Origin of the sequence: Pseudomonas sp. Z1-29 (genome assembly GCF_051131995.1) — a bacterium.
In the GTDB taxonomy this organism is placed as follows: Bacteria; Pseudomonadota; Gammaproteobacteria; order Pseudomonadales; family Pseudomonadaceae; genus Aquipseudomonas.
Map to the genome: position 1 here is coordinate 4,145,001 of NZ_CP071645.1, position 110,465 is coordinate 4,255,465.

114 protein-coding genes, 1 tRNA gene and 4 pseudogenes are annotated in these 110,465 nt (G+C 60.5%); 40 read left to right on the forward strand and 79 right to left on the reverse strand.

Annotated elements, in window-relative coordinates; translation table 11 throughout:
- Positions 1–56 precede the first annotated feature (56 nt).
- Positions 57–338: a hypothetical protein gene (locus J3P84_RS18645; RefSeq protein WP_434569278.1), complete on the forward strand. Its 282-nt coding sequence runs from the start codon at positions 57–59 to the stop codon at positions 336–338.
- An 8-nt stretch (positions 339–346) separates the two neighbouring features.
- Here the strand turns inward: J3P84_RS18645 and J3P84_RS18650 are convergent, their stop codons facing one another.
- Complete coding sequence (locus J3P84_RS18650) at positions 347–916, reverse strand: TetR/AcrR family transcriptional regulator (protein WP_434625039.1); 570 nt, start codon at positions 914–916, stop codon at positions 347–349.
- 89 nt (positions 917–1,005) lie between these two features.
- On the opposite strand from J3P84_RS18650, the gene J3P84_RS18655 reads away from it, so the two are divergent.
- Both J3P84_RS18655 and J3P84_RS18660 read left to right on the forward strand, forming a co-directional pair.
- On the forward strand, positions 1,006–1,734 hold the full coding sequence (locus tag J3P84_RS18655) for an SDR family oxidoreductase (RefSeq protein ID WP_434625041.1): 729 nt from the start codon (positions 1,006–1,008) through the stop codon (positions 1,732–1,734).
- Between the two features lie 32 nt (positions 1,735–1,766).
- A complete protein-coding gene (locus J3P84_RS18660; RefSeq protein ID WP_434625043.1) occupies positions 1,767–2,357 on the forward strand; it encodes a 2-hydroxychromene-2-carboxylate isomerase in 591 nt (196 codons plus the stop codon).
- A gap of 9 nt (positions 2,358–2,366) precedes the next feature.
- Here J3P84_RS18660 and J3P84_RS18665 read toward each other — a convergent pair whose 3' ends face one another.
- From J3P84_RS18665 to J3P84_RS18685, 5 genes are all read right to left on the reverse strand, one after another.
- Positions 2,367–4,175, reverse strand: coding sequence for an aminopeptidase P family protein (locus J3P84_RS18665; RefSeq protein WP_434625045.1), 1,809 nt, complete (start codon positions 4,173–4,175; stop codon positions 2,367–2,369).
- Between the two features lie 21 nt (positions 4,176–4,196).
- Entirely contained in the window at positions 4,197–5,390 is a 1,194-nt protein-coding gene (locus tag J3P84_RS18670) for an aminotransferase class V-fold PLP-dependent enzyme (protein WP_434625047.1), read from the reverse strand.
- A 162-nt stretch (positions 5,391–5,552) separates the two neighbouring features.
- The gene (locus J3P84_RS18675) at positions 5,553–6,167 is read right to left on the reverse strand and encodes a LysE family translocator (protein ID WP_434569284.1); all 615 of its coding nucleotides are present in this window, start codon (positions 6,165–6,167) and stop codon (positions 5,553–5,555) included.
- A gap of 96 nt (positions 6,168–6,263) precedes the next feature.
- Positions 6,264–6,530, reverse strand: a complete 267-nt coding sequence (locus J3P84_RS18680; RefSeq protein WP_434603355.1) for a hypothetical protein — start codon at positions 6,528–6,530, stop codon at positions 6,264–6,266.
- Positions 6,531–6,595: 65 nt separating this feature from the next.
- Positions 6,596–7,009, reverse strand: coding sequence for an antibiotic biosynthesis monooxygenase (locus tag J3P84_RS18685; RefSeq protein ID WP_434625051.1), 414 nt, complete (start codon positions 7,007–7,009; stop codon positions 6,596–6,598).
- A 92-nt stretch (positions 7,010–7,101) separates the two neighbouring features.
- On the opposite strand from J3P84_RS18685, the gene soxR reads away from it, so the two are divergent.
- The 9 genes from soxR (at position 7,102) to J3P84_RS18730 (ending at position 13,991) form a co-directional block, all read left to right on the forward strand.
- Positions 7,102–7,554, forward strand: coding sequence for a redox-sensitive transcriptional activator SoxR (soxR, locus tag J3P84_RS18690; protein ID WP_434631425.1), 453 nt, complete (start codon positions 7,102–7,104; stop codon positions 7,552–7,554).
- Positions 7,555–7,835: 281 nt separating this feature from the next.
- Positions 7,836–9,050: a PepSY-associated TM helix domain-containing protein gene (locus J3P84_RS18695; RefSeq protein WP_434625053.1), complete on the forward strand. Its 1,215-nt coding sequence runs from the start codon at positions 7,836–7,838 to the stop codon at positions 9,048–9,050.
- A complete protein-coding gene (locus J3P84_RS18700) occupies positions 9,047–9,589 on the forward strand; it encodes a thiamine pyrophosphate-binding protein (RefSeq protein ID WP_305495975.1) in 543 nt (180 codons plus the stop codon). Before J3P84_RS18695 ends, J3P84_RS18700 begins: the two co-directional genes overlap by 4 nt.
- Positions 9,586–9,912, forward strand: a complete 327-nt coding sequence (locus tag J3P84_RS18705) for a hypothetical protein (protein WP_434603346.1) — start codon at positions 9,586–9,588, stop codon at positions 9,910–9,912. The genes J3P84_RS18700 and J3P84_RS18705 overlap by 4 nt, the downstream gene beginning before the upstream one ends.
- Positions 9,909–10,484 (forward strand): DUF6162 family protein, encoded by a 576-nt coding sequence (locus J3P84_RS18710; protein ID WP_434625055.1) that lies wholly within the window; start codon positions 9,909–9,911, stop codon positions 10,482–10,484. Before J3P84_RS18705 ends, J3P84_RS18710 begins: the two co-directional genes overlap by 4 nt.
- 35 nt (positions 10,485–10,519) lie before the next feature.
- A complete protein-coding gene (locus tag J3P84_RS18715; protein ID WP_434569292.1) occupies positions 10,520–11,449 on the forward strand; it encodes a metal ABC transporter substrate-binding protein in 930 nt (309 codons plus the stop codon).
- Positions 11,446–12,198, forward strand: coding sequence for a metal ABC transporter ATP-binding protein (locus J3P84_RS18720; RefSeq protein WP_434625058.1), 753 nt, complete (start codon positions 11,446–11,448; stop codon positions 12,196–12,198). Before J3P84_RS18715 ends, J3P84_RS18720 begins: the two co-directional genes overlap by 4 nt.
- Complete coding sequence (locus J3P84_RS18725; RefSeq protein WP_434569294.1) at positions 12,198–13,097, forward strand: metal ABC transporter permease; 900 nt, start codon at positions 12,198–12,200, stop codon at positions 13,095–13,097. Before J3P84_RS18720 ends, J3P84_RS18725 begins: the two co-directional genes overlap by 1 nt.
- Positions 13,098–13,991: a metal ABC transporter solute-binding protein, Zn/Mn family gene (locus J3P84_RS18730; RefSeq protein WP_434625060.1), complete on the forward strand. Its 894-nt coding sequence runs from the start codon at positions 13,098–13,100 to the stop codon at positions 13,989–13,991. It begins immediately after the preceding gene.
- 266 nt (positions 13,992–14,257) lie between these two features.
- On the opposite strand, the gene prpF is transcribed toward J3P84_RS18730, so the two are convergent.
- The 5 genes from prpF to J3P84_RS18755 all read right to left on the reverse strand — a co-directional run bounded on the left by prpF (position 14,258) and on the right by J3P84_RS18755 (position 21,055).
- Positions 14,258–15,448, reverse strand: a complete 1,191-nt coding sequence (gene prpF / locus J3P84_RS18735; protein ID WP_434625062.1) for a 2-methylaconitate cis-trans isomerase PrpF — start codon at positions 15,446–15,448, stop codon at positions 14,258–14,260.
- A 53-nt stretch (positions 15,449–15,501) separates the two neighbouring features.
- Positions 15,502–18,093, reverse strand: coding sequence for a Fe/S-dependent 2-methylisocitrate dehydratase AcnD (gene acnD, locus J3P84_RS18740; protein ID WP_434625064.1), 2,592 nt, complete (start codon positions 18,091–18,093; stop codon positions 15,502–15,504).
- Between the two features lie 192 nt (positions 18,094–18,285).
- Positions 18,286–19,413: a bifunctional 2-methylcitrate synthase/citrate synthase gene (prpC, locus tag J3P84_RS18745; protein WP_434625066.1), complete on the reverse strand. Its 1,128-nt coding sequence runs from the start codon at positions 19,411–19,413 to the stop codon at positions 18,286–18,288.
- A gap of 41 nt (positions 19,414–19,454) precedes the next feature.
- Positions 19,455–20,345 carry a methylisocitrate lyase gene (prpB, locus tag J3P84_RS18750; RefSeq protein ID WP_305495985.1) on the reverse strand — a complete coding sequence of 297 codons (891 nt, stop codon included), beginning with the start codon at positions 20,343–20,345 and terminating at the stop codon, positions 19,455–19,457.
- Positions 20,342–21,055: a GntR family transcriptional regulator gene (locus tag J3P84_RS18755; RefSeq protein WP_434569299.1), complete on the reverse strand. Its 714-nt coding sequence runs from the start codon at positions 21,053–21,055 to the stop codon at positions 20,342–20,344. The genes prpB and J3P84_RS18755 overlap by 4 nt, the downstream gene beginning before the upstream one ends.
- Before the next feature lie 280 nt (positions 21,056–21,335).
- Here J3P84_RS18755 and J3P84_RS18760 point away from each other — a divergent pair, with 280 nt between their 5' ends.
- From J3P84_RS18760 to pabB, 4 genes are all read left to right on the forward strand, one after another.
- Entirely contained in the window at positions 21,336–21,872 is a 537-nt protein-coding gene (locus J3P84_RS18760) for an ATP-dependent zinc protease family protein (protein WP_305495987.1), read from the forward strand.
- Positions 21,873–21,877: 5 nt separating this feature from the next.
- Positions 21,878–23,410, forward strand: a complete 1,533-nt coding sequence (locus J3P84_RS18765) for an inactive transglutaminase family protein (protein ID WP_039593717.1) — start codon at positions 21,878–21,880, stop codon at positions 23,408–23,410.
- Complete coding sequence (locus tag J3P84_RS18770) at positions 23,410–24,396, forward strand: alpha-L-glutamate ligase-like protein (RefSeq protein ID WP_305495988.1); 987 nt, start codon at positions 23,410–23,412, stop codon at positions 24,394–24,396. Before J3P84_RS18765 ends, J3P84_RS18770 begins: the two co-directional genes overlap by 1 nt.
- A 286-nt stretch (positions 24,397–24,682) precedes the next feature.
- The gene (gene pabB / locus J3P84_RS18775; protein WP_434625070.1) at positions 24,683–26,026 is read left to right on the forward strand and encodes an aminodeoxychorismate synthase component I; all 1,344 of its coding nucleotides are present in this window, start codon (positions 24,683–24,685) and stop codon (positions 26,024–26,026) included.
- A 131-nt stretch (positions 26,027–26,157) separates the two neighbouring features.
- On the opposite strand, the gene thrH is transcribed toward pabB, so the two are convergent.
- A complete protein-coding gene (thrH, locus tag J3P84_RS18780) occupies positions 26,158–26,775 on the reverse strand; it encodes a bifunctional phosphoserine phosphatase/homoserine phosphotransferase ThrH (RefSeq protein ID WP_434625072.1) in 618 nt (205 codons plus the stop codon).
- Between the two features lie 172 nt (positions 26,776–26,947).
- Between thrH and J3P84_RS18785 the strand changes: the two genes are divergently transcribed.
- From J3P84_RS18785 to J3P84_RS18800, 4 genes are all read left to right on the forward strand, one after another.
- Positions 26,948–27,691 (forward strand): phosphoadenylyl-sulfate reductase, encoded by a 744-nt coding sequence (locus tag J3P84_RS18785; protein WP_434569302.1) that lies wholly within the window; start codon positions 26,948–26,950, stop codon positions 27,689–27,691.
- Positions 27,692–28,141: 450 nt separating this feature from the next.
- Positions 28,142–29,671, forward strand: a complete 1,530-nt coding sequence (locus J3P84_RS18790; RefSeq protein WP_434569303.1) for an NCS1 family nucleobase:cation symporter-1 — start codon at positions 28,142–28,144, stop codon at positions 29,669–29,671.
- A 59-nt stretch (positions 29,672–29,730) separates the two neighbouring features.
- A complete protein-coding gene (locus tag J3P84_RS18795) occupies positions 29,731–30,459 on the forward strand; it encodes an aspartate/glutamate racemase family protein (RefSeq protein WP_434625076.1) in 729 nt (242 codons plus the stop codon).
- Positions 30,460–30,709: 250 nt separating this feature from the next.
- Positions 30,710–31,657 (forward strand): IS110 family transposase, encoded by a 948-nt coding sequence (locus J3P84_RS18800; protein WP_434623735.1) that lies wholly within the window; start codon positions 30,710–30,712, stop codon positions 31,655–31,657.
- A 127-nt stretch (positions 31,658–31,784) separates the two neighbouring features.
- Here J3P84_RS18800 and J3P84_RS18805 read toward each other — a convergent pair whose 3' ends face one another.
- Positions 31,785–32,708, reverse strand: a complete 924-nt coding sequence (locus J3P84_RS18805) for a LysR family transcriptional regulator (protein WP_434625078.1) — start codon at positions 32,706–32,708, stop codon at positions 31,785–31,787.
- A 128-nt stretch (positions 32,709–32,836) separates the two neighbouring features.
- Between J3P84_RS18805 and J3P84_RS18810 the strand changes: the two genes are divergently transcribed.
- Positions 32,837–33,583 (forward strand): 3-oxoacyl-ACP reductase family protein, encoded by a 747-nt coding sequence (locus J3P84_RS18810; protein WP_434625080.1) that lies wholly within the window; start codon positions 32,837–32,839, stop codon positions 33,581–33,583.
- A 66-nt stretch (positions 33,584–33,649) separates the two neighbouring features.
- On the opposite strand, the gene J3P84_RS18815 is transcribed toward J3P84_RS18810, so the two are convergent.
- The 10 genes from J3P84_RS18815 to J3P84_RS18860 form a co-directional block, all read right to left on the reverse strand.
- Positions 33,650–34,345 carry an HAD-IA family hydrolase gene (locus J3P84_RS18815; protein ID WP_434625083.1) on the reverse strand — a complete coding sequence of 232 codons (696 nt, stop codon included), beginning with the start codon at positions 34,343–34,345 and terminating at the stop codon, positions 33,650–33,652.
- Positions 34,346–34,600: 255 nt separating this feature from the next.
- Positions 34,601–34,972, reverse strand: a complete 372-nt coding sequence (locus tag J3P84_RS18820) for a hypothetical protein (protein WP_434569308.1) — start codon at positions 34,970–34,972, stop codon at positions 34,601–34,603.
- A gap of 87 nt (positions 34,973–35,059) precedes the next feature.
- Positions 35,060–35,263, reverse strand: coding sequence for a hypothetical protein (locus tag J3P84_RS18825; RefSeq protein ID WP_434625085.1), 204 nt, complete (start codon positions 35,261–35,263; stop codon positions 35,060–35,062).
- A gap of 36 nt (positions 35,264–35,299) precedes the next feature.
- Positions 35,300–35,473, reverse strand: coding sequence for a hypothetical protein (locus tag J3P84_RS18830; RefSeq protein WP_305495999.1), 174 nt, complete (start codon positions 35,471–35,473; stop codon positions 35,300–35,302).
- Positions 35,474–35,593: 120 nt separating this feature from the next.
- Positions 35,594–36,004, reverse strand: coding sequence for a glycine zipper domain-containing protein (locus tag J3P84_RS18835; RefSeq protein ID WP_434603324.1), 411 nt, complete (start codon positions 36,002–36,004; stop codon positions 35,594–35,596).
- 643 nt (positions 36,005–36,647) lie between these two features.
- Positions 36,648–38,837, reverse strand: a complete 2,190-nt coding sequence (locus J3P84_RS18840; RefSeq protein WP_434625088.1) for a response regulator — start codon at positions 38,835–38,837, stop codon at positions 36,648–36,650.
- A 156-nt stretch (positions 38,838–38,993) separates the two neighbouring features.
- Positions 38,994–39,335 (reverse strand): antibiotic biosynthesis monooxygenase family protein, encoded by a 342-nt coding sequence (locus J3P84_RS18845; protein WP_434625090.1) that lies wholly within the window; start codon positions 39,333–39,335, stop codon positions 38,994–38,996.
- A 39-nt stretch (positions 39,336–39,374) separates the two neighbouring features.
- Positions 39,375–40,349 carry a zinc-dependent alcohol dehydrogenase family protein gene (locus J3P84_RS18850; RefSeq protein WP_434625092.1) on the reverse strand — a complete coding sequence of 325 codons (975 nt, stop codon included), beginning with the start codon at positions 40,347–40,349 and terminating at the stop codon, positions 39,375–39,377.
- A 63-nt stretch (positions 40,350–40,412) separates the two neighbouring features.
- Positions 40,413–40,715: an ArsR/SmtB family transcription factor gene (locus J3P84_RS18855; RefSeq protein WP_305501316.1), complete on the reverse strand. Its 303-nt coding sequence runs from the start codon at positions 40,713–40,715 to the stop codon at positions 40,413–40,415.
- Positions 40,716–40,787: 72 nt separating this feature from the next.
- Entirely contained in the window at positions 40,788–41,603 is an 816-nt protein-coding gene (locus J3P84_RS18860; RefSeq protein WP_434625094.1) for a suppressor of fused domain protein, read from the reverse strand.
- Between the two features lie 75 nt (positions 41,604–41,678).
- Between J3P84_RS18860 and J3P84_RS18865 the strand changes: the two are divergent.
- Positions 41,679–41,825: pseudogene (locus J3P84_RS18865) on the forward strand (nucleotidyltransferase family protein); the annotation flags it as partial.
- 326 nt (positions 41,826–42,151) lie between these two features.
- On the opposite strand, the gene dapF reads toward J3P84_RS18865, so the two are convergent.
- Positions 42,152–42,967: a diaminopimelate epimerase gene (dapF, locus tag J3P84_RS18870; RefSeq protein ID WP_434625096.1), complete on the reverse strand. Its 816-nt coding sequence runs from the start codon at positions 42,965–42,967 to the stop codon at positions 42,152–42,154.
- A 19-nt stretch (positions 42,968–42,986) separates the two neighbouring features.
- Positions 42,987–43,792, reverse strand: a pseudogene (locus tag J3P84_RS18875) (helix-turn-helix domain-containing protein).
- 116 nt (positions 43,793–43,908) lie between these two features.
- On the opposite strand from J3P84_RS18875, the gene J3P84_RS18880 reads away from it, so the two are divergent.
- Together J3P84_RS18880 and J3P84_RS18885 are read left to right on the forward strand one after the other, a co-directional pair.
- Positions 43,909–44,250, forward strand: a complete 342-nt coding sequence (locus J3P84_RS18880; protein WP_434625098.1) for a DUF2834 domain-containing protein — start codon at positions 43,909–43,911, stop codon at positions 44,248–44,250.
- Between the two features lie 205 nt (positions 44,251–44,455).
- Entirely contained in the window at positions 44,456–45,421 is a 966-nt protein-coding gene (locus J3P84_RS18885; RefSeq protein ID WP_434625100.1) for a DMT family transporter, read from the forward strand.
- Between the two features lie 149 nt (positions 45,422–45,570).
- On the opposite strand, the pseudogene J3P84_RS18890 reads toward J3P84_RS18885, so the two are convergent.
- Positions 45,571–45,906, reverse strand: a pseudogene (locus tag J3P84_RS18890) (NAD(P)-dependent oxidoreductase); the annotation flags it as partial.
- Here J3P84_RS18890 and J3P84_RS18895 point away from each other — a divergent pair.
- The 4 genes and pseudogenes from J3P84_RS18895 to J3P84_RS18910 form a co-directional block, all read left to right on the forward strand.
- Positions 45,907–46,101: pseudogene (locus tag J3P84_RS18895) on the forward strand (helix-turn-helix transcriptional regulator); the annotation flags it as partial.
- Between the two features lie 234 nt (positions 46,102–46,335).
- Positions 46,336–46,773 carry a hypothetical protein gene (locus J3P84_RS18900; protein ID WP_434625102.1) on the forward strand — a complete coding sequence of 146 codons (438 nt, stop codon included), beginning with the start codon at positions 46,336–46,338 and terminating at the stop codon, positions 46,771–46,773.
- Positions 46,774–46,799: 26 nt separating this feature from the next.
- Positions 46,800–47,642, forward strand: coding sequence for a hypothetical protein (locus tag J3P84_RS18905; protein ID WP_434625104.1), 843 nt, complete (start codon positions 46,800–46,802; stop codon positions 47,640–47,642).
- Positions 47,643–47,829: 187 nt separating this feature from the next.
- Positions 47,830–48,645 (forward strand): DUF1206 domain-containing protein, encoded by an 816-nt coding sequence (locus J3P84_RS18910; RefSeq protein ID WP_434625106.1) that lies wholly within the window; start codon positions 47,830–47,832, stop codon positions 48,643–48,645.
- Positions 48,646–48,678: 33 nt separating this feature from the next.
- Here the strand turns inward: J3P84_RS18910 and J3P84_RS18915 are convergent, their stop codons facing one another.
- The gene (locus J3P84_RS18915; protein WP_434625108.1) at positions 48,679–49,176 is read right to left on the reverse strand and encodes a nuclear transport factor 2 family protein; all 498 of its coding nucleotides are present in this window, start codon (positions 49,174–49,176) and stop codon (positions 48,679–48,681) included.
- A 124-nt stretch (positions 49,177–49,300) separates the two neighbouring features.
- On the reverse strand, positions 49,301–50,341 hold the full coding sequence (gene uvsE / locus J3P84_RS18920; protein ID WP_434625110.1) for a UV DNA damage repair endonuclease UvsE: 1,041 nt from the start codon (positions 50,339–50,341) through the stop codon (positions 49,301–49,303).
- A 321-nt stretch (positions 50,342–50,662) separates the two neighbouring features.
- Between uvsE and J3P84_RS18925 the strand changes: the two genes are divergently transcribed.
- On the forward strand, positions 50,663–50,845 hold the full coding sequence (locus J3P84_RS18925) for a hypothetical protein (protein WP_407684018.1): 183 nt from the start codon (positions 50,663–50,665) through the stop codon (positions 50,843–50,845).
- 44 nt (positions 50,846–50,889) lie between these two features.
- Positions 50,890–51,039, forward strand: a complete 150-nt coding sequence (locus tag J3P84_RS18930; protein WP_434625112.1) for a hypothetical protein — start codon at positions 50,890–50,892, stop codon at positions 51,037–51,039.
- Between the two features lie 124 nt (positions 51,040–51,163).
- On the opposite strand, the gene J3P84_RS18935 is transcribed toward J3P84_RS18930, so the two are convergent.
- A tRNA-Ser gene (locus tag J3P84_RS18935) sits at positions 51,164–51,253 on the reverse strand.
- A gap of 308 nt (positions 51,254–51,561) precedes the next feature.
- Between J3P84_RS18935 and J3P84_RS18940 the strand changes: the two genes are divergently transcribed.
- The 3 genes from J3P84_RS18940 to J3P84_RS18950 all read left to right on the forward strand — a co-directional run bounded on the left by J3P84_RS18940 (position 51,562) and on the right by J3P84_RS18950 (position 54,396).
- Complete coding sequence (locus J3P84_RS18940; protein ID WP_434603302.1) at positions 51,562–52,251, forward strand: crotonase/enoyl-CoA hydratase family protein; 690 nt, start codon at positions 51,562–51,564, stop codon at positions 52,249–52,251.
- Positions 52,252–52,566: 315 nt separating this feature from the next.
- Positions 52,567–53,289 (forward strand): lysophospholipid acyltransferase family protein, encoded by a 723-nt coding sequence (locus tag J3P84_RS18945; RefSeq protein ID WP_434625114.1) that lies wholly within the window; start codon positions 52,567–52,569, stop codon positions 53,287–53,289.
- A gap of 135 nt (positions 53,290–53,424) precedes the next feature.
- Positions 53,425–54,396, forward strand: a complete 972-nt coding sequence (locus tag J3P84_RS18950; protein ID WP_434569323.1) for a magnesium and cobalt transport protein CorA — start codon at positions 53,425–53,427, stop codon at positions 54,394–54,396.
- 89 nt (positions 54,397–54,485) lie between these two features.
- On the opposite strand, the gene J3P84_RS18955 is transcribed toward J3P84_RS18950, so the two are convergent.
- From J3P84_RS18955 to J3P84_RS18965, 3 genes are all read right to left on the reverse strand, one after another.
- Positions 54,486–55,220, reverse strand: a complete 735-nt coding sequence (locus J3P84_RS18955) for an amidotransferase (protein WP_305496019.1) — start codon at positions 55,218–55,220, stop codon at positions 54,486–54,488.
- Between the two features lie 84 nt (positions 55,221–55,304).
- Positions 55,305–57,449 carry a 3-hydroxyacyl-CoA dehydrogenase NAD-binding domain-containing protein gene (locus tag J3P84_RS18960; RefSeq protein ID WP_434625117.1) on the reverse strand — a complete coding sequence of 715 codons (2,145 nt, stop codon included), beginning with the start codon at positions 57,447–57,449 and terminating at the stop codon, positions 55,305–55,307.
- Between the two features lie 26 nt (positions 57,450–57,475).
- Positions 57,476–58,681 carry an acetyl-CoA C-acetyltransferase gene (locus J3P84_RS18965; RefSeq protein ID WP_434625119.1) on the reverse strand — a complete coding sequence of 402 codons (1,206 nt, stop codon included), beginning with the start codon at positions 58,679–58,681 and terminating at the stop codon, positions 57,476–57,478.
- A 587-nt stretch (positions 58,682–59,268) separates the two neighbouring features.
- Here J3P84_RS18965 and J3P84_RS18970 point away from each other — a divergent pair.
- Positions 59,269–60,087, forward strand: a complete 819-nt coding sequence (locus J3P84_RS18970; protein ID WP_434631429.1) for a c-type cytochrome — start codon at positions 59,269–59,271, stop codon at positions 60,085–60,087.
- 80 nt (positions 60,088–60,167) lie between these two features.
- On the opposite strand, the gene J3P84_RS18975 is transcribed toward J3P84_RS18970, so the two are convergent.
- The 11 genes from J3P84_RS18975 to J3P84_RS19025 all read right to left on the reverse strand — a co-directional run bounded on the left by J3P84_RS18975 (position 60,168) and on the right by J3P84_RS19025 (position 68,096).
- Positions 60,168–60,509 (reverse strand): ribonuclease E inhibitor RraB, encoded by a 342-nt coding sequence (locus J3P84_RS18975; protein ID WP_434569327.1) that lies wholly within the window; start codon positions 60,507–60,509, stop codon positions 60,168–60,170.
- Positions 60,510–60,712: 203 nt separating this feature from the next.
- Positions 60,713–60,949, reverse strand: a complete 237-nt coding sequence (locus J3P84_RS18980; RefSeq protein ID WP_434625121.1) for a hypothetical protein — start codon at positions 60,947–60,949, stop codon at positions 60,713–60,715.
- Between the two features lie 138 nt (positions 60,950–61,087).
- Positions 61,088–61,696, reverse strand: a complete 609-nt coding sequence (locus tag J3P84_RS18985; protein WP_434625123.1) for an START domain-containing protein — start codon at positions 61,694–61,696, stop codon at positions 61,088–61,090.
- A 39-nt stretch (positions 61,697–61,735) separates the two neighbouring features.
- Positions 61,736–61,990 carry a YkgJ family cysteine cluster protein gene (locus J3P84_RS18990; RefSeq protein WP_434603288.1) on the reverse strand — a complete coding sequence of 85 codons (255 nt, stop codon included), beginning with the start codon at positions 61,988–61,990 and terminating at the stop codon, positions 61,736–61,738.
- Positions 61,991–62,138: 148 nt separating this feature from the next.
- The gene (locus J3P84_RS18995; RefSeq protein WP_434625126.1) at positions 62,139–62,612 is read right to left on the reverse strand and encodes a translation initiation factor 2; all 474 of its coding nucleotides are present in this window, start codon (positions 62,610–62,612) and stop codon (positions 62,139–62,141) included.
- An 84-nt stretch (positions 62,613–62,696) separates the two neighbouring features.
- On the reverse strand, positions 62,697–64,139 hold the full coding sequence (locus J3P84_RS19000) for a PLP-dependent aminotransferase family protein (protein ID WP_305496026.1): 1,443 nt from the start codon (positions 64,137–64,139) through the stop codon (positions 62,697–62,699).
- Between the two features lie 201 nt (positions 64,140–64,340).
- Entirely contained in the window at positions 64,341–65,150 is an 810-nt protein-coding gene (locus tag J3P84_RS19005) for an OmpA family protein (protein ID WP_434569332.1), read from the reverse strand.
- Positions 65,147–65,506 (reverse strand): DUF4398 domain-containing protein, encoded by a 360-nt coding sequence (locus J3P84_RS19010; RefSeq protein WP_434625128.1) that lies wholly within the window; start codon positions 65,504–65,506, stop codon positions 65,147–65,149. Before J3P84_RS19010 ends, J3P84_RS19005 begins: the two co-directional genes overlap by 4 nt.
- Before the next feature lie 9 nt (positions 65,507–65,515).
- A complete protein-coding gene (locus J3P84_RS19015) occupies positions 65,516–66,340 on the reverse strand; it encodes a substrate-binding periplasmic protein (RefSeq protein WP_434625130.1) in 825 nt (274 codons plus the stop codon).
- Positions 66,341–66,414: 74 nt separating this feature from the next.
- Positions 66,415–67,344, reverse strand: coding sequence for an electron transfer flavoprotein subunit alpha/FixB family protein (locus J3P84_RS19020; RefSeq protein WP_053123770.1), 930 nt, complete (start codon positions 67,342–67,344; stop codon positions 66,415–66,417).
- A 2-nt stretch (positions 67,345–67,346) separates the two neighbouring features.
- Entirely contained in the window at positions 67,347–68,096 is a 750-nt protein-coding gene (locus tag J3P84_RS19025) for an electron transfer flavoprotein subunit beta/FixA family protein (RefSeq protein ID WP_024776877.1), read from the reverse strand.
- 547 nt (positions 68,097–68,643) lie between these two features.
- Between J3P84_RS19025 and J3P84_RS19030 the strand changes: the two genes are divergently transcribed.
- On the forward strand, positions 68,644–70,308 hold the full coding sequence (locus J3P84_RS19030) for an electron transfer flavoprotein-ubiquinone oxidoreductase (protein WP_434625132.1): 1,665 nt from the start codon (positions 68,644–68,646) through the stop codon (positions 70,306–70,308).
- A gap of 88 nt (positions 70,309–70,396) precedes the next feature.
- Here J3P84_RS19030 and J3P84_RS19035 read toward each other — a convergent pair whose 3' ends face one another.
- The 5 genes from J3P84_RS19035 to J3P84_RS19055 form a co-directional block, all read right to left on the reverse strand.
- Complete coding sequence (locus J3P84_RS19035) at positions 70,397–71,200, reverse strand: IclR family transcriptional regulator (RefSeq protein ID WP_013693986.1); 804 nt, start codon at positions 71,198–71,200, stop codon at positions 70,397–70,399.
- A gap of 60 nt (positions 71,201–71,260) precedes the next feature.
- Positions 71,261–72,571, reverse strand: a complete 1,311-nt coding sequence (locus J3P84_RS19040) for an MFS transporter (RefSeq protein ID WP_305496032.1) — start codon at positions 72,569–72,571, stop codon at positions 71,261–71,263.
- A gap of 191 nt (positions 72,572–72,762) precedes the next feature.
- Positions 72,763–73,911 (reverse strand): galactonate dehydratase, encoded by a 1,149-nt coding sequence (gene dgoD, locus J3P84_RS19045; protein WP_003179439.1) that lies wholly within the window; start codon positions 73,909–73,911, stop codon positions 72,763–72,765.
- Between the two features lie 49 nt (positions 73,912–73,960).
- A complete protein-coding gene (locus J3P84_RS19050) occupies positions 73,961–74,581 on the reverse strand; it encodes a 2-dehydro-3-deoxy-6-phosphogalactonate aldolase (RefSeq protein WP_434625135.1) in 621 nt (206 codons plus the stop codon).
- Positions 74,582–74,600: 19 nt separating this feature from the next.
- Positions 74,601–75,584, reverse strand: a complete 984-nt coding sequence (locus J3P84_RS19055) for a 2-dehydro-3-deoxygalactonokinase (protein WP_434625137.1) — start codon at positions 75,582–75,584, stop codon at positions 74,601–74,603.
- Positions 75,585–75,768: 184 nt separating this feature from the next.
- Here J3P84_RS19055 and J3P84_RS19060 point away from each other — a divergent pair, with 184 nt between their 5' ends.
- Positions 75,769–76,401 carry a glutathione S-transferase family protein gene (locus tag J3P84_RS19060; protein ID WP_434625139.1) on the forward strand — a complete coding sequence of 211 codons (633 nt, stop codon included), beginning with the start codon at positions 75,769–75,771 and terminating at the stop codon, positions 76,399–76,401.
- Positions 76,402–76,404: 3 nt separating this feature from the next.
- Here J3P84_RS19060 and J3P84_RS19065 read toward each other — a convergent pair whose 3' ends face one another.
- Positions 76,405–76,887, reverse strand: coding sequence for a GNAT family N-acetyltransferase (locus J3P84_RS19065; protein ID WP_305496036.1), 483 nt, complete (start codon positions 76,885–76,887; stop codon positions 76,405–76,407).
- 166 nt (positions 76,888–77,053) lie between these two features.
- On the opposite strand from J3P84_RS19065, the gene J3P84_RS19070 reads away from it, so the two are divergent.
- Positions 77,054–77,395 (forward strand): hypothetical protein, encoded by a 342-nt coding sequence (locus tag J3P84_RS19070; RefSeq protein ID WP_434625141.1) that lies wholly within the window; start codon positions 77,054–77,056, stop codon positions 77,393–77,395.
- A 47-nt stretch (positions 77,396–77,442) separates the two neighbouring features.
- Positions 77,443–77,823 carry a Rho termination factor N-terminal domain-containing protein gene (locus tag J3P84_RS19075; RefSeq protein ID WP_434625143.1) on the forward strand — a complete coding sequence of 127 codons (381 nt, stop codon included), beginning with the start codon at positions 77,443–77,445 and terminating at the stop codon, positions 77,821–77,823.
- A 274-nt stretch (positions 77,824–78,097) separates the two neighbouring features.
- On the opposite strand, the gene araH is transcribed toward J3P84_RS19075, so the two are convergent.
- The 23 genes from araH to J3P84_RS19190 all read right to left on the reverse strand — a co-directional run bounded on the left by araH (position 78,098) and on the right by J3P84_RS19190 (position 98,339).
- A complete protein-coding gene (gene araH, locus J3P84_RS19080; protein WP_305496039.1) occupies positions 78,098–79,066 on the reverse strand; it encodes an L-arabinose ABC transporter permease AraH in 969 nt (322 codons plus the stop codon).
- A 9-nt stretch (positions 79,067–79,075) separates the two neighbouring features.
- Entirely contained in the window at positions 79,076–80,620 is a 1,545-nt protein-coding gene (gene araG, locus J3P84_RS19085; RefSeq protein WP_434625145.1) for an L-arabinose ABC transporter ATP-binding protein AraG, read from the reverse strand.
- Between the two features lie 75 nt (positions 80,621–80,695).
- Positions 80,696–81,700, reverse strand: a complete 1,005-nt coding sequence (locus tag J3P84_RS19090; RefSeq protein WP_434625147.1) for a substrate-binding domain-containing protein — start codon at positions 81,698–81,700, stop codon at positions 80,696–80,698.
- Between the two features lie 174 nt (positions 81,701–81,874).
- Positions 81,875–82,693: an SDR family oxidoreductase gene (locus tag J3P84_RS19095; RefSeq protein ID WP_434625149.1), complete on the reverse strand. Its 819-nt coding sequence runs from the start codon at positions 82,691–82,693 to the stop codon at positions 81,875–81,877.
- Positions 82,694–82,930: 237 nt separating this feature from the next.
- Positions 82,931–83,806, reverse strand: coding sequence for an SMP-30/gluconolactonase/LRE family protein (locus J3P84_RS19100; RefSeq protein WP_434569345.1), 876 nt, complete (start codon positions 83,804–83,806; stop codon positions 82,931–82,933).
- Positions 83,803–84,549, reverse strand: coding sequence for a FadR/GntR family transcriptional regulator (locus J3P84_RS19105; RefSeq protein WP_305496044.1), 747 nt, complete (start codon positions 84,547–84,549; stop codon positions 83,803–83,805). Before J3P84_RS19105 ends, J3P84_RS19100 begins: the two co-directional genes overlap by 4 nt.
- Before the next feature lie 178 nt (positions 84,550–84,727).
- On the reverse strand, positions 84,728–85,288 hold the full coding sequence (locus J3P84_RS19110; protein WP_434625151.1) for a DUF1285 domain-containing protein: 561 nt from the start codon (positions 85,286–85,288) through the stop codon (positions 84,728–84,730).
- 16 nt (positions 85,289–85,304) lie between these two features.
- Positions 85,305–85,910 (reverse strand): DUF4823 domain-containing protein, encoded by a 606-nt coding sequence (locus tag J3P84_RS19115; protein WP_434569347.1) that lies wholly within the window; start codon positions 85,908–85,910, stop codon positions 85,305–85,307.
- A gap of 136 nt (positions 85,911–86,046) precedes the next feature.
- A complete protein-coding gene (locus J3P84_RS19120) occupies positions 86,047–87,015 on the reverse strand; it encodes a GTP 3',8-cyclase MoaA (protein WP_305496047.1) in 969 nt (322 codons plus the stop codon).
- Positions 87,016–87,152: 137 nt separating this feature from the next.
- On the reverse strand, positions 87,153–87,791 hold the full coding sequence (locus J3P84_RS19125) for a TetR/AcrR family transcriptional regulator (RefSeq protein ID WP_109754377.1): 639 nt from the start codon (positions 87,789–87,791) through the stop codon (positions 87,153–87,155).
- 383 nt (positions 87,792–88,174) lie between these two features.
- Positions 88,175–88,969: a TatD family hydrolase gene (locus J3P84_RS19130; protein ID WP_434625154.1), complete on the reverse strand. Its 795-nt coding sequence runs from the start codon at positions 88,967–88,969 to the stop codon at positions 88,175–88,177.
- A 10-nt stretch (positions 88,970–88,979) separates the two neighbouring features.
- Positions 88,980–89,336, reverse strand: a complete 357-nt coding sequence (locus J3P84_RS19135) for a PilZ domain-containing protein (protein WP_305496049.1) — start codon at positions 89,334–89,336, stop codon at positions 88,980–88,982.
- A 40-nt stretch (positions 89,337–89,376) separates the two neighbouring features.
- Complete coding sequence (locus J3P84_RS19140) at positions 89,377–90,363, reverse strand: DNA polymerase III subunit delta' (protein WP_434625156.1); 987 nt, start codon at positions 90,361–90,363, stop codon at positions 89,377–89,379.
- The gene (gene tmk / locus J3P84_RS19145) at positions 90,356–90,988 is read right to left on the reverse strand and encodes a dTMP kinase (protein WP_434625158.1); all 633 of its coding nucleotides are present in this window, start codon (positions 90,986–90,988) and stop codon (positions 90,356–90,358) included. The genes J3P84_RS19140 and tmk overlap by 8 nt, the downstream gene beginning before the upstream one ends.
- Before the next feature lie 19 nt (positions 90,989–91,007).
- Complete coding sequence (mltG, locus tag J3P84_RS19150; protein WP_434625160.1) at positions 91,008–92,180, reverse strand: endolytic transglycosylase MltG; 1,173 nt, start codon at positions 92,178–92,180, stop codon at positions 91,008–91,010.
- Between the two features lie 3 nt (positions 92,181–92,183).
- A complete protein-coding gene (pabC, locus tag J3P84_RS19155; RefSeq protein ID WP_434625162.1) occupies positions 92,184–92,999 on the reverse strand; it encodes an aminodeoxychorismate lyase in 816 nt (271 codons plus the stop codon).
- On the reverse strand, positions 92,999–94,243 hold the full coding sequence (gene fabF, locus J3P84_RS19160) for a beta-ketoacyl-ACP synthase II (RefSeq protein WP_305496054.1): 1,245 nt from the start codon (positions 94,241–94,243) through the stop codon (positions 92,999–93,001). Before fabF ends, pabC begins: the two co-directional genes overlap by 1 nt.
- A gap of 108 nt (positions 94,244–94,351) precedes the next feature.
- Positions 94,352–94,588 (reverse strand): acyl carrier protein, encoded by a 237-nt coding sequence (gene acpP / locus J3P84_RS19165; protein ID WP_003175607.1) that lies wholly within the window; start codon positions 94,586–94,588, stop codon positions 94,352–94,354.
- Between the two features lie 191 nt (positions 94,589–94,779).
- On the reverse strand, positions 94,780–95,523 hold the full coding sequence (gene fabG / locus J3P84_RS19170; RefSeq protein ID WP_018613558.1) for a 3-oxoacyl-ACP reductase FabG: 744 nt from the start codon (positions 95,521–95,523) through the stop codon (positions 94,780–94,782).
- A 15-nt stretch (positions 95,524–95,538) separates the two neighbouring features.
- The gene (fabD, locus tag J3P84_RS19175; RefSeq protein ID WP_434625165.1) at positions 95,539–96,477 is read right to left on the reverse strand and encodes an ACP S-malonyltransferase; all 939 of its coding nucleotides are present in this window, start codon (positions 96,475–96,477) and stop codon (positions 95,539–95,541) included.
- Between the two features lie 123 nt (positions 96,478–96,600).
- Positions 96,601–97,611 carry a phosphate acyltransferase PlsX gene (gene plsX, locus J3P84_RS19180; RefSeq protein ID WP_434625167.1) on the reverse strand — a complete coding sequence of 337 codons (1,011 nt, stop codon included), beginning with the start codon at positions 97,609–97,611 and terminating at the stop codon, positions 96,601–96,603.
- A 4-nt stretch (positions 97,612–97,615) separates the two neighbouring features.
- Positions 97,616–97,798, reverse strand: coding sequence for a 50S ribosomal protein L32 (rpmF, locus tag J3P84_RS19185; RefSeq protein WP_003179396.1), 183 nt, complete (start codon positions 97,796–97,798; stop codon positions 97,616–97,618).
- A 13-nt stretch (positions 97,799–97,811) separates the two neighbouring features.
- Entirely contained in the window at positions 97,812–98,339 is a 528-nt protein-coding gene (locus tag J3P84_RS19190; RefSeq protein ID WP_003204262.1) for a YceD family protein, read from the reverse strand.
- 105 nt (positions 98,340–98,444) lie between these two features.
- On the opposite strand from J3P84_RS19190, the gene J3P84_RS19195 reads away from it, so the two are divergent.
- Positions 98,445–99,023: a Maf family protein gene (locus J3P84_RS19195; protein ID WP_434625169.1), complete on the forward strand. Its 579-nt coding sequence runs from the start codon at positions 98,445–98,447 to the stop codon at positions 99,021–99,023.
- A 167-nt stretch (positions 99,024–99,190) separates the two neighbouring features.
- Here the strand turns inward: J3P84_RS19195 and J3P84_RS19200 are convergent, their stop codons facing one another.
- Genes J3P84_RS19200 through rluC form a run of 3 tightly spaced genes read right to left on the reverse strand, consistent with a single transcriptional unit; the run spans position 99,191 to position 101,810 of the window.
- Positions 99,191–100,180 carry a S49 family peptidase gene (locus tag J3P84_RS19200; protein WP_434625171.1) on the reverse strand — a complete coding sequence of 330 codons (990 nt, stop codon included), beginning with the start codon at positions 100,178–100,180 and terminating at the stop codon, positions 99,191–99,193.
- 21 nt (positions 100,181–100,201) lie between these two features.
- A complete protein-coding gene (locus J3P84_RS19205) occupies positions 100,202–100,864 on the reverse strand; it encodes an HAD-IIIA family hydrolase (protein WP_434625173.1) in 663 nt (220 codons plus the stop codon).
- On the reverse strand, positions 100,854–101,810 hold the full coding sequence (rluC, locus tag J3P84_RS19210; RefSeq protein ID WP_434625175.1) for a 23S rRNA pseudouridine(955/2504/2580) synthase RluC: 957 nt from the start codon (positions 101,808–101,810) through the stop codon (positions 100,854–100,856). Before rluC ends, J3P84_RS19205 begins: the two co-directional genes overlap by 11 nt.
- Before the next feature lie 699 nt (positions 101,811–102,509).
- On the opposite strand from rluC, the gene rne reads away from it, so the two are divergent.
- A complete protein-coding gene (gene rne / locus J3P84_RS19215) occupies positions 102,510–105,704 on the forward strand; it encodes a ribonuclease E (RefSeq protein WP_434625177.1) in 3,195 nt (1,064 codons plus the stop codon).
- A 209-nt stretch (positions 105,705–105,913) separates the two neighbouring features.
- Here rne and J3P84_RS19220 read toward each other — a convergent pair whose 3' ends face one another.
- From J3P84_RS19220 to J3P84_RS19235, 4 genes are read right to left on the reverse strand one after another with little or no spacing between them, the layout of a single operon-like run.
- Entirely contained in the window at positions 105,914–106,504 is a 591-nt protein-coding gene (locus tag J3P84_RS19220; RefSeq protein WP_434625179.1) for a nucleotidyltransferase family protein, read from the reverse strand.
- 16 nt (positions 106,505–106,520) lie between these two features.
- Positions 106,521–107,492 carry an XdhC family protein gene (locus tag J3P84_RS19225; protein WP_434625181.1) on the reverse strand — a complete coding sequence of 324 codons (972 nt, stop codon included), beginning with the start codon at positions 107,490–107,492 and terminating at the stop codon, positions 106,521–106,523.
- On the reverse strand, positions 107,492–109,807 hold the full coding sequence (locus J3P84_RS19230; RefSeq protein WP_434625183.1) for a molybdopterin cofactor-binding domain-containing protein: 2,316 nt from the start codon (positions 109,805–109,807) through the stop codon (positions 107,492–107,494). Before J3P84_RS19230 ends, J3P84_RS19225 begins: the two co-directional genes overlap by 1 nt.
- Entirely contained in the window at positions 109,804–110,274 is a 471-nt protein-coding gene (locus J3P84_RS19235; protein WP_434631431.1) for a (2Fe-2S)-binding protein, read from the reverse strand. Before J3P84_RS19235 ends, J3P84_RS19230 begins: the two co-directional genes overlap by 4 nt.
- Positions 110,275–110,465: the final 191 nt, after the last annotated feature.

Sequence of the window (110,465 nt, forward strand, 5' to 3'; positions counted from 1 at the left end):
GAAAGCGAACGTAGCCGTACGTAGGCATAAGATCCGCGGCGGCATTAAGGACGGGAATGAAACGAATCTTGATACTGATCGCCGTACTAGCGGTTACGGGCTGCGCGGCGACGTCGAAAACCGAAGTCAAACGCGGAAAAAAAGGCCTGCATATCAACTGCTCCGGCCTGTCCTCTTCCTGGGATCAGTGCAGGGCCAGCGCCGCCAACTCATGCGCGCCCAAAGGTTACAAAATCATCGCCAAATCAGGTGACGCCGTTGAGGAGCCTGGGGATTATCCTTTCGGGCTCAATCCAGCCGGATACACCAGCCGCAGCATGATCGTCATCTGCAAATAGGCGGCGCTTCAGCTGGACTGTCGTTCGGCCAGGCGATGGCTGATCTCGTCATGGCTGGACCTGAGAACCTCCTGCTGGAGCTCAGGCGCTGCCAGCATTCGCGCAACAACCAGCGCACCCACGCATTGAGACAGGATCGCCCAAGCCAGGCTATCGCTCTCAAGTATCCGCGCCCAGCTTTCGTGCAGGCGGCAGATCCAGCTTTGCGCGGCCTCACGCACCGACATATCCGAACGCGCAATCTCAGCCCCCAGAACCGGCAAGGCGCAACCAGCCTCGGGTTGCTCCACATGGCTCATGCTCAGGTACTGCTTGAGGCAACGCTCCAGTTTCATCGAGTCCATGACGCCGTTACCACTCAAGCGCTCCAGGCTCTGGCTCAACTCGCGCTCGACGATCGCCTTGAAAAGCTCATCCTTGGATGAGAAATGGCTGTAGAACGCCCCGCCGCTAAGACCGATCGCCTTCATCAGGCCATCTACCCCTACCGTCGAAAATCCTGATTTTTTGGCCGACATGGCACTGCTGGTCAGCAGTTTCTCTCGGGTTTCCATCTTGTGATTGGCTGAATAACGCATGTGCTTGCCTCTGGATGCTCATCTTGACGCTCGGCGAATCTTAGCATAACGTCCGTTTAGCTAACGACCGTTTACCAATGAGGCCAATCATGAATAACAAGAAGGTGGTACTGGTAGTGGGAGCTGGCGATGCTACTGGTGGCGCGATAGCCCGGCGTTTCGCTCGGGAAGGCTTCGTGGCCTGCGTCACTCGCCGCGACGCTGGCAAACTTGAAGCACTGGTCGACGAAATCCGTGCCCAGGGCGGTGAAGCCCACGGTTTTGCCTGCGACGCACGCAAGGAAGATGATGTGATCGCACTGATCGAGCAAATAGAGGTGCAGGTGGGCCCGATCGAAGCCTTTGTATTCAACATCGGCGCCAACGTGCCTTGCAGCATTCTCGAAGAGACGGCTCGCAAATATTTCAAGATTTGGGAAATGGCCTGCTTTTCAGGTTTCCTCAATGCTCGAGAAGTGGCCAGGCGCATGGTCAAACGCCAGCGCGGCACGATCCTGTTTACTGGCGCCACGGCAGGCTTGCGCGGAGCATCAGGGTTCGCCGCATTTGCGGGGGCCAAGCATGGCATCCGGGCCTTGGCCCAGAGCATGGCGCGAGAATTGGGGCCGATGAATATTCATGTAGCCCATGTTGTGGTGGATGGCGCCATCGACACTGACTTCATCCGCGATAATTTCCCGGAAAAGTACGCAACCAGGGCAGAAGACGGCATCCTCGACCCGGAGCACATCGCCGAGAACTATTGGTACCTGCATACCCAGCCGCGGGATGCCTGGACCTTCGAACTGGATCTGCGCCCCTGGAACGAACGCTGGTAAGTCTCCCTCACAACAATAAGAGAAGCGTAGCCATGAACAGATCCGTCGAGTTTTTTTTCGACCTGGGCAGCCCGACCACCTACCTGGCCTATACCCAATTGCCCGCGCTCTGCGCTGAAACCCATAGCGAGCTCATCTATCGCCCCATGCTTCTGGGCGGCGTATTCAAGGCAACGGGCAACGCGTCGCCCGTTACCGTGCCGGCCAAGGGGCCTTATCTGTTCCAGGACTTGAACCGTTTCGCCAAGCGCTACGATGTCGACTTCAAGCTCAACCCGCATTTTCCAATCAACACATTGCTATTGATGCGCGCCGTCACGGGCATGCAACTGCGTCATCCGGATCGTTTCGAGATTTTCACGAGCTGTCTGTTCCGGGCACTCTGGGTGAATGCCCGCAACCTCAACGACCCGGCAACAGTCGCGGCCGTGCTGGACGAAGGGGGTTTCGACCCTGCCTATGTGCTTGCCCTTACAGCCGACGAGCAGGTCAAGGAAACATTAAGGAGCACAACCGAAGAGGCCGTGCGCCGAGGTGTGTTCGGTGCGCCGAGCATGTTTGTCGGCAACGAGATGTTCTTTGGCCAGGATCGCCTGGACTTCGTCCGTGAAGCCCTCGGCTGACCCTATGCTTCAGATTGCCGCTGTCCGTGTGTTCAGCCATTGCAGCGCAGCGCCATCGAGCAGCGGACTCAAGCGACGCTGAACCTCGCCGTGGTAGGCGTTGAGCCAGTCCTTTTCGTTCTGGTTCAGCAACGACGGCTCCAGGCAGCGGGTGTCTATCGGGCACAACGTCAGGGTTTCGAATGCGAGGAATTCGCCGAACTCGCTGCTGCCCGCCTCCCGGCTCAACACCAGGTTCTCGATACGAACACCCCAGCGACCCGGGCGATAAGTACCCGGCTCGATGGACGTGATCATGCCCGGCTGCATGGCGGTCTGGGGTGCAGCGGCAGCCTGATAGGCAATGACTTGCGGGCCTTCGTGGACGTTGAGGAAATAGCCGACACCGTGGCCGGTGCCATGACCGTAATCCACCTGTTCAGCCCAGATCGGTGCCCGGGCGATGGCATCCAGCAGAGGCGAAAGAATGCCCTTGGGGAATTTGGCCCTGGACAAGGCAATTACGCCTTTGAGCACGCGGGTACAGTCACGCTTCTGCTCCGACGTCGGTGTCCCGACCGGCACCATGCGGGTGATATCGGTCGTACCGCCAAGGTACTGGCCGCCCGAATCGATCAACAGCAAGCCATCTCCCTCAATGACCGCGTGCGCCTCTTCGGTGGCGTGATAGTGAGGCATCGCGCCATTGGCATTAAACGCCGCGATGGTATTGAAGCTCAAGGAGACGAACTCCGGCCGGCGCTTGCGCGCTGCGGTCAGGTGCTCATCGATGGTCAGTTCAGTGATGCGCTCATGGCCCCAGGCACTTTCCAGCCAGGCAAAAAATTCGCAGAGCGCCGCTCCGTCCTGCTCCATGGCTCGACGGATGTGCTCGGCATCGGCCGGGCTTTTGCGCGATTTGGCCAGTGTTGTGGGGTTGAGCCCTTCGACGAGTTTCACGCCGCTGTCCAGATTGTCCAGCAAACCGACCGTGACCCGGGCCGGATCGACCTGCAGGCTCGCGCCGCTCGGCACTTCACGCAACGCAGTGGCCACTTCGCTGTAGTCGCGCAGCGTTACGCCGTCTTGCTCAAGAACAGAACGCAGCGCAGCGTCGACCTTGTTCAAATCCACATACAGCGTCGCCTGTTGCTGGCTGATCAGGGCAAAGGAGACGAATACCGGATTGAATGACACATCCGCGCCGCGCAGGTTGAACAGCCAGGCGATGTCGTCCAGGGTGGCGATGAAATGCCAATCCGCAGCACGCTCCTTCAGGGCTTCGCGCAACTGGACGATTTTCTCGACACGACCGATCGTGGCTTGCGGCGGCAAATGCGCGTAGACCGGTTGATCCGGCAGGCTCGGACGATCGGTCCAGGCTTGTGCGAGCAGATCGATGTCGGTACGCAACCGTGCGCCACGCTCTTGCAGCTTGCTGCTCAGGGTCCGCGCCGATGCCACCGCCATGACCGCACCATCGACCGCTACCGCCCGCCCTTCAGGCGTGTTTTCGGCCAGCCACTCCAACGGCCCGGGCTTTCCGGGGATGAGTTTGACCAGCTCGATGCCGCTGCCTTCCAGTTCGCTGGTGGCTTGTTCCCAGTAACGACTGTCCGCCCAGACCCCGGCGAAATCCGCGGTCACGATCAATGTACCGACCGAGCCATGGAACCCGGACAACCATTGGCGCCCTTGCCAGTACCCCGGCAGATACTCCGAAAGATGCGGGTCGGCGGAAGGCACCAACAGCGCATGGATGCCATCCTGGCTCATCAATTGGCGAATTCGGGCCAGGCGCTGGGGAACCTGTCCCGGGGTCGAAGGCTGGGTACTCATCATCACTCCTGCTAATCAATTTTATTGTTCGGTGCCGAATGCGTTCGGCTCGGGGGTTGCCGCCCAGAAGGCCGGCGCGGCAACACAGGCGGCCTTGATCAATCGCACCGCCTCATCAATATCCTGTTCGCTGGTAAAGCGCCCCAGGCTCAAACGAATGGTCCGCCCGGCCGCGCGTGCATCATGCCCAAGGGCGAGCAACACGTGGGATGGAGTGTTTTGCGCCGAGTTGCAAGCCGAGGTCGCGGAGAATGCCATCGATGCGCCCAGCGTCGCCGGGTTGAAGTCACCTTCGTTGAACGTCAGGCTCACCGTATGGGGAATGCGACAGTTGGCACTGCCATTCATACACACACCGGGCAAAGCCAGCAAAGGTTCAAGCAAACGATTGCGCAGTCGGGCGATGTCGGCGAGTTCTTCCTCAAAGGCCTGCGCCGCCAGCTCGAATGCTGCGCCCATCGCGGCAATCTGATGGGTCGCCAAGGTCCCGGAGCGCAAGCCACCTTCATGACCGCCGCCATGGATCTGGGCCGACAGCCGCGGGCGCGCGCGATCACCGACATAAAGTGCGCCGATCCCCTTGGGGCCGTAGATCTTGTGTGCGGAAAACGACATCAGGTCCACCGGCCACCGGGCCAGGTCGATGCTCACTTTTCCCGCACCCTGGGCCGCGTCCATATGAAACAACGCGCCATGCTCTCGAACGATCTCGCCAATGGCGATGGCGTCATTGACCGTGCCCAACTCGTTATTGACCAGCATCAGCGACACCAGGAAAGTGTCTTCGCGCAGCGCCTCGCGAACCGCTTGCGGGTCGATCAGGCCATCAGCGCACGGCGCCAGCCAGGTTACCGCGACGCCACTTTCCTCGAGCTGCCTGACCGTATCGAGAACGGCCTTGTGTTCGATCAGGCTGGTAATGACGTGGCCGCCACGCGCTTCACGCGCCTGGGCCACGCCCTTGAGGGCCAGGTTATTGGATTCGGTGGCGCCGGAAGTCCAGACGATTTGTCCGGCCTGAGCCCCCACCAACCGAGCCACCTGCTGGCGCGCCAGTTCCACCGAGCGCCGGGCCTCCTGGCCGAAGGCATGGGAGCTGGAGGCCGGGTTACCGAAGTTACCGTCGAAACCCAGGCATTGGACCATGACCTGGATCACGCGCTCATCCACCGGGGTGGTGGCGGCGTAATCAAAATACAAAGGACGCTTATTCATAAGGAAGCTCGCAGAATCTGTTCCAAGACCAGATGCCCTCGTTGGGTTCGAGACATAGCTTTAACTGATCAAGACCTTAAAAGAAGTCGGACTTCATTTAAAAGTGCGTAGGAACGCTCCTGAAACAGCGAGCTTAGCAGGCATCGCGTTGAAGCTCAGCCCTTAACTCACGCTTTCGAGCAACAACGGATACAGCGACGCGACCAACAGCAGCGCCATGCCCCAGTTGAAGACACGCAGCCACCGGCGATCCTGCAACAAGTTGCGCAGCAGGCTGCCGCAGACTACCCACAGGCTGACGCTAGGCAGGTTGATCAACGCAAACACCGCCGCGATCACCACCACATTGAAAAAGTAACCTTGCAGAGGCGTATAGGTGCTGATGGCGCCGATGGCCATGATCCAGGCCTTTGGGTTGACCCATTGGAACGCTGCTGCGCCCCAGTAGCTGATCGGCTTGTTCTCACCCGCGCCGCCGTCCGAGACAGGACCGGAGTGGGCGATTTTCCAGGCCAGGTATATCAGATATGCCGCACCGACGTAGCGCAGCACGGTGTAGAGCAGCGGATATGTCTGGAACACCGCGCCCAGCCCAAGGCCCACCGCCAGGACCAGGGAAAAGAAGCCGCAAGTGATGCCGAGCATGTGCGGGATGGTCCGGTTGAAGCCGAAATTCACACCCGAGGCCAGCAACATGGTGTTGTTGGGGCCGGGCGTTATCGAGGTCACCAGGGCAAACAGGGCGAAGCCCAGCAGCAGGTCAAGCGAGAGGGTCATGGCAGGTCAATCCGTCGGGGCAGTCAGGAGTTGACCCTACCCCACGTCCCGGCGCAAACCCATGGACAGTTAGGCAAAACTTCTAGCGGTACAGTCTCAGCTCGACCGGCCCGGTGCCTGGACTGTCTGCTCGGCGCTCATCTCGCCGCGCTCGTCGAAGCCGACGTTTTTCTGCGAAGGACCGAGCAATTCGGCTTTCTTCGCATGGTATTCATCAAACGAAAGCCCCCGCCGATTCAAGGCTTCGAGGGCCAGCTCACGGGATTCCTCGGCGGTGTAAGGACGCAGCTCCGGGGACGACGAAGCGCAACCGCTCAATACGGTGACAGTCAACAGCAACAAGACAGCAAGGATACGATTCATGGCGGGTGTCCGATGTTCAGTTGGGCGATGAACAAAGGCTACCCGCCGGCACTTGGCGGCAGAAATCAACGCTTTTGATAATGGGTATCGCCCTCTCGGATCTCCCGTTGCGCTTGGTTGACCAACGGGCAATGCAACGCATCGTCCAGGCTGCGCTCGATGTTGCGCAGCACCTGGAACGAGCCAAACGTCACCGCTTTGGCCCGATGCGCCTGGATGAACTGCCAGAAACTTTCCTCACCATTCTCAACGCTGCGGAACGCCGCTTCACCCGCCTCGCGGGTTTGCCATTGCAGGTAATTAAGCACCCGACGTCCGTCCTCGCTGACCTGGATACTGGCATTGAGGAAACCCGAATGATCACGAGCCAGGCGCTCGGTCTGCGCTGACAGGGCGTTGACCAGCGTCTGCTGCCACTGAGGCTCGATGTCGAACTCGATCAACTGCGTGAAGCTGCGATGACCACTTGGCGATTGCATGAAAAGTCCCCCGTTCAGGTAAGGCGGATCTTGCGATCCAAAGGCCTGCAGGGTAAAACCTCCAGTTAAGTCAAGGTCAAGCGGTGATTCAGGTGACGACGTCGATCAACATTCACAAGGAACTGACCGTCGGCCAGGTGGCCGCCCGCAGCGGCGTGGCGGTCACCGCGCTGCACTTCTATGAAACCAAGGGCCTGATCAAAAGCACGCGCAACCCGGGCAACCAACGTCGTTACCCCCGGGCCGTCCTGCGGCGCGTGGCGCTGATCAAAGTCGCCCAGCGCCTGGGCATACCCCTGGCGGAAATTGGCGAGGCGCTGAAAAACCTGCCGGACAACCGTGCGCCCACGGCGACCGACTGGAAGACCCTGTCAGCGCAGTGGAGTCGGAACCTGGATGAGCGGATCAACCAGCTGATCGCATTGCGAGACCGGCTCGACGGTTGTATCGGCTGCGGTTGCCTGTCGATGGAACATTGTCCGCTGCGCAACCAGGGTGATGTGCTCGGCAAGCGTGGGCCAGGGGCGCATTTGCTGGAATCCTGAGATGTTCGTCGGCCTATGAGTCCCGCCGTGGTTGCGTGGAAGATGCTTGGGGCCGCTGCGCAACCCAGCGGGAGCGAGCTCCCTCGCCACCAGAAGACCGAGCGCCTGTTCGAGAACGCGAAACATTTTCTTTCATCTTCCCTTTCAGGATTCCGGCTGCTCGTTCGTCTTAATTAGATGCAGCAGGCCGCGTCGGCAAAAGCCACGGCCGGCTTTTCCAGGTTTCATGGTGTTGCGAAGCCCGCGACACGGAACCTTTCATCGAATCAAGACGCTCAATCATGTCGAAGAAGTCCCGCTCCAAACTCTGGTTCCTGGTTCACAGCTGGCTGGCGTTGCCCATCTGGTTTTTCGTTCTGATCGTTTGCGTCACCGGTACGCTGGCGGTGGTCAGCCAGGAGATCGTCTGGCTGGTCAATCCGGAAATGCGCGCCAGCAAGCCCGCCGATGATGCGCCGTTGCTCAGCTACGACCAGGTCGTTGCCGCCATCAAGCAAGCCCAGCCCCTGACTCAGGTGCAAAACATTGTGCGTCCGGACGAGTCGCACTTCGCCCTGGAGGTCAAGGTCACCTACCCCGACGGTCGCCCCGACACTGTTTACGTCAACCCCTACAGCGGCGTCATCCAGGGCTCGGCACCGGCCTTCAACTTCAGGGGGTTCACCCGTGCATTGCATGGCTGGTGGCTGGTGCCGTTCACCAACGGCTACAGCTGGGGCTGGTACCTGGTGTCCTTCCTCGGCCTGCCGATGCTCGCGTCGTTGGTGACTGGGCTGGTTGTCTATAAACGTTTCTGGAAAGGTTTTTTCAGCCCGACCCTGCGTATTCGCCACGGGGCCCGCATTTTCTGGGGCGACTTCCATCGGCTCAGCGGCATCTGGTCGATCTGGTTCATTGCCGTCATTTCCATCACCGGCACCTGGTTCCTGATCGAGGCCACGCTGGCCGATAACGGTATTTCCATCTCCAGTGCTCCGGTGGTCCCGGTGGTGGCCCGGGAAAACGTTCCGCTGTCGGCGGGTGGTACGCCTCCGCCGCAACTGAACCTGGACCGCGCCATCGAAATTGCCCAGCAGCGAATCCCGGGCCTGGAAGCGAGTTTCGTCAGCCTGCCCGGCAATGCCTACAGCCATCTGGAAGTCGGCGGACGCGGCTGGTATCCGCTGATGTTCCAGACGGCGACCATCAATCCCTACAACGGTGATGTCGACGCTTCCCGATTGTTGTCGGATCGCACGGCGCTGGAGTTCGTGACCGAATCCATGCGCCCGCTGCACACCGGGGATTTCGGTGGCCTCTGGATCAAGCTCATCTGGTGTTTCTTCGGCCTGGTGCTGAGCATGATGGTCCTCAGCGGTCTGCTGATCTGGACCAAACGCACGGCGCTGGCGACCGCCAACGCCCTCAAGCGCAATCAGAAACCTGTGCGGCCAGCCCAAACCACGCCGCAACTGCAGCCTTCCATGCACCGTGACTCACCGGAGGGCAGCCTGTGAACCCGTCCACTACGACAACATCACCGTCACGCCTGGGCCAGTTCTGGCATAAATGGCGTTTCCATATCAACGTGCTGTTGCTGCTGATTCCCCTGGGTTTCATGCCCAAGTACCTGTCGGAGGCCGCGTTGTTCCGAGGCGACGGCGGGCTTGGCGAGCGGGAAGTCGGCGAAGTCCAGGTGGGCCCCTGGAGCTTGCGCCTGGCGGAGTTTCGCAACGAAGCGCCACGCACCCAGGGCCCCGCCGGGCCGATGAAACACTTCAACGCCGCCCTGTGCCAGCGCTGCATCAGCGAGGTTAAAGCCACCTATCTGCGCATCGGCAAGCCCCGCAGCCTGCGGGCCGCCGGGGTGATTTTCTTCGGCTCGCCCTATCGCATGGGCGCCTTGTTGCCGGTGCCGAAAAAGACCCAGCCAGACGCCGAACTGTGGATCACCCTCGAAGGCTGGGACGGCTCGATGCATCAAGCTTCCATCCCCCTGAGCCAGGCCTCCCCGGCCACCGTCGCCTGGTTGCAATCCCAAGGAGCCCGACCATGAACCTCCGCGCCTCTTTCAACAGCCTGGCGCTGCTGCTCTGCGCAGGCTTGAGCACCAGCGCCCAGGCCCACAATCCGATGTGCGAATGCAAGGCTATCGACGCTGAACAGATCCAGTGTACTGGCGGTTTTTCCGATGGCAGCGGCGCCCCCGGAGTGACGCTGGACGTGATCGGCTACGACGAAACCATCCTGGTCCCCGGCAAGCTCGGCGCCGACTCGACGTTGACCTTCAAGAAACCCAACGCCGAGTTCTACGTACTTTTTGACGCCGGCCCCGGCCACGTCGTGGAAATCGACCAAGCCGACATCGAGGCCCCATGAGCGCACCCACCACCCAGGTCATCCGCCCCGCCGGTGCCGGCCACGAAACCCTATACGTGCTGTTGCTGTGCCTGATTATCCTGCTGGGCGCCGGTTCGGTCGTGGCCTGGCATGGGGAGACCCGGGATGTTGCCCACCTGGACGCCCATCAGCTGGACGCACGCCGCGACCTCAGCGCCGCCGAGCAAGGCATTTATGCCGATCTGCGGGTGACATTGGATGAGATCCGGATCCTGCGCGAAAGCGAGCAAGCCCTCCCCGGTCCGCAAGCCCTGGCCGATGAAGGCTTCGCCCCGTTCGCCCAGGACGCCAGTTCCGTCAGCCGCGGCGGCCATGCCTGGCAATTGCTGGCAGACCGAGCCTACTTCGGCGCGAGCGCCAATTCGTCCGTCGCGGGCTCCTTTCTGATGCGCATCAGCGAAGTGCCCGATGCGTCCCCGGACATCTGGCTCAACCGCAACAACCCTCCGACCACACCCGGCGCATTGGATGACGCCGCCTTGTCCGCCGCCGGCTGGCAACAGATCGTCGCGCAATTCGACGCTGGCGTAACCCGCCAGCATCGGCATTGACCCCACGCCTTCATTCCAGAGAAGACCGCTTGCCCATGTCTATTGCACCTTCACGCCGCCCCTTGCTGCGCCTGCTGCTGATCGGCCTGCTCGCCTGCCTGTTCACTCCAATGGCCAGCGCCGAAACGGCCAAGCGCCTGCGCATCGGCATCACCCTGCACCCTTATTACAGCTACGTGGCCAACATCGTCGGCGACAAGGCCGAGGTGGTGCCGTTGATCCCGGCCGGCTTCAACCCTCACGCCTATGAACCCCGCGCCGAGGACATCAAGCGCATCGGCGGGCTCGATGTGATCGTGCTCAACGGCGTGGGTCACGACGATTTCGCCGACCGCATGATCGCCGCCAGCGAAACCCCGGACGTGAAGGTGATCGAGGCCAACGAGAACGTCCCCTTGCTTGCCGCCACCGGAACCGCGGCGCGGGGCGCGGGTAAAGTCGTCAATCCGCATACGTTCCTGTCCATCAGCGCCTCCATTGCCCAGGTCAACAACATCGCCCGGGAACTGGGCAAGCTCGACCCGGACAACGCCAAGACCTACACGCAGAACGCCCGGGCCTACGGCAAGCGCCTGCGGCAGATGCGCGCCGCCGCCCTGGCCAAGCTGACCCAGGCGCCGAACGCCGAGCTGCGGGTCGCCACGGTACACGCCGCCTACGATTACCTGCTGCGCGAATTCGGCCTGGAAGTGACTGCCGTGGTCGAACCGGCCCATGGAATCGAGCCAAGCCCCAGCCAGTTGAAAAAGACCATCGACCAGCTGCGTGAGCTGGACGTGAAGGTGATCTTCTCGGAGATGGATTTTCCATCCACCTACGTCGACACCATCCAGCGTGAATCGGGAGTAAAGCTGTACCCGCTGTCGCACATTTCCTACGGCGACTACAGCGCCGAGAAATACGAAAAGGAAATGACCGGCAACCTCGACACCGTGGTCCGGGCGATCCAGGAGTCCGGCGCATGACGGCCCGGGAACCCCTCATCCAGCAACATGTCGGCCCGATGATCGAGTTCGCCGACATCAGCCTGAACCTTGGGCGCACCGCGATTCTCGACAATGTGGCCTTTCAGGTACAAGCCGGCAGCATCCATGCATTGGTCGGCCCTAACGGCGGCGGCAAGAGTTCGCTGATCAAGACCTTGCTTGGACAGATGCCGCACCAGGGGCGCTTGAGCCTGCAATGGCCGGGCGAACCCGGCGTCATCGGCTACGTGCCCCAGGCGCTGGAATTCGACCGGGGCCTGCCCATGACGGTGGACGACTTCATGGCGGCCATGTGTCAGCGGCGCCCGGCCTTCCTCGGTTTGAGCAAGCATTATGCTGGCGCCATCGGTCAGGCCCTCGAGCGGGTCGGCCTGCAGGACAAGCGCAAGCGACGCATGGGCGCGCTGTCCGGTGGCGAGCGTCAGCGGGTATTGCTGGCCCAGGGATTGATTCCGCCGCCGCAACTGCTGGTACTGGATGAACCCATGTCGGCTTTGGACGAAGCCGGCATCCAGGTATTCGAACGCTTGCTGCAGGACTGGCGCCAGGCCGGCATTACCGTGCTCTGGATCGAGCACGACCTGGAAGCCGTCGGACGCCTGGCCGATCACGTCACCGGGCTGAATCGACGGGTGTTGTTCGACGGCCCGCCGCGCCAGACCCTGACCCCGGAACGGCTGCTGACGCTGTTTTCGACCCATCCACGTGCCAACGGGAGCGCCGCCTGATGAGTTATGAAGCCTTCCGCCTGATGGTCCAGGGTTGGGCCTCCTCCGGTTACCTGCCCGAGGCGCTGGCCTATGGTTTTGTGGTCAACGCCTTGCTGGCCGGGCTGTTGATCGGCCCGGTGCTGGGCGGCCTCGGCACGCTGGTGGTGGTCAAGCGCTTTGCGTTTTTCTCCGAAGCGGTGGGCCATGCGGCGCTGACCGGCGTGGCCGTCGGCATCCTGCTCGGCGAACCCTACACCGGGCCCTACGGCAGCCTGTTCGGCTACTGCCTGCTGTTCGGCATCCTGCTCAATTACCTGCGCAACCGCACCGGCCTGGCCCCGGATACGTTGATCGGCGTCTTCCTCTCGGTGTCCCTGGCCCTGGGCGCGAGCCTGCTGCTGATCCTGGCGGGCAAGATCAATGTGCACATCCTGGAAAACGTGCTGTTCGGCTCAGTGCTGACGGTCAACGGCAATGATCTCGCGGTGCTGGCGGTGGTCGGTTCGCTGGTGATGGCGCTGGCGCTGCCGCTGTACAACCGGATCATGCTCGCCAGCTTCAACCCGCAGCTGGCGGCGGTACGCGGGGTGGCGGTTAAGACGCTGGACTATCTGTTCGTGGTCTTGGTGACGCTGATCACTGTGGCGGCGGTGAAAGTCATCGGCGCGATCCTGGTGGGTGCGTTGCTGGTGATTCCGGCCGCGGCCGCGCGTTTGCTCAGCCAATCGTTGAAAGGTTTTTTCTGGTGTTCGGTGCTTATCGCGACCGTCAGCACCTTATGCGGGATCCTGGCGCCGATCGTTTTCGACCTGCCGATCCCGTCCGGTGCCGCAATCATTCTGGTGGCCGGCATCGCCTTCGCCCTGAGCGCCATCGCCCGTGGCGTCGTCCCCCATCTGAAAGGGAATCTTGGATAAATGGTTTTTTCATTACGGCAATTGGTCTGGGCTCTAGCCCTCGGCGGCGCAGTGATTACCTCGCCGATGGCCGCCGAAAAGATCCAACTACTGGCCTCGCTGCCCGTCACCTACGGATTGGGCGAGGCCTTGCTCAAGGGCACCGACGTCAGCCTGGCCCGGGCCGCTCCGGACAATCTTCCCGGCACCCGACAAAGCGCCTATTTCAGTGGCCGTGGCGCCCCGGCCCTGAGCAAGCTGGCCGGCGAGGCCGACGCGGTGATCGGGCTGCGTTCGCTCTGGCCGGACGATCCGCTGTACCCCATGGCCCGCCGCAGCAATATCCGTATCGTTGAAATCGACGCTGCTCGTCCGGTGGACGGCGCCCTGCCCGGCATCGCCATACAGCCGGGCATGACCGACGGCCTGGCGAGCCAGCCGTGGATGGCCAGCCACAATCTGGGGCGGATGGCCGACGTGATCGCTGCTGATCTGGTGCGCCTCGTCCCGGCGGACAAACCGAAAATCGATGCCAACCTGGCGGCACTCAAGCAGCGCCTGCTCAAGCTCAGCGCCGACAGTGAAAAGCGCCTCGCCAGCGCCGACAACCTGAGCGTGGTCAGCCTGAGCGAGCACTTCGGTTACTTGATCAGTGGCTTGAACCTGGATGGCATCAGCACCGATGCCCGCCCCGACGCCGAATGGACAGCCGAAGCCCTGAAGCAACTGACAGCCACGCTCAAGGAAAACGATGTCGCGCTGGTGCTGCATCACCGACAGCCGCCGGAAGCTGTGAAAGCGGCCCTCGCCGAAGGCGGTAGCCAACTGCTCGTGCTGAGCACCGACGGTGCCGATCCGGTGGCGGAACTGGAAAACAACGTGGAGCTGGTCGTCACCGCACTGACGAAAGGCTGACAGCCATCCCCTGTGGGAGCGAGCCTGCTCGCGAAGGCGTCGACACATCCAACATCGATGCCAGCTGACACACCGCTTTCGCGAGCAGGCTCGCTCCCACATTTTTGATCGAGGGCGGACCCGGATTCCGGGCCCACTGGGCATCCCCTGTGGGAGCGAGCCTGCTCGCGAAGGCGTCGACACATCCAATATCGATGCCAGCTGACACACCGCTTTCGCGAGCAGGCTCGCTCCCACAGGTTTTGTGTTATTTCTCAAGCAACGAGTTAGAAAACATCCCCCGGCACCCGCACAAACCCTTCCATCAACACCCGCGCGCTGCGGCTCATGATGGCTTTTTTCACGGTCCATTCGCCATTGACTACGCTCGCCTCGGCGCCAACGCGCAAGGTGCCGGACGGGTGGCCGAAGCGCACCGCGTTGCGTTCGACGCCACCGGCCGCGAGGTTGACCAGGGTGCCGGAAATCGCCGCGGCGGTGCCGATAGCGACAGCGGCGGTGCCCATCATGGCGTGGTGCAGCTTGCCCATGGACAACGCCCGAACCAGCAAGTCGACGTCACCCGCCGCCACGGTTTTACCGCTGGATGAAAGGTAATCCGCCGGCGGCGCGACAAACGCCACTTTCGGCGTGTGCTGGCGCTGGGCAGCTTCGTCCAGGTGCTTGATCAGGCCCATGCGCAACGCGCCATGGGCACGAATCGTTTCAAACATCGCCAGCGCCTTGGGATCGCCGTTGATGGCGCCCTGCAATTCGGTGCCGGTGTAACCGACATCCCGGGCGTTGATGAATATCGTCGGAATGCCTGCGTTGATCAGCGTCGCCTTGAGCTTGCCGACACCGGGCACTTCCAGGTCGTCCACCAGGTTGCCGGTAGGAAACATCGAACCACCGCCGCCCTCTTCCTCGGCCGCCGGGTCCATGAACTCCAGTTGCACTTCAGCGGCCGGAAAGGTCACGCCGTCGAGTTCGAAGTCACCGGTTTCCTGCACCGCGCCGTCGGTGATCGGTATATGGGCGATGATCGTCTTGCCGATGTTCGCCTGCCAGATCCGCACCACGGCCATACCGTCCTGCGGGATACGGCTGGCATCCACCAGACCGCTCCCGATGGCAAACGCCCCCACCGCCGCCGACAGGTTGCCGCAGTTGCCGCTCCAGTCCACGAACGGCTTGTCGATGGATACCTGGCCGAACAGGTAATCGACGTCGTGATCAGCCCGTGTGCTCTTGGACAGGATCACGGTCTTGCTGGTGCTGGACGTCGCACCGCCCATGCCATCGATCTGCTTTTCGTACGGATCGGGGCTACCGATCACCCGCAGCAGCAGCACATCCCGGGCCGGGCCGGGAACGCGCGCCGCTTCGGGCAGGTCTTGCAGGCTGAAGAACACGCCTTTGCTGGTGCCGCCACGCATATAGGTCGCGGGGATCTTGATTTGAGGCGAGTGAGCCATGTGCTCCAACTCCTGAAAAAATGGGTGGCCAGAAAACCGGCCACCCGAGCGTTTTAAACGGCAATCGCCGATTCAAGGAAATCCTGGGCGAAGCGTTGCAGCACGCCCCCGGCTTCGTAGATCGACACTTCCTCGGCGGTATCGAGGCGGCAGGTCACCGGCACTTCGACGCGTTCAGCATTTTTGCGCGTGATGACCAGGGTCAGCGTCGCCCGCGGGGTGCGCTCGCCGATCACGTCATAGACTTCGCTGCCGTCGATGCCAAGCGTCTTGCGATCCGTGCCGGGTTTGAACTCCAGCGGCAACACGCCCATACCCACCAGGTTGGTGCGGTGGATGCGCTCGAAACCTTCGGCAACGATCGCCTCGACACCGGCCAGGCGCACGCCCTTGGCCGCCCAGTCCCGGGACGAACCCTGGCCGTAGTCGGCGCCGGCGATGATGATCAACGGCTGCTTGCGTTCCATGTAGGTTTCGATGGCTTCCCACATGCGCATGACCTTGCCTTCCGGTTCGACCCGAGCCAGGGAGCCCTGCTTGACCTTGCCGTCCTCAACGACCATTTCGTTGAACAATTTCGGGTTGGCAAAGGTGGCCCGTTGCGCGGTCAGGTGATCGCCGCGGTGGGTCGCGTAGGAGTTGAAGTCTTCTTCCGGCAGGCCCATTTTCGCCAGGTATTCACCCGCGGCACTGTCGAGCATGATGGCGTTGGACGGCGACAGGTGATCGGTGGTGATGTTGTCCGGCAGCACCGCCAGCGGACGCATGCCCTTGAGCGGCCGCGCACCGGCCAACGCGCCTTCCCAATACGGCGGACGACGGATATAGGTGCTTTGCGGGCGCCAGTCGTACAGCGGGGTCACTTTCGGCCCGGTGTCTTCCTGGATGGCGAACATCGGGATGTACACCTGGCGGAACTGCTCGGGCTTCACCGAAGCCTTGACCACCGCGTCGATTTCCTCGTCGCTCGGCCAGATGTCCTTGAGGCGGATTTCCCGGCCGTCCACCACACCCAGCACATCCTTCTCGATGTCGAAACGGATGGTCCCGGCGATGGCATAAGCCACCACCAATGGCGGCGACGCCAGGAACGCCTGCTTGGCGTACGGGTGAATCCGCCCGTCGAAGTTGCGGTTACCCGACAAGACGGCGGTGGCGTACAGGTCACGGTCGATGATTTCCTGCTGGATCACCGGGTCCAGCGCGCCGGACATGCCGTTGCAGGTAGTACAGGCGAACGCGACCACGCCAAAACCCAGTTGCTCAAGTTCAGACGTCAGGCCCGCTTCATCCAGGTACAACGCGACGGTTTTCGAGCCCGGTGCGAGGGATGACTTGACCCACGGCTTGCGCGCCAGGCCCAGGCGATTGGCGTTGCGCGCCAGCAAACCGGCGGCGATCACGTTGCGCGGGTTGCTGGTGTTGGTGCAACTGGTGATCGCCGCGATGATCACCGCGCCGTCGGGCATTTGCCCGGGCACATCGTCCCACTGGCCAGAAATGCCTTTGGCAGCCAGATCGGACACCGCGACACGGGCGTGCGGGTTGCTCGGACCGGCCATGTTACGCACCACCGAGGACAGGTCGAAGGTCAGACCGCGCTCATATAACGCGCCTTCCAGGCTGTCAGCCCAGAGGCCGGTGGTCTTGGCGTAATGTTCGACCAACTGCACTTGCTGGTCTTCGCGGCCGGTGAGCTTCAGGTAATCGATCGTTTGCTGATCGATATGGAACATCGCTGCCGTGGCGCCGTATTCCGGGGCCATGTTGGAGATCGTCGCGCGATCCCCCAGGGTCAGGGCGCGGGCGCCTTCGCCGAAGAACTCCAGCCAGGCCCCGACGACTTTCTGCTTGCGCAGGAATTCGGTCAGCGCCAGCACCATGTCGGTGGCAGTGATGCCCGGTTGCAACTTGCCGGTCAGCTCGACGCCGATGATTTCCGGCAGGCGCATCCACGAGGCGCGACCGAGCATGACGCTTTCGGCTTCCAGGCCACCGACACCGATCGCGATCACACCCAGGGCATCGACGTGAGGCGTGTGGCTGTCGGTGCCTACGCAAGTGTCGGGGAACGCCACGCCGTCACGCTGCTGGATGACGGGAGACATTTTCTCCAGGTTGATCTGGTGCATGATCCCATTGCCCGGCGGGATCACGTCGACGTTCTTGAAGGCCTTCTTGGTCCAGTTGATGAAGTGGAAGCGGTCTTCGTTGCGGCGGTCTTCGATGGCGCGGTTCTTGGCGAACGCCTGCGGATCAAAACCGGCGCTCTCTACCGCCAGCGAGTGGTCGACGATCAGTTGGGTCGGCACCACCGGATTGACCTGCGCCGGGTCGCCGCCTTGCAGAGCGATGGCGTCGCGCAGACCGGCCAGGTCGACCAATGCGGTCTGGCCGAGGATGTCATGGCAGACCACGCGTGCCGGGAACCAGGGGAAATCCAGGTCGCGCTTGCGCTCGATCAGTTGCAGCAGCGATTCGCGCAGCGTCGCCGGATCGCAGCGGCGCACGAGGTTTTCCGCCAGCACGCGGGAGGTGTACGGCAGGCCATCGTAGGCGCCAGGCCGAATGCCATCCACGGCCGCGCGAACGTCGAAATAATCCAGCGAAGTGCCGGGCAGCGGTTTGCGAAATTCTGTGTTCATCGTCAGGACTCGGGTCACGGTGGTTTCAGGAGAGGGCCGGCCTTGAAACACCCCCGACCCCTGTGGGAGCGAGCTTGCTCGCGATAGCGGTGTATCCGTCGACATCAATGTTGAATGTCAGTGCGCAATCGCGAGCAAGCTCGCTCCCACAGGGTTTCGGGGTGATCCAGTGCCTGCGGCTAACCCTCCAGCTCAGCGTTGTTCGATTGGCACGAACTTGCGCTGTTCGACGCCGGTGTATTCGGCGCTCGGTCGGATGATGCGGTTGTTGGCACGTTGTTCGAACACATGGGCGGCCCAGCCGGTCAGGCGCGAGCAGACGAAGATCGGCGTGAACAGCTTGGTCGGGATGCTCATGAAGTGGTACGCCGAGGCATGGTAGAAATCGGCGTTGGGGAACAGTTTCTTCTGCTCCCACATGGTCTTGTCGATAGCTTCGGAAACCGGGAACAGCACCGTGTCGCCGACTTCATCGGCGAGCTTTTTCGACCAGCCCTTGATCACCTCGTTGCGCGGGTCGTTGTCCTTGTAGATGGCATGGCCGAAGCCCATGATCTTGTCCTTGCGCGCGAGCATGCCGAGGGTGCCCTCGATGGCTTCTTGCGGCGAGCTGAAACGCTCGATCATTTCCATCGCCGCCTCGTTGGCGCCACCGTGCAACGGGCCGCGCAGCGAGCCGATGGCAGCGGTGATGCAGGAGAACAGGTCGGACAATGTCGAAGCACAAACCCGCGCGGTAAAGGTCGAGGCGTTGAATTCGTGCTCGGCGTAAAGGATCAGCGACACGTTCATCACCTTGACGTGCAACTCGCTCGGCTTTTTGCCGTGCAGCAGATGCAGGAAGTGGCCGCCAATGGAGACTTCATCGGTTACGCATTCGATGCGCTGGCCTTCGTGGCTGAAGCGATACCAGTAGCACATGATCGCCGGGAACGCGGCCAGCAGACGATCGGTCTTGTCGTGCTGCTGGGAGAAATCCTGCTCGGGCTCCAGGTTGCCGAGGAACGAGCAGCCCGTGCGCATCACATCCATCGGATGGGCGTCGGCGGGAATGCGTTCCAGCACTTCTTTCAAGGCTTGGGGCAGGTCGCGCAACTGGCGCAGTTTGCCCGTGTAGGCGTCCAGCTGTGCCTGGGTCGGCAGCTCGCCGTACAGCAGCAGGTAGGCCACCTCTTCGAATTGCGCGTCAGCCGCCAAGTCGCGAACGTCGTAGCCGCGATAGGTCAGCCCGGCGCCTGACTGGCCCACGGTGGACAAGGCGGTTTGTCCGGCCACCTGGCCACGGAGCCCGGCGCCACTGAGTACTTTTGCTTCGGCCATGTTGCTGTCTCCATTTTCTTGAATTTGTAGGGAGTCGCGCCTTACTTTTTCGCGGCGAACAACGCGTCGAGCTTCTGCTCGAAGGTGTGGTAGTCGATGCGATCGTAAAGCTCCATGCGGGTCTGCATGGTGTCGATGACGTTCTGCTGGGTGCCATCGCGACGGATGGCGGTGTAGACATTTTCGGCGGCCTTGTTCATCGCACGGAACGCCGACAGCGGGTACAGCACCAGGGACACGTCGGCCCCGGCGAGTTGTTCGGTGGTGTAGAGCGGGGTCGCGCCGAATTCGGTGATGTTGGCCAGGATCGGCGCTTTAACGCGGCTGGCGAACAGCTTGTACATTTCGAGTTCAGTGATCGCTTCCGGGAAAATCATGTCGGCACCGGCCTCGATGCACGCGGCGGCGCGGTCCAGGGCCGACTCCAGGCCTTCCACTGCCAACGCATCGGTACGCGCCATGATCACAAAACTGTCGTCGGTGCGGGCATCGACGGCAGCCTTGATGCGGTCGACCATTTCCTGCTGCGAAACGATTTCCTTGTTCGGCCGATGGCCGCAACGCTTGGCGCCGACCTGGTCCTCGATGTGAATCGCCGCCGCGCCGAACTTGCTCATCGACTTGACCGTGCGCGCCACGTTGAACGCCGAGGAGCCGAAGCCGGTGTCCACGTCCACCAACAACGGCAGGTCGCACACGTCGGTGATGCGGCGCACATCGGTGAGCACGTCATCCAGGCCGGTAATGCCCAGGTCCGGCACGCCGAGGGAACCGGCCGCCACGCCGCCACCCGACAGGTAGATCGCCTTGAAGCCGGCGCGCTTGGCCAGCAGCGCATGGTTGGCGTTGATGGTGCCGACCACTTGCAATGGATGCTCGGCGGCGACCGCATCGCGAAAACGCTGGCCTGGCGTGCTCTTGCTGGAACTCATGACTCACCTCGTTGAGTGGCGGCGCTGTCCTGAAAATGACGCGCAATGTTGCGTTTGGAGGCGCCGATATGCCGACGCATCAATAATTCGGCCAGTTCGCCGTCACGGTCGGCGATGGCATCGAGAATCCGGTGGTGCTCGGCAAAAGCCTGGCGCGGACGGTTCGGCGTGGTGGAAAACTGGATGCGGTACATGCGCACCAGTTGATACAGCTCGCCGCAGAGCATTTGGGTGAGGGTGCGATTGCCGCTGCCCTGGATGATCCGGTAGTGGAAGTCGAAATCGCCTTCCTGCTGGTAATAACCGACGCCGGCCTGGAACGCCGCATCGCGCTCGTGGGTTTCCAGCACTCGACGCAGTTCGTCGATTTCTTCCTGGGTCATACGCTCCGCCGCAAGGCGACAGGCCATGCCCTCCAGGGATTCGCGAATTTCGTAGAGTTCCAGCAGCTCGGCATGGCTCAGCGAGACCACCCGCGCGCCAACATGGGGAATGCGCACCAGCAGCCGCTGGCCTTCCAGGCGATGGATCGCCTCGCGCAGCGGCCCGCGACTGATGCCGTAGGTACGGGCCAGCTCGGGCTCGGAGATCTTGCTGCCGGGGGCAATTTCACCCTTGACGATGGCGGCCTGGATACGCCGGAAGACGTTCTCGGACAGCGTCTCGGCATCTTCCTGGACGAGGACCGGCGTTTCGAGCTGATCGAGCATATTGTCGACACCTTTAAAATCAATACGGCAAAAACTACCCTCTGACACCCTTAACGTCAAAACAAAAATATGGATTGTCGACAATCGTCTAATAACGGTCCCAGACAGAGCCCCTCGTTTCGAAGTGTCGTAGCCTCCGGCCAGCGGTGGCGTCAGAAAACCACCGTGCTAGAATGCCGCCGCAATTGCCGCTCTCCCTATATAGAGAAGGCAACCTAGGGAGCTTGTGCAGTAATGCCAGGGCCTGAACCGAAAAACGGAACGCTGCGCACCAGGATCTATGACACTCAAGCCCTTATCTGCCGCCCTATGCTTTATCTGCCTGCCAGGGATTGCCGCGGCGGGTGAAAAAACCGTGTACGGCCTCAACGAATATGCAGCCCTGCAGGGCATTGACCTGGAGGTCGCGGCCAAGCTCGACACCGGTGCCAAGACCGCCTCCCTCAGCGCCCGTGACATCAAGCGCTTCAAGCGCAACGGCGAATCCTGGGTGCGTTTCTACCTGGCCATCGACGCGGCCCATTCGCACCCCATCGAACGCCCGCTGGCCCGGGTCAGCAAGATCAAGCGCCGCGCCGGTGACTACGACCCGGAAGAAGGCAAGAAATACACGGCCCGGCCGGTCATCGAACTGGATATCTGCATGGGCTCGGCCCTGCGCAGCATCGAAGTGAACCTGACCGACCGTAGCGCCTTCCAATACCCGTTGCTGATCGGCTCCGAAGCGCTCAAGCGTTTCGACGCGCTGGTCGATCCCAGTCTCAAATACGCTGCCGGCAAACCCGCCTGCGCCAATGCCGCTCATACCGCAGAGTAATTCCAATGCGCTCCCTTACCCTCCATCTGAAAATGCTGATCGCCATCCTGGTGGTGCTGGGCCTGTCAGTGACGGCCTATCAGATTTTCGTGCTCGGCATCCCGGTGACCGAAGACGCCACCGATGACCTGTGGAATATCGATGCCAAGGTCGAGTTCGTGCCCAACGCCAAGGATCCGGTGAAGATCCAGATGTTCGTGCCGCCCCTGAGCCGCGATTACGTCAGCCTCAACGAGAGCTTCATCTCCAACAACTACGGCGTAGCGGTGAACCGCGTCGACGGCAACCGCAAGGTGACGTGGTCGGCCCGGCGCGCCAAGGGCAACCAGACCCTTTATTACCGCCTGGTGCTGACCAAGCGCTACAGCGCCGAGAAAACCAAGGTCAAGGGCCCGACCTTCCGCGACAGCATCGCCGTCGAAGGGCCGGAAAAACTCGCCGCCGAAGCGCTGCTGGCACCGATTCGCCAGCATTCGGCCGACGTCGAAACGTTCATCAGCGAAGCCATCAAGCGGGTCAACAACCTCAACGACGACAACGTCAAGCTGTTGCTGGCCGGCGACCCGTCTTCGAGCAACAAGGCCAGAATCGTCGAACTGGTACTGTCCATTGCCCACGTGCCGGTCGAGAAGGTCCACACCATCCGCCTGGTGGCCGACCAGCCGCAGACGCCCGAGCTGTGGCTGCGCAGCTTCAACGGCACCGACTGGCTGTACTTCAACCCCGACACCGGCGAGCAAGGCCTGCCCACCGATCGCCTGCTGTGGTGGACCGGCGATGAAAACCTGATCACCGTCGATGGCGGCAAGAAAGCCACCGTCACGTTCAGCATGAACAACAGCGAAATGAACGCCATTCGCCTGGCCAAGCTGACGGACGAGAACACCGACGCCAACTTCCTCGAATACTCGCTCTACGGCCTGCCGCTGCAAACCCAGCAGACCTTCATGATCATGGTGATGATCCCGATCGGCGTGCTGGTGATCCTGGTGTTGCGCAACCTGATCGGCCTGCAGACCCTCGGGACGTTCACCCCGGTGCTGATCGCCCTGGCCTTCCGCGAAACCCAACTGGGCTTCGGCATCATCCTGTTCACGGTGATCACTACCCTGGGCCTGTCGCTGCGTTCCTACCTGGAGCATCTCAAGCTGCAAATGCTGCCGAGGCTTTCGGTGGTGCTGACGTTCGTGGTGGTGCTGATCGCCGCCATCAGCCTGTTCAGCCATAAGCTGGGCCTGGAGCGTGGCCTGTCGGTGGCATTGTTCCCAATGGTGATCCTGACCATGACCATCGAACGCCTGTCCATCACCTGGGAAGAGCGCGGCGCCGGCCATGCGATGAAAGTCGCGATCGGCACCCTGTTCGCCGCGTCCCTGGCGCACCTGATCATGAGCGTCCCGGAGCTGGTGTACTTCGTGTTCACGTTCCCGGCCATCCTGCTGATCCTGGTAGGTTTCATGCTGGCCATGGGTCGTTATCGCGGCTACCGCCTGACCGAGCTGGTGCGGTTCAAGGCTTTCGTCAAGGCTGATTCCTGATGTTCGGCCTCTGGAAGACCTGGAAGGCCCTGGAAGCCCGAGGCATCATGGGCATCAACCGGCGTAATGCCGACTACGTGCTCAAGTACAACAAGCGCAGCCTTTACCCGATCGTCGATGACAAGATCATCACCAAGGAACGGGCCATCGCCGCTGGCATTCACGTGCCGGAGCTGTACGGGGTGATCTCCACCGAGAAGGAAATCGACAAGCTCGACGGGATCATCGGCGGACGCACCGACTTCGTCATCAAGCCGGCCCAGGGCGCCGGCGGTGACGGCATCATCGTTATTGCCGACCGCTTCGAGGGCCGCTATCGAACCGTGTCCGGGAAGATCATCAGCCACGAGGAAATCGAGCACCACATCTCCAGCATCCTCACCGGCCTGTACTCCCTCGGCGGGCACCGTGACCGGGCGCTGATCGAGTACCGCGTGACGCCGGACCAGATCTTCAAGAGCATCAGCTACGAAGGCGTACCGGATATCCGCATCATCGTGCTGATGGGCTATCCGGTGATGGCCATGCTGCGCTTGCCGACCCGCCAGTCCGGCGGCAAGGCCAACCTGCACCAGGGCGCCATCGGCGTCGGCGTCGACCTCGCCACCGGCCTGACCTTGCGCGGTACCTGGCTGAACAACATCATCACCAAGCACCCCGACACCACCAACGCGGTGGATGGCGTGCAACTGCCCTATTGGGACGGCTTCATGAAACTGGCCGCCGGTTGCTATGAACTGTGCGGGCTGGGCTACATCGGCGTCGACATGGTGCTGGACCAGGAAAAAGGCCCGTTGATCCTGGAACTGAACGCCCGCCCAGGGCTGAACATCCAGATCGCCAACGACTGCGGCCTGACCCTGCGCACCCACGCCGTGGAGGCACGCCTGGAAGAACTCAAGGCCAGGGGCGTCACCGAAACCGTGGAAGAGCGCGTGGCGTTTGCCCAGGAATTGTTCGGGCATATTCCGCCGGTTGAGGGGTGAGGCAGAGGTTTGAAGGGGGAAGAAAGTCGAGGGTCAAAAGTTGAACCCTGTGGCGAGGGAGCTTGCTCCCGCTGGGTTGCGAAGCAGCCCCAAAGCCCGGCACCTCGGTGCATCAGGTTGATCGCGTTCATCTGAACAAGGGGCTGCTGCGCAACCCAGCGGGAGCAAGCTCCCTCGCCACGGGTTCCATGCGCCTTCAGATGTTCAATACCGACATCCCCCTAGGAGCAAATCCTACAGGGGATTACAATCGCCACCCCGCCTGAACGGCCGACCCGCCCCGCCCATGCCAACCTGCTTCGTACATCCTCTGCCCTACCGCGCCAACCCCGCCGAGTATTTCGCGGCGATCCGTCATGCCCCAGGCAGCGTGCTGCTCGACAGTGGCCGGCCGAGCGCCGAGCGCGGGCGTTATGACTTGCTCAGCGCCTGGCCGCTGAAGCAACTGGCGGTATTGCCGGAAGAGAGTGGCAGCGATTTCCTGCAACGTCTTCGGATACAGCTGACGCAACTGGGCCACGCCGAATTACCAGCCGCCGTGCAATTGCCCTTCGCCGGTGGCCTGATCGGTTATTTGAGTTACGACTTCGGCCGACGCCTCGAAGCCCTGCCGTCCTGCGCCAAGGACGATCTGCAACTGCCGGACGCGCGTTTTGGCGTGTACGACTGGGCACTGGTCACCGATCACCAGACTCGCACAAGCCAATTGGTCTTCCATCCCCATTGCGGCGAAAACCAACGCCAACGCTTGATCGAGCTGTTCAGTCAGCCAACCGCGGCGCCTCTCTCCTCGTTCAGTCTGGACGGCCCGATGGCGCCCGATCTCGACGCTGAAGCCTATCGACAGGCATTCGAGCGTATCCAGGCGTATATCCAGGCCGGCGACTGTTATCAGGTCAACTTTGCCCAACGCTTTCGCGCGCCGTGCCAGGGCGATGCGTGGGCCGCTTACCAGGCGCTGCGGGCGGCTTGCCCGACGCCGTTTTCCGGTTTCCAGAGCCTGCCGGAGGGCGGTGCGGTGCTGAGCCTGTCGCCCGAACGCTTCGTCCAGGTCAGTGAAGGTCACGTCGAAACCCGTCCGATCAAGGGCACCCGCCCTCGCGGCACGACGCCCGAAGACGACGCGGCTCACGCCGCCGAGCTGCTGGCCAGCCCCAAGGACCGTGCCGAGAACCTGATGATCGTCGACTTGCTGCGCAACGACCTGGGCCGCACCTGCCGCATCGGCTCGGTGCGGGTGCCGGAATTGTTCAGCCTGGAAAGCTACCCGAACGTCCATCATCTGGTCAGCAGCGTGACTGGCGAACTGGCGGACGACAAGGACGCCCTGGACCTGATCGCCGACAGCTTTCCCGGCGGCTCGATCACCGGCGCGCCGAAGATCCGTGCCATGCAGATCATCGACGAGCTCGAACCGACCCGACGCGGTCTGTATTGCGGCTCGTTGTTGTACCTCGATGTGCGCGGGGAGATGGACAGCTCCATCGCCATCCGCAGCTTGCTGGTCAAGGACGGGCAGGTATGTTGCTGGGGTGGCGGCGGGATCGTCGCGGATTCGGATTGGCAGGCGGAGTATCAGGAGTCGATGACCAAGGTGAGGGTCTTGCTGGAAACCTTGCAGAACCTCTGAACAATCCCCCGGACCTGACGCATAACCCTGTGGGAGCGAGCCGGCTCGCGAAAGCGCTGGTTCAGCCAACATTGATGGCGACTGAGATACCGCTTTCCCGAGCAGGCTCGCTTCCACATTTAGGATTGGGTTTACAGGCTCAGGGGGCGGTTCGAGGCCTTGATGAACTCCTGCTTCAACTCGGTAAACGTATGCACCGCCGGAAACTGCGGGAACTCACGGATCACGTTTTCCGGCGCGTGGAACAGAATCCCGGCATCGGCTTCGCCCAGCATCGTCGTGTCGTTGTAAGAATCCCCGGCGGCAATTACTCGGTAGTACAAACTCTTGAAGGCCAGGACCGACTGGCGCTTCGGATCTTTCTGACGCAATTGATAGCCGGTCACCCGTCCGCTGTCGTCGGTAACCAGACGATGGCAGAGCAGCGTCGGGAAGCCCAGCTGACGCATCAGCGGCTGGGAAAATTCGTAGAACGTGTCGGAAAGAATCACCACCTGGAAGCGCTCGCGCAGCCAGTCGACGAACTCGATGGCGCCGTCCAGCGGCTTGAGCGTAGCGATGACTTCCTGGATGTCGGAGAGCTTCAGGCCATGCTCATCCAGGATGCGCAACCGTTGCTTCATCAGCACGTCGTAGTCGGGAATGTCCCGAGTGGTTGCCCTGAGGGAGTCAATCCCGGTTTTTTCAGCGAAGGCGATCCAGATCTCCGGGACCAGCACACCTTCCAGGTCGAGACAGGCAATTTCCACAAGACACTCCCATTTTTTGATGTTTATCGGTTGAGCGAACAAAAGGACTGCCGACTCTAGCCATTCGCCGAAGCCCGCGCAACGCACAGGAGCGCGCCAGCCCCGGCAGCTTTTGTTACCATCAGCCCCATATAGAGCGCCCAGCGCCACCGACCTGTAGGAAACCGCCCTGATGAGCCCATCGTTTGATGTCGTGGAACTCGCCACGACCTATGCCAACAAGTCCCCGCAGGACATCCTCAAGCTGGCCTTCGCCGAATTCGGCGACGACCTGTGGATATCCTTCAGTGGCGCTGAAGACGTCGTGCTGGTGGACATGGCCTGGAAGCTGAACAAGAACGTCAAGGTGTTCAGCCTCGACACCGGTCGCCTGCACCCGGAAACCTATCGTTTCATTGAACAAGTGCGCGAGCATTACAAGATCGATATCGAACTGATCTCGCCCGACCATACGAAACTGGACCCTTTCGTGAAGGAAAAAGGCCTGTTCAGCTTCTACAAGGACGGTCACGGTGAATGCTGTGGCATCCGCAAGATCGAGCCGCTGCGCCGCAAACTGACCGATGTCCGCGCTTGGGCTACCGGTCAGCGCCGCGACCAGAGCCCGGGCACCCGCAGCCAGGTGGCCGTGCTGGAAATCGACACGGCGTTCTCCACGCCGGAGCGCACGCTGTACAAATTCAACCCGTTGTCGCAGATGACCAGCGAGGAAGTCTGGGGTTATATCCGCATGCTGGAGTTGCCTTATAACAGCCTGCATGAGCGCGGTTTCATCAGCATCGGCTGTGAGCCCTGCACCCGCCCTGTCCTGCCGAACCAGCACGAGCGCGAAGGCCGCTGGTGGTGGGAAGAAGCCACGCAAAAAGAATGCGGGCTGCACGCTGGCAATATCATCGCCAAATCCAAGACCGTCTGATCCCGCCGCAGCCATGTACACAAAAATGTCACCTCAGGTGGCATTTTTGTGTGCACCTCTGGTTTTAATGCCCCTAAAAGTTACAGGCACCCTTGCGCGCTGCCTGCTTTCCTTCCCGTTGGCGCTCGACCTCTAAAATAAATACCTGTTCGAACGGTCAGTTTTAACTTCCAGCATTTCAGTGATTTATCCGTCAAACATAACAAAACGAAATTAACGACGCCAAAGCTAGACTCGTAAGTGGCATACATCTGGCTTAACTCGACAAGTGTTTTGTATACAACAATACAAAAACATACACACACTTTTCGATCCGCAAGCCTGAAGCGCCCTATCCCGTACAGGCTGCAGATGCCCCGTAACCAATGATGCTCACCGCCGCGACGAAGATCTGCCGAGCCTCGCGCTCAAGCACAGTCATCGTGGCCTGAGAGTCAGGAGCCTGCCGGAATGCGTACAAGTCTTTCCAATAACATCGCGCTGGATCTGCCCTCCCCAACCGCTGCCCTGGATGAACAACCCGCAGCCCCTCTCACCTTGAGTCCAAGGCTGCATAACAAGGACCTCGCGCCCACCAAAGCCGAAGGGCGACGCTGGGGCCGCTACAGCATCTTCGCCCTGTGGACCAACGACGTGCATAACATTGCCAATTATTCATTCGCCATCGGCCTGTATGCCTTGGGACTGGGCGGTTGGCAGATTCTACTGTCGCTGGGGATCGGCGCGGCGCTGGTGTACGGCTTCATGAATCTGTCCGGCTATATGGGGCAGAAGACCGGCGTGCCGTTTCCGGTCATCAGCCGGATCAGTTTTGGCATACACGGTGCGCAGATTCCCGCACTGATCAGGGCCGTCATCGCAATTGCCTGGTTTGGTATCCAGACTTACCTGGCGTCCGTGGTGTTTCGGGTCCTGCTGGTGGCGATTCATCCGGGCTTTGCCGATTATGATCAGAACTCGATCCTCGGGCTGTCGAGCCTGGGCTGGGTATGCTTCGTCGCCATCTGGTTCGTGCAACTGATGATCCTGGCCTATGGCATGGAAACCGTGCGGCGCTATGAAGGCTTCGCCGGCCCGGTCATCCTGGTGACCGTCGCGGCGTTGGCCGGTTGGATGTACTTTCAGGCCGGTGCGACGATTGCCTGGTCGATCCGCGAGCCGCTGGCCGGCGGTGAGATGTGGCGCAACATATTCGCCGGTGGTGCGCTGTGGCTGGCGATCTATGGCACGTTGATCCTCAACTTCTGCGATTTCGCTCGCTCTTCGCCGTGCCGGCGGACAATCGTCGTCGGAAATTTCTGGGGCCTGCCGGTGAATATTCTGGTATTTGCCGCCATCACCATCCTGTTGTGCGGTGCGCAGTTCCAGATCAATGGCCAGGTCATCGAGAGCCCGACCCAGGTCATCGCCTCGATTCCCAACACGTTTTTCCTGGTGCTTGGTTGCCTGGCGTTCCTGATCGTCACCGTGGCGGTGAATATCATGGCCAACTTTGTCGCCCCGGCCTTCGTCCTCAGCAACCTGGCGCCCAGGTACCTGAACTTCCGTCGTGCCGGACTGATCAGCGCCGCCATTGCCGTGCTGATCCTGCCGTGGAACCTCTACAACAGCCCGCTGGTGATCGTGTATTTCCTCTCCGGTCTCGGCGCCCTGCTCGGGCCGCTGTACGGCGTGATCATGGTCGACTACTGGTTGCTGCGAAAAGGCCGCATCAACGTGCCGCAACTCTACAGCGAGGACCCAAATGGTGCGTATTTCTACAGCAACGGGGTCAACCTGCGGGCGGTAGCGGCGTTCATTCCAGCGGCGCTGATCGCGATTGTCCTGGCGCTGGTGCCCGGTTTCGACAGTATTTCTCCGTTTTCCTGGCTGATTGGCGCTTCGATTGCAGGGTTGCTGTACCTGATCGTTGCCAAGCGCGAGGTGCATTACGAGGACGTCAGCGGTGAGTCCATTGCCGTGGATAACGTCAGCCATTGATTGTTCGAAAGGCCCGGGGATTCGGGCCATCTACCGTTACGCTGCAAAAAGGACTACTCATGCGAATTCTCATCGTCAACGTCAACACCACCGAGTCCATCACTCAGTCCATCGCGCGCCAGGCCCAGGCCGTTGCCGCGCCGGGAACCGAGATCGTCGGGCTGACGCCGCATTTCGGGGCAGACTCGATCGAAGGCAATTTTGAAAGCTACCTGGCCGCCATCGCCGTAATGGACCGGGTGATGTCCTACGACCAGCCGTTCGACGCGGTGATCCAGGCGGGCTACGGCGAACACGGTCGGGAAGGACTGCAGGAACTGCTCAACGTGCCAGTGGTGGACATCACCGACGCCGGCGCCAGCACGGCCATGTTTCTTGGTCATGCCTACTCGGTCGTCACCACCCTGGACCGCACGGTGCCGCTGATCGAGGACCGGCTCAAGCTTTCCGGCCTGTTCGACCGCTGCGCCTCAGTCCGGGCCAGTGGCCTGGCGGTGCTGGAACTTGAGCAAGACCCGCAGCGGGCGGTTGAAGCCATCGTCCATCAGGCGGAACTCGCCGTCAGCCAGGACAAGGCCGAAGTGATCTGCCTGGGTTGCGGCGGCATGGCCGGGCTGGATGAGCAGATTCGTCAACGCACCGGAGTGCCTGTGGTCGATGGCGTGACGGCGGCGGTGACGATTGCCGAGTCGCTGGTGCGGCTGGGGTTGTCCACGTCGAAAGTGCGCACTTATGCGACGCCGCGACCGAAGACCATCATTGGCTGGCCGGGGCGGTTTGAGCGGTGAGTTTGCGGCTTTAGACTGCGTTGCCCCTTTCGCGAGCAGGCTCGCTTGTATGGTAGGACTTGAAGGGAGGAGGAGGGACTAGGCTCGATTCTGACTGTTAGCCGCAGTACAGACCGTGGGAGATTTCACCCCTCCTCCTTTCACCCAAGCGCCGATAAAGAATGCATCTGGCCTAGACCGACGATAGGAACAAGCCTGCGCCTCTGGGTGAACCCTTCAAGTGTTCAAACCTTAGCCCGGAGGATTTTCAATGGCAATGCCCGTCGCCACCGCCCAGCCGATCGTAGGTGTGGATGTCGCCAAAGATGAGTTGGTGATTTATCACGCCCAATCCGATCGACTCGAAACGATCCCCAACACCAAAGCTGATATTAAGAAGTGGCTCAAGGCATTACCTGCGCCAGTGGATGTCGCCATCGAAGCCACCAATATCTATCACCAGGACTTCGCCGATCTGGCTTATGCGCATGGCTGTGTGATTTATATGATCGGCGGTTACGAACTCAGTCATTACCGCAAAGGTGTGAAAGTGCGCGCTAAAACCGATGCGCTGGATGCTCGGTTGTTGGCTCGCTACTTGAACAACGAAGGCCACCAGTTGCACCCTTGGTCCCCGCCATCGCCCCTGTATTGCAGGCTTATAAGCCTTTTCCGGCGACGGGCAGCCTTGGTTCAGGCGCGTGTCAGCCTCAAGCAAAGCTGGTCGAACGAACCGTTGCTCAAAACGGCCTTCGAGAACCAGATAAAGGCCATGCAAAGACTCGAAATTTTGCTTGAGAAAACAATCCAGACGCAGTTGGATGCAGCCGGTTTGGGCAGTCAGCTCAAGCGCTGCATGAAAGTCGAAGGCATCGGTCTGTTAAGCGGTGCCCGTTTACTTACGTCGTTTCAGCGTGGAGATTTCAGAAATGCCGATGCCTTCATCGCTTTTCTGGGTCTGGACCTGCGCATATCGGACTCGGGAAAAAAGAAGGGACGCCGCTGCCTGTCTAAGCGAGGTGATCCGGAGGCACGCCGATTGATGCACAACGCCGCGATGTCGGCGAGTCGCACAGCGGCGTGGAAGGGATTTTACGAGGGTTTGAGGTCCCGAGGGCTCAGCACAACCGAGGCATTGGTAGCGCTGGCCCGCAAGCTTGCCCGAGTGGTATTCGCTCTGTTGAAGAACCAGAGCGAATACTTACCAAAAGGCATTTAGGGGCTAGCCCTGCACCATAGAATCTCCCACAGTGGATTTTTGCGGGCCACAAAAGGTGCGGTCACCGCCAAACCAATGTGGGAGCGAGCCTGCTCGCGAATGAGGGCGACTCGACTCCCAGCCAGGCTCAAACAGCACTGAACCGCTGCGCCAGCCCCTGCTCGGCAAACTGCTCGATGATGAAATCCACGAACGCCCGGGTCTTGCCCGGCAGCAGTTTGTGCTCGGCGTAGTAGATCGAGATGTTGCCATCGTCGACGTACCAGTCCGGCAGCACCCGTTGCAGTGCGCCGCTGTCCAGGAACGGCACGGCAAACGGCATGCTCACCAGGGCAATGCCCAGCCCTTGGGATGCGGTGATGCAGGCGGCTTCCGAGTCACTCATGGTCATTTGCGCCTTGAGTGTCAGCGGGCTGTGTTCGCGGTTGCGGCTGGTCAGTTGCCAGGAACGGATACGCCCTGTCTGCGGTGAGCGGATCAGGATTCCCTGATGTTGCCCCAGATCCTGCGGCTCAACGACGGCAGCGTGGTTCTGCACATACTGTCCGGACGCAACCAGCACCCGATGGGCCACCGTCAATTTGCGCGCCACGACGCCCTGGGGCAGCTCGAAGCCGCCGCCGATGGCGGCATCGAAACCCTGGCCGATCAGGTCCACCTGACGGTTATCGAAATGCCAGTCCGGGTTGATTGCCGGGTATCGGCGCAAAAACTCCCCCAGCAACGGCACGATATACAACCGGCCGAACGCCGTGCCCATGCTCACCTTCAGCGTGCCGGCTGGCTGCCCGCCGGCGCTGGCCAAGTTGGCTACGGCGTTCTGGATGGTATTAAAACTGCTGCCCACTTCCCGCAGGAACAGTTGGCCGGCCTCGGTCAAGGCCAGGCGTCGAGTGCTGCGCTGGAAAAGCCGAACGCCCAGGCGCGCTTCAAGCTTGGCGACGCTTTTGCCTACCGCCGCCGGGGTCAGGCTCAAGCGGCGTGCGGCCTCGGCGAAGCTGCCGACCTCGGCGCTGCGGACAAAACATTCGATACTGCTGAAACTCTCCATGACGCCCACTCTAAACTTTTGGTTTACACAGACTATATCAATGAAGGTCTACACAGCCGATGGCCTAGTCTTGATACTCACCCCATCAACCGCGGCATCTCGCCCCGGCAACTTTGGAGAACACCCGCATGAGCACGCAAACACTGAGTGGCAAAGTCGCCTTGGTCCAAGGCGGTTCCCGCGGCATCGGCGCCGCCATTGTCAAACGCCTTGCCGCAGAAGGCGCGGCCGTGGCCTTCACCTACGTCAGCTCTGGCGCCAAGTCTGAAGAACTGCAGAACAGCATCACCGCCGCCGGCGGCAAGGCCCTGGCAATCAAGGCCGACAGCGCCGATGCTGACGCCATCCGCAATGCCGTCGCTGCCACCGTCGACGCCTTTGGCCGATTGGACATCCTGGTCAACAACGCGGGCATCCTGGCGTTGGCGCCGCTGGATGAATTCAAGCTGGAAGATTTTGACCAGACCCTCGCCATCAACGTGCGCAGCGTATTTGTCGCCACTCAGGCAGCCGCACGGCATATGAGCGAAGGGGGCCGAGTCATCAATATCGGCAGCACCAATGCCGACCGCATGCCCTTCGCTGGCGGCGCCACCTACGCCATGAGCAAATCCGCGCTGGTGGGCCTGACCAAAGGCCTGGCTCGCGACCTGGGCCCACGCGGCATCACCGTCAACAATGTTCAGCCCGGCCCGGTGGACACTGACATGAACCCGGCGGATAGCGATTTCGCCTCCAGCCTGATGGAGCTCATGGCGGTAGGCCGTTATGGCACGGTGGAAGAAATCGCCAGCTTCGTCGCCTACCTCGCGGGTCCGGAAGCGGCCTATATCACCGGGGCCAGCCTGACAATCGACGGTGGTTTCGGCGCCTGACCCACGTCGCGCGGGAGCCTGCTCCCGCTGGGCTGCTTCGACGCTTTCGGGCGCAGCAGCCCTTTTTCAGGCCCATTCCAGTTCCGGCAAACCGCACAGGCCTGGCTGGAACAGCTTGAGCGAACGGATAATGGCGTCGGCATGGCTGTACTTTTCGTCGGCCATGGCCGAGTCGGGAATCGCAATAGCCGTCATGCCTGCCGCCTTCGCCGCCGTCACACCAAACGGGGAATCCTCGAAGACCAGGCAATCCGCCGGCGCGACACCCAGGCGCCGGGCGGCGGTGAGGAAGATATCCGGGGCCGGTTTCGCCGCGCCCACTTCCGGGTCATCGGCGGTGACGATGAAGTCGAACAGCGCGAACCAATCCCGGTGCAAAGTGGTTTTCAGCTCGAACGACTGACGCGACGAACTGGTTCCCACCGCTATCGGCACGTCGTGGGCTTTGAGATGCCGCACCAATTCCTCCGCGCCGGGCATCGCCAGGGCGTGGGGGAAACGTTCACGCATGAGCGGTTCACGAATCACCAGAAATTCCTCCGGGGTGATCGGCAGCTCCAGCGCCTGCACCACGTAGCGCGCCAGGTCCCCGGCGCCGCGCCCGATGATGTTCTGCTTGACGCTCCAGTCGAACGTGCGCCCGTAGCGCTCGGCGATGATGGAGGTGACCTCGGTGTAGATACCTTCGGTATCCAGCAGCAGGCCATCCATATCGAAAATCACAGCCTTGATCGGTCCAAACTTTTTCAGCGGTGCATTCATCGCATCTGATCCGTTATCAACACAACATTCCAGGGATGGCTCAGGTGCGGCCAGCGCAGCGTGTTCGCCTTAAAGGATTCAGCAGAATAACGAGCCGTGCTTGGCGCAGGCAATGGGAAATTTTCAAGGGGTGGCGAGGGATCGGCCGCGCCTTGGCCGGGCGGCAGTTGACTACGTTTCAGGGGCGCCTGGCGCCCAGCGGGAGCAAGCTCCCTCGCCACGAACAGATTGGATGATTCAGCAGAGGGTCATGCATTAGCCGCCGGAGCCGCCGGAACCGGAGCCCGATCCGCCGCCGCTGGAGCTGCCACCGCTACTACTGCTGCTACCGGTTCCACTACTTGAGCCGGAAGAACCGCCGCCCATCGTACTGCCACCGCTGGTGGAGCCGCTCCCGGTTCCCGGGCTGGTGCTGCTGCCGCTGGCATCGCCGCCATTGCCTCCTCCCACGGAACCGGGTGGCAGAGCGTTACCGGCTTTCTCGGTGGTGGAGCCGGCGTCCATCTGAGTAGAGGGCGGCATGCCTCCCTTGTCCACGGGCGCGCTGTCGGATTGGGCGAAAGCCGCCAACGAGCTGGCCGACAGAATCCCGGCCAACGCCAGCGCGGTCATGTTTGGCTTCATCATGATAAGTCTCCTTTTCAGATAGCTACCTGATGTGTGGCAACCATCATTGACTGATGGTGCCGACAACCGGACGGACGGAACTGCTCTTCAGCTTGGCTTGCCGGAAGCATCATCACCGGCAATATCGGGATCGTCCGGCGCCGCCTCGACGTCTTCATCTTCGCTTGGCACCTGCTCAACTCCAGAATCGTCATCAGGTGGACGCTGATCGCGGCTCAATGAGTCGGTGGGCGAAGGCAACGGATATTCCGGGGTTTCATCGTCGTCGGGAACAGGCGAGTCGGCAGTCATAACAATCTCCTGGTCGTGCAGTTTGGGCTGGAAGGCTCAATCGTAGGATTCATCCTCAACTTCGGTCTCTTCATCCTCGATCAAGGGCACCTGGGCGTCATCCATCAGGGAACCGGGATCTTCGTTTCCCGGGTCGTTGACGCCTGGATCATTGATGAACGGGACGCCCGAGGGGCCTTTTTCTTCCTTGCCTTCGGTTTCCGGGGTCATGGCATACCTCACAATGCAAGTGGGTGTATCAATTCGAGGCGATAGCGAGGTAAACGTTCCGGGAAATAGCAATATGAAAAAACCCGGCACGGGGCCGGGTTTTTTTATTCATGCATTCGCTCAGCGATGCTTTCTCTTGTGCTTGTGCTTCTTGCTTTTGGAATGTCCGTCGTTATCGTTGGACAGGTTGCTGCCCAATGCGCCGCCTGCCGCCCCACCGACGCCCGCGCCGATGGTCGAGCCCGTGGACCCGCCCAGGCGATTGCCAACAATCGAACCACCGGCCGATCCCAGACCACCACCGATGGCCGCTTCCGTACGGCTGCCCTTGCGAGCCCCGACCGCACTGCCGGCTGCACCGCCGACACCGGCGCCAATCGCCGCGCCTGTGCTGCCGCCCATCTGCTGGCCGACCACGTTCCCCAGAACACCGCCCAAGCCACCGCCAACCGCAGCGGTACCGTCGCCAGCGGCCATCGCGCCCTGAGCGAACACAAGCCCAAGCACCAAGGTGGACAAAGTCAAACGCATGATAAAAACCTCAAGAATGCCGCATCGGGGAGAGATGGCCGGTGCGCGCTGGCGCGAGTGTACGCCAAACCGTGTCAGCCATGACGGTTCGACAACAAACGCAGGGGTAGTTTTATGACAGGCAAAAAAAAGCCCGCTGGGGAAACGGGCAGGTACTGCTTTCTAACGGATGAGCTCAGACTACGCGCCTGCTTGTGAAAGAAACGTGAAAGAAAACGTCAGTCGAAAAAAGATAAAAAAATATTTATACAAACGCTGGAATTCCCCGTGGCGAGGGGGCTCGCTCCCTCGCCACTGCGGTTATTTGCTGAGCGGGACCCTGGGCAAGAATTTGGCCTTCTCACCCCGCGGCACCTTGGCCACCCTGGTCCGGATTGACTTGATTGGCTCGTCACCAAAATCCGACCGATAGGCCGATTGCCCACACTGCAACCCTTCATTGATCGGATACGCGGCTCCGTTCTCCTCGCTGTACGGTGCTCCCATCGCATTTTTCCCCTCTCATCTAGGCCAATACCGGCAACAACTAATTGCCTGGAAATACCGACCTTCGAATTGAGACTAGCCGGTCATCAACAGACCAACGATTCAAGAGACCGCCTCGCCGACGAACGGGTAAGCGTTGTTTCAAAACCGAAACAACTCAGTCCGAGCCCAACAGCGTCTGGTTTAAAACCCGGGAAACCTGATCGGCCGAGTAAGGCTTGGACAAAAACGCGAAACCTTCATGCCCGCTGTGGGCCAGCTCCTCGCTGTAGCCGGAGGTCAGCACCACCGGCAGATCCTTGCGGCGTTGGCGCAGTTGCCTGGCCAGGGCAATGCCACTGATGCCTGGCATGACCACGTCGGAAAATATCGCGTCGAACGCCATCGCATCCGGGCCGACCATTTCCAGCGCCTGTTCGGCATTGGTCGCCCAGGCCGTTTCGTATCCGAGGTCTTGCAGGATCTGGTTGGCAAAGCGCCCTACTTCCAGGTTGTCTTCCACTACCAATACCCGGTGCCGGCCTTTTTCCAGCACCAGCAGAGAGTTTTCCTCTCCCTCGGGTTCATGCTGCTCCTCGGGCTCCACTTCCGGGAGATACAAAGTAAACACGCTGCCCTTTCCGACCACGGTAGAGACATCGACATTGCCGCCAGACTGCTTGGCAAAACCGAACACCTGGGACAATCCCAACCCCGTTCCCTTGCCCACCTCCTTGGTGGTGAAGAACGGTTCGAAGATGTGTTCCAGTGCCTCCGGGGCAATACCCGTGCCGGTGTCTTCCAGGGCAATCGCGGCAAATGCCTGCCCTGCCCCGGAATGGCCGCGGATCGGCGGCATGCCTGCACCGCAATTGAGCCGTAGCCACAGCGTTCCTTGGCCGTTCATTGCGTCCCGGGCGTTCAGGGCCATGTTGATCAACGCCGTTTCGAACTGGCTCAGGTCGGCGCGGATGTAACAGGGCTGCTCGCACAATTCGACCTTGACGTGAATACGCGCCCCGGTCACGGTCTCCAGCATGTCGCCGAGGCTCTGTACCTGCTTGCGCACGTCGATGATTTCCGGCGTCAACGGCTGGCGCCGGGCAAACGCCAGCAGTTGGCTGGTCAGCTTCGAAGCACGTTCCACCGTCTCGGAAACGGCGGTCATGTAGCGTTGCCGGCGCTCGTCGGACAGGTTAGGCATGCGCAGGAAATCGACAGAGGAGCGGATGATCGTCAGCAGGTTGTTGAAATCGTGGGCCACGCCGCCGGTGAGCTGGCCGATGGCTTCGAGTTTCTGCGACTGGTGCAGCGCCGCTTCGGTCTGCCTCAATCGTGTAGTGCGCTCCTCGACCCGTTGCTCCAGCGTTGCGTTCAGTTCGGCCAGGGCGGCGAGGCCTTCGCGCACGGCCGCGTCCGCCCGAGCACGTTCGATGTGCGCCCAGGATCGCTCGGTGACTTCCAGCAGCAGCGCCAGATCGTTGGACGACCAGATCCGGGGCGTTTTATCGTGGATGGCCATCAGGGCGGTCAAGCGTCCATTCTTGATCAACGGAACACAAATAGTCGCCGCAATACCGATCGACTGGAACGCTGCCGCCTCCTCCGGTGCCAGCTCCGCCAGGTTGTCGTTGATCACCAGCGGCTTGCCGGCCCCCAGGTTGGTGACCGCCAGCCGACCGAAATCCGCCAGTCGGTAGTGCCCGACGATACTCGGCGACCCGGCCCGGGCCCAATCGCCGCGAATCGTAAAGCCGTCCTCGTCTTCGTCCATGTCTGCGTATGCGCAGTTGGACAGGTTGAGGTGCGCCGCCAGGATCCGGGCGGTGGCCGCCATGATCGCCTGTGGATCGGTGGCATTCGCCACGGCGCTGCCGATTGCATCGAGCACCGCCAGGCGCTGGGTCATGAATACGGTCGCAGTGGTCTCGGTGACCGTGTCGAGCATGCCCACCACTTTGCCGAACTGGTCGCGGATAGGGCTGTAGCAGAAGGTGAAATAGGCCTGTTCAGGACCACCACCGCGCTCGATCACCAGGGGAAAGTTCTCGATAAACGTCGCCTGCCCATCAAAAGCCGCCCCCACGATAGGGCCGATCTCGCTCCAGGCCTCCCGCCAGACCTCATTGAACGGCCGCCCCAGCGCCTCGGGTTTGCTGCCGAGAATGGGCATGAACGCATCGTTGTATAACGTGATCAAGTCCGGTCCCCAGACGATGGCCTGAGGGAAATGCGAAGCCAGGCTCAGCGCCACGGTCGTCTTCAGCACATCGGGCCATTGCGCGGGCGGCCCGAGTGGCGTGCTGTCCCAGTCATGGCGGCGGACCCGTTCAGCCATTTCTCCGTAGCTCTGGAGCCAATCTGTCATTGCCTTCGATCCTTGCTCAACCGCCAATCCCAACGAGGGGGGAAACGCTTGTGACCCCAAGCTGAGCCGTATTATCCCGCGTCACGTGAGAATGCGCGATTGGATTGTCGGATGGGCCGGGCTGAAGGACCGGACACTCGGAGAATGGGGATCGGCTTAGATTCCCCGGCTGACGGCGCCGCCTGGATCAGCACCTTCACCGATAAAAAAAGCCGCCCCCTCAATGTGGTAGACCCTCGGCTCTTGCGAAAAGTATTCCTCCAAGCCCAGCATGAACAGCCGGTGGTCTTCACTCTCTTCGAAACCCGGTGTGTGATGCTCAAGCGATTGCCATCGCACGATCAGGTTGAATTGCTCGGGGGTTTCAATCCCTTGCGCCAGCAAATGGCCGCCGTAGCCCTTTGCTCGGGTGAGCAAAGGGGCGACCTCGGCAAATGCTCGTCTGAACATTTCAATGCGTTCTTTGTGAACCGGGAGCAGAGCGATCTCGTAAATCATGGCGTACCTCGAAATGATTCAAGCGGTTGAAAAAGCGCATTACGCGATGAGCGACGGCTCGACTGCGATCGCGATTTTTCCTCGAATGCCATTGTTTGGACTTTCCAGCCGGGCATGGGCGAGCCCGATGTCGGCCAGCGAATAGACGGCGCCGACATGTGGCCGCAGCAGACCTCGCGCTACCAATGCGCTCAACTCATCGAGTTTGCCGCGGTTCTGTCTGGTGAAAACGAAGTGATAACTCGCGTTCTTGCCCCAGGCCTGAACGACGTTCTGTGGCTGTGAAATGTCGACGATCGTGACGACGCGGCCAAGTTGTGCGAGCACGTCAGGGCTGCGTGACAATGTGTTGCCGCCGATGGTGTCGAACACGACATCCACACCGCGGCCACCCGTTTCTCGCATGACGGCTTCAACATAATCCTGTTTTTCGTAGTCGATGATCACATCGGCGCCCATGCTGCGTGCGAACTCGGCGTTTGCCTCGCGCACGGTGGTGAATACCTGTGCTCCCATGGCTTTTGCCAACTGGATCGCCACATGGCCGACGCCTCCCGCGCCGCCGTGTATCAGAATGCTTTCTCCCACTCTGAGCGCCGCACGCACGATCAATGCTTCCCATACCGTCCCGCCAACCAGGGTCAGGCTCGCCGCCTCAAGATGGCTCAGCGAGGCTGGCTTCTTCCCGACGATGCTCTCGGCAGCGACGTGGTACTCGGCATAACTTCCTGGCCCGTCGAATATTTGCGGGGTGTACCAGACTTCATCGCCCGGAGCGAAGTTGGTCACTCCCGGCCCAACTTCTTCGACAACGCCCGATACATCGTGGCCGGTAATGGCCGGCAGTTGCACCAGGTCGGGATAGTCGCCGCGTCGAACCTGATAATCCAACGGATTGATGGAGGTTGCATGTACCCGGACCAGGACTTGTCCTGTCTGCGGCACAGGCTTGGGCACATCGCGAAGCTCGAACGAACCCGACCCGCCAAATGACTTGAGTACCATCGCTTTCATTGCAAAATCCTCGTATCGATAAAAAGGGATATCGAGATATCTCGATATGTTGCGGCAAAAAAATTACAGTTCTGTCCCTATGATCTCCGCAAGCGCGCTGATGGCTGCTTCATTGCGCTTGTAGTAAGTCCACTGACCGATGCGCCTGACTTCGACCAACCCCACTCGTTGCAACGTCGCAAGATAACCGGACACCGTCGACTGCGACAGTCCGATACCTTCTTGAATACTGCTGACGCAGACTCCCACCGTATGAACGTCACCTTCATCCTGCGGAGGGAAGTTCTTTGCGGGGTCCTTCAGACCCTTCAGGATCTGAAGGCGTGTAGGGTTCGAGAGCGCTTTGAATATTTCGATCAATTCCATGACGCCGAGGATATCGAGATTTTTAGATATATCAATACGCAACTTCAAGCTTTTCGTCCGAGCCCATCCGACTCACACCACACTCGCTCGATGCAGGCTGCTCATATGTCCGACGCCCGCCTCCTGCAAACGGCCCACCAGATCCTCCCGCGCCGCTCGCCCACCGGAACGCACGTACTCCAACTCCGCCGCGGTGATCAACACCACCGGCACCAATCTGACCGGTGACAAGGGCATGTCCTCCACTCGGGTAGAGAAGTCCGGCTCGGGGGCTCCCAGCAGGACCCCAGTGCAATCATCATCCGTTACGAAGAGCTTGGGCAGTTGCTCACTCATAGGGTGCGATTGACTGAACCCGGGAATCTCCAGGGACAGCGCCCCGTACTGATCAAGCTGGTGCGTGATGCCGCCAGCGTCGGCGACCGTCCTGGCAACATGCTCCACGAGCTCGAATGCCCAACTGCGCTTGAAAGGATCGACCTCACCCACGGGGCCATAGGCGTGCTCGGGTATATCCGCAGTTTCGACGAACAGCTCCATTTCGAAACCGTTGCCCATTCCTTCCGTATCATCGAACGGATCCGACAGGCCTTCCGTGGCGAGAATGATCGTGTCGCCACGGCGAACCACGCGGTAGGCCTGGCGGGTGGAGGGCCAGTAAGGGCCACCGGAAAAGGTTGGACTGATCATATAGGCAAGGACATCCCGCTCGACGGTGCCGACAGCGCGCCAATGACGATCCAGGCACGCTTCACCGGCTTCCCGGATGGCCAGATTGGCTGCTTCAGCCTCGGTCAGGTCGCCGAGCTCGTGGACCTGCGGCGTTGGCTGCGCGTCCTGGGTTTCAGGGGCTTTTGATGAACCGAAGAGCTTCTTGAAGAAATTCATGGGTGTTCCTGTTTGAAATTTGCAGTTGCGGTAAGGTCAAGCGCCAGCCTGGATCGATTTTCCAAAGGGATACCTATGACGCTGACGGTCCAAAGCCTGGTCAGGATAGCAATGACCACCCCCATCAACGCGCGAATCACCGCGCGCCTGCCTTCGCTCGGCCTGGATCAATGCGTGCTTACCGCTGGCTGCCTGTTCCAGGCCGTCTGGAATCATCAAACGCAGCAAGCGCCCCCAGCCGGATTTGTTCGTCGAGAAACCGAGAAGTTATCAGGCCCGCTGGCCGTGGCTCAGGATCATGGAGACATGATGCAAATCTCCATGGTCCTGGTGGCGAGGGCGCTTGCTCCGGCTGGGGGGCAAAGCCGCCCCAAACGTTCCTCCAGACGAACTGCATCCACCGGTCTACGACGGCTACGCCGCCGAGCGGGAGCAAGCTCCCTCGCCACGAAGCGTGTACCTGTAAGATTATGTATGGAAGTTGCTGCCGCCTTAGCGAGCAGGCTCGCTGCCACAGAAATCGGCTCAGGGTTCAAGCACCTGCCCATTCAAGCTTGACTCATTGTCCCTGAGAAACTTGCCTCCACCGGGCCGATCAGAAAGACCGAACCCATGCCGTCCCATTGCACCGTCACGTTTCCGCCATCACATTCAACTTCGACGGTACTGTCCAGCAGTCCACGACGGATTCCGTTGACAACCGCGCCGCACGAGCAAGAACCTGAACCCAGCGCAATGCCCGCCCCGCGCTCCCAGATGCGCAATCGGATATGCGTGCGATCAACTATCTGGACGAAATGAACATTGGTCTTGAGTGGAAATAGCGGGTGGGTTTCGATGGCTGGTCCGATCGTGGCGATATCAACGTCAGCCAGATCGTCGACAAAATATGTGCAATGCGGATTGCCCATGCTGCACGCGGCTGGACTACCGGCAAGGGGCAAAACGGTGGAGTCGAGGTCCTGCGACAGGGGAATGTCCGACCAGCCGCAAAGTGGCAAGCCCATGTCGACGCAAATGTCGCCGTTTGGCGTACGCTCGCAGATCAACAGACCGCGGTTGGTGCGTAGCGCTACCGAAGCAACATTGGCTTCGCGCATGAGCAGGTCCGCCGCCCCACGCGTCGCGCTGCCACACACATCCAGCGCGGAGCCATCTGCGTTCCAGAACACCACCCGCGCATCGGCATCTTCACAATCGAGCAGCACCGCGAGTTGATTGAAGCCCACGCCGCGGTTCCGATCCCCCATCCGCCGGGCTATCGCACTGGTCATCGGACTGGGCGAGTTTCGCGAATCGACGATGACAAAATCGTCGCCATTGGCGTGCATTTTTTGGAAGTTGAGATTGAGTGTCGGTTGCATGTTTTCTTCCCTGAAATCGTTAGCGTTGCGTCTGCTCGTACGCCTTGGTCATGACCTTCCAGGTCTTGGCGTCGGCAGGAATGAGATGCTCGATACGCAACGAGCTCATCGTGATGTCGAGCGGCATGCCAAAAGTGGTGAATGTTGACATGAACGTCAGCTCGCCATGGGGCGACTCGACCTGCGTCAATAACAACGGAGGCAGATCGTCAGCCAGCGCCGAAGCGCTGTGTGGAGTCGGCAGACTCTTCAGAATCCCAGCCAATGCGGGATTGTTCAAGGCTTCCCGAGATGCCCGTTGCCAGGCCACTAATCTTATTTCCTCGGCGTTGCTCAGATGGTCGCCCAAGCCGCCGGGTTGCAGCAGTGTCACCAAGAGATTGAGTCCATCCGCGGCATCCCTGGCAAGACCCACCAGATCGAACAGGACACCCGCGCTGGCGTTGGCTGCAAGGATGTCCCATTGAGCGCCCAGAACAATCGCCGGCGCGGGATATTGGCATTAAGGATATGATCAATGGCATCACGTACCACTTCCATTGACGACGACGTGAGCGGTGTCGTTTCGTAGCGAGGGGCGTAGCCGCTGGCGAGAAAGATGCCGTTGCATTGCTCCAAAGGTACATCCAAGGCAGTCAGTAAGTTATGCAGAGTGCCAGGGCTTGGCGTGGCGCGCCCCGTCTCGATGCAGCTTAGGTGACGCTGAGATATCCCTGTTATCAGTGCGCAATCCAACTGACTCAGTCTGGCCTGTTGGCGCAAGTGACGCAGTTGCGCACCGGCTGAAGTTGGCGGCGTTGCTCGGGACATGGGTCGATTGGTCATCCATTGACTCTGGCATTGCAGGTGGGCGGCGTCGATGACCTCGGAGGTCATTGAAACCATGATGGTCAAATCACTAGCCTACCTCCCTGATCAACGAACCTGTCCCGGGAGGCAAAGTGAAGAAGCCTTATATCGCACTTGTTACGCTGCTGTTTTTTACCGTTTACACGGCGTGTACGTTGTTGCTCGCCGAGCAATCGCTCTTGGCGTTCGGCGTCAGACTTATGTCCAGCGCAGACACCGCGCAAGTAGTCATCGACCTTTATCTGCTCGCCTGCATGGCGTGCATCTGGATGTACCGGGACATACGCGCAAGAGGCAAATCGCTCGTATCGTTGCTACCTTACATCCTGATCACGGCCATCTTCGTATCAATCGGTCCGTTGCTGTACATCGTTGTTAACGGATTTGGACGTCAATCGCCGGTGACGGTTGCACCTGCTCATCCGCCGTCTTGAACCACGCTTCAGGCATTATTACCCAAACTTCCTTGGGTATTTCCTCCAGAACCCCGCTGCTGTCAAACATCCAGGGCCCAACGACGGTCGAGAAGAACGCGATGTCTACGCAGGATTTTATCGAAGGTACGCGGATTCGTTGCAATGGTTGTACTGAACCAAGGCAGTTGTTGGTCAATGGGCAGTATGTCGGAGGGCACGACTGATGATGCGGGTCCGCTCGAACCTCATCGTCGGATTGGCCCTCGCGGTAGTCGCGACGCTGAGCTGGGCGCTGAACTTCATTGCGCCCTACGTCACCGGGGCCTACACAATCTATGATTTGATGATCGTACGATTCCTGATCGCCGGAGCGCTGGGCCTGGGTGTCGTGCTGCTCTACCGGGCCCGACTTCGGCTCCTGCGCCTCGATCAGGTGCTCCTGGCCGCTGGCCTGGGTGTGATCGGCTATCTCGGCTATAGCGCATGCATCGCCGCCGGTATCATTTTTGGTGGGCCGGTGCTGACCCCGGCCTTTATTGGCATGGTGCCGGTCTTGCTGGCACTGCTGGGCAACGCCACGACCAAAACTCTCCAGTGGAGCAAACTGGCGATCCCACTGGTTTTCCTGACCGTGGGCCTGCTGCTGTCCAATCTCGGCGCTGTCCATCAACCCGTTGCAGGCCAGGGTTCCTGGCTGATGGGTTTGCTGTTTTCGATCGGTGCCGTGATCTTGTGGCTCGCGTTCAGTTGGTTGAACCAACGCGCCTTGCTGAAGCTATCGCCCAACGCCTCGGGCGTATGGACAGGCCTCATGATGGCGGGTGCGGGAATCGGCACCGTGTGCCTATTACCGACGATACAAGCGTTCGACCTGCTCGAACTGCCGCGCGTGGGTTTCAGTTTTTCCGTTGCAGGGCACTTGTATCTCTGGAGTTTCGTTATTGCGTTGATGTCATCCTTCGTCGGTGCCTGGGCCTGGAACGCCGCGTCCCGGCGCCTGCCCATGGTGCTTTCCGGGCAAATGATCGCCCTGGAGTCGCTGTTCGCGACACTGCTTGGCTTGTGGTTTCATGGCCGGCTGCCGACGCTCCTGGAGATGTCGGGGCTTGCTGCCGTGCTTGTCGGGGTGATCATGGCGGTGCGTATCATCCTGGCTTCGCGTGGATCGACAATGGCCCGTGTCCCTTGATCAGCAGATGTTTTTTAACAACTTTTGTTTGTTGGCAAATGTAAGCTCCATTGTGGGAACCCCGCGATTCCATTCGCCAAGCGTTCCCACCTGGATACGCCTGACGCAAGCGCATCTTCCACTAATGCCTTTCTGATGCGCCCCGCTCGTCAACCCGTCACGCACCCCTGAGGGACTTTTCCAGCAAAACTGTCCACCAGGCTCGCCACCACCATTTCGCCCATTCGCGTGCGGGTCTGCAGCGTCGCGCTCGCCCTGTGCGGTTGCAGCACCACTTGCTCATTACCAAACAACGCTTCAGGCACGTTCGGCTCATCGATAAACACATCCAGCGCGGCACCGGCAATGTCACCGGTGGCAAGGGCGGCTACCAGGTCCGGCTCGTTGACCAGTTTGCCTCGGGCCACGTTGATTAGGTAACCGCCCTTGCCCAAGGCACGTAGTACCTCGGCATTAATGATCGCTTCACCTTTGTCGGCGGCGGCGAACGCAGAATGCATGCCGCACGCGATTATTTGCTCAACGGCACCCGTCCGGTGGGTGAAGTGGCGAGGTTGTGCGGCTTTGCCGATGAGGCTTATTTTTCCAGGCGCTTTCGCCAGATTCATGGACAGCCACCGGGTCAGTTCCGGCGGCAGCAACTCAACCCGGACACCCCGCAATCACCGCTGAATACCTGAGAAATCAAAGAGCGGGATAGGTGCCCCAGACGCAAGCGCTGTTTAACGGCGCGGCGAAAAGTGGGCAATCAATTTATCAGAAATAAATATCGATAAAGTTAAACGCCGGGCCGCCGACAACTTTTCAAGTCCGAGGCTTATACCGCGGATGGATATCTGTAGTACAACTCCTACATGTACACAGAGATAGGAAAACACAACAAGGATAGGTTCTAGCAAAAGGAATCCAAGCACGTGAAAAAATTGATCCAAGTGTCTGCCGGTATCATCGCAGTGGCCCTGAGCCAAACGTCTTTTGGTGCAACATCCAACTGGACACAAACCCGCTTGGCGCCTAGCGTGTACGGCCCGAGCTCCGAGAATTCTAACTTTTTCTCGACTCCGCTCGATATCCCCTTGGGAGCTACGATAACATCCGTATCCTGGAATATCGGGCTCTACAAAAACGGAGCCACGACTCAGCTATATAAGGTCTGCTATGCGGCCCGCTACTCTACTGTCTACGACAAGTGCACGGACTCCGTACCGATTCTTGCCAACGCAACCGAATTTTTTTATGGACTGGATGCCAAGGGAAAATTCAAGATAACAGGAATTCTGTTTGGCGGGACCTACCCTGCTTATCCGTCCCATAGCAACTCAATCACCGCACACTATCGAAGCCCACGATAAGGGATATCCTTCTCAAGGAGAGAACCATGACGACTATAAATACGTCAAATGCTACTCAGGTAACAACCGTCACCCTCAAACCCAACTCCATCAAAAGTGACGCGGACACGGCCAGCTCCGCGGCGCCGTTACCGGCGATCGGGAGCAAACCCTTCCTTTCAGACCAGGCAAAAATACTCTCGTCCTTATACACCTCTGCAAGCGATTATTTGAAGACCGAACACATGGAGCCTTTCCCCGGAATGGTGAAAGGCTACATCGCTCCTTCCGGCTATATAAACGTTGAAAAATACAATGCCTATCTATTCGACAAAGCCGCAACCACCATGGTGGCAGCGGCCAAAGACAACGGCATCACTCTGGACAAAGAAGAAGTCCTGGCTCAGTTGAAAAATGATAATTCTGATATAACCGCTATAAAACTGGATGATCGGGATCGGAAAGCCAAGCTGGGGCAAAGCAGTGTTTTTACCGACTTGACGCTTTCCGACTTGGACAACATGACGGATGTCTACATCATGGCTAAGGAAAACGGCCTGAACCTTGAAGAAGCGGGAGCACTTGCACTACGTAAAGGGGTTCAAAACCGCTACGGAGACACCGTACAAGAAAGTAATCTCTATCCTGGCGACTGGGATTTTACCGAAACAGACCCTGATAAAATCGCTGCCGCCATCATTCGGCTACCGGACTCAATCACCAGCAAGGCCGACGAGATAAGAAACAAAATCCAAGGTGACCTGGGTCTGGGCAGTGATTTCATTGACTACCTGCTGAACCCAAGGCTTGGACTTAGGGGAGCCACCGACGCTTCTCTTGATTTCTTATCGAAGCTGGTCGATATACACAACAAACAGAAGCAAGCTTAAATTACGTATTGAAGGGTGATTGCTAAAAAACCCTGAAGACCGGAGCCCAACTGATCCGCGAGACCGACACGGAATGCGGTGGGTCAGTTGGCCTTGAATCGGGCCAATGGGTCAGCGCCCCATCTTCAATCGAACCCCTTCCGACGCCATGGGTCTGTTTTTGTATCACTGTCGCGGAATCGATCCCATGTCCCCACACCAGAGCCTGGTGCTACTTGCCCGAGGCGGTTATGCCGCTCGTGGCGTTATTTATCTCATCGTCGGCATTCTTGCCTTGCTCGCGGCCCAGGACTCCACCAAACCGAAGGACAGTCACAAAAGCCTTGAAATGCTGCTGAGCCAGCCCTTCGGCCATGCCTTGGTCGGCCTGGTAGTAGCGGGCCTGCTTGCCTTCGCCGGCTGGCGCATCTTGCAAGCCACGCGCGACGTTGATCATCACGGTACGCAGTTCAAGGGCCTGGTGATTCGCGCCGGGTTGCTGGCGAGCGGCCTGGTCAATGGCGCGCTGGCATTCTTTGCCTTGGGCCTGCTGATCAGCGGCTTGAAAAGCTCCGGGAATTCCGGCGGTGGGCAAACCCAGGACCTGCTGGCGCGCGTCCTGTCCTGGGACCATTCGAACCTGTTGGTTTACCTCGTCGCGCTGGTGCCACTGGGCGTCGGCATTGCCCACATCATCAAAGGCTGGAAGGCCTCGTTCGAAAAATATTTCGAGGCTGACGAAGAAGTGATGCGTTATGTGCGGCCGGTATCGCGCTTCGGCCTGATCGCCCGCGGGGTGGTGTTTATCGAGATCGCCGTGCTGCTGATCATCAGCGGCTCGACCTATAAAGCCGTGGACCCGCCCGGAATGAAAGATGCCCTCGATGCGTTGCAGAATCTGCCGGCCGGAGGCTTGGTGTTGATGGTGATGGCCCTGGGGCTGATTGCCTTTTCGGTCTACAGCTTTTCCGAGGCGGCATGGCGCAAGATCAATATGGATGTGCCAGGAGTGGTGCACACATAGGTCAACTTGCGCCGTTGTTATGTCAGCTGCCCTCTACTGCGCAGGCGTTACCCGGCGCATGAGCTCATTCAACGCGTAGGTGTCGAGGAAGGCCATTGCCTGAGTGATCCGGCCATCCTTGAAGGTCAGTTGCCACAGGTAGGTATTGTTGTAGGGTTTTTGATCGAGGGCTGTCGCAGTGCCGTTCCACAGGACAACGACAATGTCGTCCTGGGCGACGATGCTCTGTAACATGGGGGAAATTGGCGTCGCCAGTCGGGCGCTGATCGGCCGCACGGCCTGTTCGATCAGCTCGGTCTTGCCGTAATACACGCCGGAAACCGGGCTCGATCCCGCGACTGTCCAGACCGCATCGGGCGCCAGCAGGTCGAAGACCGTGCCTTTGCCCTGCTGCCAGTTCGCGAATGCCTGGCGGACCAGATTCGTATTGGCCTCTTGAGTGTTTCCCGAAGCCCAGGAGGTGTTCGTGGAAAGCATTAACGCCAAGACAACAACCTGGGCACGCCAGGCCAAACTTTTCCATGTAGTCATGATGTTTACCTCACGGCAATGCAGTTGATAAAAGTTCGTTCTGAGAACCTTAACGGCATGCGCCTTGAAGCTTTTGCTCGATACTGCTGTGGGGTTGCCTGATGCTGTTCGCAGGTCGTTTGATCTATACGCAGGGATGAAGATAAGGCCGAGCGACATCTTCATAAAATGCCTGCGCAGCCAGATTCTTGTCTTTCGCCTCCAACATGATGTCGAAACGGTCCAGAAACTTGAGCGCGTATGAGTTGGTCCAGCGATTCCACATCTGGTCACTGTGACCGTACAAGTCACGTTTGGACACCACCTTCAATAACGCATCCATCTCAAGCTTTTTGCCTGCATCGAAACCCAATTCCTGCAATCGCTCCGGCGGCTGTGAATAATGCATGGTTGGCCGAACTCCACGCCAACTTTCGATGATGCGATCGACTCGCGGGGAGTCCGGTGCGATGTAATCGTTCTCGTTGATCCAACAGTGGTGGATATCCAGCACGACGGGGGCAAGGTCAGCCAGTTGCAGACAATCATCGACGCCGTAGGTCTTCTCCTCGTTTTCGAAGGTGATGCAATTGCGCGCCACCTCCGACAATCGCGGCCAGATCGAACGGATCCCCTCGCCCCCGAGGCGCCCGGCGATGTGCACGTTGCATTTGAAGTCCTGGAAGCGCCGACCGTAGCCCATCATCCGGATCATGTCGGCGTGGTACTCGAACTCGGCGATGCTGTTCTCCACCACACCCGGTTTATCCGAGCCCAACACACAATACTGGCCAGGGTGGAAGGACAGCCGGATATCCGCCGAACGCGCGAGGTTGCCAATCACAGCGAAGCGTTCTTCCAGCTGGCTTTGAATGACCGGGTCCTGATAGAAAGCACTCACCTTCGGATGACTGTAGAACGGCAACAGATCACTGCTCAGTCGGAGCATGCGCAGGGTCGGCGCAAGCTCGGCAACGTAGGCGATGAGGCGCAGTTGTGCGTCGAGATTGTGCGTTACGACTTCAAGCAGCTTGTCGCGGGCGACCTGGAGAGGGACGCCATCCATCCAGCGTAACGTCGTGGTGCGGGGGTTGTATGGCGCTTCGATGGTCTTTAACGCACTCGCAGCAAGGCCGCGATCAGGGTGCCGGTATTGGCAGGCGAAGCCGATTCGGGGGTGAGTCATGGGAGGTCCTGGCCGTCATCCGTGTTGGCGGTAGACACTCTGGAGGCTGAGTTGTCCTTTTTGATTGGCTCGATAAAAACTGCTTTCGGCGACCTGTTGACCACGCTTGGCGCCGCCAAGAAAAACCGATTGCGATGCGCTCGGCATACCTTGAAACCCAAGTACACGCTGATCGGCGAGCCGCGATGAATTCAAATGGCTATACTCGGGGCAGGAAAAAACTCGCAGCCGTACCTTAAAGGACAATATGGATCTCAGGGCAGCGCACAGAGCGCGACCCGTGGTGACCCCGAAAGGACGAACACCATGCAGGAATTCAGTATGAGCGGCGCAGAATTGGAAAAGGTCCATGTCGAAATTGCCAAATTGATGGCTGAGACCAAAAAGCTCAACGCCGAAGCGGGCAAGATGACCCGCGAAACGTTCTGGTATCCAGTCGCGGTTGCCACCGGCCTGATCGGTACGGTGGCCACCGTCACCACGCTGCTAATCAAATTCGTCTAACCTGACAGGCCCTGCAAACGCGGGGCCTTCTTACCTTGAGCCACATGAAAACCATAGAGAAGTACAGTGCGCCCTCCGCGGACGCATTGGCGCGCCTGAAAATCAACCTCGGCTATACCAGCCAGCAAATGGCCGAACTGGTAGGGCTGGCTCAGGGTGGACAATGGGGCAAGTACACGGGTGGCGCGAGCTGAAGGGCAAATGCGGCAGGAAAAGCCAATGTTCCCAAGATGTTCCCATGTCGCCCTTTTTTAAGGACCAAAAACCACAAACCCCCGACTTTCTCTAGGAAAATCAGGGGTTTGTGTTTACAGAATATGGCGGTGAAGGAGAGATTCGAACTCTCGATACAGTTTCCTGTATACACACTTTCCAGGCGTGCTCCTTAAGCCACTCGGACACTTCACCGTGTCTCGGCAAACTGTTCAGTCTGTCGAGGCGCGCTAATGTAGTCGAAAGCCTTTCCGATGGCAAAGGTTTTTTTCAGAATTTTCATGCGGTTAAGGCCGGTCGGGTATTTCGGACGCGGCGAGGCAGGGCAAACCGGCCAAACTCCAGCTTCGACTATGGGCGGCTTCACGAGTGCAAGCGCTGGCTGTTGGGCGCCTCGCGAGATTTGGGCGGGGCGGCGCTGACCGGTGAGTCAGTCACGGCGCTTTACCTGGCCTGCGGCGGTGGGTAACGTCTGCTTCACTTCTCTTACAAGGAATAGCGTCATGAGCGACCTGATTGCCTACCATCTCGAAGACGGTATCGCGACCCTGACCTTGAACAATGGCAAGGTCAATGCCATTTCGCCTGATGTGATCGTCGCATTCAACGCTGCGCTGGACCAGGCAGTGTCTGATCGCGCGGTGGTGATCATTACCGGGCAACCGGGGATTCTGTCGGGCGGTTACGATTTGAAGGTGATGACCGCCGGCCCCAAGGAGGCAGTCAGTCTGGTCGCGTCTGGCTCGACCCTAGCCCGTCGTTTGTTGTCGCACCCCTTCCCCGTCGTTGTCGCCTGCCCTGGGCATGCGGTGGCCAAGGGTGCGTTCCTGCTGCTGTCGGCGGACTACCGCATTGGTGTGGAGGGGCCGTTTACCATCGGGCTGAACGAGGTGCAGATCGGCATGACCATGCACCACGCCGGTATCGAGCTGGCCCGTGATCGCTTGCGCAAGTCTGCGTTCCACCGCTCGGTGATCAATGGCGAGATGTTCAATCCGCAGAGCGCCGTGGATGCCGGTTTCCTCGACAAGGTGGTCGCGGCTGACGAGTTGCAAGCTGCAGCACTGGAGGCAGCGCGTCAGTTGAAGAAGATCAACATGACCGCCCACAAGAACACCAAGCTCAAGGTTCGCAAGGCGTTGCTGGATGCATTGGACAGCGCGATTCTGCTGGATCAGGAATACACGGGCTGAACGTTGGCTAAAGACGATATCGCTCACCTGGAAAAACAACATACCCGCGGCGGGAGCTTGCTCCCGCTGGACTGCGTAGCAGGCCCATTTTCATGAGCGCTTCGCACTCAAGCGGGAGCAAGCTCCCTCGCCACGGGACCGGTGCGTTTCCCATGCAAGTTACTGAGGAATCGGTAACCGCTCTATCCCGCTTCTTACGTGCCGTTTAGAAACATACGCTTAAACATCGTCTATCTCCTCCCTCTACAGGCGCAATTGCCGAAAACAGTGCACATCCGTACACTGCGCCACCTTTTGTCCCGATGGGGCCTGTTGATGTTGTTTGCACTGCGTATGTGTTTGATGGGCCTGCATTTTGTTCTGGCAGGTGTGCTGGGCGTGGTTCTGGGTGTGTGCCGGCCATTCAATCCTGACAACAGTCGTATATGCGCCAGGTTATACGCGCTGCCTGCGATGTGGTTTCTACGCCTGCGGGTCAAGGCAGAGGTCGACACGCTGGTCAACAAGACTCACGGCTGCGTGATCATCGCCAATCATCAGTCCAACTACGATCTTTTCGTGTTCGGCAACGTGGTGCCGCGTCGTACCGTGTGCATTGGCAAGAAGAGCCTGAAGTGGGTGCCGTTGTTCGGCCAACTCTTCTGGCTGGCGGGCAACGTGTTGATTGATCGCGGCAATGCGATCAAGGCGCGCAAATCGATGCTGACCACCACCCATACGTTGCAGCATGAAAACACGTCCATCTGGGTGTTCCCGGAAGGGACGCGCAACTTGGGGGAGGACCTGTTGCCCTTCAAGAAAGGCGCGTTCCAGATGGCGATTGCCGCCGGGGTGCCGATTATCCCGGTGTGCGTCAGCACTTATATCAAGCATATGCGCCTAGATCGCTGGCACGCCGGTGACATTCTCATTCGTTCGCTGCCAGCCATTCCTACCGCTGGCCTGAGCATGGATGACATGCCCCGCCTCATCGCCCAATGCCGCGAACAGATGCGTGAATGCATCGAGACGATGGACCGGCAACTGCGCGTCGCGTAAACCAAAAACCCGCCTTCATGGCGGGTTTTCTTTTGCACCGAACTCGGCGCATTTTGCTGACTCTCAAAGACCATGGCGCGCTAAGCTGCACGTTGCCTGCCACTGCCAATTTCCAAGAAGAAGCGAACCATCATCATGGGTAGAGTCGTTGCTGCTGCGGTTTACAGCGCCGGTAAAAAAGTCACCAATATCACCCTCGACGAAGGCAGCGCCTGGGCTGCAAAACCAGGACATTTTGTCTGGATCGGCCTCGAAGAGCCCAGCGCGCTGGAACTGACCAACCTGCAACGCCAGTTCAACCTGCATGAACTGGCAATTGAAGACGCCATGGAGAAACATAGCCGTCCCAAGCTGGAGACGTTTGGCGATGCGCTGTTCATCGTCACTTATTCACCGGTACGCGAGAACGGCAAGCTGCAATTCATCGAGACCCATATCTTCGCCGGCAAGGGCTATATCATCACCGCTCGCAACGGCCACTCGGCGTCCTACGCACATGTCCGGCAGCGCTGTGAGGCGCGTCCCATCTTGCTGGAGCATGGGGAGGATTTTGTCCTCTACGCCATCCTCGATTTCGTCATCGAGAACTACCAGCCCGTCGGCGAAGCCATCCACACCGAGATCGATGAACTGGAGCGCAACGTACTGTGCAGCGCCTTGAACGAGCGCGATATCCAGAACCTGCACAGTCTGCGCCGCGACGTGCTACGCCTGCGTCGTTATGCGGCACCTATGGTGGAAATCAGCGAGGAGCTGCAGCGCCTGGACTTTCCGTTCATCGACAAGAACATGACTCCGTATTTCCGCGATGTGCAGATTCATGTGGCCCGGCAGATGGAAGACCTGGCGACACTGGCGGACATTGCCAGCCAGACCATCGAAATCGGCGTATTGCTGGAGGCCTCGCGCCAGAGCGTGGTACAACGCAAGTTCGCAGCGTGGGCGGCGATCCTGGCGTTTCCGACCGCGGTAGCCGGCATCTATGGGATGAACTTCGAAAACATGCCGGAGTTGACCTGGCACTACGGGTATTTCCTGGTGCTCGGGTTTATCGGGGTGGGATGTACGTCGTTGTGGGCCAGTTTCAAGCGATCGGGATGGTTGTAGGATTTGCCGGTGGGATTTGCGTGGCCGACTTCGCGAGCAGGCTCGCTCCCACATTTGATCTGTTGATCAAGTGTGGGATGCCCGGATAATCAGCCTTGGGCGGCTTCAGCTTGGGGTTTGTGGGCGACGAAACGCATCATCCACTCCGCTACCGTCGTGCCGTGATGTTCCTGTTCAAGGCTCGCCACGCCCTGGCTGTAGATCTGCTCGCCGAGGTGTTGCTGGCGAATTTCCAGCAGGGCCCGGGAATAATCATGGATGAATTCCGGGTGGCCCTGGAAACACAGGACCTGATCATTGATGTGATAGGCCGCGAATGGGCAGAAATCGCTTGAGGCGATGACCGTGGCATTTTCCGGCAGCTCGGTGACCTGGTCCTGATGACTGATCAACAAAGTCAGTTCCTCCATCACCGGGCTCATCCAGGGCGCCTTTGCCGCGAGTTTGTAACGATGGGTGCCAACCCCCCATCCCTGGCTGGCGCGCTCGGTCTTGCCGCCCAGCAACAAGGCCAGCAACTGATGACCAAAGCAGACGCCCAGCAGCTTGTCGCCACGCTGGTAGCGGTCCATCAGATAGGTCTTGAGAGTCTGGATCCAGGGGTCGCTGCCAAAGGAGTCGGCCTTGCTGCCGGTCACCAGGTAGGCGTCGAATTGCTCGTCATCGCTGGGGTATTGCCCTTCCACCACGTTGTATACGACAAACTCGGCCGCAATGGGCTGTTGCGAAAACAGGCGCTGGAACATCTGCCCGTAACCCTGATATTGCTCGACCAGTTCCGGACGCAGGATATCGGTTTCCAGAATGCAGATGCGTAACGACATAAAAAATACCTGACACGATGATGGGAATATTGCACACCCCAGAGCCTGCCTTGAAACACCGCTCCAAGGCAAGCCCCCTCCCCGTCAGAACGTCGCCCGGCTGGCGGCTTTTTCCAGCAACAGGGCCGGCGGTGAGAAACGTTCGCCATATTGCTCGGCCAGGTACTGGGCACGAGCGATAAATGCCGGCAAACCGTACTGGTTGATGAACTGCAACGTCCCACCTGTCCAGGCCGCGAAACCGATGCCGAATACCGAGCCGACATTGGCATCCGGCGTCGAAGTGACGACGCCTTCTTCTACGCAGCGAACAGTTTCCAAGGCCTGGATGAACAGCAGGCGATCGCGGATATCCTGCGCGGGGATTTGCCCATCGGCTTTCTCGAAACGGCTCTTGAGCTCCGGCCAGAGATGCTTCTGCCCTTGGGCTGGATAGTCATAAAAACCGGCTCCGGCCGCCTTGCCTGGTCGTTTGTACTCATCAAGCAGCAGGTCGATCACGGCGAATGCAGGATGCTCTGTCGGCGCTTTCCCTTCTGCGTGCAGGTCTTTGGCGCTTTGAGCGCGGATATGGCTCATCAAACCGAGGGAAACTTCGTCCGAAACAGCCAGGGGCCCGACCGGCATTCCGGCTTTGCGCGCTTCGGTTTCGATCATCGGCGCACTCACGCCCTCGCCGAGCATCGCAATGCCTTCGTTGATGAAGGTGCCAAACACCCGCGAAGTGAAAAAACCGCGGCTGTCTTTGACCACGATGGGCGTCTTGTCGATCTGCCGGGCAAAATCGAAAGCCCGGGCCAGGGTTTCATCACTGGTCCCGGCCCCCTTGATGATTTCCACCAGCGGCATTTTTTCCACCGGACTGAAGAAGTGCAGCCCGATGAATCTGCTCGCGTCCGGCACCGCCTCGGCCAGGCCGGTGATGGGCAGGGTCGAGGTGTTGGAAGCGATCACCGCCTCTGGCCCCGCTGCCGCCTGGGCTGCTGACGACACTTGGGCTTTCAGGGAACGGTCTTCGAAGACGGCCTCGATGATCAGGTCGCAACCGGCCAGCTCGGCATCGTTGTCGGTAGGGTGAATCCGCGCCAGCGTGGCGTCGCGTTGTTTCTCGGTGAGTTGGCCGCGCGCGACTTTTTTGTCCAGCAACGCCGCCGAGCGTGCCTTGCCCCTCTGTGCGGCGGCCAGGTCGATGTCCTTGAGGACCACGTCTATGCCGGCCACCGCGCTGACGCAGGCGATACCGGCGCCCATCATGCCCGCACCGAGCACGCCGACTTTTTTTGTCAGATAAGGCGCAACACCCTGTGGGCGGGATCTGCCGGCCTTGATTTCGTTGAGTTGAAACCAGAAGGTGCCGATCAGGTTCTTCGCCACTTGTCCCGTGGCGAGTTCGGTGAAATAGCGCGTCTCGATCAGATGCGCCGCGTCAAACCCCACCTGCGCGCCCTCTACTGCAGCGCAGAGAATCTTTTCCGGGGCCGGCAGGCAGCCCTGGGTCTTGTTGCGCAGGATCGAAGGCGCGATCGCCAGCATCTGGGCGACCTTCGGGTCGGACGGGGTCCCGCCTGGAAGCCGATACCCCTTCACATCCCAAGGTTGGATCGCATCCGGATGGGCGAGAATCCAGGCTCGGGATTTGGCCAGCAGCTCGTTGCGATCCGCCGCCAGCTCGTCGATCAAGCCGGCCTGCAACGCCTGCTGCGGGCCAAGTCGCTTGCCCTCAAGCAGATACGGCAAAGCCTTTTCCAAACCCAGCACCCGCACCATCCGCACCACACCGCCACCGCCCGGCAGCAAGCCAAGGGTGACCTCCGGCAAGCCGATCTGCACCGATGGATGGTCCAGCGCTACGCGATGATGACACGCCAGGCAGATTTCCCAGCCGCCGCCCAAGGCCGCACCATTGATCGCCGCGACGACGGGTACACCGAGGGTTTCGAGGGCGCGCAGTTGCGCTTTCAGCCCCAGGACCATCTGATAGAACGCCTGGGCCTCGGATGGGTCGATCCTGACCAGCTCGTTCAAGTCGCCACCGGCAAAAAAGGTTTTCTTGGCCGAGGTGATGATCACCCCGGCGATCGAATCTTTTTCGGCCAACAGACGCGCCACGCAGGCGGCCATCGCCTCGCGATAGGTCGCGTTCATGGTATTGCTGCTCTGGCCCGGCATGTCCAGGGTCAGGAGAACGATCCGGTCCTGGCCGGTTTCGTAACGAATGGCTTCGGTCATGAAAAGTGTTCCTTGGTGTCGAGGGCTCAGAGGCGTTCGATGATGGTGGCGATGCCCATTCCGCCGCCGACACACAGCGTCGCCAGGCCGTAACGCAGGCGACGCGCCTCCAGCTCATCGAGCAAAGTGCCAAGAATTGCGCACCCGGTGGCACCCAGTGGGTGCCCCATGGCGATAGAACCGCCGTTGACATTCACCTTTGCGGGATCGATGGCCATGTCCTTGATGAATTTGAGCACCACCGAGGCGAAGGCTTCGTTGACCTCGAACAGATCGATGTCTTCCACCCGCAACCCGGCTTTCGCCAAGGCCTTGCGGGTGGCCGGGGCCGGGCCAGTGAGCATGATGGTCGGCTCGGTGCTGGTGACCGCAGTGGCGACGATTCGCGCCCGGGGCTCCAGGCCCAGCTCGCGGCCCTTTGCCTCGGTGCCGATCAGCATCAGCGCCGCGCCGTCGACGATGCCCGAGCTGTTGCCCGGGGTGTGCACATGATTGATTCGTTCGACATGGCTATAGACACGCAACGCCGTCGCGTCGAAACCCATCTGGCCCATCGCCTCGAAACTCGGCCGAAGCTTGCCCAGCCCTTCAAGGGTCGAGTCGCCACGGATGAATTCGTCGTGTTCCAGCAGCACGATGCCATTCTGGTCCCGCACCGCCACCAGGGATTTAGCAAACGATCCGTCGTCCCGAGCCCGAGCGGCCTTGCGCTGGGATTGCAGCGCGAAGGTATCGACCTCTTCGCGATTGAAGCCTTCCAGGGTAGCGATCAGGTCCGCGCCAATGCCCTGGGGGACAAAATGCCCCTGCAGGTTCGATTGTGGGTCCAGCGCCCACGCGCCTCCATCGCTGCCCATCGGTACCCGCGACATCGACTCCACGCCGCCGGCCACCACCAGGTCCTCGAAGCCGGAGCGCACTTTCATCGCCGCCAGGTTCACCGCCTCAAGGCCCGAGGCGCAGAAACGGTTGAGTTGCACGCCAGCCACGCTGACGTCCCAGCCTGCCACCAGGGCCGCCGTCTTGGCAATGTCGGCGCCTTGGTCGCCTACCGGAGTCACGCAGCCGAGCACGATGTCATCGACGTGACGGGTGTCCAGGTCCATGCGCTGACGCAACGCGTCGAGCAGGCCGGCGACCAGGTTCACCGGCTTGACGGTGTACAGGGCGCCATCGGCCTTGCCCTTGCCGCGGGGCGTGCGTAATGCATCGAAAATCAAAGCTTGGGTCATGACATCCTCGAACCATCATCGACGAAATGCGAACACCTCCAACCTTAAGCCCAGCGGCGCCGGATTCAATGACCCCAGCGCTCAACGGCATTGACAGCCACGCTCAGACGAACGGTAGCGTGCTATCGGGTTAACCGTTTCAGGTGAGCAAGCTGTCTAGCAAGAGGGCCGGCAAGTAGCTGGCAATAGGCCTCATGCCTGTTTAATAGCTATTAGCTTAAAACTCATACGAATTGGATCTAAGCCAACGCGGCTGCGGCCCCTAATGTAAACCCTGTACAAGAGAGTCGTCGGGTTTTGCCGAGGCGCTTGTCAGCCAGTTTCAAACAGGAAGTGCAACGCCAGCCGCCACGGAGCTACGCAGGCTGGCCTCAGGAAATAACAAAAAAGGCGGGTCAGCCATGTTCAAACACTCGAAAGTTCGTCAAGCCGGACTCATCCTCTTTGCCACTACGCTGCTGTTGATTTTGCCGAACATTACCAAGGTCATCGGCTGAATCCGGCGCGTGGTGCCATCGCCAGCAAATGCACGAGGGTCGTTGTTCAAGCGACGGTGGCTGTGCCACCCTTTGCGCTTCCCTCTCGACATGGAAGGCGATTCATTGAAAGCTCTCATTGCGATCGGGGCGCTGCTGCTCAGCACGCCTCTATTTGCCGCGCAACTCGTACTTGAACTGGGCACGCAGGCACGCACCTGGCAAACCGAGGAACTGCTCAAGCATCCTGAAGCTCGGACGGTCCGGATCAATGAAGATGTTTCCTACAAGAAACCCATGAGCTATCGCGCCGTACCCCTCACGGCGTTGTTGACTGGCATCCAGCCGGATGAGCATTTGCAGGCCGTGGCGCTGGATGGCTTTGCCGCCGAAATGCCCGCTGCACCGTTGCTCAACCAGAGTGGCGCCCGTGCGTGGCTGGCGATCGAAGACCCAGCAGCCCCCTGGCCGTCGCTGGGCGAGGGCAAGCGCAGTGCGGGGCCCTTTTACTTGGTCTGGACCGATCCCCAGGCGGGCCATATCAGCCCCGAACAGTGGCCCTACGCGCTGGCGAGCATCAAGCGCCTGTCCGCGGTGGCCGAGCGCTTCCCTGCCCTGCTGCCCGCCCCGGGCCTGGCCAAGGACGACCCGATCAATCAGGGTTTTGCGCTGTTCCAGAAAAACTGCCTGGCCTGCCACCGCCTCAACGGTGCAGGCGATGCCCAGTTCGGCCCGGACCTGAACATTCCCTTCAATCCAACCGAGTACTTCTCGGGGGATTTTCTCAAGCGTTACATACGGGATCCGCAGAGCCTGCGGCGCTGGCCTCAAGGGAAGATGCCGGGGTTCTCGGCGGCGGTGCTGCCGGATGCGGAGCTTGATTTGCTGGTGGGATATTTGAAGCATATGGCGGGACGCAAGCAGCCGTAGATGCTGAATTGCCACAAGAGCGCTACATGAAAACGGCCGACACAAAGGGTCAGCCGTTGCTGTGCTGCAAAGAGTAAGTATCAGGCCTGCAGGCGACGGATCTCCTGCTTGACGCCCCACCCTTCAATGATGCCACCCAGTGGCTCAACCACCGCCTCGAAATTCAGTTCGAAGTCGCCGATATCGTCATAAGTGGCGTACATCACCCGGCTCAGTTCCAGTGACCAGGCTCCATCTTCCCGAGCGCTGATCTGCGCATTCAACGATTCTCCCCGAAAATGACCTGCCGCCCTGCGCGCCCGTTCCTCGTCGGGAAAAATGGCGTAGAACTCGATGGGATGGAATTGGGAGAAATCGAAACCGCCTTCTTTCATGCGGCGCAACACGCTGGTGCTGACATCTTCTTGATAGGCTGTGCTCATGAAACGTCCTCCTCAGAACCGATGGATAGACTTTCCGTCTTCCCGTGCATGCAACCAGCGGTTACAAGCGATACGGCATCAAATGACCGTCGGGACACAAGCATGTAGCTGACAAGACCGGACCTTGGCGATCCTTTCGCTGATCTCGATTGCAGAGTAGCGTCAAGTCAGTGCGACTGCCAAGCGGGACCAGACAATGAATTTCATGAAATCGGTTTAATGCTGATGATCTCAATGCTGTTCTGGGTTTTCAGGCTCTTGACCGTGGGGTCGTCGGTGCGGCCCTCCAGGTCGTTGAGGTCCAGCTCTTTCGAGAGAGGTACCAGCTTTTCCTGAATCAGTTGTGCCGCTTGTTCCATCGTGGGCTCCTGGGCGTAATCAAACTGCTCGGCGATCGTTTCGCCGTGATCGTCAACGAAGGTGATTTCCCACTTTTGCATCAATGTCTCCTTGATCGATGGAATGGCCCGACTTACCTCTATCTCGACATTGGCGGCGAAACAATCGTTCCGCTGAGTTCGTTGACGGCACATAAGAAAAAACCGCCTCAAGGGCGGTTTTTCTCGGAGTGACCAGGGCTATTTTTCGGCGCGTTCTTTCAACGCTTTCAGGGTATTGAACGGCGCATCCACCACGAACTTGTTAGCCAGCCAGGACGGAACGTCGCCCCCCGGCTCGGTATGGACCTGGTAAATCACCTCGACCTGATCCGCGCCCTTGGGAGTGAATTTCCAGAAACCGTCGACTTGTGCCACTCGCACGAAACCTTTTTCTTCAGGAGCGTAAGTAGGCACGCCCTTGAGGTTGCGGGTCAGGCTGCCATCCGCGCCTTCGACGGTGGTAACTTCCAGCACGGAGTCACGCGGCGTAACCGGCCACGGCGTGTTGAATCGAGTGTAGGTCCAGCTCTTGTCGCCCTCGTGCTTGAGCAGCTTCTGGCTCTTGCATTCATGAATCCAGGCACAGGCACCCGATACGTCCTCCTGCAAGGCGCGCAACTTCGCCATGGTGGTCTTCATCACGGTCACGCCTTGGTAGGCCTTGTACTTGGAACCGCTGACTTCACTGAGTGAAACCTTGATGCCTTCCTTTTCCTTGGCAACCTGCCAATCCTCAGCCTGGGCGGTAGCCGTCGCCAGCAACACGGTCAAACCACACAACACAGCCATACGATGCAGCGAACCCATAATTGTTTTCCTTGTTTTCGAAGTTCCGATCTTGACGCATTACGCTGCCGTGACTTGCTCCCACCAACCGATCAAGCGAATGGCTTCTTCGCTGCTGTCGCCACAGACCTCGATGTCAGCCTCAAACGCCGAGCACACCGCGGGGCGATCGGCCCGACCGAATATCTGGCACAGATTGTCGACCGACAACTGCACGCAACGCTCGCCCGCCGGCTTGCCTTGAGGCATCCCCGGGATGGGTGAGCTGATGGAGGGGGCGATGCAGCAGGCGCCACAGCCCTCGCGGCATTTCATGACGAAAACGTCCTCGCGGCAGGTAATGGTTGATAACAGGACAGAGAGTAACGGCTAAAACGAACGTTTCAAATTACTGGATGGGAGTTTTTTCGTTCATGACGCGATGACCGAGCAGTCAGTGACGAGTTGCAGGCGCAATGAATGCCTACTGCTTGAATTCGAACTCCAGCGCTGCGCCTTCCACTTCGTTGCGCTCCTGGTTGCGCAACGGCAGCTGCATTTCGTTGCTCAGCAAACGTCCGTTGAGTTGGAACGGCCCAGGCTTATTACCGAACATGGGCGGCAATAACGGCTCACGCTTGGGCAGCGGCACAGTTCCCGGGGGCTTCAGCTCCTCGACCATTTCATTGGGCAAGCTCAAGTCGAGCTTCGCCGGTGGCAATCGGGTCTTGGCAATTTCGCGGGCGGATTTGCTTTTGGAGGCGACAGGCGCACGTTTTTTTCTAGTATTCGCGGCTTTCTTCGCGGGGGCTTTTTTCACCGCTGCGGGTGCCTTGCCAGGATTCTTCGTAGCGCTGGCCGCGGGTTTTTCCTGTGCCGCAGCCGCCACGACGCCTCCTGAATGGAAGGCAGTCAACAGGCCAAGCAAAACCCAGACGGCAGGGACAATGGCTTTCATTGGACTCGATGGCAGTTACGACACAAGCCCCATGCTCGCCTGTTAATCGAGCGCTGACAAGCATGTCCATCCAAGCGCTTGAATTTAAAGGAGCCCGCTCGCGGTCTCCTGGCACAGCTGGGTGGCCAACAGCCCCAGCGTCATCAGGGCCCGCTCTGCCTCGCGGTTCCAGGGTGTTCCGCAGTTCAGGCGAATGCAGTGGTTGAACTGCTCGGTGTTACTGAAGATCAGCCCCGGGGCGATGCTGATGCCCTGCTGCAGCGCCCGCACGTGCAACTCCTGGGTATTGACCCGTCCCGGCAGGCTGACCCACAGGATGAAGCCTCCGGTAGGACGGCTCATTTGCGTGCCTTCGGGAAAATATTGCTGCACAGCCAGTTGAAAGGCGCTGAGGTTCTTGCGGTACTCCTGGCGAATGTAGCGCAGGTGCCGGTCGTAGCCGCCGTTTTCCAGGTACGCCGCGATGCCCATCTGCGTGACGCTGCACGCCGAATGAGTACTGAACGTTTGCAGGCGCTGGATCTCTTGCTGGAACTTGCCGGCGATCATCCAGCCGATGCGCACACCCGGCGACAAGGTCTTGGAAAAACTCGAGCAGTAGATCACCCGATCCAGGCGGTCGTACGCCTTGAGTGCCTTGGTACGCCCCTGCTCGAACATCAGTTCGCCGTAAATGTCGTCCTCGACAATCTGAATGTCGAAATCCGACGCCAGGCGCAGCAGCTGCTTTTGCCGCTCCTCAGGCATCGTGCCGCCGAGGGGATTGCTCAGGCGCGTGGTCAGGACCAACGCCTTGATCGACCATTGGTTGGCCGCCAGCTGCAAGGCTTCAAGGCTCATACCGGTGACCGGATCGCTGGGGATCTCGATCACCTTGAGTCCCAACAGATCCGCCAACTGCAGCAAACCGTAATAGGTCGGCGACTCGGCGGCGATCAGGTCCCCCGGCCGGGTCAGCACGCGCAGCGACATTTGCAACGCATCGACGCAGCCATGGGTAATCACCACTTCGGAGGGGTCGACCACGACTCCGGCATCACGCATGCGAATCGCCACCTGGCGCCGTAACGGCTCGAAGCCGGGGCTGAACATATAGCTGAAGGCCCGCGGGCTGTGAAACCGTGTGACCTTGGCCAACTGCTGGTGCAACGCCCGCACTGGCAGATAATCGACGCTCGGCACGGCCGCGCCCAGCGGGAAGACCCCCTCACGACGCGACTCGACCAACACCTGCTGGATGATGCTGCTGCGCGTCACCAGGCCGGGGCGCTCGACCCGGGCGATGTCCGGCGTCGGCGCGGTCAAGGCCGGCGTCTGGTGCACGTAGTAACCCGACTGCGGCCGCGCCCGGATCAACCCCTGGTCTTCCAGGTTGGCATAGGCCTGCAACACAGTGGCATGGCTGACGTTGAGCTGCGAACTCATCTTGCGCACCGACGGCACGCGTTCGCCGGGCTGATATACACCGCGCCGGATATCTTCAGCCAGTTGTTGAGCAATACGTTGGTAGAGCAGGAGGTTGGTCATGACGCAGCACTCGATTTCACGGGCATTTTATTCTTGTGGGAAATATTACCGGAACAGTTTAGAAGTGTACTGGGACAGTTGCCAGATTACTTGACAGCACAGTGCAGTGACACCCCCAAACTGTACCCTTTTCTCTACGATCTCCAGGCGCAAAAAAACCCGGCGCCTTGGCAGGGGCCGGGTTTTCCAGTGACGCAACCCTTAGCGGGCGGCGCCGAGCTGGCCTTTCTCGTCGGAAAAGACGATTTCCACACGACGGTTCTGGGCCCGGCCACGCTCGGAAGCGTTGACGTCCACCGGGTATTGATCGCCGTAGCCTTCGACCTGGATGCGTTTTTCATCGATCCCCAGGTCCACCAGCACGTCCGCCACCGCCTGCGCGCGATCACGGGACAACTTGAGGTTTTCCTGCTTGCCGCCGGTGCTGTCGGTATAGCCCTCGATACGCACCACGCGCTTGGGATTGAGCTGCAGGAACTGCACGATCTTGAGCACCACGCGGTTGGCCGAGTTCTTCAGTTCCGCTTCGCCGGTGTCGAACAGCACGTCACCCAGGGTCATCACCAAGCCGCGATCAGTCTGGGTGGTGGCCATCGCCATGATCTGTTCTTCCAGCCACTTGCCTTGCTGCTGGACGCTCAGCAACTTGGATTCGCGCAAGGCCAATTGCAGGCGCTGGCGTTCCAGCTCAAGCTTCGCCGCGCGCTCTTCGTTGAGCAACTGGTTGCTGTGTTCCCGCGCGATCTCGCTGTAGCGCTGGCTCAGGTAAGCGTAATGCTGGACATCCTCGCCGCTGCCCCAATAGCTGGACAGGCGATCGGCCCGGGCCAGGGATTCGCCGGCGCGGATGACATCCTTGGGCGCGGCGCGCAGGACATTGGCGTCTTCCTTGACCTTCTGGAAGCTGGCACTGGCCTGTTCCAGCGCCGCTTCGCTACGCTGCCCGGCGCAGCCATACAAACTGGCGAGGCCCGCGAGGACCAGGCTGCCACATACATGGGACGGCTTCATTGGGCATCATCCCTCAACTGTTTGCGCAAGCGCTTGATTCGAGTATCGAGCACGTTCAACTGCTCCTGGCGCTTGAGACTGAGCACCTTCGCTTCGGCCAGGCGCGCGTCCAGCTCGGCCTGCTCGGCGCGCATGCGTGCCTTCTTGTAGGATTCGTCGGCCATGTTGCTCTTGGCGCGGGCGAATTTTTCTTCGGCGAGTTTGAGTTCAGGCACGTCATCGGTGGTGGCGCCCACCGCATGGGCCTGCTCGATGGCCTGTTCAGTCAGGCGCAGCTGTTCATTCGGCGCCGGATCGGCTGCACAACCCGCCAGAGCCAGAACGGCCAGGGCAGCGAAAAGAGGTCGAATAGTCACTAATGTTCCCTACTGTTTTGGGGCACTGACAGGTGGCTGCAACTGTGTTCTCCAACGCTCCAGATTGCGCTGCAACACAGCCTCCGTCAGGCCGGACGCGGCCAATTCTGTCATCTTTTGCGCCAGCTGTCCGCGCAACCATGGGTCGTTGCAGGCGGAGTTATGGGAAACCGCGAGGAACAATCCCGGTTTATCCACCGGTTGCGGTGCCGCCTGCAGATCATTGGCCATCCCCAATGTCTGCGCCATTGCCATGCCCGAGTAGCGTCCTGCCAAGACATATTCCACTTCACCCAGCAGCAATTTCTGAAAGGCCTGGGTCAGGTTGGGTGTCCGGATCAGGGTTAGATTCCGCTCGGCAAAGACGCTGAATCCCTGGGTCATTCGGGCCTTCTCCGACAAGGCACAGGGATGTCCGTGAAGATCCTCGGGCCGGGTGATGAGCAACGTCGAGTCCTTGCGGGTCCAGACCAGGTAATCATTTTCCAGCAAGGCCGGATGCACGTAATCGAGGCTGTCCAGCCCGTTCGTGGTCAGCGGAGCATCGGTGAGCAGGTCCATGCGCCCGCTGCGCACCTCGTCCAATGCCTGGGCACGCTTGCCGGCGTAGAGCAGCTCGATCTTGATGCCCAGCGCCTTAGCCACCTCCTCCAGCAGGTCGGCGCCAGCGCCGATCAGGTGCTTGGGGTCCTGGGGGTCTTGCCAAAGATAAGGCGGCGCATCGGGGCTGCCAGTGGCGACCAGACGCTCACATTTGCCAGCGGCGACAGACAGGCCCGGCATGCAAGCCAATGCCCACAACAACGACCAACCGGCCAAATGGCGAAGATCCATGGCGCTACGCTCCCCGGAAGCAGAAATAAAAAACCCGGCCAAAGGCCGGGCTCTTTATAAGTGAAGACGCCGGATTAGACCAGCTTCTCCAGCTCGGGGATGGCTTCGAACAGATCAGCCACCAGACCATAATCGGCCACCTGGAAGATCGGCGCTTCTTCGTCCTTGTTGATCGCAACGATCACCTTGGAGTCTTTCATGCCGGCCAGGTGCTGGATCGCGCCGGAGATACCGACGGCGATGTACAGCTGTGGCGCAACGATCTTGCCGGTCTGGCCGACCTGCATGTCGTTGGGCACAAACCCTGCGTCGACCGCGGCGCGGGAAGCGCCGACGGCAGCGCCCAGCTTGTCGGCCAGGGCGTACAGGTGCTTGAAGTTGTCACCGTTCTGCATGCCGCGACCGCCGGAAACGACGATCTTGGCAGCGGTCAGTTCAGGACGGTCGGACTTGGCCAGTTCTTCGTTGACGAAGCTGGAGATGCCTGCGTCGTGAGCAGCGCCTACCGCTTCAACGGCAGCCGAGCCACCTTCGGCGGCAACCGGGTCGAAACCGGTGGCGCGCACGGTGATGACCTTGATCGCAGCGGTCGATTGTACGGTGGCGATGGCGTTGCCAGCGTAGATCGGGCGCTTGAAAGTATCGGCGCTTTCCACCGAGATGATTTCGGAGATCTGGTCGACGTCCAGTGCGGCAGCCACGCGCGGCAGGATGTTCTTGCCGTTGGAGGTAGCGGCAGCCAGGATGTGGCTGTAGCCCTTGCCCAGCTCGGCCACCAGCGGAGCAACGTTTTCCGGCAGCTGATGTGCGTAGGCGGCGTTGTCGGCCGACAGTACTTTTGCCACGCCGGCAATTTTTGCAGCAGCTTCGGCAACGGCACTTGCGCCCTGCCCGGCCACCAGCACGTGCACATCGCCACCGATTTTGGCCGCGGCAGCAACGGTGTTCAGCGTGGCCGGAGCCAGCGCCTTGTTATCGTGTTCGGCGATTACCAAGATAGTCATAGTCAGATTACCTTCGCTTCGTTTTTCAGTTTCTCGACCAGTTCAGCCACCGACTTGACCTTGATGCCCGCGCTGCGTGCAGCCGGCGCTTCGACCTTCAGGGTCTTGTTGGTGGAGGCGGTGGAAACGCCCAAAGCATCCGGAGTCAGCACTTCAAGCGGCTTCTTCTTGGCTTTCATGATGTTTGGCAGGGACGCATAACGCGGCTCGTTCAAACGCAGGTCGGTGGTGACAATGGCCGGCAGTTTCAGGGAAACCGTCTGCGCGCCGCCGTCGATCTCGCGGGTCACGGCAACGCTGTCGCCGGACACTTCGACTTTCGAAGCGAAGGTGCCCTGGCCGTAGCCGCTCAACGCAGCAAGCATCTGGCCAGTCTGGTTGTTGTCGCTGTCGATGGCCTGTTTGCCGAGGATCACCAGCTGTGGCTGTTCCTTGTCGACAACGGCTTTCAACAGTTTGGCAACGGCCAGGGAAGTCAGCTCTTCGGCGGATTCGACGAGGATGGCGCGATCGGCACCCAGCGCCAGCGCAGTACGCAGTTGCTCCTGGGCGGTGGTCGGGCCGATGGAGACGACAACGATCTCGGTTGCCACGCCTTTCTCTTTCAGGCGTACGGCTTCTTCCACGGCGATTTCGCAGAAGGGGTTCATCGACATCTTGACGTTGGCGAGGTCGACGCCGGAGTTGTCCGCCTTGACGCGAACCTTGACGTTATAGTCGACCACTCGTTTGACAGCTACAAGAACCTTCATGGATTCCTCGTTACTCTCCGGTGAAAAGAAAGTCGCCTGGGCGAACCTGGCGGTTGATGATCATGGGCGCAAGGGCACCTCTAAAAACGCCGGCATGAACCACACATGACCTTGCTCACGGGAGTGAAGACCATTCGTCAGTGATGACCGATGAGTCATTCATTATCGCGGCGTGTAAACTGCGCGTCCGAACCGCGCACCTCGTCACTTTGTGCTGCCTTCGCCCTGTCTTTAGAGGTGCTCTTGAAACCAACAGTCAGCCTACGGCGAGCGCAAAACCGCCCGTATCTTGACCGGAACGCCTATTCCGGTCAATACGGCAAAATGGTCGTTCATAAGCCGTACGTCAGTGATTTATCTGGGCTGCGGCAATTTCAAACGAACGTTTGTATTGGACCCCAAGAGTGGTGTAGATATAATGCGCCGCTCAGAGAGAGAAGCGCGGGTCATCCATTGTCGCTTTCGTCGCTCGGCGAAGGAAATAACGGATGCAACGCCAAACCTCCAATTAGAAAAAAACTGTAGAGCCTTGAGTAGGAGATAGCCTGTGGAACGCGAATACATGGAATTCGACGTGGTCATCGTCGGTGCCGGCCCCGCTGGCCTGTCTGCCGCTTGCCGACTGAAACAGAAGGCCGCCGAAGCCGGTAAGGAAATCAGCGTCTGCGTGGTCGAAAAAGGCTCCGAAGTCGGTGCGCACATTCTCTCCGGCGCGGTGTTCGAACCGCGTGCCCTGAACGAACTGTTCCCGGACTGGAAAGAACTCGGCGCGCCATTGAACACGCCGGTCGTGCGCGATGACATTTATGTCCTGCGAAACGCCGAGGCGGCGAGCAAAATCCCCGACTTCTTTGTGCCCAAGACCATGCACAACGAAGGCAACTATATTATTTCCCTGGGCAACCTGTGCCGCTGGCTGGCCCAGCAGGCCGAGAACCTGGGCGTGGAAATCTACCCTGGCTTCGCCGCCCAGGAAGCGCTGTTCGATGAAAACGGCGTGGTTCGCGGCATCATCACCGGCGACCTGGGTGTCGACCGTGAAGGCAACCCGAAGGAAGGCCTTTACACCCCTGGCATGGAACTGCGTGGCAAGTACACGCTGTTCGCCGAAGGCTGCCGTGGTCACATCGGCAAGCAACTGATCAAGCGCTTCAACCTGGACAGCGAGGCCGACACCCAGCACTACGGCATCGGTCTGAAAGAGATCTGGGAAATCGACCCGGCCAAGCATCAGCCTGGCCTGGTGGTGCACACCGCCGGTTGGCCGCTGGACATCATGGGCACCGAAAACACCGGCGGCTCGTTCCTTTATCACCTGGAAAACAATCAGGTGGTGGTCGGTCTGATCGTCGATCTTTCCTACAGCAACACCTTTCTGTCGCCGTTCGACGAGTTCCAGCGCCTCAAGCATCACCCGGTGCTCAAGCAGTACCTGGAAGGTGGCAAGCGCGTCAGTTACGGTGCTCGCGCCATCGCCAAGGGCGGCCTGAATTCGTTGCCGAAAATGGTCTTCAAGGGCGGCGCGCTGATCGGTTGCGACCTCGGTACGTTGAACTTCGCCAAGATCAAGGGCAGCCACACCGCAATGAAGTCCGGCATGCTCGCCGCCGAAGCAGTGGCTGATCGCCTGTTCGCCGAGTCCGAAGGCGGTGACGAACTGACCGCCTATGTCGATGGCTTCAAGAGCAGCTGGCTGTACGAAGAACTTTTCGCCAGTCGCAACTTCGGCGCAGCGATCCACAAATACGGCGCGATCGTCGGCGGCGGCTTCAACTGGCTCGACCAGAACATCTTCGGCGGCAAGATTCCGTTCACCCTGCGCGATACCAAGCCGGACTATGCGTGCCTGAAACTGGCGGCCGATTGCAAGAAGATCGACTACCCGAAACCGGACGGCAAGATCAGCTTCGACAAGCTCAGTTCGGTGTTCATCTCCGGTACCAACCATGAAGAAGAACAGCCTTGCCACCTGAAGCTGACCGACCCGAGCATCCCGATCGGCAAGAACCTGCCACTGTACGACGAACCGGCCCAGCGCTACTGCCCGGCCGGCGTGTATGAAGTGATCACCAAGGAAGACGGTGAGAAGCGCTTCCAGATCAACGCCCAGAACTGCGTTCACTGCAAGACCTGCGACATCAAGGACCCTGCACAGAACATCACCTGGGTCACGCCGGAAGGCGCCGGCGGACCGACCTACCCGAACATGTAAGCCGATCCGCTGAACATCAAGGCTCCCGAATGGGGGCCTTTTTGTTGCCCGCCATCAAAAAACACCCCAGCACCATGCGTGACGGCCGTCAGACCTTGGCGCCCAGCTCCGCCGACAGCCGCGCGGTGACGCCTTTGACCAGGGGAATCAGCTCGGCCATCTTTTCCAGCGGCATGTATGGCACGGTGCTGGCGATGCTGATACCGGCGACGATACGCTTGCCGGCGTCGCGGATCGGTGCCGCCACGCAACGAATCGACGGTTCGTTGTCTTCGAGGTCGAAGGCATAGCCGCCTGCTACGTATTCCACCATTCGTTGCTGGAACTGCTCCCAGGATTGCTCCTGATGCTGGGGCCAGAACTGATTCTTCCCACCCGCCGGAAGGCTGATCTCGTACAGCCTTTTCCATTGCTCCTGGGAGTCATCGAGCATCAGTGCCTTGCCGATCCCGGTGCGCGCGAGCGGCATGCGGTGGCCCACCCGTGAGCGCATTTCCGGTCCGTTGCGGCCCGGATTTTTCAACAGGTACAGGACCTCGTCGCCCTCGCGAATCGCCAGGTGGACGGTGTCTCCGGTGAGCGCCGACAGCTCGTCCAGGTATGGCCCCGCCAGGCTCACCAACGGCAGTTCTTCCCGCGCCTGGAAACCCAGCTCGATCAGCTTCGGCCCCAGCAGATAGCCCACTTGCGGCACCACGCGCAGATAACGCTCGTCCACCAGGCAACTGGCGAGGCGATGGGTGGTGCTGCGAGTGGTGCCGATCAGCCGGGCGATTTCCTTCAAGTCACGGGCGCCGCTGGCGACCGCCTGGACGACGCCCAGGCCACGCAGCAATGTCTGGGTGCCTGTAGGCGCGGCGTCCTTGGTGATTTTTGGATCGTCTTGCTGCATATCCGGCCTTTCACAGTGAGCAGGGGAACGGGCGGCATTATGGTCGCCCGCCCCTCGGGACTACAACTCGATGCGCTCGACTTTCCCGACCAGCAGGATGTAGGACAGCGCGCCAATCAACGCCAGAACGGCGATGTAGGTGATGGCCGGGGCAAACGAATCGCCGCTGGCGAGAAAACCAATGACGATCGGCGTGGCGATGGCCGCCAGGTTGCCGATGAAATTGAACACCCCACCGGTCAATCCCAACAGCCGTGCCGGCGCCAAAGTCGATACCAGCGACCAGGTGATCGACGCCAGGCCGTTGCCGAAAAAGGCCAGGGCCAGGAATGCAATCACCAGCGGCGTCGACTCGACGAAATTGGCGCCGATGATTGCCGTGGAAATCAACAGACCACCAATAATCGGCAGCTTGCGCGCGAACCCCACCGTGGCGCCGCGACGGATCAGCCAGTCGGAAAAGAACCCGGAACACAACACGCCGACAAACGCCGCGAGGAACGGCAGCGACGCCAGCAAGCCGGATTTGATGAAATCCATGCCGCGATATTTCACCAGGTAGGTCGGAAACCACGTCAGGAAGAACCACAGCGTGGAGTTGAGGCAGAACTGGCCCAGGTAAATCCCCCAGAGCTTGCGCTGGGTCAGGACTATCCCAAGGTCGGTCCAGCTGAATTTCGCCTTGGCCTTGGCCGTCTCGGCCTGGATATCCACCAGCCCGCCCCCTTCGCGGATCAGTTCGATTTCAGCGGCGTTGGCGCCTTTGAAATCCCGCGGCTCGCGATACACCGCGTACCAGATCACCGCCCAGAGAATGCCGACGGCACCGGTCACCACGAACACCATGTGCCAGCCGAAGGCATGCTGCAGCCAGGCCAGGACCGGCGTCAGGAATGCCAGGCCGACAAATTGCCCGGACGTATAAAAACCGATTGCCGTGGCCCGTTCACGCTCGGGAAACCAAGTGGTAACCACGCGGCTGTTGATTGGATAAGCCGGCGCCTCCAGGGCGCCGACGGCCATGCGCAGGACAAACAGCGCGATGAAGCTGGCAGCGAAACCGAGCATCACCGTGGCCACCGACCACAGCAGCAACGCCACGCTGTAGAGAATGCGTGGCGGCACGCGGTCCACCAGCCAGCCACCGGGAATTTGCATGGCGGCGTAGGTCCAGCCGAACGCCGAGAAAATCAGCCCGACATGGATCGGATCGATCCCCAGTTCGCTGGTCAGTGCGGGGGCGGCAATCGAGAGGTTGCTGCGGTCCAGGTAATTGATCACCACGGTGATGAACAGCAGGACCATGATGAAAAAACGCTTGCGGCTGGGCGTCACCAACGACGCCTGCGCGCTCAGGGTGTGCGCTTGCATGTGAGGTGCCTCTTTTTATGTTTATTGAGGGTGAAACTCTTGAGCGGTCACGTCACTACCGTGGCGAGGGAGCTTGCTCCCGCTGGGCTGCGTAGCAGCCCCTGGGTTTATGAGTTGATGCTTGTGCGACTGCTGCGCAGCCGAGCGGGAGCAAGCTCCCTCGCCACGGGGGAAAGTGGGCGGCCAGGCATTCACCACTCGGCAAAACTGCCATCGGCATGGCGCCAGATCGGGTTGCGCCAGCGGTGGCCGATGGCCGCGCGCTCGATGACGTATTCCTCGTTGATCTCGATGCCCAGGCCCGGGCCGTTGGGGATCTTCACGAAGCCTTTGTCATAGTCGAACACCTGCGGATCCTTGATGTAATCCAGCAAGTCGTTGCTCTCGTTGTAATGGATACCCAGGCTCTGCTCCTGGATGAACGCGTTGTAGCAAACCGCGTCCAACTGCAGGCACGCCGCCAGCGCGATCGGGCCCAGCGGGCAGTGCAACGCCAGCGCCACGTCATAGGCCTCGGCCATGTTGGCGATCTTGCGGGTTTCGGTGATGCCGCCGGCGTGGGAGGCATCCGGCTGGATGATGTCCACGTAGCCTTCGCTGAGCACCCGCTTGAAGTCCCAGCGCGAGAACAACCGTTCGCCCAAGGCGATCGGCGTGCTGGTCAGGGGTGCCAGTTCCTTGAGCGCTTCGTAGTTTTCGCTGAGCACCGGCTCCTCGATGAACATCAACTTGTAAGGGTCGAGCTCCTTCATCAGCACCTTGGCCATCGGCTTGTGCACGCGGCCATGGAAGTCCACGCCGATGCCGACGTTCGGCCCGACCGCATCGCGCACCGCCGCCACGTTGGCCAGGGCCAGGTCGACTTTTTCAAACGTGTCGAGAAATTGCAGCTCCTCGGTGCCGTTCATCTTCACCGCAGTGAAGCCCCGTGCAACGGCTTCCTTCGCCGCTCGGGCGGTGTCCGCCGGGCGGTCGCCGCCGATCCACGAATACACACGGATCTTGTCGCGCACCTGGCCACCCAGCAGATCGCTGACCGACACGCCCAAGGCCTTGCCCTTGATGTCCCACAACGCCTGATCGATACCGGCCAGCGCGCTCATGTGAATGGCACCACCGCGGTAGAAACCGCCGCGATAGAGCACGGTCCAGATGTCCTCGATGTTGCGTGGGTCTTTGCCGATCAGGTAGTCGGACAATTCCTCGACGGCGGCCGCCACTGTGTGGGCACGGCCTTCGACCACCGGCTCGCCCCAACCCGTCACGCCCTCGTCGGTCTCGACCTTGAGGAAGCACCAGCGCGGCGGAACGATAAAGGTGGTCAACTTGGTGATTTTCATCTTCTTGTCTCTCTTGTCGGATGCAGCGCGCGGGGCGCTGGGAAAGTCTTCAGCTCAAAGCGTTCCATGCGGCCACGTAGGCCTTGGCGCGCACCGCCACTTCGTCCACTGTCAGGCCCGGCTTGAACAGCCCGGAACCGAGGCCGAAACCCTTGACGCCAGCCTCGATGAACACCGCCATGTTGTCCGGCGTGATCCCGCCCACCGGCACCAGCACGGTCCCGGACGGCAACACCGCAAGCCAGGCCTTCACCACTGCCGGGCCCATCTGCTCGGCGGGAAACATCTTCAACACATGAGCACCCTCGGCCAGCGCGGCGAAGGCTTCGGTGGGCGTGGCGACGCCGGGCGACAGGTACAGGCCCGCCGCTTTCGCCGCGCGCAGCACCTTTGGATCGCTGTGGGGCATGACGATCACCTGGCCGCCAGCCGCTTTCACCTGCTCGACCTGCTCCGGTGTGAGCACGGTGCCGGCACCGATCAGGCAATCGGCGGGCAACGTGCTGCGCAGGATGCGGATACTTTCGTACGGCTCAGGAGAATTGAGCGGTACTTCGATGACGCGAAATCCGGCGTCATAAAGGACTTCGCCGATAGCGGCCGCCTCTTCGGGACGTAGGCCGCGCAAGATCGCGATCAGCCCGTTTTGCGCCAGTGCTTGGGTGAGCATTTCAGGTCTCCAGTGAGGTTTAGCGCGATGCGGTGGAATCGAGCAGCCCGGCCGCCACGGCCAGTTGCCACAGCCCGCGTTCGGTGGCCTGTTCGGCCAAGGTCACGCGGGCGAACCCGCAGGCGTCGAGAGCCCGTTGATAGCGGGCACATAGTTGAGAGTTGCCGATCAGCACCACCGTTGGCAGATGCACGCTGTTGCGTCGCTGCCGCTGCACGGCGGCCAGGGCGGTCAGTTCATGGCCGATGAGCAGGCCGGAAAGATAGTCGGCCTGGGCGCTGGCACCGAGTTCGCCGGTCAAGCCCAGGCTGCGGGCGCTGAATACCGTGGACAGCGGGCCGATCTGGCCGTCTACCGACAGCGCTACCTGCACGCCACGATCAAACGCCGCGCCGTCGAACGCCACACCGCGTTGCTGGGTGCGGCCGAGAATGCTGTGGTCACTGAGCACGGCGAAGATCTCGCCAGTCATGAAGGTGTCGAAATGCACGATGCAGCCATCGGCCACTTCCACCCATTTCGAATGGCTGCCCGGCAGGCCGATCAGCACCGCTTCGTTCGGCAGGCTGGCCAACGCACCGAGCACCTGGGTTTCTTCGCCGCGCATGACATTGGGCAGCCGGGAACGTTGGATCACTCCCGGCACAATGTGCACATTGACTCCGCGAAGACTGCGGATGACCTGTAGGGAATGTCCGAGGTTGGCGACGTTTGCCGGCGTGTCGCAGTAAGGCGCTTCACGCCAGCCCTGGGCGCTGCCGACCATGCCACAAGCGATGACGGGCAAACCTGGCTGCGCATCGAGCCAGTCGCCGCAGGCTTCATCGAAGGCCAGTTCGAAACCGTTGTTGCACGCCTGGCCGGCGACCGTGCGCGGCCCGGACGGCAACTGCATGATCCCCGACGACAGCGAACGCTGTTCGAGCACCTCGCCTCCAGCGGCAAGTTTGTAAGCTCGTAATGAGGTGGTACCCCAATCGAGCGCTATCAATTGCGCCTGCATCCGCTTCACCTGTTTTGTTTATTGGCAGTGAGTGAAGCGGACTATAAACCCGGGCGCTGGAAAATCTCAATATATAAATATCACTCCCATATATTGGGATATAAAAGCGTCCCGCAAAACCATCGCTATCTGCATGAGACCCTGCTACGTTTTTTGACCGGACGCCAAACATCAGGGACAAAAAATGGAACACTCACTGAAGATCCTCGGCCGCACCTCTTCGATCAACGTCAGAAAAGTACTCTGGACCTGTCAGGAACTGGACATCCCTTACGAACGCGAAGATTGGGGTATCGGCTTTGCGTCGACCCATGACCCGGCATTCCTGGCCCTCAACCCCAACGCCCAAGTGCCGGTGATCATTGATGAGAACGGCGTGCTCTGGGAGTCGAACACTATCTGCCGCTACCTGGTGGGCAAGCATGGGCGCGACGACCTGTTACCCATAGAACCTGCCGCCCGCGCGCGCGTCGAGCAGTGGATGGACTGGCAAGCCACGGAGCTCAATCCGTCGTGGGGGGATGCATTTTATGGGTTGGTGCGCAAACATCCGGATTTCCAGGACCCGCAGCTCATCGCTGCCGGGGTTAAAGGCTGGAACGAGAAAATGGGGTTGCTCGAGCATCAGTTGAATCACACCGGCGCCTACGTGGCCGGTGCGAAATTTTCCCTGGCGGACGTGCTTATCGGCCTGTCCGCGCACCGCTGGCGCCAGACGCCCATGGAGCGTCCGGACTATCCAGCCGTGGCCGCTTATTGCAAGCGGCTCGAACAGCGTCCCGGATTTGCCGAGTACGCGTCCAGCGCCTACTCGTAAGCCTCAATTGCCGTTGGCGAAATCCCGCAGTACCTTGCCATCCATGCGGTAGCGCACCCATTCTTCCTGGGGCTGCGCGCCAAGGGATTTGTAGAACTCGATGGCCGGGGTGTTCCAATCCAGGACGCTCCACTCGAAGCGACCGCAGTCGTTGTCGCAGGCGATCTTCGCCAGATGCCGCAACAACGTCTTGCCCGCCCCGCCGCCGCGTTGTTCGGGAGTGATATAGAGGTCTTCGAGGTACAGGCAATTGCTGCCCAGCCAAGTGGAGTAACTGAAGAAAAACACTGCGAAACCGATCGGCACGCCATCGCGCAGGCACATCAACCCATGGGCGGTTGCGCCTTCGCTGAACAGGCTGCGCTCGATATCGGCAACGCTGGCGATGACTTCGTGGCGGGCTTTTTCGTAATCGGCAAGCTCAGTGATGAAGGCAAGGATTTGCGGCGCATCGCTGGGTTGCGCAGGACGGATCTCGATCGACATGAACGGGCCTTGTAGCCAAATGAAAGCACCATACTAAGCCGCTGCGCGGCGCTCGTCACATCTTCTGAAGACAACTTTCACAGTACCGTCCGTCGCCCTCAAGGCACCATCCCCGCTCCAGCGCGGCCAAAAATCAGGCAAGCATTCCTAAAATGGAGGCTACACCATGATCAGATCCAGGCTGACTGCGTTCACATTTGCCGCTTTGTTGTCCTCGGCGGCTTTCGCAGCCACGACTTCAGGGACCGGCCCGACCGATCCGGTACAGGCACCGAATTCGCCCGCCACCCAAGGCTTGCCCAAGCTGAATACCGACGGCACCGGCGGCACCTTGAACAATGGCCAGCCGCCCGCCACGGGCACCGATCCACGGGTCCAGGGTAATGACACCGGTCGCCAGGGCGGCATGAACACCCCGGACTCCACCGCTCCGGATAACGCCGACACCGGCGTGGGTTCGAAAACCACCACCGGCGGTTCCGGTTCGGAAGGTGGTGCCAACCAATAGCCTGGCTCGCAGGTGGCTCTGCTCACACACCAGAGGAGGAACAGTCCATGCCTCGTGGAAGCAAAGACAAATACACCGACAAGCAAAAGCGCAAGGCCGAGCACATCGAAGAGAGTTATGAGCAAAAAGGCGTGCCGGAGGGCAAGGCCGAAGCTCGGGCCTGGGCGACGGTCAACAAGCAGTCCGGGGGTGGCGAACGCTCCGGTGGGTCCGGCAAGAAAAAACCCGCCGAGGCCAAGCAATCGGACCGCAAGGAATCGGCCCGGCGCGCCGTCAAGTCGCGTGAAGGCCATCCGCGCACCAGCAACGCCTCCCATGAGGCTCAGACGGTGGACAGCCTGATGAAGGAAGCCCGGGCGAAAAACATTCCCGGACGCTCGAAGATGCGCAAGCAGGAGTTGGTCGAGGCGTTGCGCAAGGCCGGGTAATTGTTGGCGTCAGCAAGAACGCCTTCGCGAGCAGGCTCGCTCCCACAGGGATCTGCGGCGTGCCGTTGTTTATATGCCGGGCACAAAAACCTGTGGGAGCGAGCCTGCTCGCGAAAGCGGTGGGTCAGCTAAGGAAGTGTTGGATGTGCTGATGCCTTCGCGAGCAGGCTCGCTCCCACACTGGTTCTGTGCTGTGCCACGGTAATGAGGCCTGGCACGCAACCTGTGGGAGCGAGCTTGCTCGCGATAGCGGTAGATCAGTCGCCACTGATCTTCAGCGTTGCTTCAACCGGTCAATCACCACCGCCAGCAACAGGATCGAACCACGGATGACGTACTGGTAGAAGGTGTCGATATTCTTCAGGTTCATCGCGTTCTCGATGATCGCGAGGATCAGTACACCGGCAATGACATGGCGAATCATGCCGATCCCGCCACTCAGCGAAACCCCACCCAATACACAGGCCGAGATCACCGTCAGCTCGAAGCCCTGGCCGATCATCGGCTGGCCCGAGGTCATGCGCGACGCCAGGATCACACCCGCCAGCGCGCCAATCACGCCATGCACGGCAAAGATGATGATCTTGGTGCGATCAACGTTCACCCCCGCCAGCAACGCCGCTTCCTGGTTGCCGCCGATGGCCATGGTGTTGCGCCCGTAGGTGGTGTAGTTCAACAACCAGCCGAAGAACAGGAAGCAGACGATGGTGATCAGGATCGGCACCGGCACGCCAAACAGCTGGCCGTTGCCGAACACGAAGAACGATTCCTGGGACACGCCGACCGCTTTACCGTTGGCGAAGATATACGCCAGGCCGCGAACGATCTGCATCGTCGCCAGCGTGGTGATTAACGCGTTGACCCGTAGTTTTGCAATGACGATGCCGTTGATCAGACCGACGATCAGGCCCATCACCAGCGCCGCGCTGACACCGAGGAACACGCTGTTGGTGTCGCGCATTACCACGGCAGCGACCACGCCGGCACAGGCAATCACCGAGCCCACCGACAGGTCGAAGTGCCCGGAAGCCAGGCAATAAAGCATGGTGCAGGCGGCAATGCCGGTGGTGGAAATCGCCAGGCCCAGGCCCCGCATGTTCAGCGGCGACAGGAAGTTGTCGATCATCAAGGTGCAGAGCACAAAGATGCCGATGGCCGCCAGCAGCATGACCCAGTCGTCGAGGAAGCGGCGCAGGTCGAGGGGCTTGCGTGCCGTTGGCAGTGCATTGTTTTGAATGGTCATGATTACCTCTCAGTTCGCCGCGTCGGCAACGCGTTGGCGCGGCAGCGCCAGTTGCAGCAGGTTGGATTCGTTGGCCTGGTCACGCGGCAGCTCGCCGCGCATGGCCCCTTCGCACAGCACCAGGATCCGGTCGGAAATGCCCATCACTTCCATCAGGTCGCTGGACACCACGATCACGGCGATGCCATCGGCCGCCAGGTTGTGGATGATCTGGTAGATCTCGGCCTTGGCACCGATGTCGATGCCCCGTGTCGGCTCGTCCAGCAGCAGGACCTTCATCGGCATCGACAGCCAACGCCCGAGGATCGCCTTCTGCTGGTTGCCACCGGACAGGTACATGATTTTCTGGCTGGCCGCCGGGGTCTTCACTTTCAGCGACTTGATCTGCTTGTCGGCATTGCCCCGCTCCCATTCGCCGCGCAGCAGGCAGCCGAGGGTCGAATGGGACGGACGCGCGCTGATGTTGATGTTCTCGCCGACACTGCCCAACGGAATGATGCCTTCCTTCTTGCGGTCCTCCGGGCAGAGCAGCACGCCAGCGGCGATGGCGTCCCGTGGCGAACGCAGTTTCAGTTCCTTGCCGTGCAGGACAAGACTGCCCTCGCTCTGGCGCTCCAGGCCACTGAGCAAGCGAAACAGCTCGGTACGACCGGCGCCGACCAGCCCGAAGAGGCCAAGGATTTCACCCTTGTGCACCTCGAAACTCACCGGCTCGCGCAGGCCCGGCCCCAGCAGCCCCTTCACCTGCAGCGCCACATCGCCACGCTCACGCGGACGGTAGTCATAGATGTCCTGGATATCACGACCGACCATGCAGGTGACGAGTTGATCATGGGTCAGCTCGCTCATGTTTTCGAAGGTCCGGACATAACGACCGTCCTTGAACACCGTCACCGCATTACAGATTCGAAAGACTTCTTCCATGCGGTGGCTGACGTACAACACCACTTTGCCCTCGTCCCGCAGGCGGGCGATGATCGCCATCAAACGGTCGATTTCCCGCGCCGAGAGGCTGCTGGTCGGTTCGTCGAAAGCAATGACGTGGGCGCCACGGGACAAGGCCTTGGCGATTTCCACCAACTGGCGCTGGCCGAGGGACAGGCGACCGACTTTTTCCTGCGGGTCGATTTCGTCCGCCAGGCCTTTGAGCAGCGCCAACGCCTGCTGGCGCAGCACACCGCGATTGACCAGGCCGAAACGCGCCGGCAAATGGCCAAGGAACAGGTTTTCGGCGACGGTCATTTCCGGCACCAGGTGCAGCTCCTGGTGAATCACCGCCACACCGCTGGCGATACTGTCGGCGGTGCCTTTGAACGCCATCGTCTGCTCACCGATCTGCAAGTCGCCGCTGCTCGGGATATAGGCGCCGCCAAGGATCTTGAGCAACGTGGACTTGCCCGCGCCGTTTTCACCCATCAAGGCATGAACCTGTCCTGGATGGGCGACGAAACTGATATTGGCCAGGGCCTGCACGCCGGGAAAGGTCTTGCCGATCCCGTTGAATCGCAAGATGCCGCCAGTGTTGTGTTGCCGTGTCGCTGTTTGCGCTTGCATAACCACCTCGAACTCACAGAGATCAAGCGGCCCGGTCACGCCTGTGACCAAGGCCGCTTTTGAATCAACCAGCCGTCAATTCCACAGGCCGATCTTTTCCAGTTCCTGCTTGAAGTTCTCCCGGGTGATCAGCGTCACCTCGTCCATGGCGGTGTACTTCGGCGGCTCCTTGCCGGTGGTGATCCACTCGTACATCATTTCGGCGGTCTTGTAGCCTTCGATGTGCGGGCTTGGCAGCATCGAACCGAAGAAGCCACTATTTGGTTTCTTCAGCTCGCCGATGGCGTCGGTGCCGTTGATGCCGATACCGATCACGTTGGCCGCCTTGAAGCCGGCTGCTTCGGTAGCGCGCACGCCACCCAGCACGGTGTTGTCATTCATGCCGCCGATGATCAGGTTTTTCGCGGCGCTAGGCAGCTTGACCAACGCCGAGTTGGTGGAGTCCATGCTGCCCGGCACGTCGAGGGTCTTCAGCGCTGTGAACAGGATATGGTCTTCCGGCATCCCGGCCTTCTTCAGGGCATCGACCGAACCGTCGGTGCGTTTCTTACCGGTGTCCAGCTCGTTGAAGGTGTTGATCACCGCGTAGGTGTCTTTCCAGTCCCAGTCGCGTTTTTTCGCTTCGGCAGCCATCGCGGCGCCTTGTTTCTGGCCAACCTCGAACGCGGCCATGCCCAGGTACGGCACGTCTTCCATGAATTTTCCGCTGGCGTCGACGAAACGGTCGTCCACGGCGATCACCTTGAGGTCGTTGAGCTTGGCCTTGGCCATGATGGCCGGGCCCAGGGACACGTCCGGCGGGCAGATCACAAAGCCCTTGGCACCGTTGGCGGCCAGGCTGTCGATAGCGGAGAGGGTTTTCTCGCCGTCAGGCACGGCGATCTTGATCAACTGGAAGCCTTTGTCCTTGGCCGCCTTCTCGGCGAATGCCCATTCGGTCTGGAACCAGGGCTCCTCGGCCTGCTTGACCAGGAAACCGATTTTCACCGCATCGGCCGCCAGCAGGTGGCTGCTGAGACTGAACGCGGTAACCGCCAGGGCGGCGCGACACAGGGAACGGATCCCACGACGATGTTTCATAGCTGACTCCTTGTTTTTTTTATTGAAAGCCAAACGTCCAGGGATCTGCTCCACGTTGGTGGAAATGCGCAGGCTGGCCGGTCAAATCGTGTTACTGCACAGCAAAGGTCTAAATAGTCATATCGTATGATGATTGGATTACAGGCGAAGTTTCCCACTGCAATCCAGAAATATTCAGTCGTGGTACATGACCGAACGTCCACCATCAATGGTGATGCATGAAGCGTTGATGAAAGGTGCTTCGTCACTGGCCAGAAACACCGCCGTCATTGCCACTTCGATCGGCTGGCCGATACGCCGTGGCGGGTGCAGATCCAGCGCACGCTGGCGTTCGGCCCGTGGATCGGTGAAGCCATTCCAGTAATCGATATTCAGCTGGGTCTCGATGTAGCCCGGCGCAATGGCATTCACCCGCACGCCTTGGGGGGCGTATTCGATGCCCAGGGCACGGGTCAGCCCGAGCAGGCCATGCTTGGCCACCGGGTAAGGGAAACAGCCGGGAATGATGTGGGACGAATGGGTCGACGCGATATTGATGATGCTGCCCACGCCCTGCTCGATCATCTGTGGCAATACGGCCTTGCAGCCATACCAGGCACCGTCCAGGTCGATGGCGAAGCAACGGCGCCAGTCTTCCTCGGTCATTTCCAGCGGATCGCGGAACACATTGACGCCAGCGCAGTTCACCAATACGTCGATGCGACCATGCAGTTCAACCGCTCGCCGGGCCATGGCGTGCAGGTCCTGCTGGCTTGAAACATCGACCTTGAGTGCTTGTACATCCCCACCGCGCCCACGCCAATGGGCGGCGACGGCCTCGACTTTTTCAGCCTGGATGTCGCTGATGACCAGCCGCGCCTGTTGGGAAGCAAACGCAGCAACGATTGCCTCGCCAATGCCCTGGGCAGCACCCGTCAGCAGCACGACCTTGCCTTTCAACCGTTCGCCCTGCGGCGGCTCCGGCACCGGTGGCAAGCAAAGCGCTTCAGCCATGAACCTGGGCTCCCGCGGCAAGACACGAGAAAAACCGGACACCCACGGGGGACCGGTCTAGAGACTGCATAACCGACAGTAGCTGGCGAACGCCGCTGGGGCGTTCGGGGGAAATTCGATGCATCGCTTCACCTGTTTTGTTTTTTTAAGTGTGAGTGCGTATTGCTGATGCAGCCGACTATAAACCCGACCGCCAAATAATCTCAATATATATATTTACATCCCATATTTTGGGATCTAGCCAGCAAACCTCGTACAAGCCACACCCGGAACGTCCACTCGCATCGACAGCACCGCACCGTCCAGCGGATGCCCAAGCGGACTTTGCGCACTGGTGATGTACAGCGTCCGCAGGTCGTCTCCACCGAATACACAACTGGTGGGACGGCTGACCGGTAACTCGATCACCCGATCGACGTGGCCGTCCGGATGCAGCCGCAGCAGGCAACTGCCATCCCAGCGAGCATTCCAGATGTAACCTTGCGCATCCATCGCCGAACCGTCCGGCCCGCCACGGGAATGGGGGCCGAACCAGACCTCCGCGGGCGCGAGTTTGCCGTCGGGGTAGATGAAGTGCCGATAGAGCGTGCCATCGAGGCTCTCACCGAAATACACCGTCGTGCCATCGGGGCTCCATAGCAGCGTGTTTGGAATGCCCAGCCCGCGCAGCAGGGGCATCACCCGGCCATCGCCGCCGACACGGAACAGGCCGCCGGAACGTCGCTCGATGGGCAGGTCCTCGCCCTCTTCTCCGATATTGTTTTGCATGGTGCCCAGCCAAAGCTGGCCCAGCGCATCACAGCGCGCTTCGTTGGCACGATTGCCGGGCTGGGGATCGGCCATGCACAGCAACTTCAGGCGCGGCTCCAGCCCAGGCGAATCCAGGTCCAGTCGATAGACGCCACTGCTCAATGTCACCAACGCATCGCCGCTCTGGGTCGGGATGAAGGCGGAAACGTGTTCGGGCATCTGCCAGATCTGTACATTGGCGCCGATCAGCCGCAGCGCCTGCTTGCCGGCGATATCTACCCAATACAGCGCCTGGGTCGGCTCGTCCCAGAACGGTCCCTCGCCCAGTTTCGCCCGATGTTCCGTCACAGCCGTCCAGTTCATTGCAACCTCCCGTTCCCGGCTCGCCCGGTATTGTCTGTTCGACCGGCCATGACGTCGGGGTAAAAGCGCTTGATGGCCAGGTCAGCGTTGTCGATCAGGGTCATGCAGGCCCAGACGCCGCGCGCCGCGTCGCGCTCGGCGATGGCTTCGGCGATATCCTTGTGGATCGGCAAGGTGCGCCGCAATTCGTCCGGATCGGCCGCCGACACCTCGAACGAGACCGCCAGCAACGCGCCCAGGGCCGGGACCATCTGCTCGATGAATTGATTGTGGCTGGCGGCGAGAATGCATTCGTGGAAAAACTGGTCGGCAAGGTTGTAATCGGCGCCGCTGTCCACCGCCCGCTCCAGCGCATGATAAGCCAGGCGGATCGCCTGCACCTGATCAGCCGTCGCCCGTTCGCAGGCCCAGCGCACCGCCATCGGTTCGATGGTGCGCCGCAGGTCCAGCAGGTCGTCGACGAAGTTTTCCGGCAGGCCGCTGCGTGACAGCCAGCCAACCACCTGCGGGTCGAACAGGTTCCAGCGGCGCACCGGCAGTACCCGCGTGCCGACTTTCGGGCCGACTTCCAACATGCCTTTGGCCACCAGCGTCTTGATTGCCTCACGGATCACCGTGCGGCTGACGCCCAGTTGCTCGCCCAGATCTGCCTCGACCTTGATGGTTTGCCCAGGCTTGACCTGGCCGGCGGCAATCCAGCCACCCAGCCAATCGACGGTCGACGCGTGAAAACTGCTGGACATGACTACCCCGTGGGCTTTTCTTATCAGGCGCCCACGCTAATCATCATATGATTGGGTGTCAATTTGAATTTTGCATAATCACTGTGGGAGCGGGCTTGCTCGCGAAAGCGGTGGGTCTGCATAAAAAGGTGTCGACTATGCTGCCGCTTTCGCGAGCAGGCTCGCTCCCACGCAGGATTCAGGGCTCAAGGCCGATGGGGAAAAACACGCCGCCGCTCCACACGCCCAGCCAGCGCTGACCATCGATCTCGCGACTCACCGCCAGCTCCACCAGTTGATAGAACACGTTGCGATGAATCAGCGCTTCGAGATTGCTGCGCACATGCACGTACGGCGCAGGCTCCTGGGTCCGGGGGTCGATGACCACCCGCATCGGATGATCGGGGCCGGCTTCGGTGGTTTCCTCGACATTGGTAGTAAAGCGCAACAACTGCCCCTCCCCCTCCCCCTCGACCTCAAGGGTCACGGCCACGAACGGGGCGTCGTCGACTTTGATGCCGACTTTTTCCACAGGGGTGATCAGGAAATAATCATCGCCGTCGCGGCGAATGATGGTGGAGAACAGCTTGACCATCGGCTTGCGCCCGATCGGCGTGCCCAGGTAATACCAGGTGCCATCACGGGCGATGCGCATGTCGATGTCGCCGCAGAAGTCGGGGTTCCACAAGTGGACCGGCGGCAGGCCTTTGGTCTTCGGGATCTGTCCCAGCAGGTCATTGGCTTTTTGCGGTCCGCTCATGGTGACTCCTTGAATTTTACTGGTCGCTTATCCCCAGCAAGGTGCGGGCATATTCACGCAGTGGGGCGGCGATCAAGTCTTCTGGCTGTTTGTCGTGCAACGTCAGTAAACCGCCACGACTTTTGATACGCGCAGTATCAATCAAATACTGGGTGCTGGTCTCGATCAACATGATCTGAATGACACCGGTATCGACACCCAGTCGATCCACGGCTTCTTCGTCCAGCCATTCGTCGGTGTTGCCGATGCGGTTGTCCGCCTTGGCGAACCGGGTATACAGCAAGTAATGAGCACCGGCGGCCCGCGCTTCGCCCATCGCCTGGTCGAGGCCTTCCGGGACCCGGGCGCGACGAACCATGGGGAAATACTCGATGAAACCGTTGAACGCTTCTTCAGCCACGACATTGGGCCGCGGATAAGCGCTGCCTGGCGGAGCAAAAGCACCCTGGGCAATGTAGATGAAGGAATCCGGCTGAATGCGCAGGTTGTTCACCCGACGGCTGTCGCTATGGTCCAGCAGGCCGGCGTCGCTCATGTGATAACGAACGCCCTCCCCCATGTCGCTGACATTCATGCAGCCACCCAGCGTCAAAACGGCCAGCAGCAAAAACAGGCTACGCATCCTATCCTCCAAAAACCGGTGACGGAAAACCGGCGAATGGCCATGGGATGCAGCTTTTGCGCCAGCTCGACAAATATCCGGTTTGGAATGTCTGTGGTAGGGGGAGCTTGCTCCGTCACCACAAAAAAGCCGCTGTTCAGCCGCCGATGATTTTCATGATCGTCGCACCACCGGAGAACGCCACTTCCTGCTTGTCCCCCAAGGCCTTGACCAACAGCCGCTGGAGCGCCGGCAATGCCTGGTGACGCGGTTTGTCCAACAGATCGCCAACGTAGTGACGGTTACTCGACGACAGGCAGCCATGCAACCAGCCCGTGGAAGACAGCCGCAGCCGCGAACAGGTGCGGCAGAACGGCACGCTTTCGTTGGCAATCACACCGAAATGCCCCAACCCCGGAATCTCGTAACGCACGGCCGTGGCATCGATCGGCGCATCGGCCTGCAGATATTCGTACTGGTCGCCAATCAGGCCCAGCAACTGCTGGAGGCTGACGAACTGTTGAAGGAACGCATTGGAGTCCTTGGCCAGGTGGCCCATGCGCATCAACTCGATGAAACGCAACTCATAACCACGCTCCAGGCAGTACTGGAGCAATGGCATCACCTGGTCCAGGTTCTGCCCGCGCAACGGCACCATGTTGACCTTGATCTTCATTCCCGCCGCCCGGGCCTGCTCCATGCCGTCCAGCACAGTCGCCAGGTCACCACCACGGGCAATGCTGCGAAACGCCACGGGGTCCAGGGTGTCGAGGGAGACGTTGATACGGCGGATACCGGCGTTGACCAGCAGCGGCAGCTTCTTTGCCAGCAGTTGACCATTGGTGGTCAGACTGATGTCCTGCAGCCCCATCTGCCCCACCGCCGTCATGAAGCTTTCCAGCTTGGGGCTGACCAGTGGCTCTCCACCGGTGATGCGCAACCGCTCGATGCCGGCGGCTTCGATCAGATAGGCCACGCCCCGCGCCATGGCCTCGGCCGACAGTTCATCCTGCGCAGCCACCAGCCGCTTGCCGTCTGGCACGCAGTAGGTACAGGCATAGTTGCAGGCTGAAGTCAGGCTGATCCGCAAATTGCGAAAACGCCTGCCTTGACGGTCAACGATCATGATGACTCCGGCGAAAGAAGAATCGGGCCCGCAAAACCTGACCTAAAAATCAGATTTCTGCAAGGCCCAAGCCTGAGTATATTCCTCGGGCAATGCGCCATGTAAGCAGACATGGCGCAATCAGACAGCTGAATGCCTCAACTGCTCGGGACGTCGGTGTCGCGCTTGCGCTTGTTGCCCATGCGCACGCCAATGTCCATCAGGAACTGGAAGAAGCCTTCCTGATCTTCAAGCACATTGCTCCAGAACGGCGAGTGATACAGCGCCACGGCGCCATGCACCAGCGCCCAGGCTGCGCAGTAATGGAAATACGGCGGCACATCTTCGAGCTTGCCTTCGCTGATCCGGCCCTTGATCAGCTGGGTCAGGCGTTCGAAGTTGGAAGCGCGGATCTTGTGCAGCTCCTCGACCATTTCCGGCACCTGGTTGCCCTTGACCACCTTCTCTTCCAGACGGTCGAACAAGCGGTAACGCTGCGGGTCGCGCATGCGGAACTCGAAATAGGCCCGGGAAAGCGCTTCCTTGTCCTTGTCCACATCGGCCGAATGCAACAACTCGTTCAAATCGCGCTCGTAATCGAGCATCAGCCGCAGGTAGATCTCGGCCTTGGATTTGAAATGTTTATAAATCGTGCCTTTGCCGATACCCACGGCATCCGCAATCATCTCGACGGTGACACTGTCTTCACCCTGGTCGAGGAACAACTTGAGCGCGGTGTCGAGAATTTCCTGCTCGCGGCGACGAAACTCACGGACCTTACGGGGTTCTTTGTGCATAAGAAAAAGGTCTGAAGGGTCAAAATTCGAAGCCGGGTATTATGCCTAAATTACGCAAAAATGCACGGATCATCCATTTTCGATCAGTGTTCTGCGGAAAACCGTGCAGTCCCGACTCCTCCGTTTACCTGGCACCCTACCGTACTGGCAAGTTAACAGGACAGTGAGAACCTATCCGAAGCGAGCGTATTCCAAATTTGTTTAAAAACCGCCGCAACCACACTGGACGCATCGCCACAGTGATCAATACTTGAACTGTCGGCGTGACATCTCCCCCAAGTGACGCGCCGATAAAGGTACCAACGGACCGAGTGCCTTTGTTTACTCCTAATGGTCTTAACCCGGATTCACCCCCCAGAACCCGGGTTTTTTTTGTCCGCGATTCAGAACCTCGGCGAACCGACATGCGCCAGGGGGAACAGGCGTTTGAAGTTTTCCGTGGTCTGCTGCGCGAACCGCTCATAGGATTCACCGCGCAACATGGCCAGGAACTCGGCGACCTCGCGTACATACTGAGGAAGGTTCGGCTTGCCGCGATAGGGTATCGGCGCCAGGTAGGGCGAATCGGTCTCCACCAGCAATCGATCGGCCGGCACTTTGCTGGCGACGTCGCGCAGGGCATCGGCATTGCGAAACGTGACAATTCCGGACAGGGAGATGTAGTAACCCATGTCCAGCGCAGCCTTGGCCATGTCCCAGTCCTCGGTGAAGCAATGCAGCACGCCTGCCTGGGGCAACGCCGCGTCGCGCAGCAGATCCAGGGTATCGGCGCGGGCACCGCGGGTGTGGATGATCACCGGCTTGCCAGTCTGACGAGCCGCTTCCAGGTGCAAGCGGAACGAAGCCTGCTGCACCTCGGCGGCCTCCGGCTCGTAGTGATAGTCGAGGCCAGTCTCGCCAATGGCCACCACCCGAGGATGGTCGAGCTCTTGCAGCAGCCAGTCCAGGGCCGGCGCGGCATCGGGCTGCACGTCCAGCGGGTGGATACCCACCGAACAATCGACATCCGCATAACGGTCGGCCAGGACCTTGACGTCGGCGGCGTTGTCGGCGCTGACGCCGATGCACAGGAAATGCCCGACGCCCCGTTGGCGCGCGGCATCCAGCGCGGCGTCCAGCGAACCACCATGGGCGGTAAGGTCGAGGCGATCAAGGTGACAATGGGAATCTACAAGCATATGGGGCCAGCTACATCGTATGGGTAGGACGGTCGGACTTGAGGGTTCCGGCCAGGTGGGTTTCGATCTGATTGCGGGCCGAGTTATCGCCTTCGTTGAACTGCACACCAACCCCGGCCGCCCGGTTGCCCTGGGCGCCTTTGGGGGTGAGCCAGATCACCTTGCCGGCGACCGGGATTTTCTCCGGTTCGTCCATCAGGCTCAACAGCATGAACACCTCGTCGCCCAGGCGATAATTCTTGTTGGTCGGGATAAACAGGCCGCCATTCCTGATGAAGGGCATGTAGGCGGCGTAGAGCACCGACTTGTCCTTGATGGTCAGGGACAGGATGCCATTGCGTGGCCCGGGGCTGACAGGTTCGTTCATGCTGATCTCCGCTGCAATTGAGCTGAGTTTAGTGTGCCTGTCAGTTACGACCAGGCAAACTTGCCCATTGCACCAACAGCGCCTCCAGCAACAGGACGCGATTGAGGTTGGCCTTGCTCAGCACCTTCTGGCGTTGGGCAAGGATCCAGTCCTGAATGTTCAGGATTTTGTCCTGGCTGCTTTTTTGCGCCAGGTACTGGATCACCTTGCGCATGTCCGCCAGTCCCAGCCCTGCCTCGTCCTCGGTGAGCTGATAACGCAGGATCAGGCTCGACCAGTCGCAGAACCAGTCAAACAGCAGCAGCAACGGAATGGCGTTCCAGCCCTCGGCCAGTTGCGTCGGCGACTGCTGTTGCTTGAGCAGCTTCTTGACGCCGTCCACGACCAGTGCCCGCTGCTCACGCACGCCCTGGGCCTGGAGGCTGACGGCCGCCAGTGGCGAACCGGCGGCCAGGGTCAGCAGCTCGACACGCTCCTCATCGCTGCTGTCAGGCAAGGCCTGGCCCAGCCACTGCAGGCTCATGGCCTCGCTGGGCAGCGGACAAGCCTGCTGCACGCAACGGCTCTTGATGGTCGGCAACAACCGACTCGGCTGGTGGCTGACCAACAGCAGGACGGTATTCCCGGAAGGCTCTTCGAGACTCTTGAGCAAGGCATTGGCAGCGTTGATGTTCATCGACTCCACCGGTTCGATCAACACGACCTTGCGCCCGCCCATCTGCGCGGTCTGGACAACGAAACTCACCAGGTCCCGGACCTGGTCGACCTTGATCGCCTTGTCCGCCTCTTCAGGCTCCAGCACGTAGTTGTCTGGATGGCTACCGGCCTTGAGCAGCAGGCAGGACTTGCATTCGCCGCAGGCGCCCGTGGCCACCGGGGCCTGGCACAACAGGCTCGCCATCAGGCGTTCGGCCAGGGCCCGCTTGCCGATCCCGGCCGGACCGTGCAGCAGGTAGGCATGGGCATGCTGGGCACGCCCGGCCAATTGCTGCCAGAGGCTGTCCTGCCACGGATAGGCTTCAGCCACGGGCACGCTCCAGTAGACGCGGCAGCAGACCATCCAGCGATTGCTGGACCTGTGCCAGCGGCTGGGCGGCGTCGATCAGCAGGTAACGCGCCGGATCAGCCTGGGCACGCTCCAGGAAGGCGTTGCGCACGGCGTTGAAGAAAGCCTGCCCTTCCAGCTCGAAGCGATCGAGCCGACCCCGGGCGCTGGCGCGGGCCAGACCGATATCCACCGGCAAGTCGAACACCAGGGTCAGGTCCGGCCGCAGGTCCGCCTGGACAAAGGTTTCCAATGCGGCGATACGCTCGAGGGACAAGCCTCGGCCGCCCCCCTGGTAGGCATAGGTCGAATCGGTGAAGCGATCACACAGCACCACCGCACCACGGGCCAGCGCCGGGCGGATCACCTCGGCCAGATGTTGCGCCCGGGCGGCGAAAACCAGCAACAGCTCGGTGTCGGGGTTCATGACCTCATCAAGGGGTGCCAGCAGCACCTCGCGAATCCGCTCGGCCAGCGGCGTGCCGCCCGGCTCACGGGTCAGCACCACCTCGATGCCTTCAGCCCGCAAACGTTCGGCGAGGTATTCGCGGTTGGTACTCTTGCCGGCGCCTTCGGGGCCTTCCAGGGTTATAAACAAGCCAGTCACGGGCGATCCTTAATCAGAGTCATTGCGGGTTCGGCGGCTCGCTGGCATTCGCTTCGGGGGCGGGTTGCGGCGCGGGCTCCTGGGGCGGCACCTGGGGCACGGCTTCAGGCGCCGTATCAGGTGAAGCGGCGGGAATCGGCGCCACATCGTCCGGCGCAACCGGGGCCGGGCTCGAACGATAATCGGCGCGGCGCTTGAGCTGGTATTCGCGCACCGCGTTGTTGTGCGTTTCCAGGTCATCGGAAAACACATGGCTGCCGTCGCCCCGGGCCACGAAATAAAGGCTGTTGCCGTCCGCCGGGTTCAACGCCGCATGAATCGCCTCGCGCCCGACCATCGCGATCGGCGTCGGCGGCAGCCCTGGAACCAGATAGGTGTTGTAGGGATTCGGTTCTTTCAGATGGGCACGGGTGAGCTTGCCGGTGTAGCGCTCCCCCAGGCCATAGATTACGGTGGGATCGGTCTGCAACAACATGCCCAGGCGCAAGCGGCGCACGAACACCCCGGCGATCTGGCCACGCTCCTGGGGCACGCCGGTCTCCTTCTCGATCAGGGAAGCCATGATCAATGCCTGGTAGGGCTGGGTGTAAGGCACGTCGGCGGCTCGTTGCGCCCACTCCTTGGCGAGCACCTCTTCCAGCCGCTCGTAGGCCTTCTTCAGCAGATCGGCATCCGACGTACCGCGCACGAACCGATAGGTATCCGGGAAGAACCGGCCTTCGGGAAATATCCCGGAATGACCAAGACGGTCCATCACCTGACTGTCGCTCAGGCCGGCGAGGGTCTGCTGGAGCTTCTCATCCTTGGTCAGCGCTGCGCGAACCTGACGGAAATTCCAGCCCTCCACCAGCGTGACGCTGTATTGCACCACGTCACCACGCTTCCAGACACCGATCAGGCCGTCCATCGTCATCCCCGGGACCATCCGGTATTCGCCGGAGTGCAGGGGTTGGCCGGCGAGGTTGAAGCGCCAGTACACCCGCAGCCAGAATGCATCCTTGATCAGGCCATCGGCTTCCAGGCGATTGAGCGTCCCGGTCGGCGTGGTGCCGCTGGGTACGTCAAGCAGTTCTTCCTGGGTGATGTTCAACGGCTGCTGCAGCGCCGAGTGAATTTTCCACGCCGAAGCGCCCAGCAACAGCCCTGCCAGAACCAGTCCGACTTCCAGCAGCAGCAAGAATTTACGTCTCACGAATCAAGCATCCAATAGCGCACGGGCAAGGGTCTGCAGTTTACGGGTGAGCGGGCCAACCGACCAGCATGCCGAACCGCATCCGCGTACCGGCCACACGCCATAAACGCTGTTGCAGACAAAGACCTCGTCGGCCTGGTGCAGCTGTTCGAGGCGGATATCGGTGACCTGAGTAGCGATGCCATCAGACTCGGCTTGAAACAATAATTGCCCGCGCATCACCCCGGCGACACCACAACGGCTCAGATCCGCCGTGATCAGCGCTCCGTCGCGCACCATGAACAGATTGCTGAACACGCCTTCGATCACCCGCCCGGACATATCCAGCATCAAGCCTTCGGCATGCTCGGTGTCGCTCCACTCGGCGCGGGCCAGCACTTGTTCAAGGCGATTGAGGTGTTTGAGGCTGGCGAGCAACGGTTGCTCGGACAGGCGTGTAGTGCAAGGAAACAGCTGGACGCCTTGCTCGGCATGGGCCAGCGGATAGGCCGCCGGCGGGCTGCCCTGCAAGATGCGGCAGGCCTGGGCTGAAGGATTGGCGGCATAGCCCCGCAGACTGTCGCCACGGGTCACGATCAGTTTCAGAACGCCATCGCCAAGCTGCTGCGCATAGGCTCGCAGTTCAGCGTTCAATACCGCCCCATCGACACTGATTGCCAACCGTCGGCATCCCAACGCGAGGCGTTGCAGATGCCCCTCAAGCAGAACGAGCTTACCGTCCCGCACGGCGATGGTTTCGAACAACCCATCACCGTAGGCCAGGCCGCGATCTTTCAGCGACAGAGCGTCAGCCGGCTGACCGTCGACCCAGCTTTCCATCAACCGGCGAACCGGCGAAACACCAGCGAGCCGTTGGTCCCGCCGAAGCCGAAGGAATTGGACAACACGACGTCGATGTCCATGCTGCGGGCGGTATGTGGCACGAAGTCGAGGTCGCAGCCCTCGTCCGGCTCATCAAGGTTGATGGTCGGCGGCGCCACCTGGCTGTTGATCGCCAGTACGCTGAAGATCGCTTCCACCGCACCTGCCGCGCCCAACAGGTGGCCGGTCATCGATTTGGTCGAGCTGACAGCCAGTTTGTAGGCGTGGTCGCCAAACACCGTCTTGATGGCCTGGGCTTCGGCCAGATCGCCGGCCGGGGTCGACGTACCATGGGCGTTGATGTACTGCACCTGCCCTGGATTGAGCTTGGCGTCGCGCAAGGCATTGGTGATGCAACGGGCCGCACCGGCGCCATCGGCCGGTGGCGACGTCATGTGGAACGCATCGCCGCTGGTACCGAAGCCGATCAGTTCGGCATAGATGGTCGCGCCACGAGCCTTGGCGTGCTCAAGTTCTTCGAGCACCAGCGCACCGGCACCGTCCGACAGTACGAAACCATCGCGGCCCTTGTCCCACGGGCGGCTAGCCCGGTCCGGCTCATCGTTGCGGGTCGACAGCGCACGGGACGCGCCGAAACCGCCCATGCCGAGGCCGCAGGCGGCCATTTCGGCGCCACCGGCAATCATCACGTCAGCTTCGTCGTACATGATGTTGCGCGCGGCCATGCCGATGCAGTGCGTGCCCGTGGTGCAGGCAGTAGCGATGGCGTAGTTGGGTCCCTGTGCACCAAGGTGGATGGACAGGAAACCGGAAATCATATTGATGATCGAGCCCGGCACGAAAAACGGCGAAATACGCCGCGGCCCGGAATCATGCAGCGTACGGCTGGTTTCTTCGATATTGGTCAAGCCGCCAATACCCGAACCCATGGCCACGCCGATGCGCTCACGGTTGGCGTCGGTGACTTCCAGCCCGGCATTGCGCACCGCCTGGAAACCGGCTGCCAGGCCGTATTGAATGAACAGGTCAAGCTTGCGGGCTTCCTTGACCGACAGGTATTCCTCGACATTGAAACCCTTTACCGAGCCGCCAAAACGGGTGGAATAGGCAGAAAGGTCGGTGTGTTCGATCAGACCAATGCCACTACGGCCAGCCAGAATGCCCTGCCAGCTGCTCGGCACATCCGTGCCCAGTGGCGACAACATACCCATACCGGTGACTACGACGCGTCTACGCGACACAGCACTCTCCTTTTTCAAATGACGACTTTGCATCAGGCCTAAAGAAAAAACCGCACGCCGAAATGGCAGTGCGGTTTTTCCATGACAGCTAGCGACGACTGAATACGATTACGCCTGGTGGCTGGTAACGTAGTCGATAGCAGCTTGTACAGTAGTGATCTTTTCAGCTTCTTCGTCAGGAATCTCGGTCTCGAATTCCTCTTCCAGAGCCATCACCAGCTCAACGGTGTCAAGGGAGTCGGCACCCAGGTCTTCGACGAAGGAAGCGGTGTTCACAACTTCTTCTTCTTTAACGCCCAGTTGCTCGGCAACGATTTTCTTGACGCGCTCTTCGATGGTGCTCATACCTTGTTTTCACTCCTAATGGACAAATTCAGGCAGCTGGCCGGTGGGTAAGTGTATAGAAAGACTTTTCGGTTTTTCAACCGAAAGCTTCACTCCTCGAACCCTGGGGCCCGCCGCCTATAAATAGATTGCAGCTTTATAACGGATTTTAGACAGCTCGTATGACATTTTTTTGAAGCAATCCGTCACATTTAACTCATGTACATCCCGCCGTTTACCGGGATTGTAGCCCCAGTCACGTATGCCGCACCGTCCGAAGCAAGAAAAGCGACCACGGACGCGATTTCTTGAGCTTGCCCCAGACGGCCCAGCGGAATCTGTGTCAACAAAGCTTCACGCTGTGCTTCCGGCAGTTCGCGGGTCATGTCGGTGTCGATGAAACCCGGTGCAACCGAGTTTACCGTAATCGAGCGCGAACCGACTTCCCGTGCCAGCGCACGGCTGAAACCTTCCAGGCCGGCTTTAGCCGCAGCATAGTTTACTTGGCCAGCGTTGCCCATGGCACCCACAACCGAGCCGATACTGATAATTCGGCCCCAACGGGCCTTGGTCATGCCACGCAGAACGCCCTTGGACAGCCGATACAGGCTGTTCAAGTTGGTATCGACCACATCGAACCATTCGTCATCTTTCATGCGCATCATCAGGTTATCGCGAGTGATGCCGGCATTATTGACCAGGATCGCCGGAGCGCCGAACTGCTCCTGGATGCTTGCCAGAACCGCCGCAACAGATTCGTCGCTGGTGACATTCAGCTCAAGGCCGGTGCCTTGGATGCCGTTTTCCTTCAAGGTCGCGGCGATACGCTCGGCGCCTGAAGCGGAAGTCGCGGTGCCAATGACAATGGCGCCTTGGCGACCCAATTCCAGTGCGATAGCCTGGCCGATGCCGCGGCTTGCACCGGTCACCAGTGCAACTTTACCTTGCAGACTCATGCAAGCTTCTCCTGTTCAGGCTTGCGCTGCACGAGCGGCAGCGAAAGCGTCTGGGGTGTTGAGATTGGAAGTCGACACGCCTTCGGCGCAGCGTTTGTTCAGCCCTGCCAGCACCTTGCCAGGGCCGCACTCGACCAGTTCGGTCGCGCCCTTGGCTGCCAGGGTCTGTACCGATTCGACCCAGCGAACCGGCTTGTAGAGTTGTTCCAGCAGATCGCGCTTGAGGGTCTCGAGATCCGGCGCCACGTTGGCGCTGACATTCTGAACCACGGGAATCTGCGGCGCCTGCCAGTCGATGGCGGCGATGGATTCGGCAAACCGCTCGGCGGCCGGGCGCATCAGCTCGCAGTGCGACGGAACGCTGACCGGCAAGGGCATCGCGCGCTTGGCGCCACGGGCCTTGCAACCTTCGATCGCGCGCTCGACAGCCGCCTTGGCGCCGGCAATGACCACTTGGCCCGGCGAGTTGAAATTCACCGCGCTGACCACATCGCCTTGCGCCGCTTCGGCACAGGCTGCCAACACATCGGCGTCTTCCAGACCGAGGATAGCGGCCATGCCACCCTGCCCGGCCGGAACCGCTTCCTGCATCAACTGGCCACGCCGTTCCACCAGCTTGACCGCGTCGCCAAGGCTCAGGCTGCCAGCCGCCACCAGGGCGCTGTACTCACCCAGGCTGTGACCGGCGACAAACGCCGGACGCGCGCCGCCTTCAGCCAGCCACAAGCGCCACAGCGCAATGGAGGCGGTCAGGATCGCGGGTTGGGTCTTGTCGGTCTGGTTAAGTTGCTCTTCCGGCCCTTGCTGGGTCAGTGCCCACAAGTCGTAGCCGAGTGCATCGGATGCTTCTTTGAATGTTTCCAGGATCAACGGGTATTGCGCGCCCAGCTCGGCCAGCATGCCGAGGGACTGCGAGCCCTGTCCTGGAAAGACGAATGCGAGGGAAGCAGACATGAAAACAAAGCCCCTAATGATCTTGTCGTCAAAAATTGACGCCCCTGGGGGCGCTAGGAAACTGACAGTTGGATGGCGGGTTGAACCGACCGGTCACATTTAAGCATTGTCGGACGAAAACGCCTAAGTTAACAAATCTTCAAGACGGCCATGCAGGCGCTCAGGCAGGTTTTCCTCGATTTCAATCACCGCCCGGTTGATTGCACTCTGAAAGCCCTGCACCCCAGCCGAACCATGACTCTTGATCACGATGCCCTGCAGCCCGAGAAAACTCGCACCATTGTGCCGCGCCGGGGCCAGATCCGCCTGCAGACGACGCATCAGCGGCAATGCCAGCGCACCCACCGCCCTGGAAGCCAGGTTCTGCTTGAACAGGGCCTCGATGCGGCCGCCAATCATGGTCGCCAGGCCTTCGCTGGACTTGAGCAGGATATTGCCGACAAAACCGTCGCATACCACCACGTCAGCCTCGCCGCGATATAGCCCGTCACCCTCGACAAAACCGATGTAATTGATGCCCCGGGCGCTTTGCAACAATGTGGCCGCGAGCTTGACCTGCTGATTACCCTTGATGTCTTCGGTGCCGATATTCAGCAGTGCCACGCGAGGGCGAGCGATGCCGAGGGTTTCAGCCGCGACCGAGCCCATCACCGCGAACTGCAGCAAATGCTCGGCGCTGCAGTCGACATTGGCGCCCAGGTCCAATAGCTGGCAGAAACCGCGCTGGGTCGGGATCGCCGCGACCATGGCGGGCCGATCGATCCCCGGCAGGGTTTTCAGCACGTAGCGGGACAGCGCCATCAACGCCCCGGTATTACCCGCACTGACACACGCCTGGACCTTGTCGTCGCGCAACAGCTCCAACGCCACGCGCATCGAGGCGTCGGGCTTGCCGCGCAGAGCCTGGGCAGGCTTCTCGTCCATGGCGATGACTTCGGACGCCGGGGTAATCGTCAGGCGCGCGCGATCCGCAGCGGGATAGCCACTGAGCAATTCTTCCAGGAGGGAGGGTTGACCGACGAGGGTCAGGTGCAGCGAGGGCGTAGCATTCAGGCAAGCGAGGCTGGCCTGGACAATGCTGCGGGGACCGAAGTCCCCGCCCATTGCGTCAATTGCGATGACTTGAGCGGACAAGTGATTACTCGTCGGCGCCCTTGTCGATCACTTTACGGCCACGGTATACGCCTTCTGGCGATACGTGGTGACGCAGGTGAACTTCACCGGTGGTTTTTTCTACAGACAGGGTGCTAGCCTCGAGAGCGTCGTGCGAACGGCGCATGTCACGGGCAGAGCGGGATTTTTTGTTCTGCTGAACAGCCATAATTGATTAACTCCTAAACGTTTGGGTCACGCTTTAACTGCGCCAATACACTGAACGGGTTGGACCGCGTTACCTCGTCCTCGCTCGGTTCGGGCTCATCTGCTCCCGCCGGCTGCTGGCATTCTTCCGGATGATGAGCAGGCACAATGGGCAAGGCGAGCAGAAGCTCCTCCTCGATCAGTGACTGCAGATCCAATGGATCTTCGCCCAGTTCCAGCACGTCATAACCTTTCGGCAACGACTGGGTATTCGCACCCTCCTTCACCACGGCGTAACTGCATTCGCTGTGGATCGGCAGGGTGACCAGCTCAAGACAACGCTGGCAAACCATTTTGACTTCAGTGTCGATAAAGCTGTGGATCACCACAGATTTACGTTCATCTCGTTCAAAAACGAATTTGGCCTGGACCGTACCGACATCGTCGGAAAGCGGGTCGCAGAGTCTCTTCAAATCGGCCAGCAGCAATTCACCTTGAAGGGTGGTGCCACGGTCAGCCAATTTGCGCGGGTCAACGTGAGGTGGAATCGGGTCATTCAACATAGGCGCAGCATTATAGGGATGCACCGGGCCATGTCAAAGGAAATTCAGCCCTGTCCGTCACTTGCACGCCTCGCTAGAATCCTCTCCTGCCTCCTGGAGACGCCAATGCTGCCTTTATTACTTGCCTCAAGCTCGGTCTACCGTCGGGAACTGCTTGCCCGCCTGGGGCTGCCGTTCGTCTGCGACTCACCGGACATCGACGAAAGCCATCGCGCCGGCGAGGCCGCGCTCGAACTGGTGAAACGCCTGGCCCGGGAAAAAGCCTTCGCCCTGGCGGACCGTTACCCGGCACACCTGATCATTGGCTCGGACCAGGTCGCCGTGCTCGGCGAGCGCATCCTGGGCAAGCCCCACACCTTCGAGAACGCCCGCGAGCAACTGCTGGCCGCCAGCGGGACCAAGGTAACCTTCCTGACCGGCCTGGCACTACTCAACAGCCAGACCGGCGCCTGCCAGGTCGATTGCGTTCCGTTTACCGTAACCATGCGGACATTGGATCAGGCTCGCGTGGAGCGCTATCTGCGCACCGAGCAACCGTACGACTGCGCCGGCAGCTTCAAGGCCGAAGGCCTGGGCGTGAGCCTGTTCCAGCGCACCGAAGGGCCGGACGCCACCAGCCTGGTCGGCCTGCCGCTGATTCGTCTTGTGGATATGTTGCTAGTTGAGGGTGTGGAGGTTCCCTGAAACCCCAGACAACCCATTTGTGGCGAGGGGTTTATCCCCGCTGGGCTGCGGAGCAGCCCCCTCAATCGATCTGATGCACCGAGGCGTCAACCTTCAGGGTCGCTCCGCGCCCCAACGGGGATAAATCCCCTCGCCACAGGGGCCCCGCCAACCAGAGCGCAAGAAGCCTAGCGCAACGCCGGGCCCTGGAAGCCCATCCACATCGCCAGATGCTCGGCGATGCTTGCGCCTAGCTTCTTCGAGAAGCGGTCAAACGGCGATTCTTCGATGGTGAAGTCCACCAGGTCCTTCTGACCGATCACATCCCGAGCCACCGAACTGGCGCTGCCCAGGCCATCGATCAGGCCCAGCGGCAAAGCCTGCTCCCCGGACCAGACCAACCCGGAAAACAATTCCGGATGCTCCTTGTCCTTCAAGCGCTCGCCACGGCCTTTCTTGACGCTGGCAATGAATTGCTTGTGAGTCGTGTCGAGTACGCCCTGCCAGAACGCGGTTTCTTCAGGCTTTTGTGGCTGGAACGGATCAAGGAACGACTTATGCTCGCCGGAGGTATAGACCCGCCGCTCCACACCGAGCTTCTCCATGGTCCCGACAAAACCATAACCGGCCGCCGTCACGCCAATGGAGCCGACCAGGCTGGCCTTGTCGGCATAGATCTGGTCCGCAGCGCTGGCAATGTAATAGGCACCCGACGCGCCGAGATCGGCGATGACTGCATAGACCTTGGTGTTCGGGTGAAGCGCGCGCAACCGGACGATCTCGTCGTAGACGTAACCCGACTGCACCGGACTGCCGCCCGGGCTGTTGATGCGCAGCACCACGCCCTTGACCTTCGGATCTTCGAAGGCAGCCCGCAGACTGCCGACGATGTTATCCGCACTGGCTGGCTCCTTGTCGGCGATCACACCTTCAATGTCGATCAACGCGGTATACGCCGAACCACTGACCGCACCTTTTTCGATGCTCATCAACGGCGTGAACAGCAACAGCGCAGCAAAAAGATAAACGAAGGTCAACAACTTGAAGAAGATCCCCCAGCGACGCGACCGACGCTGCTCTTGCACACCGGCCAACAGAGTCTTTTCCAACAGCTTCCAGCTTTTTCCATCACCGCTCTCGGCATCTGCCTTGGCCGGTGCTTTCCATTCATCGGTCATGCATGCATCCCCATCAAAACGTCAACCGGCACGCTGGCTCAGCCACGCGTGCAATTCGGGAAAATGGTCAATCGCCAGGCACGGTTCAAACGCCCGGAGTGCCTCGATCGTCTGCGCGCCATAACTGACAGCGACAGAGCCCATGCCGGCATTACGCGCCATCTGCAGGTCGAAAGACGAATCCCCGACCATCAGCGCCTGCTCGGGCCGCACATTACAGTGGGCCAGGATCTGCTCAAGCATCAGCGGATGCGGCTTGCTGGCGGTTTCGTCGGCGGCGCGGGTGATGTCGAAATAATCGTCCCAGCCATGGGACTTCAGCACCCGATCCAGCCCGCGTCGAGCCTTGCCGGTCGCGACAGCCAGGTGATAGCCCTCGTCCCGCAGGGTCTGGAGCGTGTCCGCCACGCCGTCGAACAGCGGCGAAGGCTCGGCCTCCAGCGCGATGTAGTGGTCGGCATAATGCTGGCGAAAAACGCTCAACTCATCATCAGCGATTTCCGGGTACAGGCTGCGAATCGCTTCCGGCAGCCCAAGACCGATAATGCCCTTCACCGCAAAATCATCCCGCCGAGCAAAACCCGTACGGTCCGACGCGACGTGCATCGACTCGACAATCCGACCGATGGAGTTCGCCAGAGTGCCGTCCCAATCGAATATCAGCAGCTTGTAGTCAGGATGCACTCAACCGCTCCACGGTCTTGGCCCACATGTCATCCACGGGGGCCTGCAATTTCAGCTCGCCGCCGTCCGGCAACGGCACGGTCAGCATGTAGGCATGGAGGAACAGGCGCTTGCCGCCCAGGTCACGGATTTCCTTGCTGAAGTCATCGTCCCCGTACTTGCTGTCACCGGCAATGCAATGCCCGGCATGCAGGGTGTGGACGCGGATCTGGTGGGTCCGCCCGGTGACCGGCTTGGCCTCGACCATGGTGGCGAAGTCGCCGAAACGGCGCAGCACCTTGAACACGGTCAGCGCTTCCTTGCCTTCTTCGTTGACTTCTACCATGCGCTCGCCGGAGCGCAGGTTGCTCTTGAGCAGCGGCGCGCGGACCTGCTTGACGGATGTATCCCAACGACCGCGCACAAGCGCCATGTAGCGCTTGTCGACGCCATCGCCGCGCAACTGTTCGTGCAGATGGCGCAACATGCTGCGTTTCTTGGCAATCATCAACAGCCCGGAGGTGTCCCGATCCAGACGATGGACCAGCTCCAGCTCCTTGGCATCGGGACGCAGCTGACGGAAGGCTTCGATCACGCCGAAATTCAGGCCGCTGCCGCCGTGGACCGCGATGCCCGCGGGCTTGTTGACCACGATCAGCGCCTTGTCTTCGAAGACGATGGCGGCTTCCAGGCGTTGCAACAAGCCTTGTGCCAGTGGCACCGGCTCATCGCGCTCGGGCACGCGAACCGGCGGCACGCGCACGACGTCGCCCGCCTGGAGCTTGTATTCGGGCTTGATCCGACCTTTGTTCACCCGCACTTCGCCTTTGCGCAAAATGCGATAGATCAAGGTCTTGGGCACGCCTTTGAGCCGGGCAAGCAGGAAGTTATCAATTCGTTGGCCGGCATATTCCGGCGAGACCTCAAGCAGTTGAACGCCTGGGGTCGAAGGGGCAGTAGTTGTCATGGCGGCGATGATAACAATTTTTTATGGAATTGAAGCACTTAATCATTGCTGCTATAGTCGCGAACGCCGCCAAAAGTGGCTGGACAGCGGACCAGCGGTCAAAAACCGGCCCTGACCAACGCAATTCACGAGGACGAGAGGCCGTCCTACGGGGCTTTTGCTACGTAACGGTAGAGTTCGCAGGTGTAACGAGCGCAGGTGACATGAGGCCTGAAATACGCCGCAAAGCAGAGTCTTGACTCGCCTTGCGCGCCACATTCACGGCCAGTTCACAAAGTGCAGTCGCCCGCAGACGACCCCGAGCGAGAGCTTCGGAAACAACGCCTAAATGAGCCATGATGCGTGACCTCCCCTTCCGGAGCTCACGGTAAATGCCAACCCGCTGCGGATTCTGCGCGCGGCAGCACCCGAATTATCAGGGATACGTGTAGGGTGGAGATGTACAACCGTCGGACTGTGTAGCACTAGGCTTATATTTAGACGCTTCATCTCGTCCACAGGCGCCGGTTGATTCCTCCTCCTGACTGAGTGCTTGAGTACCAGCAAGCAGGACGCGTCCGTCGCGACTTCGCCATCATTGGGTCGAACTCGCTGGACACTGGAATGGCCCCGCCATCGCCAGGACGCACCTGACACCGACCGTGAGAAGTCGTGTGTGCCGAACGCCGTTTCCGGCAGCCCGGAAACCGACGGTACTACATGAAAAGAATGCTGATTAACGCAACTCAACCCGAAGAGTTGCGTGTTGCACTGGTAGACGGCCAGCGCCTCTACGACTTGGATATCGAATCCGGTGCACGCGAGCAGAAGAAGGCCAACATTTATAAAGGCCGGATTACTCGCATCGAACCAAGCCTTGAGGCTGCCTTTGTCGATTTCGGCTCCGAGCGCCACGGCTTCCTGCCCCTCAAAGAAATCTCCCGCGAATACTTCAAGAAGGCCCCCGAAGGCCGCGTCAACATCAAGGACGTCCTGAGCGAAGGCCAGGAAGTCATCGTCCAGGTCGAAAAAGAAGAACGTGGCAACAAGGGCGCCGCCCTGACCACCTTCATCAGCCTCGCCGGCCGCTACCTGGTCCTGATGCCGAACAACCCACGTGCCGGCGGTATCTCCCGCCGTATCGAAGGCGAAGAGCGCAACGAACTGCGCGAAGCCCTGAACGGCCTGGTCGCACCCGCCGACATGGGCCTGATCGTGCGCACTGCCGGCCTGGGCCGCAGCAGCGAAGAAATGCAGTGGGACCTCGACTACCTGCTGCAGCTCTGGACCGCGATCAAGGAAGCCTCGCTGGATCGTTCCGCACCTTTCCTGATCTACCAGGAAAGCAACGTGATCATCCGCGCCATCCGCGACTACCTGCGCCAGGACATCGGCGAAGTGCTGATCGACAGTGTCGAAGCCCAGGACGAAGCCCTGACCTTCATTCGCCAGGTGATGCCGCAGTACGCCAGCAAGATCAAGCTCTACGAAGACAGCGTTCCGCTGTTCAATCGTTTCCAGATCGAAAGCCAGATCGAGACCGCCTTCCAGCGCGTCGTCGAACTGCCGTCGGGCGGCTCCATCGTCATCGATCCGACCGAAGCCCTGGTGTCCATCGACATCAACTCGGCGCGCGCCACCAAAGGCAGCGACATCGAAGAAACCGCCCTGCAGACCAACCTTGAAGCCGCCGAAGAGATCGCCCGCCAGTTGCGCCTGCGCGACATCGGCGGCCTGATCGTCATCGACTTCATCGACATGACCCCGGCCAAGAACCAGCGCGCCGTGGAAGAAAAGGTCCGTGAGTGCCTGGAAGCCGACCGTGCCCGCGTACAGGTCGGTCGTATCTCGCGCTTCGGCCTGCTGGAAATGTCCCGTCAGCGCCTGCGTCCATCCCTGGGCGAAAGCAGCGGCATCGTTTGCCCGCGCTGCAACGGCACCGGCATCATCCGTGACGTCGAGTCGTTGTCCCTGGCGATCCTGCGCCTGATCGAAGAAGAAGCCCTGAAGGACCGCACCGCTGAAGTTCGTGCCCAGGTGCCGATCCCGGTGGCCGCGTTCCTGCTCAACGAAAAACGCAACTCGATCACCAAGATCGAACTGCGCACCCGCGCCCGCATCGTGATCCTGCCGAACGACCACCTCGAGACGCCGCACTTCGAAGTGCAGCGCCTGCGTGATGACAGTCCCGAGGCCCACACCAACCAGTCCAGCTACGAAATCGCCGCGGCCGCCGCCGAAGTCGAAGACGTCCAGCCAGCTGCCGCCACCCGCACCCTGGTTCGCCAGGAGGCAGCGGTCAAGACCGCGCCGGCCCGTGCCAACGCTCCGGTCCCGACCGAAGCCGCCGCGCCGGTTGCCGCCCCAGCCGCAGCCCCGGAACCTAGCCTGTTCAAAGGCCTGGTGAAGTCCCTGGTCAGCCTGTTCGCCACCAAGGAAGAGCCTGCCGCCCCGGCCGTTGTCGCCAAGCCTGCCGCTACCGAGCGTCCGGCCCGCAACGAAGAACGCCGCAACGGTCGCCAGCAGACCCGCAACCGCAACGGTCGTCGCGACGAAGAACGCAAGCCGCGCGAAGAGCGTGCCCCGCGTGAAGAGCGCGCCCCCCGTGAGCCGCGTGAAGAGCGTCAACCACGCGAAGCCCGTGAGGAAGTTCCAGCGGTAGCCCGCGAAGAACGCGCACCGCGTCCGCCTCGCGAAGAGCGCCAGCCACGCGCACCACGTGAAGATCGCAAGCCGCGTGGCGAGCGTGAAGAACGTGTTCGCGAACTGCGCGAGCCTCTGGACGCCGCACCGGCTGTTGCTGCGACGCCTGCGACTCTTGCAGCAGAACGCCCGGCTCGCCAGCCTCGCGAAGAGCGTGCACCGCGTCCGCCGCGTGAAGAGCGCCAGCCGCGCGCCGAGCAGGCAGCCGCCGAAGCCAGCGAAGAGGAAGTACTGAACACCGAGGAGCAGTTGCAGGAAGACGGTCAGGACAGCGCCGAGGGCGATCGTCCACGTCGTCGTTCCCGCGGCCAGCGTCGTCGCAGCAACCGTCGCGAGCGTCAACGCGATGCCAACGGCAACGTGATCGAAGGCTCGGAAGAGTCCGAAGCCGGCGAGAACGCCGAAGCGCCTAGCGCTGCCGACCTGGCCGCCGGCCTGGCCGTCACCGCGGCAGTTGCCAGCAGCGCGATCAGCGCCCCAGCCGAGGCCCAGGCACACGAGCAGGCCGAACGGGCCACCGCTGCGGTGGAAGAGGCAGCGGTCGAAGCGCCAGTTGTCGAAGCGACCACTCCGGTAGAAATCACTGCTTCGCCAGAAGTGGAACTCGCACCGGTTCGTGAAGCCGAGCCGCAAGCCGAAGCCGCCGCCGAGCCTGCCCCGGTCGTCGAGCAGCCGGTGGTAGCCGCTGAAATGCCTGCCGAGGAAACCGCACCAGAGCCAGTACGCGAAGAGCAGACCGCTTTCAACTGGAACGCAGAGCCAGCCGCACCAGCGCCGGTTGCTGAACCTGAGCCGGTAGTAACCGTCGAACCGCAAGTGGTCGAGCCTGCGCCAATGGTCGAAGCGCCTGTGGTTGCCGAAGCAGTGGTTGCCGAAGCCCCAGCCCCGGTTGAAGCGCCTGCACCGGTCAGTGCCCTGACCCCTAACGGCCGCGCCCCGAACGATCCACGCGAAGTACGTCGTCGCAAGCGTGAAGCCGAGCGTCTGCAGAAAGAAGCTGAACTGGCCGCCGCAGCTGCCACTCAAGCGCCTGCCGCCGAACCGGCTCCGGTCGTGGAAGAAGTCGCCGAGGCAGCCCTTGCCCCGGTAGCTGAAGCCCCGACTGAATCGGCCCCGGTGATCGACGAACCTCAGCACGCCGCTGAAGAAGAAGTCGCTCCGCGTCACACTGAAGCCCTGGAAAAAGAGCACGAGCCTAAACCTCACGCCTGATTCCACCGCCCAGTAAAAAGCCCCGCCTGGTGATGCCAGGCGGGGCTTTTTTATTGTTCGGAAATTATGCTATTCCGTGTGGGAGCGAGCCTGCTCGCGAAAGCGGTGGATCAGCTTGCATCACTGTTGAATATCAGACCGCTTTCGCGAGCAAGCTCGCTCCCACAGGGGAATTGCAACCACCGTAAATTTACAATCCATCAAGAAATCTATCCGAAGATCAATGCCTCCGGCACGTCAATGTCCCAGGTCACACCAGGATCGTCCACCGACACCTCGACGGCTTGCGCCCCGGCGAATAACACCTTCGCACCACGGTCACCGGACAACGCCATCAACTGCGAGCCAAACCCACGACCAAATCCCACCGGATGCCCATACTCCCCGGCAAGAACCGGCACGCTGATGCCATCCTCGCGAATCCCTGCCGCCACCTTTTCAATGCTCGACGGCAGGATAAACGGCATGTCGCCCAGCACGATCAGCCAGCCAGCCACCTCCGGACAGGCCCGGACGCCGGCGGCAATGCTGTCGCCCAGGCCAGGCGAATCCAGCTCGATAAAATCGCATCCGTAGGCCTGGGCCATGCGAATGGCCTGCGGACGGTCATTGCGGGTGACCAGCACGCGCTTGTCCAGCGAGGCCGGCAGATTGACCAGCACGTGTTCGATTACCGAGCGCACCGCGCCGTCACGTCCTATGCAATCAGTCAGCAGCTTGTCCTTGTCAGGCCCGGCGACCTGGCGGAAACGGCGGCCCGAGCCAGCCGCGAGGATGATCACGCCAATGGACTCAGACATACCCTTCCCTCCTGGACTACAGCGGTTTCTTTTGGCGCAATTCGACGCCATTTTTGATCGCGACGATTTCCGCCAGCAGCGACAAGGCGATTTCCGCCGGGGTGTGGCTGCCGATGTGCAAGCCGATGGGCCCGTGCAGCCGCTCGATGGCTTGTGCTGACAAGCCTAGCTGAGCGAGGTTGTCCCGGCGCTTCTGGCTGTTGACCCGTGAGCCGAGGGCGCCCACATAAAAAGCCCTGGAATCCAGGGCGGTGAGCAAGGCCATGTCGTCCAGGCGCGGGTCATGGGTCAGGGCAACGATCGCGGTGCGCTCATCGGTCTCGATGCTCAGCACCGCCTCGTCGGGCATGCCCGGAACAAAGCGGCCATGCTGCTCTTCCCAACCGTAGACGAATTCCTTGCGCGGGTCGCAGATCAACACCTCGAAATCCAGCAACCGGGCCATTTCCGCCACGTAACGCGACAGCTGTCCGGCGCCGATCAGCAACAGCCGCCAGCGCGGGCCATAAATCGCCCGCAGCGTTTCGCCATCGAACACCAAGGCATCGCTTTTGCTCGCTGGTGTCAGCACCACAGCGCCGGTCGCGATGGTCAATTCCCGGGCGACTATTTCGTGGGCCTCGCACCGCGCCAGCAACTCGGCGACCCAGCCTGGATCGCCGACTCGCTCCTCCGTCAGGCGCAAGGTGCCGCCGCACGGCAAGCCGAAACGCGCCGCTTCCTCACGGGTGACACCGTAGGTGATGAGCTGCACGGGCGGGCCATCCGCCGGAATCCGGCCGTCGTGCAGCCGGGCGATCAGGTCATCCTCGACACAACCGCCCGATACCGAACCGATCACCACGCCGTCTTCGCGCAGGGCCAGCATAGCCCCCGGAGGTCTCGGCGCGGTGCCCCAGGTCTGGACCACGGTGAACAGCACCACCCGCTGCCCGGCGCGACGCCATTCCAGCACGCTGCGCAGCACGTTCAGATCAACGCTGTCCATCAGGCTTTGGCCTGCTGCCAGCCTTGCAACTGGTAACGCACAGGCAGATCACGGATGCGCTTGCCGGTGGCGGCGAAGATTGCGTTGCACAATGCCGGCGCGATCGGCGGCACGCCCGGTTCACCAACGCCTCCCAGCGGCACTTCGCCCGGCGGGGTGACCAGGTGCACGGCTACTTCCTTGGGTGCCAGGGACATGCGCGCCACTTCGTACATGTGGAAATTGTCCTGCTGGACCTTGCCGTCCTTGAAGCTGATCTCCCCGACCATCGCGTTGCCCAGGCCCATCACGCAGGCGCCTTCGAACTGCGAGCGGATACGCTCGGGATTGATCTGCGGCCCACAGTCCACGGCAATGTCCGCCTTGTGCACGATCACCGTGCCGTCATCCTTGACCTCGACCTCAATTGCCGCGGCCACGTAGGTGACGAAGCTGTAGTGCACCGCCAGCCCCAATCCTCGGCCCTTGGGCAATTCACGGCCCCAGCCAGCGGCCTTCGCGGCAGTCTCCAGCACGGTGCGGATCCGCGCCGTATCGATGGGATAACGCTCGGGCGATTCGCCGTAGTTCCAGCTGTCGTTCTGACTGTTGGGGTTGATCTTGCGGTCCGGCCCCAGCAACTTCAGATGGTACTTGAGCGGGTCCTGGCCGGCCTTGTGGGCCAGTTCGTCGATGAAGCTCTGGATCGCAAAACCATGGGGAATGTTCGACACCGAGCGGTACCAGCCAACCCGGGTATGGGCCACCGCCTCGGGGTTCTCCAGGCGCAGGTTGGGAATGGCATAGGCCATGTTGGTCACGCCCATGCCCACTTCGAACGGCGCTTCGTGGGTCATGCCCGGCGCGAACAGCGCGGTGATGGTCGGGGCCACGGTGCGATGCAGCCAACCGGAGGGCAGCCCGTCCTTGTTCAGGCCGGCCTTCAGGTATTCGGCCGATACGGTATGGAAATACGAGTGATGAATATCGTCCTCGCGGGTCCATTGCACCCGAACCGCCTGGCCGGGGAATTCCTTGGCGAGCACCGCCGCCTCGACGACGAAATCGGGTTTGGACTTGCGTCCGAAACCGCCGCCCAGCAATGTGATGTTTATCGTGACCTTCTCGAAAGCAATGCCCAGGCGTTCGGCGACGCGTTCGCGGGTGACCTGGGGTGCCTGGCTCGGTGCCCAGGCTTCGCATTGACCGTCCTTGAAGCGGGCGACCGCGACCATCGGCTCCATCGGTGACTGGGACAGGTGCGGCAGGTAGTAGGCAGCCTCCAACGTCGAATCGGCTTTGGCCAGTGCGTCGTCAAGATCGCCAGTGCTATGCAGGACTTTGCCCGGTTTCAGAGCAGCCGCTTGCAGTTCCTTGCGGTAGGCGATGGAGTCATAGCCGGCGTTCGGGCCATCGTCCCATTCGATTTTCAACGCTTCGCGGCCCTTGATCGCCGCCCAGGTGTTTTTCGCTACCACCGCCACGCCGCCCAGCGGCTGGAATTCGGAGGGCAAAGGGCGTCCTTCGATCTGCACCACCTTGATCACGCCCGGCACCTTCAACGCCGCGCTGCTGTCCACGCTCTTGACCTTGCCACCGTAGACCCGTGGGCGGGCCATGACGGCGTAAAGCATGCCGTCGAAATGCACATCGGCACCGAATACCGCTCGGCCGTTGACAATGTCCGCGCCGTCGATGGCACGGCTCGCTTCCTTGCCGATGTAACGAAACTCCGACGGCTGCTTGAGGCGCAGGCTGTCGCGGGCCGGAACCGGCAAGGCCGCCGCGGCGGCGGCCAACTCGCCATAACCCAGTTCGCGCCCCGAAGGTTGATGCACCACTTTATGCAGTTGCGCACGGCATTCGCCCACCGGCACTTTCCACTGGGCGGCGGCGGCCAATTCAAGCATGGTCCGGGCGGCGGCACCGCAGCGGCGCATCGGCTCGTACCAGTGACGCATGCTGCGCGAGCCGTCGGTGTCCTGGTTGCCGAAGCGCGCCTCATCAGCCGGCGCCTGCCTGACCTTGACGAGCGCCCAGTCGGCGTCGAGTTCGTCGGCCACCACCATGCTCAGGCTGGTGCGCACGCCCTGACCCATTTCCGAACGGTTGCAGATCACCGTGACGCTGCCGTCAGCGGCAATGCTCACGTAGACCTTGGGATCGTCGACCGCACCATGGGGCATGCCCTCGGCGCCGAACTTCTTCTCTTCGGCAAAGGCCTCCGGCAGCCCCCAACTGGCGGCCAGCACCAGCACGCCCGTGGCGCTGGCGCCCTTGAGGAAACCCCGACGACTGAGGTTGCTCAGCACAAAATCATTCGGCAAGCGGCTCATGCCTTGGCCTCCTTCAGGTGAGTGGAGGCCTGGCGGATCGCGGTCTTGATCCGGTTGTAGGTGCCGCAACGGCAGAGGTTGCCGACCATGGCCTCCTCGATCTGTTCATCCGTCGGGTTGGGATTGGTCTTGAGCAATGCCGTGGCGGACATGATCTGCCCGCCCTGGCAAAAACCACACTGGGCCACGGCGGTGTCCAGCCAGGCCTTCTGTACAACCTGGCCGACCGGGTCGACGTGCAGCGCATCAATCGTGCTGACGTTCTGGCCTTTCACCGAGCCGATCGGCGTGATGCAACTGCGCGCCGGGGCGCCATCGATGTGGATCGTGCACGCGCCGCACAGGCCCATGCCGCAGCCGAACTTGGTGCCGTTGTAACCGGCCACATCGCGGATTGACCACAGCAGCGGCATGTCCTCGGTGACATCCAGTTGATGATCTGTTCCATTGAGTTTCAGGGTAATCATGGGCACGCCCGCATTCGTTTCGAGTTATGGGGGTCGAGCAATCTGCCGTTTGGTGATCGGTTCGGTGTCGCAGACTGGCTCAGGCTGATCCGGCTCTCTTGTGCACACGTCAACAGCGTCTGCACCGGGCCTTGGGGATGCGTATGCTCGCATCGTCAGCCAATTAAATTAACCCAGGAACAAGCAAAACG

What these genes read in the sequence shown, in the direction of transcription:
- J3P84_RS18645 (WP_434569278.1), top strand. Translation starts at nt 57, where the DNA reads ATGAAACGAATCTTGATACTGATCGCCGTACTAGCGGTTACGGGCTGC.
- J3P84_RS18650 (WP_434625039.1), bottom strand. Translation starts at nt 916, where the DNA reads ATGCGTTATTCAGCCAATCACAAGATGGAAACCCGAGAGAAACTGCTG.
- J3P84_RS18655 (WP_434625041.1), top strand. Translation starts at nt 1,006, where the DNA reads ATGAATAACAAGAAGGTGGTACTGGTAGTGGGAGCTGGCGATGCTACT.
- J3P84_RS18660 (WP_434625043.1), top strand. Translation starts at nt 1,767, where the DNA reads ATGAACAGATCCGTCGAGTTTTTTTTCGACCTGGGCAGCCCGACCACC.
- J3P84_RS18665 (WP_434625045.1), bottom strand. Translation starts at nt 4,175, where the DNA reads ATGAGTACCCAGCCTTCGACCCCGGGACAGGTTCCCCAGCGCCTGGCC.
- J3P84_RS18670 (WP_434625047.1), bottom strand. Translation starts at nt 5,390, where the DNA reads ATGAATAAGCGTCCTTTGTATTTTGATTACGCCGCCACCACCCCGGTG.
- J3P84_RS18675 (WP_434569284.1), bottom strand. Translation starts at nt 6,167, where the DNA reads ATGACCCTCTCGCTTGACCTGCTGCTGGGCTTCGCCCTGTTTGCCCTG.
- J3P84_RS18680 (WP_434603355.1), bottom strand. Translation starts at nt 6,530, where the DNA reads ATGAATCGTATCCTTGCTGTCTTGTTGCTGTTGACTGTCACCGTATTG.
- J3P84_RS18685 (WP_434625051.1), bottom strand. Translation starts at nt 7,009, where the DNA reads ATGCAATCGCCAAGTGGTCATCGCAGCTTCACGCAGTTGATCGAGTTC.
- J3P84_RS18695 (WP_434625053.1), top strand. Translation starts at nt 7,836, where the DNA reads ATGTCGAAGAAGTCCCGCTCCAAACTCTGGTTCCTGGTTCACAGCTGG.
- J3P84_RS18705 (WP_434603346.1), top strand. Translation starts at nt 9,586, where the DNA reads ATGAACCTCCGCGCCTCTTTCAACAGCCTGGCGCTGCTGCTCTGCGCA.
- J3P84_RS18710 (WP_434625055.1), top strand. Translation starts at nt 9,909, where the DNA reads ATGAGCGCACCCACCACCCAGGTCATCCGCCCCGCCGGTGCCGGCCAC.
- J3P84_RS18715 (WP_434569292.1), top strand. Translation starts at nt 10,520, where the DNA reads ATGTCTATTGCACCTTCACGCCGCCCCTTGCTGCGCCTGCTGCTGATC.
- J3P84_RS18720 (WP_434625058.1), top strand. Translation starts at nt 11,446, where the DNA reads ATGACGGCCCGGGAACCCCTCATCCAGCAACATGTCGGCCCGATGATC.
- J3P84_RS18725 (WP_434569294.1), top strand. Translation starts at nt 12,198, where the DNA reads ATGAGTTATGAAGCCTTCCGCCTGATGGTCCAGGGTTGGGCCTCCTCC.
- J3P84_RS18730 (WP_434625060.1), top strand. Translation starts at nt 13,098, where the DNA reads ATGGTTTTTTCATTACGGCAATTGGTCTGGGCTCTAGCCCTCGGCGGC.
- prpF (WP_434625062.1), bottom strand. Translation starts at nt 15,448, where the DNA reads ATGGCTCACTCGCCTCAAATCAAGATCCCCGCGACCTATATGCGTGGC.
- acnD (WP_434625064.1), bottom strand. Translation starts at nt 18,093, where the DNA reads ATGAACACAGAATTTCGCAAACCGCTGCCCGGCACTTCGCTGGATTAT.
- prpC (WP_434625066.1), bottom strand. Translation starts at nt 19,413, where the DNA reads ATGGCCGAAGCAAAAGTACTCAGTGGCGCCGGGCTCCGTGGCCAGGTG.
- prpB (WP_305495985.1), bottom strand. Translation starts at nt 20,345, where the DNA reads ATGAGTTCCAGCAAGAGCACGCCAGGCCAGCGTTTTCGCGATGCGGTC.
- J3P84_RS18755 (WP_434569299.1), bottom strand. Translation starts at nt 21,055, where the DNA reads ATGCTCGATCAGCTCGAAACGCCGGTCCTCGTCCAGGAAGATGCCGAG.
- J3P84_RS18760 (WP_305495987.1), top strand. Translation starts at nt 21,336, where the DNA reads ATGACACTCAAGCCCTTATCTGCCGCCCTATGCTTTATCTGCCTGCCA.
- J3P84_RS18765 (WP_039593717.1), top strand. Translation starts at nt 21,878, where the DNA reads ATGCGCTCCCTTACCCTCCATCTGAAAATGCTGATCGCCATCCTGGTG.
- J3P84_RS18770 (WP_305495988.1), top strand. Translation starts at nt 23,410, where the DNA reads ATGTTCGGCCTCTGGAAGACCTGGAAGGCCCTGGAAGCCCGAGGCATC.
- pabB (WP_434625070.1), top strand. Translation starts at nt 24,683, where the DNA reads ATGCCAACCTGCTTCGTACATCCTCTGCCCTACCGCGCCAACCCCGCC.
- J3P84_RS18785 (WP_434569302.1), top strand. Translation starts at nt 26,948, where the DNA reads ATGAGCCCATCGTTTGATGTCGTGGAACTCGCCACGACCTATGCCAAC.
- J3P84_RS18790 (WP_434569303.1), top strand. Translation starts at nt 28,142, where the DNA reads ATGCGTACAAGTCTTTCCAATAACATCGCGCTGGATCTGCCCTCCCCA.
- J3P84_RS18795 (WP_434625076.1), top strand. Translation starts at nt 29,731, where the DNA reads ATGCGAATTCTCATCGTCAACGTCAACACCACCGAGTCCATCACTCAG.
- J3P84_RS18800 (WP_434623735.1), top strand. Translation starts at nt 30,710, where the DNA reads ATGGCAATGCCCGTCGCCACCGCCCAGCCGATCGTAGGTGTGGATGTC.
- J3P84_RS18805 (WP_434625078.1), bottom strand. Translation starts at nt 32,708, where the DNA reads ATGGAGAGTTTCAGCAGTATCGAATGTTTTGTCCGCAGCGCCGAGGTC.
- J3P84_RS18810 (WP_434625080.1), top strand. Translation starts at nt 32,837, where the DNA reads ATGAGCACGCAAACACTGAGTGGCAAAGTCGCCTTGGTCCAAGGCGGT.
- J3P84_RS18815 (WP_434625083.1), bottom strand. Translation starts at nt 34,345, where the DNA reads ATGAATGCACCGCTGAAAAAGTTTGGACCGATCAAGGCTGTGATTTTC.
- J3P84_RS18820 (WP_434569308.1), bottom strand. Translation starts at nt 34,972, where the DNA reads ATGATGAAGCCAAACATGACCGCGCTGGCGTTGGCCGGGATTCTGTCG.
- J3P84_RS18825 (WP_434625085.1), bottom strand. Translation starts at nt 35,263, where the DNA reads ATGACTGCCGACTCGCCTGTTCCCGACGACGATGAAACCCCGGAATAT.
- J3P84_RS18830 (WP_305495999.1), bottom strand. Translation starts at nt 35,473, where the DNA reads ATGACCCCGGAAACCGAAGGCAAGGAAGAAAAAGGCCCCTCGGGCGTC.
- J3P84_RS18835 (WP_434603324.1), bottom strand. Translation starts at nt 36,004, where the DNA reads ATGCGTTTGACTTTGTCCACCTTGGTGCTTGGGCTTGTGTTCGCTCAG.
- J3P84_RS18840 (WP_434625088.1), bottom strand. Translation starts at nt 38,837, where the DNA reads ATGACAGATTGGCTCCAGAGCTACGGAGAAATGGCTGAACGGGTCCGC.
- J3P84_RS18845 (WP_434625090.1), bottom strand. Translation starts at nt 39,335, where the DNA reads ATGATTTACGAGATCGCTCTGCTCCCGGTTCACAAAGAACGCATTGAA.
- J3P84_RS18850 (WP_434625092.1), bottom strand. Translation starts at nt 40,349, where the DNA reads ATGAAAGCGATGGTACTCAAGTCATTTGGCGGGTCGGGTTCGTTCGAG.
- J3P84_RS18855 (WP_305501316.1), bottom strand. Translation starts at nt 40,715, where the DNA reads ATGGAATTGATCGAAATATTCAAAGCGCTCTCGAACCCTACACGCCTT.
- J3P84_RS18860 (WP_434625094.1), bottom strand. Translation starts at nt 41,603, where the DNA reads ATGAATTTCTTCAAGAAGCTCTTCGGTTCATCAAAAGCCCCTGAAACC.
- dapF (WP_434625096.1), bottom strand. Translation starts at nt 42,967, where the DNA reads ATGCAACCGACACTCAATCTCAACTTCCAAAAAATGCACGCCAATGGC.
- J3P84_RS18885 (WP_434625100.1), top strand. Translation starts at nt 44,456, where the DNA reads ATGATGCGGGTCCGCTCGAACCTCATCGTCGGATTGGCCCTCGCGGTA.
- J3P84_RS18905 (WP_434625104.1), top strand. Translation starts at nt 46,800, where the DNA reads ATGACGACTATAAATACGTCAAATGCTACTCAGGTAACAACCGTCACC.
- J3P84_RS18910 (WP_434625106.1), top strand. Translation starts at nt 47,830, where the DNA reads ATGTCCCCACACCAGAGCCTGGTGCTACTTGCCCGAGGCGGTTATGCC.
- J3P84_RS18915 (WP_434625108.1), bottom strand. Translation starts at nt 49,176, where the DNA reads ATGACTACATGGAAAAGTTTGGCCTGGCGTGCCCAGGTTGTTGTCTTG.
- uvsE (WP_434625110.1), bottom strand. Translation starts at nt 50,341, where the DNA reads ATGACTCACCCCCGAATCGGCTTCGCCTGCCAATACCGGCACCCTGAT.
- J3P84_RS18925 (WP_407684018.1), top strand. Translation starts at nt 50,663, where the DNA reads ATGAGCGGCGCAGAATTGGAAAAGGTCCATGTCGAAATTGCCAAATTG.
- J3P84_RS18930 (WP_434625112.1), top strand. Translation starts at nt 50,890, where the DNA reads ATGAAAACCATAGAGAAGTACAGTGCGCCCTCCGCGGACGCATTGGCG.
- J3P84_RS18940 (WP_434603302.1), top strand. Translation starts at nt 51,562, where the DNA reads ATGAGCGACCTGATTGCCTACCATCTCGAAGACGGTATCGCGACCCTG.
- J3P84_RS18945 (WP_434625114.1), top strand. Translation starts at nt 52,567, where the DNA reads ATGTTGTTTGCACTGCGTATGTGTTTGATGGGCCTGCATTTTGTTCTG.
- J3P84_RS18950 (WP_434569323.1), top strand. Translation starts at nt 53,425, where the DNA reads ATGGGTAGAGTCGTTGCTGCTGCGGTTTACAGCGCCGGTAAAAAAGTC.
- J3P84_RS18955 (WP_305496019.1), bottom strand. Translation starts at nt 55,220, where the DNA reads ATGTCGTTACGCATCTGCATTCTGGAAACCGATATCCTGCGTCCGGAA.
- J3P84_RS18960 (WP_434625117.1), bottom strand. Translation starts at nt 57,449, where the DNA reads ATGACCGAAGCCATTCGTTACGAAACCGGCCAGGACCGGATCGTTCTC.
- J3P84_RS18965 (WP_434625119.1), bottom strand. Translation starts at nt 58,681, where the DNA reads ATGACCCAAGCTTTGATTTTCGATGCATTACGCACGCCCCGCGGCAAG.
- J3P84_RS18970 (WP_434631429.1), top strand. Translation starts at nt 59,269, where the DNA reads ATGGAAGGCGATTCATTGAAAGCTCTCATTGCGATCGGGGCGCTGCTG.
- J3P84_RS18975 (WP_434569327.1), bottom strand. Translation starts at nt 60,509, where the DNA reads ATGAGCACAGCCTATCAAGAAGATGTCAGCACCAGCGTGTTGCGCCGC.
- J3P84_RS18980 (WP_434625121.1), bottom strand. Translation starts at nt 60,949, where the DNA reads ATGCAAAAGTGGGAAATCACCTTCGTTGACGATCACGGCGAAACGATC.
- J3P84_RS18985 (WP_434625123.1), bottom strand. Translation starts at nt 61,696, where the DNA reads ATGGGTTCGCTGCATCGTATGGCTGTGTTGTGTGGTTTGACCGTGTTG.
- J3P84_RS18990 (WP_434603288.1), bottom strand. Translation starts at nt 61,990, where the DNA reads ATGAAATGCCGCGAGGGCTGTGGCGCCTGCTGCATCGCCCCCTCCATC.
- J3P84_RS18995 (WP_434625126.1), bottom strand. Translation starts at nt 62,612, where the DNA reads ATGAAAGCCATTGTCCCTGCCGTCTGGGTTTTGCTTGGCCTGTTGACT.
- J3P84_RS19000 (WP_305496026.1), bottom strand. Translation starts at nt 64,139, where the DNA reads ATGACCAACCTCCTGCTCTACCAACGTATTGCTCAACAACTGGCTGAA.
- J3P84_RS19005 (WP_434569332.1), bottom strand. Translation starts at nt 65,150, where the DNA reads ATGAAGCCGTCCCATGTATGTGGCAGCCTGGTCCTCGCGGGCCTCGCC.
- J3P84_RS19015 (WP_434625130.1), bottom strand. Translation starts at nt 66,340, where the DNA reads ATGGATCTTCGCCATTTGGCCGGTTGGTCGTTGTTGTGGGCATTGGCT.
- J3P84_RS19020 (WP_053123770.1), bottom strand. Translation starts at nt 67,344, where the DNA reads ATGACTATCTTGGTAATCGCCGAACACGATAACAAGGCGCTGGCTCCG.
- J3P84_RS19025 (WP_024776877.1), bottom strand. Translation starts at nt 68,096, where the DNA reads ATGAAGGTTCTTGTAGCTGTCAAACGAGTGGTCGACTATAACGTCAAG.
- J3P84_RS19035 (WP_013693986.1), bottom strand. Translation starts at nt 71,200, where the DNA reads ATGCAGCAAGACGATCCAAAAATCACCAAGGACGCCGCGCCTACAGGC.
- J3P84_RS19040 (WP_305496032.1), bottom strand. Translation starts at nt 72,571, where the DNA reads ATGCAAGCGCACACCCTGAGCGCGCAGGCGTCGTTGGTGACGCCCAGC.
- dgoD (WP_003179439.1), bottom strand. Translation starts at nt 73,911, where the DNA reads ATGAAAATCACCAAGTTGACCACCTTTATCGTTCCGCCGCGCTGGTGC.
- J3P84_RS19050 (WP_434625135.1), bottom strand. Translation starts at nt 74,581, where the DNA reads ATGCTCACCCAAGCACTGGCGCAAAACGGGCTGATCGCGATCTTGCGC.
- J3P84_RS19055 (WP_434625137.1), bottom strand. Translation starts at nt 75,584, where the DNA reads ATGCAGGCGCAATTGATAGCGCTCGATTGGGGTACCACCTCATTACGA.
- J3P84_RS19060 (WP_434625139.1), top strand. Translation starts at nt 75,769, where the DNA reads ATGGAACACTCACTGAAGATCCTCGGCCGCACCTCTTCGATCAACGTC.
- J3P84_RS19065 (WP_305496036.1), bottom strand. Translation starts at nt 76,887, where the DNA reads ATGTCGATCGAGATCCGTCCTGCGCAACCCAGCGATGCGCCGCAAATC.
- J3P84_RS19070 (WP_434625141.1), top strand. Translation starts at nt 77,054, where the DNA reads ATGATCAGATCCAGGCTGACTGCGTTCACATTTGCCGCTTTGTTGTCC.
- J3P84_RS19075 (WP_434625143.1), top strand. Translation starts at nt 77,443, where the DNA reads ATGCCTCGTGGAAGCAAAGACAAATACACCGACAAGCAAAAGCGCAAG.
- araH (WP_305496039.1), bottom strand. Translation starts at nt 79,066, where the DNA reads ATGACCATTCAAAACAATGCACTGCCAACGGCACGCAAGCCCCTCGAC.
- araG (WP_434625145.1), bottom strand. Translation starts at nt 80,620, where the DNA reads ATGCAAGCGCAAACAGCGACACGGCAACACAACACTGGCGGCATCTTG.
- J3P84_RS19090 (WP_434625147.1), bottom strand. Translation starts at nt 81,700, where the DNA reads ATGAAACATCGTCGTGGGATCCGTTCCCTGTGTCGCGCCGCCCTGGCG.
- J3P84_RS19095 (WP_434625149.1), bottom strand. Translation starts at nt 82,693, where the DNA reads ATGGCTGAAGCGCTTTGCTTGCCACCGGTGCCGGAGCCGCCGCAGGGC.
- J3P84_RS19100 (WP_434569345.1), bottom strand. Translation starts at nt 83,806, where the DNA reads ATGAACTGGACGGCTGTGACGGAACATCGGGCGAAACTGGGCGAGGGA.
- J3P84_RS19105 (WP_305496044.1), bottom strand. Translation starts at nt 84,549, where the DNA reads ATGTCCAGCAGTTTTCACGCGTCGACCGTCGATTGGCTGGGTGGCTGG.
- J3P84_RS19110 (WP_434625151.1), bottom strand. Translation starts at nt 85,288, where the DNA reads ATGAGCGGACCGCAAAAAGCCAATGACCTGCTGGGACAGATCCCGAAG.
- J3P84_RS19115 (WP_434569347.1), bottom strand. Translation starts at nt 85,910, where the DNA reads ATGCGTAGCCTGTTTTTGCTGCTGGCCGTTTTGACGCTGGGTGGCTGC.
- J3P84_RS19120 (WP_305496047.1), bottom strand. Translation starts at nt 87,015, where the DNA reads ATGATCGTTGACCGTCAAGGCAGGCGTTTTCGCAATTTGCGGATCAGC.
- J3P84_RS19125 (WP_109754377.1), bottom strand. Translation starts at nt 87,791, where the DNA reads ATGCACAAAGAACCCCGTAAGGTCCGTGAGTTTCGTCGCCGCGAGCAG.
- J3P84_RS19130 (WP_434625154.1), bottom strand. Translation starts at nt 88,969, where the DNA reads ATGCTTGTAGATTCCCATTGTCACCTTGATCGCCTCGACCTTACCGCC.
- J3P84_RS19135 (WP_305496049.1), bottom strand. Translation starts at nt 89,336, where the DNA reads ATGAACGAACCTGTCAGCCCCGGGCCACGCAATGGCATCCTGTCCCTG.
- pabC (WP_434625162.1), bottom strand. Translation starts at nt 92,999, where the DNA reads ATGGAAAGCTGGGTCGACGGTCAGCCGGCTGACGCTCTGTCGCTGAAA.
- acpP (WP_003175607.1), bottom strand. Translation starts at nt 94,588, where the DNA reads ATGAGCACCATCGAAGAGCGCGTCAAGAAAATCGTTGCCGAGCAACTG.
- fabG (WP_018613558.1), bottom strand. Translation starts at nt 95,523, where the DNA reads ATGAGTCTGCAAGGTAAAGTTGCACTGGTGACCGGTGCAAGCCGCGGC.
- fabD (WP_434625165.1), bottom strand. Translation starts at nt 96,477, where the DNA reads ATGTCTGCTTCCCTCGCATTCGTCTTTCCAGGACAGGGCTCGCAGTCC.
- rpmF (WP_003179396.1), bottom strand. Translation starts at nt 97,798, where the DNA reads ATGGCTGTTCAGCAGAACAAAAAATCCCGCTCTGCCCGTGACATGCGC.
- J3P84_RS19190 (WP_003204262.1), bottom strand. Translation starts at nt 98,339, where the DNA reads ATGTTGAATGACCCGATTCCACCTCACGTTGACCCGCGCAAATTGGCT.
- J3P84_RS19195 (WP_434625169.1), top strand. Translation starts at nt 98,445, where the DNA reads ATGCTGCCTTTATTACTTGCCTCAAGCTCGGTCTACCGTCGGGAACTG.
- J3P84_RS19200 (WP_434625171.1), bottom strand. Translation starts at nt 100,180, where the DNA reads ATGACCGATGAATGGAAAGCACCGGCCAAGGCAGATGCCGAGAGCGGT.
- rluC (WP_434625175.1), bottom strand. Translation starts at nt 101,810, where the DNA reads ATGACAACTACTGCCCCTTCGACCCCAGGCGTTCAACTGCTTGAGGTC.
- rne (WP_434625177.1), top strand. Translation starts at nt 102,510, where the DNA reads ATGAAAAGAATGCTGATTAACGCAACTCAACCCGAAGAGTTGCGTGTT.
- J3P84_RS19220 (WP_434625179.1), bottom strand. Translation starts at nt 106,504, where the DNA reads ATGTCTGAGTCCATTGGCGTGATCATCCTCGCGGCTGGCTCGGGCCGC.
- J3P84_RS19225 (WP_434625181.1), bottom strand. Translation starts at nt 107,492, where the DNA reads ATGGACAGCGTTGATCTGAACGTGCTGCGCAGCGTGCTGGAATGGCGT.
- J3P84_RS19230 (WP_434625183.1), bottom strand. Translation starts at nt 109,807, where the DNA reads ATGAGCCGCTTGCCGAATGATTTTGTGCTGAGCAACCTCAGTCGTCGG.
- J3P84_RS19235 (WP_434631431.1), bottom strand. Translation starts at nt 110,274, where the DNA reads ATGATTACCCTGAAACTCAATGGAACAGATCATCAACTGGATGTCACC.